Origin of the sequence: Pseudomonas mandelii, from assembly GCF_900106065.1 — a bacterium.
Taxonomy (GTDB): Bacteria; Pseudomonadota; Gammaproteobacteria; order Pseudomonadales; family Pseudomonadaceae; genus Aquipseudomonas; species Aquipseudomonas mandelii.
Genome location: NZ_LT629796.1, coordinates 3007501 through 3121223, shown reverse-complemented (window position 1 = coordinate 3121223; position 113723 = coordinate 3007501). Strand labels below are relative to the sequence as shown.

Below are 113723 nucleotides of genomic sequence, written 5' to 3'. Positions count from 1 at the left end.
GACACGTAGAGCACGTGGATCGGTTGCTTGTCGCGCAAAAAGGCAAAATATGTCATGTGGTCCACTACGACATTTTCTGCCGACTCCGCAGGAATACCACATGACACCCCCAGCTTACTGATTGAATCCAAGTGAAGCTGAGATCCCAGCACCGGAATCGAAAGCGGCTGCCCGGGCAAACTCGATTGCGCGAAGGAGGAGTTACGTGTGATGGCAGGGGTCACGAGGGTTAACAGTGTCACCATCGACGCCATGGAAAGCAGCAATAACAGTGAATAGGCTATTAGTGTGGGTGTGTTGCTCAGCTTCACTGCGCGCCGGGAGTGCATCAACAGGACTGCGATGATGATCGATACAGGCATGAATTGATTAGCTGCATAAAAATTCTGTATGTTGTAAAAAAACGCATTGATTAAATCTGCGCCGACCAATAACAGCGCCAGCACGACAGACGCAGACACTTGGCGGCGAACCAGTTGCAACAGAAATACCGCGATACTTACAACGTGGACTCCGATAATAAACGCGTACAGAGAGTAATAAATGGCAAGATTGAGGTACGGCAACGCTTCAAAGCTACCGACCATAGGAGGCAGCCAGCCCGATTGAAAAGTTTCATTAAAGGTCAGATGTATCAACAACCGGTCAGGGAAGCTCATTAAATTATTGAAAGCTGCGCTGACAAACTCAGCTGGTGCAGAGAACAGCATACCCGGTAACAATGTGTTGAACGCCAGCATTTTTTGAATGTTCGGCGCATCCTGGCAGCCCGCCAGAGCGCTGAAATAGTGAAAGTTCTGAATGCACAGAACCACGACGAACAGCCACAAGCCATAGCGAATCGCTTTGTGGTACGTTGCCGTCGCGAACCACACGGCCGCTAGCGCGAATGGCGCATAGAACATGCTCTTCGGGTGAGCATAGAAAAATAATGTCAGCAACAATGCAAGCCCAACAGTCATTGCCACCTGCGCGTGCGCAGACTTCTGCTCCTTGAAGAACAGTGCCAACAAGCAAAGCACAAGGATCGGCAGCATCAGAAGTTGTTCAGGACGCGACAAGGCCCACAGATAGGGTAGGATACCCAAAGAAGCCACCGCCACCAATCCAGCGAAGCGCTGAAGAGCCCCTCCAGTATCACGTGCCTGCGTCAAGCACCAATAAGCGAGTAAGGCAAACCAGATCAGCGATAAAGAAATCCCGCTCACTCTCAAGCCAAGAGGACCCAAGTGGGCATAGATCGCCGACAGTAATATGCCGGCCGGATAAAATACCCATGAAACTGTCCGCCCGGCAGTTGTTGTGCATTGTGGATAAAGGGTAACCGCATTTCCGTCCTCCAGAAATAGCCGCGCAACCCTGAATTTTGTCATGACTTCATCGGAGTAAACCGGAAGAAATACCCCGCTCAGTAATACAGCAAAAAACAATACCAGAACAATTATTGGAATTTTATTTGTTAAAACAGCTCTCATTCTTCAACACCCAGTCGATTTAAAAAACGATTATTCTATCTTCGTCAGTAAAGGCTTATTAATCGGCGCCAATGGTAGCCCAATCCCAGCATTGAACCTGCATTGTATCCATCGAACCTGAAAGCTCTCTGGAAACTCCGGGTAAGGCCTCAGATGTGCTGAAATGCGCTCTGACTACCTGAAGCGAGCCTATAAAATCACTTCGTTACGCCAGTTCGCCCGGTAAACCCCCATTTTTAGTACTCGCCAAAAGTAGAGGTCGGGCCACTAGTGTGCTGAGCGGTTAGTTCATTTATCTACTGGTCAGGATATACCGTGCGTCCAATGTCATGGGTGCAGCTACGCAGTGTGCAGATCAGCAATTGCACGCTGCGTGTCCTCTTCAGGATACGGCGCGCTGTAGCGAGTCGACGATACCTGCCTGTTGTTCCGTTGTCAGCCCCACCCACAGTGGCAAGCGAATCAAGCACTCCGACAGGGTGTCTGTATTTGTCATCGCGCCATGTTGTCGGCCATAGCGCAGTCCTGCCGGAGAGGAATGCAGCGGTACGTAATGGAACACAGGGTGGATATTGTCGTGTTTAAGTTTCTCTAGCGTGCGTTGGCGATCGATGCCGGGAGCAAGCAAGACATAGTACATGTGTGCATTGTGTGTGCAATCTGCCGGAATGATCGGGCGGCGTACTGCGCCTGTCGATTCAAGCCCTTCGAGCGCTTGGTGATAGTGGTTCCAGCTGTCCAGGCGATTTTGTGTAATCGACTGTGCCTCTTCCAGCTGGGCCCAAAGAAAAGCGGCGGTCAATTCACCTGGCAGGTAGGAAGAACCGACTTCCTGCCAAGTGTACTTGTCCACTTCACCTCTGAAGAAACGGCTGCGGTCCGTACCTTTCTCCCGAATAACCTCGGCGCGTAATGACAGTGTCGGGTCGTTAACCAATAGCGCACCCCCTTCGCCGGATATCACGTTCTTGGTTTCATGGAAGCTATATGCACCCAGATCACCAATACTGCCCAAGGCTCTTCCTTTATAGGAGGCCATGACCCCCTGCGCAGCATCCTCAACCACGCGGAGACCGTACCGGCGGGCGATCTCCATAATCGTGTCCATTTCGCATGCGACGCCAGCGTAGTGAACCGGAACGATTGCCTTGGTGCGAGGTGTAATCGCAGCCTCAATCAAGCGTTCGTCCAGGTTCAGTGTGTCGTAAGCGCTCCATGAACCCCGCATTCAAAGTTACCACCTGATCCCAGACGCGGTGCCCCGTATATTTCTCTACCTGTGGCACATAAATAGCTCACCTACCATTTTGCTGGCATAAGAATGCCAATGTTTGGCTATTTTAGTGGCACAAAAATGCCAAAGTTTGGTTATTTCAGTGGCATAAAAATGCCAAGGCCAGGTATTTCAGGTGGCACAAAAGATGGGCCCTATTTCTGTGGTATTTAAGTGCCATTCAAATGCCACATAAATGCCACGAAAATGGAGAAGTACGCCCCATCTGTGCTCATGTGAGCCATTTTTGACCTGTACCAGGGGTAGGACTATTTTTGTACCGGGGGTAGGATTTTCCGTTTTTACAGGGCTTTGGAGGCCCAAAAAACGTACCGAGTCTATTACGTGTTGAGTGGATTTGGCGGTACAGCAAAGGATATCGAAAGGTCTCGATAGCGTACGATCCACCCCCCCCCACGATAGGGTCAGGCTTAACGTCGTATCTCTGGCGAACAGTTCCACGGCAGCAGCGCTTCATAATCCGCGACCGACTGCGCATGTGGTAACTGCTCCAGTACGTGGCGTAGCCACGTATAAGGCTCTTGGCCGTTGACCTTGGCGGTCTCCACCAGGCTGTAGATCTGAGCACTGGCGGTAGCGCCTTTGGGCGTGTCGCTGAACAGCCACGCCTTACGACCGATAACGAACGGTTTTATCGCCCGTTCGGCCGCATTGTTGTCGATCGGTAAAAAGCCGGCTTCCACGTACCGCTCCAGCCGGTTCCAGTTGTTGGCAAGATAGTTAACAGCCTTGCCCAGCACACTTTGTGGCGTGACTTGGGGCTGCGTTTTCTCCAACCAGCTTTTCAACTGAGCCAGGATCGGTACGCTCTTTTGCTGACGGCCGATTAAACGCTGTTCATCATCGCTGTCCTTGAGCTCGCGCTCGATGCCATACAGCTTGTTGATCATTGTTAGGGCGATATCGGCACGTCCCGTCTTGCCCTTCGGCTGCACTTTCTGAGCCTCGACCAACTTGCGGCGCGCATGGGCCATGCAGGCCAGCCGTTCAACCCCCGGCTGCAACGCCAAGGCGTTATAGCCCGCGTAATCATCGGTCATCACATAGCCGCGATAACTTTCCAGCAGACGCAACGGAACCTCCTGCGCACGGCTGGACGTGTAGTCGAACAACACGACTTTACGATCTGGCGGACCGCTGGTTTGTACCCACATCCAGGATTGGCTGGTCGGGTCTCGACCTGGCTCTTTCAATACTTGAACACGGGTTTCATCGCAATGGATCACCGGGCTTTCCAGTAATCGGTCGCGCATTAGGTTCAGCAGTGGCTGAAAGTGTTCGCTGCACTGCATCACCCAGCGCGCCAGTGTTTGCCTTGGTATATCGATACCGTGTCGACTTAACACCGTCTCGAAACGATGCAGCGGCAAGCCGTCGACGTACTTGGTGGTCAGCAACATGGCCAGAACGCTCGGGCTGGCCATGCTCTTTTCGATCAGTTGAGCCGGTTTGTCGGCGGTGACCGGTGCCGTTTCGCAGCCACGGCAACCGTAAACCTTGCGGATATGTTTGATGACACGGATCTGCATCGGCACGATATCCAGCTGTTCGCTGACTTCTTCGCTGATCACATGCTTGCGGCAACCGCAGGCACAGGTCAGTTCGTGCTCGGGCAGTTCGTGGATGACTTCGATACGCGGCAGATCGGCCGACAGAGGCTTGCGCTTGCCGCGACGTGGCGCCGGAGCCACAACTTCTTCGTCAGCGTCGCCGACGGAAGGCATCGGCTCGCTTTCGGGCTCGTTGAACAGCGCCAATTGCGGGGTATTGGGTTCAACGGTCTGCTCAGATTTACGATTGAACAGGCGGTCGCGCAGCAGCTTGATCTGTTCTTTCAGATCGACGATATGAGTCTGGTATGCCTCAGCCGTAACCTGCTGACGGCTGAGCGCCTCAAGCAACATTTGCTTGAGCAGAACAGGGTCATCTGGGAGGTCTTCGGGCATTAAATTCATGCCCGGATTATACCGGTCAGGCGACGAATCTTGGAGTCAAAACTTGATGAGGGCGGTTGCGCCACAGGTCAAAACCGTCGAGCAGCCAGTTCAGCTCCTGAACCGTCAACACGATGGCCTCGTCGGCGGCATCGGGTGATGTTTTAAAACGCTCAGACTCCAAGCGCTTAAGCCAAAGGCAGAAGCCATTGCGCTCCCAGTAGAGGATTTTCACCCGGTTACGGTGGCGATTCAGGAATACAAAAAGCACGGGGTCGAACACCGCCACTTTTATGTCCAGCTCGACCAGCGCAGCGAGGCCATCAATGGACTTTCTGAAGTCCACGGGCTTGGGGTAGAGATAAACTTTTTGAACTTTGGCGTCGGGTCGCATCATGACGAGCTGGCCTCCTGAGAGAATCGGGAGCACAGCATCCGGCATCAGCTAAGCGCTTTGAATGTGGGGTTCATGGAGCGCTTACAGTGTGTCTTCTCTGATATCGACAAACACCGGTATTCCACCGCGCAATACAAAAGCGTTGGCAGTGGAAACGAAGGTGTAAGAGGGCATGATGATCTCATCCCCAGGTTCAATATTGAGCAATAGGGCTGACATTTCCAGGGCAGCAGTACAAGAGTGCGTCAACAGTGCCTTTTCGGTGGCGGTGTACTGTTCAAGCCACTGATGGCAACGTCGAGTGAAGGGGCCGTCACCAGCAAGCTTATTAAGGAACTTCGCTTCTGCAATATAGTAAAGTTCCTTTCCCGTCATGAAAGGGCGATTGAAGGGGATTTTAACGTCGCTCACTGTAGGTCTCCAGATTATTGTTTTTTGGCTAACAGCAAGAGTGAGCCGCCGAGAGGAAAGGTGATACCTACCTTCAAAAGGTCAAACTGTATCTTCATAACGAATTCAAGGAGCCGATTGGTCCGGTCAGAAATATCGAACTCGCTGTTTACTTCCGCATTTTTTTGACCGCTGTCGTGCCAGCCACATCAAGGAGACGAGCAGGGCGACAAAGGATGTGACGTATTGAACCTCAAGGCCGGCGCGGCCAGCCTTGTCGAAAAGCTCGCGTTGAGTGTAGCGGCGCACATGACAGGCACGTTCATCCGCAGCGGACCACCGCCAGCGGTGCTGGGGAGCGGTCAGCAATAGATGACCATCCTTATGCGGTGCGCGGGAAAGGTTCGCCAGTACCTGTTCATCTTCATTGATATGTTCGATGACATCAAAAGCGCCAATTACATCAAATCGCTCTGCATCGTTCATGGCGCGCGCGTCCAGCTTTTCAAAGCTTGCGCCGGGCACGCGTCGACGTGCATGTATTAGGCCTTCATCGAAAAACTCGGTGCCGGTGAGTGTCGTTTCGGAAAATTCCTGGTGAGTCCCTTCCAGCACAAGGCCGGTACCACAACCAATCTCCAGGAAATTCCGGATTTTGCCGATGCGAGATTTCAGCACCCAAATGATCACGCGGTTACGGGCGCGAAACCACCAGTGGCGTGCCTCTGCCAGGGCAAGCACCTCAAAGGCGGACTTGGGGAGCGGGGTGCGATCTGGGGGCATCAATCTGGCTCTCTGTTTTAGTCTCTGTCCTTCTGGCGATTTTCCCGAATAGTATCCCACATGTAAATAAAGCCACCGCAAGTGGCAGGGATCAGGGCCATTAGAGTGTAGTTTGCCAGGGAGGCGCCTACAGCTATATTGGCTGGTACGTCTAGTAGACCATAAAAATAAACAAAAAAACCTTCGCGCACCCCAAGCCCGCCCACTGTTATTGGAACCATGGTCAGGATGGCGATGACTGGATAGAGAGCAAAGTGCTGAATGAAGGGGATGTCATAACCATAGGCACGAAATACTAGATAAACTACCGATATCAGAGATATTTGATAACAGCAGATAAAAAGCAGGGATGACGTGAGCGCCTGCCGGTAGGGGAAGTTTATCGTGCTGGCATGAAGCTTTTGAATATACCCCAGCAATAGAGAAAGTAACGAATTTTTGACGGTGCGGCGGCTATAAAGTGCATAGGTTTTTTTGCTGGTCAATATAATTTGGGTCACTACTGCTATGCTGCTGACGGCACCGATGGTTATGATGAGCAGCGTGTAGTTGTCTGATGCAGGTAAGAAGGGCAGGGCAAAAAGCGTAAAGGTACATAACACCAATAGTCCAATCATGCGCTCAATAATTACCGTACTGCCTGCGGTACCCCGCTTTTTCGGGTGGCGTCGTTCGATGTGAAGCATACGAAAGGCATCCGCTCCCTGTGTTGAGGGTAAAATCAAACCTTGAAATTGAGAGATCAGATTTATTTTCCAGAGGTTTGTTAACGCTTCGTCAATCGAATTGAGCCGCAGGAACACTTGCCAGCGGTTGGCAGAAAAAAAAGAACTCAAAGTGATTGGGATAACAGCAGCCAGCGCAAGGTAGTGCCATGCTATAATGTCGCTGATTAATGCCGTTAGCTTAAGGTCAAATGTGTGTATGAGAAATGCACAGAAAAAAAACGCGATCAACAATTTCAAAAACGTCAAAGGCATGCAGGGTGCTCAACGTAGGAAGGTTAGGCTAACGCTATGTAGAAAACCCTGTCACGGTCAAGAACGGCATGAGGGAGAGTGTACATATTGTCTGCCTCCCCTACATGACAAGGGATGTCGGTTATTGCAGTTTTGATTTTATGTAATTGGCCAGATCATTGATGGTTTTAAGGCCTTCAATATCCTCGTCAGGTATCTCGATGACGTAGTGATCCTGGATAGACAGAATGATATTGAACATGCCGAGAGAGTCAACACCCTGGTCGCTGAGGCTAATATTGTCGCGTAGCGTTGAGGCATCTGCTACAACATCAGCCTGGGAAATAATGTTGATAAGTTGTTCTTTTGTCTGGGGCATGGTTAGTAATTCATCGTATAGGTGTTGTAGTTACCCCGACCGGTACGTTTGTACTGCGGGAGGGAAGCTTGGTGGCATTGCTGGCAGTTGACGAGGTTGTCTGCAGGCTACTGAGCTGAACGGTGGTCATGTTGCCACACTCCATGCAACAGAGGGGGGCTGCTCTGTTGCCAGCTTCAAAAAGATGTCGCACATTAGCAGTTGTCGAGAGAGGCGTGTAGTGTTGATCGTCGAGCCACAAGCCTCGCTGAACTGTCGCCTCGCCTTGCTGCAAGGTTCGTATGCCAGCGGTAGGCTACTCGACTTTGAGGGCACTGAAGTAAAGCATGCCGATATGTTCTGCACTGAGCTCAATGCGACTACGGGTCAATCGAGTGCCCAGCGTCTGCTCAAGTGTCAGCCCTACCCCGCTCAAGTCAGAACACGGCGGCCACTTCGGGCTTTCCCAGCGACAAAAAACCCACTGGCTGCCACTGGGTATGCTCAATTCCTTGAGATGCAGTGCCTTGTTCATGGATACCAGCACTTCGATCGGAGAGAAGTCATCTGGCATGGTGGTCAGGCTCACTGACCGATGGGCGGGTGTGAAAACACATTGTTTTTCAACCAGCGACTCGTCGTAAGCACATCGTGTATCGGCGCAACCTTCGGCTTGGATCAATTTGCCTTCATGATCAATACAATCGAGTTGAAAGGTGAACGTAGCGACAGCCTCACCCGGCAATGATCGAGGGGTTGATCTAGGCCACCAGTGACAGGTGAGTAGGTGGTTGGTCATTCTACTGATTCTGAAGTCCAGCTTTTCGATCCGTGCGTGCGGTGCGTGGCGAGTGATGGCCTGCATCGTGGCATTGAGCATGTCGGCCCCTTGTATGTAGGTTCGTTCGCCTTTGAATCCCAGTGATAGCTCGATGAAGTGCATCACTTTTGTTTCCTGAGGTGGGCTGTCATGTTAGCCCTGTGATTGATTGCGAAGTTTCCAGAAATGACGCTGTTTGGCGCGATGTCGCCGATGACAACCGAGCCCATTTTTATTTGTACCGCGTCGCCAATCTCAAGGCCCTGTGCGATGGAGCAAGAGGCGCCAACCCATGCGCCGGTCCCCAGGCGTGTGCGTCCTGCAATAACGGTATTGCCAGAAATCACAGAGTTCTTGCCAATCACGGCGCCATGACCAATGTTGGTCATGATGCCGATCTGGCAGTTTTCTCTGATGGTTGTCGGCTGCTGGAACAAGGACCTCGCGATTACTGCGCCAGCAAGTATCTGGCAACCCGATTCAATGCGTACACCGCCCTGATGTTTGACCACCATCAGCGTGCCGTTGTCGTTGCGTAGCGTGATCAAGCCCTCGGCGCCTACAACGGCATTTGAACCGATGTAGACATCGTCTCCGATCTCGACGAGACCTTCGATCACCACGTTTGCTGAAATTTCCACATTGTTACCCAGTGTGGCCAGTGGCGAGATAACGGCGCTGGGGTGCAGCGTGCAATTTTCGCCGATGCTCGGTGCTTGCGCAGTTGCGTACTCAGTATCTTCACTCAAACGGTTGTAGAGGCGGAAAAAAGAGGTGCGTGGGTCGGCGCAGAATACAATTGATTTTTCAGTCGCAAACTCTTCATTTTTTAAATTTTCGGGGCATAAGACACACGCGACATTGGGTGTAGCCAAAGCTTTTTGCAAATAGTGCAAGTTCTGACAGTACACCAGTGCGCCTGGCGTTTGCGCATCGATTTCGTCGAGGTGTGCAAATACCCCATTGTTTAAAATGTGTTCAGCAGGGAAATAATCCACGACGCGATAAGCGGATGCCATCATTACTCCACATGCTCTTCAATAATGGGGAATTGACTGAGGTGGGTTGCATTTTCGACCAGTCTTCCGAGGTACTCGCCTTGCACACCTAGAGCCAGAAGGATGTTGCCGGCGAGGAATGACAGCAAAATCGCCAGCGACGCCCAGCCGGGCACTATATGATCGGTCAGGAGGGTGCGCAGCAGAATATACATAGCGAAAAAAATGCTCGACGCGCTGACCAAAAAGCCCCAGATCGACACGTAGCGAAGTGGTAACAGGGAGTAATTGACGATAAGGAACGAAAGCGTTTTGAACATCTTGCCAAGAGAGTAAGTGCTCGGGCCGCCATCGGCGCGCGGCGCGTGGCGAATGCTCACGTTCGCCATCATGCTGACGGGCACCGAATTAAAAAGCATCGCGGCGATATGTGGGTGCGAACCCTGATACCTGACGAGCTGTCTTGCCACCTGTTGACTCATGGCCCTGTAGCTTGAGAGGCTGAAACCGGTCGGTTTGCCCATGATCTTGCTAACCAGTTTTTGGTTAATGCGCGAAGCCATGTTGCGCCAGGCGCTATGCTGTTTTTCAGCCATCGGGATCTTTCCGATGACGACATGCTTGCCGGCTTGAAGTTGATCAATAAACAGTGGGAGGTCTTCCGGGAAGCACTGCAGGTCATCGTCGATTGTCACGACAAATCGTTTGCAGGCATAGCCGATGCCGCACAGCGTAGCGTGTTGTTGTCCCTTGTTCTTCGCGAAGCGAACGACTTTGACTCTGTGGTCTTGTTCGTGAAGTGCCAGAGCGGCAAGCCACGTCTGGTCTGGGCTCGCGTCATCCACAAGAATAACCTCCCAGTCTTCGCAGATCTGATCAAGAGTCGCGCGTGCACGCTCGTAAAATTGCGGGAGCGTACTGGCGCTTTTATAAACGGGTACCACCAAGCTTACTGAGACGGTTTTACTAATCACCTTGAGCCTCATCCTGATCATTCGATTGTGCGATGACGCATCATGCTGCTAACGCGTCCTGCCTGGATTTACTGGCTTGTAGAGTTGCTGGTTGGCATCGCACGTAGAGGGGGGGGGATGCCATATGCCCATCGTTTGGTAATACTCAGGGAACCGAGCACATGAACTACATTACTCATGTAGGGTGGACCATCTGACTCTATCAGCAACCAAGCGTCGGACAACTGTGTATAAGGGCACCGAACGAAGCATGTTGATAGATCCATTAAAGGCACGGATTTTAAGCTATGCGAGGAAAGGTGTCACGGCGCGGGAAACTTGACCTCTCGCTTTCAATCTTTGAGGGGAGTGGCAGGCTTTGTCATGGTTGAAGCCTTGCAGGTCAAGCCAGTTCTTGACCTCAAGATCGAGGGCCTCTTTGGTGTCAATCAACAGGCTGGCTAGACGTTCACGGGATATGATCATTGGGGCGCATCCTGGGGAGGTCCAGAGAGGTTGGACGCAATAGGACCAGAGGCGTCTGTATGTGACCGCCTCCCTGCCGGTCACCTCTTCGGCGTGCAATGATCACCCCGCGTGTAAACAGTGGTCAGCACCAATCCAAATGTTTGGTACTAGCCCGCCCCCCCCAGCGGGCAATGCCTTAGACGGGCGGCCTTGTGATGATCCTCGCGCGTACGGTTTAAGAAACTATCAAATATCCTCGCCCTTTAGGGCTCCAGGAATCATCAATCATCAATCATCTTTGTGATGACTGCTGAAAACAGTTCACCGATTCTGAATTCGAACCGTCATGCTCCAGTTTCTCCGCAACTGGAGTTTCATCAATGTTCTTGCACGTGCCCAGTACGGCGGCGCTCAGGCACTCGCGAGTGGTGTTTCTCTCAGTTCAAGATCTCGCGACGAATCTTGTCCTGCTCTCGCAGCTCTTCGGCCAGGTCTCGCAGCAACGGCCTCATCCCGCCATCCCATGCATTGCGCGATGCAACAGCCTTACCCTCGGAGCTTCGCGGTCCGGTGCTTTGTTCCCAAGGTCGCCATTGCCGGATCAGCTTCGCCTGCCGTGCCCGTCGCTCGGGTGTCCAGCCGTTCGCCATGCTCAACCTTCCAATAGTTCGTTCTGCGCTTTTTTGGTTTTCCGCGTGCGCGCGGGCTCCTCTTGAATACCGTTGTTGACCTGAACCTGATTGCCGATGTTCGCCTGCTTCACGAAAGCGACCTGCTTGGGGGTTTTGAGTTCGCCCAAGGTCTGCAAGGTAGTAGCCCGGGCCTGGTTTTGGGCCTTGAGCGCCAGGCGCATGTAGGACTCCAGTCCATCTATATGTTTGGCCGATAGTGCCCAACTCGCGAGCTGCGTGAAAAGAGCATCCAAAGTGTGCGCCTGCGCCACCAGCAGGTCTTTTGCTCGGGTCATGTCGCCACAGTTGATTGCAGCCGTCTGCCGACTCAGTTCGAGGACAACCTCGATAAACGGCGTCTTGCCGATCAGGTTATTACTGACCAGCAATGCGGCGCTAAGGCATTCCGGTGTCAGGTAATTGCGGGCGTTGGCCTGGTCCTCATTTTCCTCAATGGCTAACTTCACTGTCGGGGCCGGAAAAGACGACACTTAAAACCGACGCTTACCGGAATCTAACTTATCAATCCGGCACGCCCGTGATTACCAATACGGTCAAGTCCTCGCCAACCCGCGAGTGGTGCGGTATCACGCTGTGGGCTGTGATAATTCCAGTGCCATTGAAACTGCCAGTTTGCGAGTCGTACTACGAACAATCATTCGGCAACGATGTATTTGGAAATACCGTAGTGTTGCTCAATTCCGAGCAAAAGGTACGCGAACCCTTTTATGCCTGTGGCCCGCTTATGATGCTTGGGCCAATCAGTCATGGCTATGAAGGTAACGCTCTGTGTGGGACGTTCCCCTAAATTCACGGATAACTAAACCCCTTAACCAACGTCAACTCCCCCACCGCCCGCATCGGCACCAAGAACGTCTCCATCTTCTCGTTCGGCGTCCCTTCCTCCGTAATCACCGTCACCTGCGCCGTCGTCAGCGCTTGAACCGCCTCTTCCTGCCCGTCCTCATCACTCCGATACCCACCCCCGAAGTAATTCACATAGACGAGGTATTGGCCTTTGATTGGCGCCGGCATGGCGAAGATTTCCGGGCCGTATCCCGTCGTCACGTCGACATCGAGCGCAGCGCCATTGGGAACAGCGCGGTCGCCGTACCAGATGTGGGCGCCATCAGGCGTGATGAGGTGCAGGTCCAGATCCGTCCCATCGCTGTCCCACGCCAGCAGCACGCGCAACTTGGCCGGCGTAGCCCCACCACTGACATTAAGAAACTGCGTCCGAGACCGTTGCTGCCCATCAGGGCTGCGAACTTCAACGCTGTTGCTGCCATTGGGAAACGAGAACGGTCGATCAAAACGCCCAGACGGATCAATCTTCAGCGGCATGCTGACGCCGTTGACGATCAACCGCCCAGGTTCACTGGACTTTGGCGTGGCGTTGATCTGCCCGGTGATACGGGCGGTATTGGCTTGGCCGACCGGCGTGTTCACCGAGGAGGCTGGATAGTTAACGGTTTGACGAAAGTTTTCACCTTCACCTTCGGACGCGCCAGTGCGCCAGCCACCAACGGGCGTATTGAGTTTCACGCCACTCTCAGCCGCAAAAACTGCGGGCAATACACAAAAAGAACAAAGGAACAGGAAGACCTGTGGATAACGGAGTTTCATGGCCTATTCCAGCAAGAGGTGGCGGGCGAGCCCTTCGATGTAGGTTTCATCCTGGCCGTTGGGGTGTGCTTCGAAGGCCAGGTGCAGGTATTCGTGGGTCAGGTCGAGACGGTCTTGCAGTGACAGCACGCCGCGCACGTAGATGCGCTGGCGTTCGCGGTCGACGTAGGGGCGCCCGAAGGCCAGGCGGCAGACGGCGAAAGTGCTGACGTCGTTGTAGCCGACCTCGCTTTCCAACTGCGCACGCCAGCCGCGGCGTTGCTTTAGTAGCCAGTCTTGCGCGGCGGGCAGAGCTTCGCAGGAGGCGACGGGGTTGTCCCAGCGGCTGAGGCTGGCGCGTGGGTAGGCGTGCAGCAGGATGGCGTCGTAGCGCTGGCCGGCGTTGGCTTGTTCGATGGCGTGCTGCCAAGAGAGTTTGTCCGGACCGGGTTGGTCGGAGTGGTAAGTGACGGTGCTGCCGGCGAGGACGAGGTCGCTGGTCCAGGCGGCGATGTGGCGTGACTCGGCGGTGGCCGGGCGTGGGGCGACGCGTTGGCGGTTGCTGCTGTCGTCGATGCTCAGGCAGTCGCCGTGGCGGGTGGCGTTTTGCAGCAGATAGGTTCTGATCGCGACAGCCAGGGCTTTGGCGGCTTCAATGGGTTCGGGTTTGGCTTCCCTTTGCAGGACGCGGGCGACGTATTCTTCACGGTCGAGTCGAGCGACGAGTTTGCCCTTCAGCAAAAACAGTTCGCCGTCGCTGTGGATATCGAGTTGATTGCCGTTGGCGAATTCGACGCGATAGTCGCCCAGCAGAGGCCCGGAAGAAACAACCCGATCCCCCGCAAGAACACGCTCGATCGGATAACGAGAAAACAGACCGACTTCGACGCAACGTCCCGCATCCAAAGGCCACTCAACCGGCAACACAGAAGCCAACACCCCACCGTAGTGACGCAAGACCATTTGACTGGTCCCCCGGCCGCCCGCCCAGATCGGCGTACCGTCCGCCGTCCATCCGGCAAACCCGCCCTGACGCGACGCAGGGTCCTGATCGCCCAACCAGCTCCAGGTTTTCACCCGCAACCGGCCACCGAGTTCGCCGACGACATTGCCGTCAGCGGCGCTTAGCACCACATCGAGCAACACCCGCCGCGCCTGGTCCTGCGCCGGCATCACGGCCAGCACTTTCAGCAATTCAGCCACGGAAACTCGCGTAGAAGGCTGCAACGAAGGCAGGTTCAGCAACCATTCCGGCGCCTGCCGTGCTTGCCAATAATCCCGCCAGCCAGCCTCAGAAATACCCAATCGCGCAGGCTCAAAGTACAAGCCACATGACTTCACTAACGCCTGATCGCGCTCGATCTTGCCGCCAGCAGCGCAGCAATACACTTCCTCTTTCGACTGCCCGCGACACTCGTAAGCGGGCTCACGAGCGCCGGTGTCCACCAGCCAGCCGTACACAAACAACTTCCACAAACTGCCGAGCGGTGCCTGCACATCAGCAGGCAATGGCTCACGTGAAATCACTTGAGTCTGGCTTAACGAAATCAACTCGCCCTTGAAGCCCAGACGCAGCGGCTCCTCCTGCGCTGTCGCCAGCGCAGGGATCAAACACAGCAGCCACCAGACCAGCGGTCGGGTCATGTCAGTTGACCGTGGCCTGGCCGAGGGCCGGTTTCTGTTCCTGGGCTTGATGCTGCGGCGCGTAGACCTGAGTGAAACGCACCGGCGGCAGGTTGAATTGGCCTTTCTGCGAGAAGCGCACCAGATGACGCAGGCGCAGTTCGCCGCTCAAGGCATCGACCGGAATCGCATAAGCCATCTGGCCCGGCTCGAAACGCGCTTTCTCCAACGCGGTAGCTTCCGTGCCGGCCTTGCCCATCAACTTGATGCCCCACGTCGTGCGTTCGACATCGGCGCCCGGTGGCAGCGGCACTTCGAGCATGCCGTAGCGCAGCGGTTTGGCGGCTTTGCTGGTGATGATCACTTCGTCCAGGTACAGGCTGTCGCTGGACAACGGCTGGGTGCCGACGGCTTCCAGTTTGAAGGTGAAGGCTTCGTCACCCGGCACCAGACGCGACAGGCGACGGGTGATGGTCACGGCCATCGGATCGACCGGTGGTTGCTTGGTCTGGAAGCTCAATGCCGCTCGCAACGGACGTTCTTGCGTCCCGGTCAGCGACAACACCGCCGGTACGGGTGAAGCGCCCTGCCACGTCCAGTACATTTCACCGGTAGCACCGTGTTGTTTTTTCCAGCCTTCACCCGGGGCCAGTGCGATGGTGGGCGATGCCTGCTCGATGCTGCGTTGCAACCAGGTCAGCGCCAAAGCGCGCTCCAGGGTCGATTGCTGCGGCAGCAAACGCTGCAACAACGCTTGCGCACGAGCCTGATCGAAGGGTTGTAGCGACAGGTTCAAGGCTTCGGCAAATGGCTGAGAACTGACCGCCAAACGCTGCTGGGCATCCGGCAGTTGACGATTGAATGCGTCCGGCAGAGTCACCTTCGATTGCTTCGCCAACGAGGCAGTCAGCGTACGAGCAGCCGCCAAGCCAAGCGCCGAATCAGGATCGCTCATGACAAGGCTGTCCTCGCCATCTTCCATCAGATTCGCCGCGCTGCCCTCGCCTGCTTTCGCCAGGTCATCCATCAACCCACTGAGCAAGGTGTTGACCGGCAATTGCATCTGCCTGGCGAACGAAAGAATCAGCGCCCGCTGCAGCAACGGCGTGTTTTTCGCCTGCTTGGAATACACCTCCAGCACCCGCTGCCAATGCTCCGGCGGCAGGCTCAGTTCCAGCGCTTTGCTGGCGTGCCAGTCGGCGTAATAGGCGTAGGCAGTGAGGAACGCATCCGGCTCGCCGTCCATGCCCCACCAAGTGAAACTCGCCGACGGCCCGGCCATTTGCACCAGGCGCAGACGGCTGTTTTGCATGATCAGGCGCAAGCGATCGCGGATCTGCGGGTTCGACGACAAGGTCGGGTACGCAATGCTCAATGGCAGCAAACGACTCGCGGTTTGTTCGACGCCACCGTACGGATAGCTCAGGAGATCATCGAGCGCCGAGCGGAACAGCGCTTGCGGACTGTCATCCAGACGCAGGCGAATATCCGTCGCGTCCGCCGGCAAGGTCAGCGGCGTATCACCGCTGGCCACGTCCAGGCTTTGGCTTTGCGTGACCTGCCAGCCTTCGCCGGTCGCGGTCAGGCGCACGGCGAGGGCGTCGGCGGTTTTGCCGTCCTGCACCAGTTCGGCGGTCCACTCGCCGGAGGTCAACGCGAACGCTGGCAGCGCGATGTAGTTGATGCCGTTGTTCAGGGTCACCGGCACGCGCTGTTCGGCGCCGCCGTAATGGATCACCAACTCGGCCTTGACCGGTTTTTCCGCCTGGCTGAAGGCGAACACACCGAGATCCGGTTTGTCACCATTGCGGAATTGGGTCGGGCCGCTCCATTTCAGGTACAGCGGTTTCTCCGAGCGCAGGAATTGCTTCTTCTGCCCGACCTGCCCGTCATCGGCGATGGCTCGGGCAGTGATGCGCCAGCGGGTCAGCGAGTCCGGCATTTTGAAGGTGAAGCGGGTTTTGCCGTTGGCGTCGGTGATCAACTCAGGTTCCCACGCGGCGGTGTCGACGTCTTCACGGCGCGGCCGCTCCAGCACTTTCACCCCGCGCTCGCTGCGGTTGGCTTTACCCGGTGCGCCAGGGCTGCCCGGCAACGCAACGTCGTAGCTGATGAACGACAGGCTGGCGCTGGTGCGCACGTTGTTGCGGCGTGGGTGGTAGAAGAATTGGTCGATGGTCGGCGCGACTTCCGGTTGCAGCGCATAGACCATTTCATCGACCACGCTGACCGTCAGGTGTGCCGGAATCGGCTTGCCGGCGAACTGGGTAGTCAGGTCCACCGACACGGTATCGCCCGGCTGATATGCCTCTTTATCAGTGGCAATGGCCACGTCGATCTGCGGCGCGATCACCTTGATGCCGGCGTTCTGGAAGCTGTACTGACCGCCCTTGGTGTACAGCACCGAGAAGGTCAGGTTCGGCGCGAAGGTGTCCTTCACCGGGATGCGCGCGCGGTATTGGGTGTCGCTGAGTTTTTCCATCTTCAGCCAGTCGCCGCCCTTGGACAGCAACGCCGTGGACTCGACCTTGTCACGCTCCAGCGACAGCAATGCATCGCTGACTGGCTCAGGGAAAGTGATCAGCGCCAAGGCTTCGTCGCCCGCCTTGTACTCGGGCTTGTCGAGGACGATTTCCACAGTGCCGGGCACGGCTTTGACGCCATCGCCGGTCACCGAATGGCCGGTGGCGCCGACGACTCGGCCATGGTCATCCTTCAACGTCAGGTTGTAGGTGCCTGGACGGTCGAAGGCCAAGGTGAAGCTTTTATCCGTCGCGGCGAGTTTGCCTTCGCCAGTGCTCTGGTCTTCAAGCCGCACCCAACTGTAGCTGCCCGGCATGACGGCTTTGGCCTGCTCGCTGCCCCCTTCATTCAAATAGCTGAACGCAACCTTGTCACCCACTGCGCTGAAGCGCTGCGGTGCACTCAAGCGGAAACTCGCGGCGCCACGGTCGATGAGGATTTCCTTGGTGGTCTTGACCCGATACGCCGCGCCATCGCTGGCAAACACGGTGAGCATGTAACGGCTCGGTTTCTCGGCGGCCGGCAGGTCGAGGGTCGCGTTGCCTTTGCTGTCGGTGGTCAGTTCGGTGCTGGTCAGCTCCACCGGGAATTGCCCGAGGTATTGCAGTTCGTTGTCGACCATCGACAGTTGCTGGGCGCGCAGGCTCAGGCTCAATTTTGCGTTCGCCACCGGCTTGCCGTCCGGGTACAGCAGCACCAGGCTGCCCTTGACCGGTTCGCCGGTTCGGTAATCCTGCTTGGCCAGGTTCAGCGAGATTTCGAAGTGCGGCTTGATGTATTCGGCTACGCGGAAAGCGCTGCTGTAGGCCTGGTCCTTGTAGCTGAAACGCAGTTCATAACCGCCGGCCACGGCGTTATCCGGCAACTGGAATCGGCCTTGGGTGCCAGCCTTGGAATCAAGCTTCAGCGCCAGCGATTGCAGCGCCGTGCCGGTGGCATCGAGTACCGTCACGTTGACGTCGGCAGCGGTCGGTGCCACGGAATCCCGGGCGTTCTTGAACTCGCGACCGACGATTTTCAGCGACACCCAATCCCCCGGCCGATACAGCGGCCGGTCGGTGAAGGCATAGAGTTTGGTGTCGTAGATTTCGCTGTCGTAATAGAAGTTCTCGGAGACAAACACCCCACCCTCTTCGTCCTCGCCAATCACGAACGAACGCTCGGGGCTGACGTGTTTCAGGCGCAGCAAACCATCGGCATCGGTGGCGCCGCTGCTCATCACGCCGAGACCATCGGTCCACAGCACATTGACCTTCGGCACCGAACTGCCTTCGTGCTTGCGCGCAGCCCAGACCACCAGTTCATCACCGGCAATCTTGCTCACGGCCACAGTGTTGGAAACGAACACCATGGTGGTCGCACGGTACTTGCCGATCAGCGCTTCCACCAGGTACAGACCGGGTTTCAAATTGCCCAGCGGAATGTACACGTTGCCCGGCGCGACGCTGACGAACTCACTGGAAGAACCGGCCAGATTCACACCGGTTGGCGGCTGGATCGGTTTGGCTTGCCACAGCGGATAACGGAACTGGCTGACCACCGGCAAACCCGGAATCAGCGCGAATTGCGGCTGAGCGTCGTAAGGCGTGGGTGCGGCAATCGCGCTGCCCATCTTCAGTTCCGGCACTTCCTCGGTGACTTGTTTGCGCGACTCGTAGGAAAACGCCCGCTGCATCACCCGACGGGATTTTCGATACCAGTTGTCCCACAGGTACGCGAGCGTATTCGACAGGCCTTCACCCTTGAACTGACCGTCGCTGACCACGCGGTGCAGGTTCTTCTGGCGCTTGAGGAAATCCAGCGGTTTGTCGATGCGGTACACGCGAATGTCGGCGCCGCCATAGGGCTCCATGCGGAAACGACGGTAATCGCGTCCCGGCGCTTCGAGACGCACCATCGCCTGTTCGTCACTGGCGAAACTGCTGTCCGCCAGCAGGAAAAAGCTTTCACCGGCCACCGGCGTGTAGCCGCTCGGCTCGACGGTGTCTTCGGCGTTGACCGCCGTAAACGGCAGCACCAAAACCAACAGCAGAGGCAGGAAACGCAACATGCGGGCACCGATCATTGGGAGAGAAAGTTCAGTCGATAGACGCCGATGAAGTTGGGGTTGGCTGCGTCGGGTATCCATCGGGTGTCCTTCCATGTCATGAGTTGCTGCAGGCTCGCGGAACGCATGCCGTTGTCAGTGGGGGTGGTGGTGCCGGTGTGATAGGCAATGAAGCGGCCCATCCAGATCATCAGGTGCTGGTCGTCGCCCTGATCGAAAAACATCAGGTCGCCGGGTCGGGCTTGCGCCAGATCGCGACCGACCAGATGGCTGTTGAACTGAATCAACTTGATCGCGTTGACGTAGGGCCCGACCTTGCCGCCGCCCTGCTGCCACTGCTGGGCGAGGCTGCGTTGGGCCTCGCTCAATTGCAGCTCCGGCGGCAGGTAGCGGTTGCTCAGGCCATTGCTGCGCAGCCATTTGTCGTCATGGACTTTCAGCGCTTCGTTGGCGGCGAAGCGCACCAGTCCGGCGCAGTCCTGCTGATACCAGCGCGGGCTGGGGCCTTGGGTCAGCTGCTCCTGGGCGATGCGCACGAACCAAGCGCGAAACACCTGGGACTGCTGCGGATCCAGCGCTGCGGCTTCTCCAGCAAACGCGCGACTGCCCAGCAACATCGCCAGCAGGCCGAGGCCTCGGATAAGTGCGGTCACAGCGCTTTCCACTCCAGCGGCAGCCACTGCCAATGGCCGTCAGGCTCGCTGCCTTCGGGCAAAGTCAGGGCGTACTTGCCATAGCCGCCAAGCTTGCGCAGTTTCGGGATCAGGTAGGTTTGCGCGGCGTTGTAGAACACCGGCTCCATGTCCTGCGGCAGGCTGTCGAGGGTTTCCTGCTGCATCAGTTGCGCCATGGATTCCGGGCCGAAGTAGACCGGCATCAGCAGGTCTTTCGGCACCACATCAGCCATCGGCGGGAAACGTTTGTCGAGGGTGCCGAGGGCCTTGTCCACGAGCTTGTCATCGAGGGAGAACAGCAACGTCGAACCGTGACGCGCCAGGCTGACTTTCATGAACGCCTTGCCGGTGATCGAGTCAGGGTTCTCGGCGTCCTTGGCTTTGTAGGGACCGAAGTTGGAGCTGACCTGACGCAGCCACTGATGGCTTTGGCCTTCCTGTTTCTCGACCACGGGGAACGCGTGTTCTTCGACGTTGCCTTCATAGGCGCCAACCATCGAGCCGAACAGGTTGCCCAAGTCACCGTCGAGTTTGGCGCTGTCGTCGTCATTCAGGCTGGCCACCAGCAACGGCGTGTACAACCGCGAATCGGCGTACCAGCACAGCCCGGCGGCCCCGGCCATGTGTTCGGTCAGCGCCTGGGCGACGGATTCTTCGGCGCCGAGTTTCACCAGCAGCGGTTTCTGCTGTTCGGCGGCGAGCGGCAGGGCCACGCAAGCGCTGGCGCCCATTGGCATGGCTTGCCAGACCGGTTTGAAATCGAAGTCCGGCTGGTTGTCCAGTTCGTCCATGGCGAGGAAGCTGTGCCAGCCCTTGTCGTCCATGTCGAAGCGCAGGCCGGCGAAATTCGGGATGAAACGCTGGTAACCCATGGCCAGGACGCTCGCGTTGACCGACAGGCGTTGTTTCACCTCGGGCGCACGCGGTGGCAGGCCGAAGGCTTCGGGGAACAGTTTGTCACCGTTGAGCAACGCGGCGATGGACTGGGTCGAGACGCTGCCCGGTTCTTCCGAAGCTCCGCCTTCTGAATCGTAGAGTTTGGTCGGGTTGGACAGCACCACCAGTTTGTCGCCATGGGAGGCGAACAGCAGCGCCTTGCTGGCGTTGTAAGTGAGTTGATAAAGCGTCACATCGTCGGTGCCGACTTTCACTGTGGCGACGGTGGTCAGCTGCGAATCATCCAGCGCCACTTTCGCCAGCGGCTCCAGCACCTTGGCCAGCCCACCGCGATCCATCACCAACAAAAAGTCTTTCAGCCGGCCGTCCGCCCCACGCCACAACGCCACATCCGCCGGTTGATCGAAGAGCTGCTCGATCAAACTGTCCTGCAACTTCAGGTCATGTTCGTAAATGATCCGCCGCAGACTGCCGATCAGGCCGAGGCGATCCGCATGCGCTTCGTAATAGAAGACGAAATCCTCGGTCAGGGTTTCCTTGAGGAACGGCACCGCCAGCAAGTCTTTGGGCAATTGGCTCAGGGAATGGGTTTCGAGCAGACCGTCCGGGCGGCTCATGCCCAGCTTGTCGCTGGCCAGTTCGGCCGGTGGCGCCTTGGGTTTGTGCATGAACCAGCCCAAGCCGGCCGCGACGCCGGCGACCAGACACAGCCCGATCACAACGGCCGTCCAGCGGCGAGGAGTTTTGGCTGCAGGCGTTTCGGCGGCCGGAGAAACAGTGTTATCGCTCATGTTCACAAAACCCGATGTCATCCGTGGAGCGGGATGCTTAATAGTTGAAAGTCTTGACCAGCAGCAGGTCACCGATGGCCCGCAGGGGCACGATGAAGGTCTCGCGTTTTTCGTCGACGGTATTTTCGTTGAGCACCAGGTTGATCTGCGAGGTGATCACCTCGTTCTGGTTGCTGGTCTCCTCGAAGTTATAGCCGCCGCTGCCGAAGTTGCCCCAATAGTTCACGTAAACCAGATAGGTGCCATGCATCGGCGCGGTCATGGTGAACATTTCCGGGCCGGGGCCATCGACGCCGTCCGGATCCAACCCGCCGCCATTGCTCATCGCCGGGCGAGCCCAGAACGCGTGTTGGCCGTCGGGGGTAATGATGTGCAGATCGAGTTCGGCTTTCGGGTCATCCCAACCCAGCACCACGCGAATCCGCGCCGGGGTGCGCAGGTTGTTGGCTTCATAGAATTGAACACGCTTGAGGGATTTGCCTTCAGAGCTGCGCACTTCAACGCTGTTGGAACCGGCGCCGAACGCATACGGCCGGGCGAATCGCCCCTGGTCGTCGGTGTACAGATTCAGGGGATTGCCGTTGACGGCCAGCGTATGAGGCCCGCGTTGCGTGCCGATGGCCTTGAGCTGGCCTTGGATCATCGTGCGATTGCGCTGCACGCCCCGGTCGATGGGCGGCGTCGGATAGGCGACTTGAGGATATTCGCTGCGGTCCAGCAGGCCGTTGAAGCGCCAGCCGCCGACCGGCTCCGACAACTCAGCCGTCGGCTCGGCCCAGGCAGCGGTCGCGCAGACCAACGCCATCAGCACCAGAAGAAATGAACGCATGTGACGCCTCCTGCCATGCATAACGAAACCTTGCACCCGATCCTCGGCGCGTTACAGATCCTGAAACTGCGTTTCGTCAGAAAGACCCGTGACTATTGGGTCGTAGAAGGCGCGAAGGTTAGCCATTTGGCGGTTTTTTAACAATCGGATACATCTATATTTGCGGTAGGAATCACGCTCATTTGAGTCCGTGAGCCGAATAGCGCGTTTATTCGGCTCACGAAATGAGCCGAATAATCCCCATCACTCACGGAAGCGACATTCCTTTGTGGCGAGGGAGCTTGCTCCCGCTCGGCTGCGCAGCAGTCGTAAATGGCTGAATGCGGTATTCCTGAAAACCCTGGGTAAATGGTTTTGGGGCTGCTGCGCGACCCAACGGGAGCAAGCTCCCTCGCCACAAGGGGTGTTTTCAACTTGCGATCAAGGCTCAAAAACCCGCCCTCATTTGCCCATACCCCCCATGTCTGCTAGTGTCGCGCCGGTTTAACGTCAACCGGAAATAGCCGCCATGGCCCGCAAAAAAGCTGCACTGGATTTCGAACAATCCCTCGCTGACCTGCAAACGCTGGTGGAGCGACTGGAGAACGGCGAATTGTCGCTGGAAGACTCGCTGACGGCTTTCGAGCAAGGCATCGGTCTGACCCGCGATTGCCAGGCGGCGCTGGCCCAGGCCGAGCAAAAGGTTCAAGTGCTGCTCGAGCGTGATGGCGAGCTGGCCGAGGAACCCTTCGACGCGGATCAGCCGGAATGATTGCTGCGTATTCGGCGACCAGCCAGGCCCGCGTCAACGCTGCACTGGAAACCCTGTTCAACGCGCCGAGCCCTGAGCTCGCGCGGTTGTACGAAGCCATGCGCTACAGCGTGATGAATGGTGGCAAACGGGTTCGCCCGCTCCTGGCCTACGCCGCGTGCGAAGCGCTCGGTGGCAAGGCTGAGCAAGCCAACGGCGCGGCCTGCGCGGTGGAGCTGATTCACGCGTATTCCCTGGTACACGACGACCTGCCAGCCATGGACGACGACGATCTGCGTCGCGGCCAGCCGACCACTCACAAAAAATTCGATGAAGCCTGCGCGATCCTTGCCGGTGACGGCCTTCAGAGCCTGGCGTTCAGCGCCCTGCTCGACCCGCGCCTGAGCACGTCGGACGCTGCTCTCACCTCCGACCACCTCCGCCTGCAGATGGTCAGCGCCCTGGCATTGGCGGCAGGCCCGGCCGGCATGGTCGGCGGTCAGGCCATCGACCTTGGTTCGGTCGGTCTGAAACTTGACCAAAAAGCCCTCGAAACCATGCACCGGCACAAGACCGGCGCGCTGATCGAGGTCAGCGTCAAACTCGGCGCCCTGGCCAGCGGCCGTGCCGAGAAGGACGAACTGAAGTCCTTGCAGACTTATGCACAGGCCATCGGCCTGGCGTTCCAGGTGCAGGACGACATTCTCGACGTCGAAAGCGATACCGAAACCCTCGGCAAACGCCAGGGTGCCGACATCGCGCGCGACAAACCGACCTACCCGGCCCTGCTCGGCCTCGACGCGGCCAAGGCCTACGCCCTGGAACTGCGCGATCAGGCCCTGCACGCACTGCGACCGTTTGACGCGGCAGCCGAGCCGTTGCGCGATCTGGCCCGCTACATCGTCGAGCGGCGCAGCTGACGGCGTATCCGCCAAGTTAAAAGCAACGCGTGGGCAGGGGGCGATGCATCAGGTAAACTGCCGCATCTTTTATACCTATAACGATTCGCCTGATGCCCACGACGTTTCATGAGATTCCCCGCAAGCGCCCGACCACGCCCCTGCTCGACCGTGCCAACACGCCGGACGGCCTGCGCCGGTTAGGCGAAGCCGAGCTGGAAACCCTGGCCGATGAGTTGCGCCTGGAATTGCTCTACACGGTCGGTCAGACCGGCGGGCATTTCGGTGCCGGCCTGGGCGTCATCGAGCTGACCATCGCGTTGCATTACGTCTTCGACACCCCGGACGACCGGCTGGTGTGGGACGTGGGTCATCAGGCCTATCCGCACAAAATCCTCACCGGCCGTCGCGAGCGCATGGGCACCCTGCGCCAAAAGGACGGCGTCGCCGCCTTCCCGCGTCGTTCCGAGAGCGAGTACGACACCTTTGGCGTCGGCCACTCCAGCACTTCGATCAGCGCAGCGCTGGGCATGGCCATTGCCGCCCGCCTGCAGAACAGTGATCGCAAGGCCATTGCCGTGATCGGCGACGGCGCACTGACCGCGGGCATGGCCTTCGAGGCGCTGAACCATGCGCCGGAAGTGAACGCCAACATGCTGGTGATCCTCAACGACAACGACATGTCGATCTCGCGCAACGTCGGCGGGCTGTCGAACTACCTGGCAAAGATCCTTTCCAGTCGCACTTACGCCAGCATGCGTGAAGGCAGCAAAAAGGTCCTGTCGCGCCTGCCCGGTGCCTGGGAAATCGCCCGTCGCACCGAAGAATATGCCAAAGGCATGCTGGTTCCCGGCACGCTGTTCGAAGAGCTGGGCTGGAACTACATCGGCCCGATCGATGGCCACGACCTGCCGACCCTGATCGCCACCCTGCGTAACATGCGCGATCTGAAAGGCCCGCAGTTTCTGCACGTCGTCACCAAGAAAGGCAAAGGCTTCGCCCCGGCGGAAATCGACCCGATCGGTTACCACGCCATCACCAAGCTTGAGCCCGTTGATGCGCCGGCCGCTGCACCGAAGAAATCCGGTGGGCCGAAGTATTCCGGTGTGTTCGGCGAATGGCTATGCGACATGGCCGCCTCTGATCCGCGCTTGGTGGGCATCACCCCGGCGATGAAAGAAGGCTCCGACCTGGTGGCGTTCAGCGAGCGTTTCCCGCTGCGTTACTTCGACGTGGCGATTGCCGAGCAACACGCCGTGACCCTCGCCGCCGGCATGGCCTGCGAAGGCGCGAAACCTGTTGTGGCGATTTATTCGACCTTCCTGCAACGCGGTTACGATCAACTGATCCATGACGTCGCGGTACAAAACCTCGACGTGCTGTTCGCCATCGACCGCGCAGGGCTGGTGGGTGAAGACGGCCCGACCCATGCGGGCAGCTTCGACCTGTCGTTCCTGCGTTGCATCCCCGGCATGCTGGTGATGACCCCGAGCGACGAAAACGAATTGCGCAAAATGCTCACCACAGGTCACCTGTTCAACGGCCCGGCGGCGGTGCGTTATCCGCGCGGCACCGGCCCGAATGCAACGATCGAGAAAGACTTGCAACCGATTGAAATCGGCAAAGGCGTGGTTCGTCGCCAGGGCAGCAAAGTCGCCCTGCTGGTGTTCGGTGTGCAACTGGCCGAGGCGCTGAAAGTCGCCGAGACGCTGGATGCAACCGTGGTCGACATGCGTTTCGTCAAACCGCTGGATGAAGACCTGGTTCGCGACATTGCCGGCAGCCATGAGTTACTGGTGACGATCGAAGAGAACGCGATCATGGGCGGCGCCGGTGGCGCGGTCAGCGAGTTCCTGGCGCGTGAAAACATCCTCAAGTCGATGCTGCATCTGGGCTTGCCGGACAGTTACGTCGAGCACGCGAAGCCTGCGCAGATGCTGGCCGAGTGCGGGCTGGATGAGGCCGGGATCGAGGCTTCGGTTCGCCAGCGCCTGCAACTACTCAACATCTGAACAAATGCAAAACCCCTTGTGGGAGCGAGCCTGCTCGCGATAGCGGTCTGCCAGTCACCTCTTCTTTGACTGACACACCCTCATCGCGAGCAGGCTCGCTCCCACATTGGTTTTCTGTGCCTTTCAAAATTGTGTTCGCTTTAAAGCGCCAACGGATTACCGATGAAACTCTCCCCCCTCGCCCTGACGCTGACCCTGCTGCCGGCCGGCCAACTCCTGGCCGACACCTTCGAACGCGATCAAGCCCTGAAACTCCCCGAAGTGCTGATCAGCGCCAACCGTCAGGTCGAAGCGCGTAACGACAGCAGCGCCGCCAACACCGTTTTCACCCGCGACGACATCGACCGCCTGCAACCGGGCAGCGTCACGGACTTGCTGAGTCGTGTACCCGGCGTGCAAGTCGTGCAAACCGGCGGGCGCGGCAGTCTGCCGGGGATCTACATTCGCGGCACCCAGTCAGCGCAGAGCCTGGTGCTGGTGGACGGCCAACGCATCGGCAACTCAACCTCCGGCGACAGCAACCTGCAACACATCAACATCGACCAGGTCGAGCGCGTGGAAGTGCTGCGCGGCTCCCGTTCGGTTATTTATGGCAGTGATGCGATTGGCGGCGTGATCCAGATTTTCACTCGCCGTGGTGGCGAACAAGGCCTGCAACCACGTATGCACATAGGGTTTGGCAGCCATCAGACCTGGGAGCGCAGCCTCGGATTATCCGGTGGCGATGAGAAAACCCGCTTCAACCTCGGCGCCAGCCTCGATGAAACCGCCGGGATCAACCGCACCCACGAGTCCTATCCCAGCGACAGCGATCATGACGAATACCGCAACAAATCGGTCAGTCTGAGCCTGAGCCATGCCCTCACCGACGACATCGAAATCGGCGCCAACCTGCTGGATAACCGCGGCAAAAGCGAGTTCGACAATCCATTCGGGCGCTTCGACACGACGACCTTCGAATCGCTCCAGCAGCAGCCTTACAGCGACTTTGCCGTGAGCAGCATCAGCAGTTATGTCGATGCCAGGATCAACGACATCTGGAAAACCCGCGTCGAATTCGGTCACAGCGAAAACCGCGAGAAGACCCTCGACAAACTCAGCGATGAACGCAGCGTGTTCAACACGTACCGTGATTCGGTGAACTGGCAGAACGACCTGACGCTCAATGAGCGCAACAGCCTGATTCTCGGCGGCGACTGGTACGAAGACCGGATCAACAGCAGCACCCCGTTCGACGAGGACAGCCGTTGGAACCGCGCAGCTTTTATCCAGCATCGCTACCAGGCGGACAGTTTCTCCACGGAACTGGGTCTGCGCCGGGACCAGAACCAGCAGTTTGGCGGCCAGAACAGCTGGAGCGGCACCTTCACCCTGCCGCTGAACCCGGACAACGACGTATTACTGACCTACAGCGAAGGTTTCCGCGCACCGACCTTCAATGACTTGTACTACCCGGACTTCAGCAACCCGGACCTCAAGCCTGAAACCTCGAAAAGCTACGAGCTGCAATGGCGCAGTCAGTTGACCGAGACCAGTCGTCTCGAAACTTCGCTTTATCGCACGGACCTTGAAGACGCGATTATTTTTGGCAGCAACTCACGGCCACAGAACGTGGCTTCGGCTCGGATCAACGGGTTCGAAGCGGCTCTGAAACAAGAACTGTTCGGCTGGCAGAGCAACCTCGGCGTGGCGATCATCGACCCAAGGGATCGCGACAGCGGCCATACCCTGGCCCGTCGTGCGCGGCGCACCTTGAGCCTGGACCTGGATCGTCAGTTCGACCGGTTCGGCCTCGGCGCCAGCTGGCAAGCGGTGAGCAGCAGCTATGACGACTTGAACAATCAACAGCCGTTGGGTGGCTATGCCCTGCTGGGGTTGCGCAGCAGCTGGGAATTGAATCGCGAGGTCAAGCTTGAGCTGAAAGTCGATAACCTGCTGGACAAGGGCTATAGCCGGGCGCTGTACACCCATGATGGCAGTCAGTATGGGTATCGCGAGGAAGGTCGGGCGTGGATGTTTGGGGTGACCTGGACGCCTGGACTCTGAATGTGCGGTGTTCGGGCGGGCCTCTTCGCGGGCAAGCCTCGCTCCTACAAGGATCACCCCGGACCTGTAGGAGCGAGGCTTGCCCGCGAAGGACGCACCTTGGTCTTAGCGGTCGGGCGCGATGACCTGGCAAAGTTTGGCCGTCGCCTCGATCATCTGCCCACTCGGCCGCTCCAGCCCCTTGTCCGTCACCAACAGCAACCGCCCCTGCGCCACCGCCGCCACCTGCGGCCAGGCTTTCCACGCCTCCAGCTGCGCCTGATCACTGGCCAGAATCACGTCGGGATTACGCTGCAACACCGCCTCGACGCTGACCTGCGGCGCCGGCAATGTCAGGTCGGCGAATACATTGCGCGCCCCGCACACCTCCAGCGCATCACTGATGATCTGCCCGCCGCCAACGGTGTACAGCGGCCGATCCCACACCTGATAAAACACCCGCAACGGTTGATCCCGGCGATATCGCTGGCGCAGCAGATCCAGGCGCTGGCGTAATTGCGCGGCCAATGAAACGCCACGCTCAGGCCGACCGAGTTGCGTGGCAATCGCTTCGATCTGCGCAGTCAGTTGTTCGAGGTTGTGGGGTTCGGCGACATACGTAGGGATGTTCAGGCGCTTGAGTTGTTCACGCTGGGCCGGGCCAACGCTGCCGGGCCAGAGCAGAAGTAAATCGGGTTTCAGGCTGAGCAACTGCTCCATTTCCAACTGGCCATAGCGGCCAACCGATGGAAGCCCGTTGAGTTCGGCAGGACGTTCACCGGCATCCAGCACGCCGACCAGAAGGTCCGCGGAGCCCAGTTCGACAACGATTTCAGACAGAGACGGCGCCAGGCTGACAACGCGCTCAACAGCGCAGGCCATGCCGCTGCCGGCCAGCAGCATCAGCGCCAGCCAGAAGCGATACATCAGCCGAGTTGACGCGGGATACGGTAGAGGTAGAACAGCACGGTGGTCGACAGCGCCAGCAGCACCAACGGCACCGCTTCAAGGCCGACGAACACCGCCAACGCGCCGATCCAGGCCGGCAGGCTCGCAACCAGCAACGCCGTGCGGCGCTTGGCGGCCAGGGTAATCCAGGCGGCGGGTTCTTCCGGGGTGTCGAGGGCTTTCTGGGTGGCGATCAATGCGTGCTTGTAGCCACCAAAAAACTTCAGGCTGACAAACATCGAGGCGACACCAGCGATGAAAAATGGCATCGCCAGCACCGGCAGGAGCGCCTCGCCCTGGCCGAACACGCCATTGATCACGAACAGCGGCAGCAGGGCCAGAGCCAGGTATTGCCACCAGTTCAAGGACAATCGCCGCCGTACTTGACCGCGCGTCACGCCCGGTCTGCCTCGCCCTGATGCTCGTTGCCCATCATGTGGTCGAGCTTGCTGGCCTTGGTGGCCAGGTAGAGTTTGTTGTGCGGATTGTGACCGGTGTGCAGCGGCACACGCTCGGCGACCACGATGCCCATGTCGGTCAAGGCTTTGACCTTGCGCGGATTGTTGGTCATCAGGCGCAGGGATTTCACGCCCAGGTGCTCCAGCATCGGCAGGCACATGGCGTAGTCACGCTGGTCGGCGGCGAAGCCCAGACGCTCGTTGGCTTCAACGGTGTCGGCACCGCCATCCTGCAACTCATAGGCGCGGATCTTGTTCAGCAAGCCGATGCCACGGCCTTCCTGGCGCAGGTAAAGCAACACGCCACGGCCTTCACGAGCGATGGCCTGCAAGGCGGCCTCAAGCTGCGAGCCGCAGTCGCAACGCTGGCTGAACAAGGCGTCGCCGGTCAGGCATTCGGAGTGCAACCGACCCAGTACCGGAGCACCGTCGGCGAACTCACCCAGGCTCAGCACCACGTGCTCGCGTCCGTTCTCTTCATCGAGAAAGCCGTGCATGGTGAATTGCGCAAAAGGCGTTGGCAGCTTGGAAGCGGCGACAAAAACGACAGGCACCGGTGTGCTCCTGATCAATGAGTACTGGAGTTTCGCAGAGGCGGCATTGTAACAGCAGGTTCCTACAGACGCTTAGGCTGAATTATGGGGCATAACGATCAAAAAGTTAGATCTCAGGTCCGTCCAAGCACCCTGTGGGAGTGAGCCTGCTCGCGATAGCAGTGTGTCGGAACACCGATCTTTAACAGATAGTCGCCATCGCGAGCAGGCTCACGCCCACAGGAAATCATCAGTGCCACAGGGACTTGTGTTCATTTCGAATCGAACGGATAGGGTTGTTTCCAGCGTTCGAAGATCGGTTTCAACCGGCCGCTTTTCACCAGCAACTCCATGCGCTCATCGAACAGCGCCATCAACGTCCGAGCCTTGGGCGTATCGGCGAAGCACAGGTACAGCGGCAATTCCGCGATGTGGGTGCGACGAAACTGCGAAGGATCCTTGGCCCACTTGAGGACATAGTCGACTTCGGTCAGCGCATCGATGTAGTAGTCGGCGCGGTTGTGGGTCAGCATCGACAGAATCCCGGTGCGCCGGATGACTTCGTTATAGCGCTGCACGTTGGGCAGGTAATCCTGGTAGTCGTAGCCGCGGACCCAGGCCAGTCGATAGTTGCCCAGCGTCTCCAGGGTCGGTGCCGGATTGCTTGCCAGGCCCAGGGCGTAGATGTGATCGGTATCGAAGTTCCAGCGCGGATAAAGCAGATCGCTGTTTTCATCGCGGTAGGAGCCGACACAGGCATCCACTTCGCGGAGTTGGGCCAGGCCTACGGAGCGGGTGTAAGGCTCGGTGCGGATGTCCAGTTTGACACCGGCCGGCTCGAACACTTCCCGCAGCACGTCCCAACCCAGGCCATGACCGTCAGCGGCGGTGTAGTCTTCCCAGTCTTCGCTGGCCAGATGAATCACGGACGGCGTCGTCGTGGCATCGCCCGCTCGGACGATCGAGCAAAACATGGCGAACACCATCACAACCCACCAGCGCCGAGCCATCCCTAGTCCCCTGTCTCGCCCGTCAGGCGAAAATCCACACCAGCCCTTGCATGGCCAACCACGCAAACACGCCTGCCAATACGTCATCGAGCATGATCCCGACGCCACCGTGCACATGCCGGTCGATCCAGTGAATCGGCCAGGGCTTGAGAATGTCGAAGAAGCGGAACACCAGGAACCCCGCCAGCAACCAGTACCAGCCTTCCGGCACCAGCCACAGGGTGATCCACATCCCGACCATTTCGTCCCAGACGATGCCTTCGTGATCGTGCACCCGCAAATCGTCGGCAACCTTGCCGCACAGCCAGAAGCCGAACAGCATGGTGATGCCGAGCATCAGCCAGTAACCCCAGTCGGGCAGCATCTGCCACAACGGGATAAAGGGTAGCGCAACTAACGAACCCCAGGTGCCCGGTGCCTTTGGCAAGGTGCCCGAGCCGAAGCCGAACGCCAGGAAATGCCAGGGATTGCGCCAGACCGAAGGCGGTACGAATTCCGCCGGGACCTGTTTGGGATGATCTGTCACGGTGTCTCCCGAAAATGTTGATAGCCCCGGGTTTGCGGGGTGATGTCCTGTCCATCGGCGTCCAGCAGTACCACGCCCTGCCCGGCCTCTACCCTGCCGATCACATGGATCGGCCAGCCGGCGGCCAGCAACGCGGGCAACTCGACGGACGGTAGGGTGAAGGCCAGCACGTAATCGTCCCCGCCGCTCAACGCTGCCGCTTCGGCGCCCGATTGGCCGAGGAAGGCCACTAAAGCGTTCGACAGCGGCAATCGGTCCCGTTCAACTTGAATGCCGACCTTCGACGCCAGGGCAATATGCCCGCAGTCAGCGAGCAGGCCGTCGGAGATATCCAGCGCCGACGTGGCCTTGCCGCGTAGCGCCTGGCCCAACGCCAGCTGCGGCCGCGGCGACCAGTAATGGGCCAGCAATGGATCAGCGATGGCGGCGTCAGCCGTCCGCTGCCCCAGCACCAGCGGCAAGGCACCCGCTGCATTGCCCAACTCACCGCCCACGCAGAGCAAATCGCCGGGCTGCGCACCGCTGCGGGTCAACGCCTTGCCGGCCGGCACACGACCAAACACGGTCATGGTCAGGCTCAGCGGCCCGCGCGTGGTATCACCGCCCACCAGCGCCACGCCACAGTGCTGCGCCATGACGTTCAAACCACGGGCGTAAGCGTCCAGCCAATCGACGGTCACCGTCGGCAAGGTCAGGGCAAGGGTAAAGGCAACGGGGGTGGCGCCCATGGCGGCCAGATCACTGACGGCCACAGCCAGCGAACGCTGACCGAGCAGAAAAGGGTCGCAAGGCTCTGCGAAATGCACGCCGGTAACCAGCGTGTCGGTGGAAATGGCCAACTGCTCCCCGGGGGGAACAGCGAGCAAGGCGCAGTCATCACCGATCCCGAGGGCAACGCCTTCGCCGCCTTGCGCACAAGGCGCGGCGGCGAAGAAATTGCGGATCAGCTCAAACTCGCCCATGTGGCAGCTATCAAGCGCCGATTAGCGCTTGAACGCCTTCACTTCAGCTTCACGCAGACGCGGGGCCAGCTTGTCGAGTACGCCGTTGACGAATTTGTGGCCATCGGTGGAACCGAAGACTTTCGCCAGCTCGATACCTTCGTTGATCACAACGCGGTACGGCACATCGACGCGCTTGAGCAGTTCCCAGGTCGACAGGCGCAGAACAGCCAGTTCAACCGGGTCCAGCTCTTCGATGGTGATGTCCAGGCACGGCGTCAGTGCAGCGTCGATTTCAGGCTTGTTGGCCGGAACGCCGTGCAGGATGTCGTGGAAGTACGCGGCATCGACATCGCTGAAATCGTTATCGACCCGAAACTGCGCTTCGATCTCGTTCAGCGACTGCTTGGCCATGTGCCACTGGTACAGCGCTTGGGTCGCGAGCTGACGGGCTTCGCGACGCTTGACGCTTTTCGATGGCTTGCCGGCATCCGCAGGCTTTGGATCGCGCGGGTTGAAACGATCACTTTCGTCGCTAATCACTTGGCCTCCAACTGCGCCAGCAGGCTGACCATTTCCAGAGCGGACAGGGCAGCTTCGGCGCCTTTGTTACCGGCCTTGGTGCCGGAACGTTCGATGGCTTGCTCGATGGAATCAACGGTCAGCACGCCAAATGCGACTGGAACGCCAAACTCCATGGACACCTGGGCCAGGCCCTTGGTGCATTCGCCAGCCACGTATTCGAAATGCGGAGTACCGCCACGAATGACCGCGCCCAGGGCGATGATTGCCGCGTACTCGCCCTTCTGAGCGACTTTCTGCGCAACCAGCGGGATTTCGAAGGCGCCAGGCGCGCGGATGATGGTGATGTCGCTTTCGCTCACGCCGTGGCGAACCAGGGCATCAACTGCACCGCTGACCAGGCTTTCAACGACGAAGCTGTTGAAGCGGCCCACTACCAGAGCGTAGCGGCCTTTAGGGGCGATGAAGGTACCTTCGATGGTCTTCAGGGTCATTCGTTAGATCTCTTAAAGAGCCGGGACGCGTTTTCTACGCATCCCTCGGTGATGTGTTAGCCGCGAATCAAGGACTGGAAACAACCGGTCATTATTCGGAGGGCACGTATTCTACAACTTCCAGATCGAAACCGGATATCGCATTAAATTTCATTGGCGCAGACATCAAGCGCATTTTGCGCACGCCCAGGTCCCGGAGGATCTGCGAACCGGCACCGACGATGCTGTAGGTGGTCGGTTTTTTCACGATGGCCTGATCCGCGGTTTCACGGATGTGCGCCAGCAATACGTCGCCATCGAGCGGGTGACCGAGCAACAGCACCACGCCGCTGCCGGCCTCGGCCACCGCAGCCATGGCGGCGCGCAGGCTCCAGCGGCCCGGTTGCTTGACCATCAACAGGTCGCGCAGCGGGTCCATGTTGTGTACGCGAACCAGGGTCGGTTCTTCGGCGCACACGGTGCCCAGGGTCAGGGCCATGTGCACGTCACCTTCCACGGAATCACGATAGGTCACCAGGTTGAACTGGCCCAGTTCGCTGTCCAAAGGCTGCTCGGCAATCCGCTGAACGGTACGTTCGTGGATCATCCGGTAGTGAATCAGGTCGGCAATGGTGCCGATCTTGATGTTGTGTTCGGCCGCGAAGGCTTCGAGCTCGGTGCGACGGGACATGGTGCCGTCGTCGTTCATCACTTCGCAGATCACGCCGCTTGGCTCGAAACCGGCCATGCGCGCCAGGTCGCACGCCGCTTCGGTGTGGCCAGCGCGGGCCAGGGTACCGCCGGCCTGGGCCATCAGCGGGAAAATGTGGCCGGGGCTGACGATGTCTTCAGCCTTGGCGTCTTTCGCCGCAGCCGCTTGCACGGTGCGTGCGCGGTCGGCAGCGGAAATACCGGTGGTCACGCCTTCGGCCGCTTCGATGGACACGGTGAACTTGGTGCCGAAGCCGGAACCGTTGCGCGGCGCCATCAAGGGCAGCTTGAGCAGCTCGCAACGCTCGCGGCTCATCGGCATGCAGATCAGGCCACGGGCGTGCTTGGCCATGAAGTTGATGTGTTCGGCCTTGCAGCACTCGGCGGCCATGATCAGGTCGCCTTCGTTCTCGCGGTCTTCGTCATCCATGAGGATGACCATCTTGCCTTGGCGGATGTCTTCAACCAGTTCTTCGATGCTATTGAGCGCCACAAGGCACCCCCTTGGGTCAGGATTTGAGGTAGCCGTTGGCGGCCAGAAAGCTTTCGGTGATGTTTCCGGAGGTTGGCTCTGCGGCCTTGTCGCCCAGCAACAGGCGCTCCAGATAACGTGCCAGCAAGTCAACTTCAAGGTTTACCCGGCGACCTGGCTGGTATGACGCCATGATGGTTTCGCTCAGGGTGTGCGGAATGATCGTCAGCATGAACTCGGCGCCATCGACCGCGTTCACGGTCAGGCTGGTGCCGTCGACGGTGATCGAACCTTTATGGGCAATGTACTTGGCCAGGTCTTTCGGCGCACGGATGCGGAATTCCACGGCGCGCGCATTCTCGGTACGGGAAACCACTTCACCCACGCCATCGACGTGACCGCTGACCAGGTGCCCGCCGAGGCGAGTGGTCGGGGTCAGGGCTTTTTCCAGGTTCACCGGGCTGCCGCTTTTCAGGTCGTTCATGGCGGTGCAGTCGAGGGTTTCGCGACTGACGTCCGCCGCAAAGCCGTTACCCGGCAGCTCAACCGCCGTCAGGCACACGCCGTTGACCGCGATGCTGTCGCCCAGTTTGACGTCGCTCAAATCGAGCTTGCCAGTTTCTACGTGGACCCGCACATCACCGCCTTTTGGGGTCAATGCACGAATACTGCCGATGGATTCGATGATGCCGGTAAACATGGAGTTCTCCTCGAGAACAGGGCCGTCGCGTGGCGCAGGCCGGGAATTATACGCTCGCCGCTGGCGCAGGAATGGCGATGACTCGCCAGTCATCGCCAACCGCGCGAATTTCGGTGATTTTGAGCTCAGGCGCATCCTTCATTTGCGCGATCGGCCAGTCCAGCAGCGGCCGAGCCGAGGAGCCGAGGAACTTGCCGGCGATGAAAATCTGGAACTCATCCACCAGACCTTGCTGGGCAAAAGCCCCGGCCAGACGCGGGCCTGCCTCAACCAACACTTCGTTGACCCCGCGTGCAGCGAGTTCGACCAGCAATTTTCGCAGGTCAACCAAACCATCGTCGCCCGCCACGATCAGGCATTCCGGGCCGTTCGCGTACTGCTCTTCAATCGCCATGCAGGTGGCGACCAATGCCGGCCCGGCCTTGAAAAACGGTGCATCCAGCGGCACTCGCAGACGGCCGTCGATCAGCACGCGCAGCGGCGGACGGCTCATGGCCTGGGCCGTTTGCTCGGCGTCCAGGCCCAGCTCATCGGCACGCACGGTCAAGCGGGCGTTGTCCGCCAGCACCGTGTCGGCGCCGGTCAGCACCACGCTGGCCTGCGCCCGCAGGCGTTGCACCGCCGAACGTGCGGCCGGGCCGGTGATCCATTGGCTCTCGCCGCTTTCCATCGCCGTGCGACCGTCCAGGCTCATGGCCAACTTGACCCGCACGAACGGCAAGCCGTGTTCCATGCGTTTGAGGAAGCCTTGATTAAGCTTGCGCGCCTCGCCTTCCAGCACGCCACTTTCGATGGCGATGCCGGCCTGGGCCAGGCGCTGCAGGCCGCGACCGGCCACCGACGGGTTCGGGTCTTGCATCGCTGCGACAACCCGGGCGAGGCCGGCATTCACCAGCGCATCGGCGCAAGGCGGCGTATGGCCGTGGTGGCTGCACGGTTCGAGGGTCACGTAAGCGGTGGCACCTCGGGCCTTGTCGCCTGCGGCATGCAGGGCGTGGACTTCAGCGTGGGGCTCACCGGTGCGCACATGCCAGCCTTCGCCGACAATCTGCCCGTCACGCACGATCACGCAGCCAACGCGAGGGTTGGGGTGTGTCGTGTAATGGCCTTTGCGCGCCAGTTCCAGGGCGCGAGCCATGTAATGGGCGTCGAGGATGGCTTGTTCGGGGGACGTGGTCATTCTTTCACCGGCTCACGGGCCAGGCGATCGATCTCTTCCCGGAACTCGTTGAGGTCCTGGAAGCGCCGATACACGGAGGCGAAACGAATGTAGGCGACTTCGTCGAGCTTTTGCAGCTCGGCCATCACCAGTTCACCGACCACGAGGGATTTGACCTCGCGCTCGCCGGTGGCGCGCAGTTTGTGTTTGATATGCACCAGCGACGATTCGAGGCGCTCGACACTCACCGGGCGCTTCTCCAGCGCACGCTGCATGCCCGCGCGAAGTTTTTCTTCATCGAAGGGCTGACGGCTACCGTCGGTTTTGATCAGGCGCGGCAACACCAGTTCGGCGGTCTCGAACGTCGTGAAACGCTCGCCGCAGGCCAGGCATTCACGCCGGCGGCGCACCTGTTCGCCCTCGGCGACCAGACGCGAGTCGATGACCTTGGTGTCGTTGGCACCGCAGAAGGGACAGTGCATGGTGGCAGGCAACAAAAAAAGGGAGGGCCATGGTAGCGCATCCCCGTGGCAAGACAAGACATAGGGTTTACGGTATACAGACTGGCTATAGAGCTTGATCCATGGATTTCACCTTGCTGGAGCCGCAAATGTCCCTAAGACCACTCGTATTGCTCAGTGTTTTCAGCCTGCTGGTGGCCTGCAGCAGCGATGCGCCCAAGCCCCAGCCGCCAACACCAGGGCCCGCCCCACAGGCCGCGCAGAAAAAAGCCAAGGAGTCCGCCAACCTCGGCCCGTTGCCCGCCTATCAGCGTGAATTGAGCGGCACCCTGCAAGGCATACCGGCCGGCGCCGAAGTTGAACTGGCGCTGCTGGTGATCGATGCCCAGGACCGCCCGCAACAATTGCTCGCCAGTTCGAGCCTGATCGGCACCAATCAGCTTCTGCCGTTTCACCTGCGCTTCAACCCGGAATCGTTCCCTGCCGGCGTTCGCGTTGAATTGCGCGGTCGCGCCAGCCAGTCCGGCCAGTTGATTTTGCACCTGCCTTCGCAGGTCATTACCCAGCCGACGACCCAGGCCTTGGGTCAGCTGCAATTCGTCAAAGCCCCATGATTGCACCGCTCGACCTGCAACGGGCGTTGGGTGAATTGCTCGGTGATGCGCAGCTTGTGCCTGTTGCGTTGCCCGATACCGAGCTGAAACTCTGGCTGATCGACGGCGATAACATGGACCGCGCGTTCAGCCCGGAAGAAACCCGGCGGATTCTGCATGAACCGCCCTACTGGAGTTTCTGCTGGGCCAGCGGCCTGGCGGTTGCCCGCTATCTCGCCGCATTCCCTCAATGGGTCGAAGGCAAGCGGGTGCTGGATTTCGGTGCTGGCTCCGGGGTGGCGGGGATTGCGGCAGTAAAGGCCGGCGCGCTGGAAGTGGTGGCCTGTGACCTCGACCCGCTGGCGATTGCCGCGTGTCAGGCGAATGCCGAACTCAATGGCGTACACCTCAACTACTCGACGGATTTTTTCGCCGAAGCGGATCGGTTTGATCTGATTCTGGTGGCCGACGTTTTGTATGACCGGGCGAACCTGCCGTTGCTTGATGAGTTTTTGAGCCGGGGCCAGGAAGCGTTGGTGGCGGATTCGCGGGTAAGGGATTTCAGGCATCCGCTCTATCAACGTATCGAAATGCTGGAAGCGATGACCCTGCCGGATCTGGCCGAGCCTGAAGAGTTTCGGCATGTGAGCCTGTACCACGCGCGGCGCGGCTAAAAGCTTCGCGAGCAAGCTTCGCTCCTACAGGTTCGGCGTCGTTCTTCAAATCGGCGTGGGCCTGTAGGAGCGAGCGGTGCGGCGATCCGACTTGCCCGCGAAAGCGCCCTGTCAGACCGCCCACACTTTCAGCGATACCCTGCCAAGCCTTATAGTTGCCCCATTCACGCTTTTACGAGATCCCCCATGAGTCAGGAAACGCCGTACATCTTCGACGCCACGACCGCCGATTTCGACCAGTCGGTGATCGAGAACTCTTTCCACAAACCGGTGCTGGTGGATTTCTGGGCCGAATGGTGTGCGCCGTGCAAATCGCTGATGCCGCTGCTGCAAACCATTGCCGAGAGCTACCAGGGCGAATTGCTGCTGGCCAAGGTCAACTGCGATCTCGAACAGGACATCGTCGCCCGCTTCGGCATTCGCAGCCTGCCGACCGTGGTGTTGTTCAAGGACGGTCAGCCAGTGGACGGTTTTGCCGGTGCGCAGCCCGAGTCCGCCGTGCGGGCGATGCTTGAGCCTCATGTGCAAATGCCGCCACCCGCAGCGGCCGATCCATTCGAACACGCCCAGGCCCTGTTCGACGACAGCCGTTTCGCCGATGCCGAAGCCGCGCTCAAAGTGCTGCTGGGCGAAGACAACACCAACGCTGCCGCCTTGATCCTCTACGCCCGTTGCCTGACGGAACGGGGCGAACTGGGCGAAGCGCAAACCGTGCTCGACGCAGTGAAAAGCGACGAGCACAAAGCAGCACTGGCCGGCGCCAAGGCGCAAATCCAGTTCCTTGGCCAGGCCAAGGATTTGCCGGATGCCGCAGACCTGAAAGCGCGCCTGGCGAAAAACCCGCAGGACGATGAAGCGGTGTATCAACTCGCGATCCAGCAACTGGCCCGCCAGCAGTACGACGCCGCGCTGGATGCGCTGCTGAAGCTGTTCGTCCGCAATCGCAGCTACAGCGAAGGCTTGCCGCACAAGACCTTGCTGCAGGTGTTCGAACTGCTGGGCAATGATCACCCGTTGGTGACCACCTACCGCCGCAAGTTGTTTGCTGCGCTTTATTAACCTGCGTTGATCCAGCTATAGAGCGGCGTATCCCCGCCGCTCGACACCTTCACATCCGCGCAATGACGCAAACGCACCAGCAAGCGCTTGCCCGACGCCGCGCTGCCGGTCAGTCCTTCCAACTGATCCAGCAGATCCGGCCCGCTCAATTGCCCGGCCTTGCGCAGCAAATCCTTGGCGATTTGCCACAGCGCATCATCCTGATTCACCGGCTTGGCCGGGGCGTCACTGGCCTCAGGCTTGACCACCTGCAACTGCGCACCAAGCCGCGCCCAATCGCCGTCGTCCATCTCCAGCGTCAAATCCACCGGCCAGTCGCCGATGCTTCCGCGTATACGCAACATAAGTCTGCTCCTGCACATTTCTGACGAGCATGCTCCCATGTGACTTGCGCAACGCCAAGCAGACGGTCAAACTCCCCGCACTTTCGTTATAAGATTACATAACAAACTCTTCATTTTACTTTCGGAGACCCGCCATGCGCCGTCTGCTGCTCGCTCTGCCGTTCGCCCTGTTGCCGCTGACCGTCGCCCACGCGGCTGAAGAACATGATCATGACCATGAACACGGCAGCCTCAGCGCCCACGAACATGGCGTCGCTCGCCTGAATGCAGCGCTGGACGGTCAGACCCTGGAGCTGGAGCTGGAAAGCCCGGCGATGAACCTGGTGGGCTTCGAACACGCTGCCACCACTGACGCCGACAAGGCCAAAGTGGCCGCCGCTCGTGCGCAGCTTGAGAAACCGTTGGCACTGTTCAACCTGCCGAAAGCCGCCGGTTGCGTAGTGGCGACCCAGGAACTGGAAAGCCCGTTGTTCGGTGACAAGCCGGATGCTGATGACGATCACGATGCCAAAGACGAACATCATCACGACCACAGCGAAATCCACGCCCATTACCAATTCACCTGCTCAGCCCCGGGCGCGCTGAAAACCCTGGACCTGGCCAATATCTTCAACACTTTCCCAGCCACTCAGAAGATTCAGGTACAGCTGATCAGCCCGAGCGGGCAGCAAGGGGTTGAAGTGACGGCCAAGGCTGCCGCTCTCAAGTTCTGAGTTCACCACCGCCCCTGTAGGAGCGAGGCTTGCCCGCGAGGGCATTCTAATAGTCAACATCTCTGTTGAATGAGATGGCCTCTTCGCGGGCAAGCCTCGCGCCTACAGGGATCGGTGTTGGATGTGACATTGAGACAAGTACCCAAAACCCATGAAATCGGCGCTATGACCCAAGCACTCATCGAACTGTCCGACCTGGGCTTCAGCTGGCCCGGTCACCCGCCGCTGCTGGACATCCCGGCGTTTCGCCTGGAGCCCGGCGAAACCCTGTTCCTCAAAGGCCCCAGCGGTAGTGGCAAGACCACCCTGCTTGGCCTGCTTGGGGGCGTTCAGAAACCCGATCGCGGCAGCATCCGCCTGCTGGGCCAGGAGCTGACCGAACTCGGCGCCGGCGCGCGTGACCGCTTTCGCGTCGATCACACCGGCTATATCTTCCAGCAGTTCAACCTGCTGCCGTTTCTCTCGGTGCGCGAGAACGTCGAGTTGCCCTGCCACTTTTCCAAACTGCGCGCCGAGCGGGCGAAACAGCGCCACGGCAGCGTCGACCAGGCCGCCGCCACTTTGCTGGCTCACTTGGGCCTGAAGGATGAAAGCCTCCTCAGCCGCCGCGCCGATTCGCTGTCCATCGGCCAGCAGCAACGGGTCGCCGCCGCGCGCGCGTTGATTGGTCAGCCGGAGCTGGTGATCGCCGACGAACCGACCTCGGCCCTGGACTACGACGCTCGCGAAAACTTCATTCGCCTGCTGTTCGCCGAATGCCGTGAAGCCGGCTCGAGCCTGTTGTTTGTCAGCCATGACCAGAGTCTCGCGCCGCTGTTCGATCGCCACCTGTCGCTGGCCGATCTCAATCGCGCCGCCACCCCGTCCGAGGTCTGAGATGTATTTGTTTCGTCTAGCCATGGCCAGTCTGGCTAACCGTCGCTTCACCGCGATCCTCACCGCGTTCGCCATCGCCCTGTCGGTCTGCCTGCTGTTGGCCGTGGAACGGGTGCGCACCGAAGCCAAGGCCAGTTTCGCCAGCACCATCAGCGGCACCGACCTGATCGTCGGCGCACGTTCCGGTTCGGTGAACCTGTTGCTGTACTCGGTGTTCCGCATCGGCAACGCCACCAACAACATTCGTTGGGACAGCTTCGAACACTTCGCCAACAACCCGAAAGTGAAGTGGGCGATCCCGATGTCCCTCGGCGATTCCCATCGCGGTTATCGCGTGATGGGCACCACCGAGGCGTACTTCGAGCACTACCAATACGGCCATCAACAGCACCTCGAAGTGGCCGATGGCCGCGCCTTCGCCAGCGACCCGTTCGAAGTGGTGCTCGGCGCCGAAGTGGCCGATGCGCTGCATTACAAACTCGGCGACAAACTGGTTCTGGCCCACGGCGTGGCAGTGATCAGCCTGGTCAAGCACGACGACAAACCGTTCACCGTAGTCGGCATTCTCAAACGCACCGGCACCCCGGTGGACCGCACGCTGCACATCAGCCTCGGCGGCATGGAAGCGATTCACGTCGACTGGCACAACGGCGTGCCGGCCCAGGGCAAAGGCCGGATCAGCGCCGATCAGGCACGCAACATGGACCTGACGCCACAAGCGATCACCGCCTTCATGCTCGGCCTCAACAGCAAGATTTCGACGTTCGCCGTGCAGCGCGAGATCAACGAATTCCGTGGCGAGCCGATGTTGGCGATCCTGCCCGGTGTGGCGCTGCAAGAGCTGTGGAGTTTGATGAGCACGGCGGAAAAAGCCTTGTTCGTGGTGTCGCTGTTTGTGGTGCTGACCGGTTTGATCGGCATGCTCACGGCGATTCTCACCAGCCTCAACGAACGACGGCGCGAGATGGCGATTCTGCGCTCGGTCGGCGCCCGGCCCTGGCACATTGCGACGTTGCTGGTGCTGGAGGCGTTTGCCTTGGCACTGGCCGGCGTAATGGCCGGGCTGGGGCTCTTGTATGTGGGCATCGCCCTCGCCCAAGGCTATGTGCAAGCCAATTACGGTTTGTACCTGCCACTTGCCTGGCCCAGCGAGTATGAATGGACGCTGCTCGGTGGCATCCTGATCGCCGCGTTGCTGATGGGCAGCGTGCCGGCGTGGCGCGCGTATCGCCAATCCCTGGCCGATGGCCTGTCGATCCGACTATGAGGACGTTAATGATGCCCCGCGCTCTGCTTGCGCTGTTGATGCTGGTCGCCCTGCCGCTGTGGGCGGCCGAGCCGAAAGAGCTGACCTGGTCGGAAATGATCCCGCCGGACGCCGCACCGGAAGTGCCGAACATGACACCGCTGCACGACCTGTCGCAGATGAGCAGCGCGCTGGAATCGGCGCCCGCCGCCAGACAAGACATGCCCAATGCACCTGTGGTGAAAAACCTCGACGGGCAGAACATTCGCTTGCCGGGTTACATCGTGCCGCTGGAAGTGAGCGAGGAAGGTCGCACCACGGAGTTTTTGCTGGTGCCGTATTTCGGCGCCTGCATCCATGTGCCGCCACCGCCGTCGAACCAGATCGTGCACGTGAAAAGCGAAGTGGGCGTGAAGCTGGATGAGCTGTATCAGCCGTACTGGATCGAGGGCGCGTTGCAGGTCAAAGCGTCGACCAGCGAGTTGGCGGACGCGGGGTATCAAATGGAGGCGGACAAGATTTACGTGTATGAATTGCCGGAGTGAATCCGGCGATTCTGTATTGCTTGATCGATAGCTATCGCGAGCAGGCTTGCTACCACAGGGGATCACCTAATCTCTGTGGGAGCGAGCCTGCTCGCGATGAGGCCATCTGCCGCACCACAAAAACAAGGCCATCACTGTTTCATTGAGCTGAGTCAAAAGACCGTATCAGACGCCTCCGTACCATTGGACATCGAATATTTTTAACGTCCTTTGGAGCTCCTATGCACAAGTCCTTGCTCAGCGCTTCGCTGTTTGCCGTCGCGCTCGCAGCCCCGCTCGCTTACGCCCACGAAGCCGGTGACATCCTGGTTCGTGCCGGTGCAATCACCGTCAACCCGAAAGCCGACAGCTCCAGCGTCAAGGTCGATCAAGGCCCTCTGGCCGGCGCCGACCTGGGTGGCAAGGCGACCATGAGCAGCGACACGCAACTGGGTCTGAACTTCGCTTACATGATCGACAGCCACTGGGGGATCGAACTGCTCGCCGCCTCGCCATTCGAGCATGACGTGAAGATCAAAGGCACCGCCCTGGGCGCAGCCAACGGCAAACTCGGCACCCTGAAACACCTGCCGCCAACCCTGAGCGTTGTGTACTACCCACTGGACGCGAAGTCTGTATTCCAGCCATATGTCGGCGCCGGCATCAACTACACCTGGATCTACGACGAGCACGTCGGCAGCGAAGCACAAGCCAACGGCTTCAGCAATTTCAAGGCGGATAACTCTTGGGGCATGGCGTTTCAGGTTGGTGCTGACTATATGATCACCGACAACATCATGCTCAACGCCCAGGTGCGCTACATCGACATCGACACCACGGCGACCGTGGAAAACAACGCCGTGGCGCCGGGTACTCGTGCCAAGGTCGATGTGGACGTCGACCCGTTCATCTACATGGTTGGCCTGGGTTACAAGTTCTAAACCCACGCACAAAAAAAAGGCGCCTCGAAAGGCGCCTTTTTCATGATCGTTCCCACGCTCCGTGGTGGGAACGATCTATCGTCCCAACAACCGCGCCAAGCCAACATTCATCGGCGTCTGCTCAGGGTAGGTAAACCGCTCCAGCAACCGCCGATTGTTCGCTCGCGAGTGGCGGATGTCACCGGAACGTGCCGGGCCGTAACTCACCGGGGGCAATTGACCGACCACCACCTCCAGCGCCTCAAGCATTTGCTTGAGAGAAGTTGCCTGGTTCCAGCCGACATTGACCGCACCGACTTCGACCTGCGGTTGCTCGATGGCTTGCACCAACAAATCCACCAAATCTTCAACGTAGACGAAATCGCGTGTCTGCTCGCCATCGCCAAACACGGTGATCGGCAGGCCTTTCTGCGCGCGCTCGCTGAAAATACTGATCACGCCGGAATACGGCGAGGATGGATCCTGACGCGGTCCGAAAATGTTGAAGAAGCGGAAAATCACCGGCTCCAGACCATGCTGGCGACGGTAGAAATCGAAGTAATACTCGCTGGCCAGTTTGTCCGACGCATACGGTGTCAATGGCGCCTTGGGCGTGTCTTCATCGATCGACTCGCCTTCGCCATTGTTGCCGTAGACCGCCGCGCTGGAGGCGTACAGCACTCGCTTGACACCAGCCTGACGCATGGCTTCGCAGACATTCAGCGAGCCGATGAAATTGCTGCGGTGAGTCTTCACCGGATCGTCCACCGAGGCCTGCACTGACGCCACCGCGGCCAGATGCGCCACGGCGCTGCAACCGAGCATGGCCTGGGCCACCAGCGCAGCATCGGCGACGTCACCCACAATGAGTTCGACCTTGGGATTGTCCAGCGGCAGGTTGCTGCGTTTGCCGGTGGACAAGTCATCAAGAATTCGCACCGAATGGCCTTTGGCAAGCAAGGCATCGGTCAGGTGCGAGCCGATGAAACCGGCGCCGCCGGTGATTAAAACAGGGCCGTCAGCCATGGCGATAGAACCTATCCAGTAAGCCCGGGAGTGCCGCGCGCCAGGCGCGGGGCTTGATTCCGAAGGTGTGCAGTATTTTCTTGCAGGCCAGCACCGCGTGTTGCGGCTCTTCGGCGGCGTCCGGGCGCGCGGCGTGAGCCTGGGCGGTCGGCGCTTCGATGGCCAGCGGATGCAGGCTGCGGGCTTCGGTCAGGATCGCCTGCCCCAGCGCCAGCGGCGTGGTCGCCTCATGCCCGGCGTAATGATAGGTACCCCACAGCGGCGCCGCACAATCGAGCTGCTTGAGTACCGAAATGATCACCCGCGCCGCGTCGTCGACCGGTGTCGGGTTGCCCCGGCGGTCGTCGGCCATCAGCAATTCTTCAGGCTGTTCGGCGCGACCGAGGAAGCGCCCGAGGGTGCCGTCGGGGCTGTCATCGAGCAGCCAGCCGAAACGCAACAGCACGTGTTGCGGGCAGGTAGCGCGCACGCTTTGTTCGATCCGCCACAAGGCCTGACCGCGCAAGCCCAATGGCACCGGTTCGTCTTTTTCGCTGTAGGCGGTCGCCCGGGAGCCGTCGAACACGCGATAGCTCGACGGTTGCAGCAGCACGATGTTGTGATGCTGGCACAGTTCGGCCAGACGCTCGATCGCCCGCTCCTGCCCGGCCAGACGCTGTTCGCTAACCGTCTCCGCCTGAAACCAGTCGAAGTAGTAGGCGAGATTGATCAACGCGTCCGGGCGGGTGTCGTCGAGCAGTTGCGTCAGGCTCGCGGCATCCCAGCCGTCTTGCGGTGGGCGGGGGGCGAGGAAACCGATGTCTTCCTCCGCACCGAGGCGAATCAGCGCCTGCCCAAGGGCATTTCCGCCGCCCAGTAACATAAGGCGCATTCGCATAGAGTCAGCAGGCCCAGTCTGATTGGAACGATGGCTTTATCGACAGCGCCCGTGGGCGATGTCGTTGATAGTTGCCGGAATCGTTGCATTTTGCGGGTTTAGTGCGCAACCGTCATCCGTAAAGTGTAGATCCCCGGGATTTGTGGTGCCTGTCCCGACCCAATCGCGAGCAGGCTCGCTCCCACAGGGGGCTGCGGCGCACACAAATCCAATGTGGGAGCGAACCTGCTCGCGATGAGGCCATTGGAAACAATGAAGGTCTTGAGCGGTACTTGCATCTTCAGTCCCCCACCCGCATAAATTACCCAATGAATCTGCCCATCCCCACGGACGCGGCCCTGGCAGGCTTCCACCCCGCCGTCAGCGCCTGGTTCAGCAATACCTTCCCGACGGTCACCGCCGCCCAGGCCCGGGCGTGGCCGTTGATCCGCCAGCACCGCTCGACCCTGATCGCCGCGCCCACCGGGTCCGGCAAAACCCTCACGGCCTTCCTCGCGGTCATCGACGACCTGGTCCATCGCGGCCTGGAAAATGAAGGCGGGTTGCCCGACGAAACCCTGGTGGTCTACGTCTCACCGCTCAAAGCCCTGTCCAACGACATCCAGATCAACCTGCAAAACCCGCTGGCCGGCATCACCGAGCAATTGCGCGTCATGGGTCTGCCCGAATTGCAGATCAACACCGCCGTGCGCACCGGCGATACGCCGCAAAAAGACCGCTCGGCCATGCGCCGAACAGCGCCGCATATTCTGGTGACCACCCCGGAATCCCTTTACGTGCTGCTCGGTTCCGACTCCGGCCGGCAGATGCTCGGCACCACGCGCACGGTAATCGTCGACGAAATCCACGCCATCGCCGCCAGCAAACGCGGCAGCCATCTGGCCTTGAGCCTCGAACGATTGCAGGCGCTGTGCGCGGTCCCGCTGATGCGGATAGGCCTGTCTGCCACGCAAAAACCCATCGAAGCGGTCTCGCGCTTCCTTGTGGGCCGTGACCGCGAGTGCGAAATCATCGACATCGGCCACGCCCGCCCACGGGATCTGGACATCGAAGTGCCGCCAGTGCCGCTCTCGGCAGTGATGGCCAACGATGTCTGGGAACGGGTCTACGACCGCCTCGCTGCCCTTGCCCGCGAACACCGCACCACGCTGATTTTCGTCAACACCCGACGCCTGGCCGAACGCTTGAGCCGGCACTTGAGCGAACGCCTCGGCAAGGAGGCCGTCGCCGCGCACCACGGCAGCCTGGCCAAGGAGTTTCGCCTCGACGCGGAACAGCGGCTCAAGCGCGGCGAGCTGCAAGTGCTGATCGCCACGGCCTCGCTGGAGCTGGGGATCGACATAGGCGACGTCGACCTGGTGTGCCAGATCGCCTCGCCGCGCTCGATTGCCAGTTTTCTGCAACGGGTCGGCCGCTCCGGGCACCAGGTCGGCGGCACGCCCAAGGGCCGTTTGTTCGCCACCACCCGCGATGACTTGATCGAATGCGCCGCCCTGCTCGACTGCGTGCGCCGTGGCGAACTCGACACCCTGCAGATTCCCAAGGCGCCGCTGGATGTCTTGGCGCAGCAGATCATCGCCGAAGTCAGCTGCCAGGAATGGCAGGAGCAGGCCTTACTGGAGATGTTCCGCAAAGCCTCGCCCTACGCCGACCTCGACGAAAAGCATTACCAGGCGCTGCTGAATATGCTCGCCGAGGGCTACAACGGTCGCCAGGGGATTCGCAGCGCCTACCTGCACCGCGACGCCGTGACCCGCACGTTGCGCGGTCGTCGGGGCAGCAAACTGACGGCGGTGACCAGCGGCGGAACGATTCCGGACAACGCCGATTACAGCGTGCTGCTGGAGCCTCAGGGGCTGAACATCGGCAGTGTCAACGAAGACTTTGCCGTGGAAAGCATCGCCGGGGATATCTTCCAGTTGGGCAATACGTCGTACCGGATCCTGCGCGTCGAAACCGGCAAGGTCCGGGTCGAAGATGCTCAGGGCCAGCCGCCGACCATTCCGTTCTGGCTTGGGGAAGCACCGGGACGCAGCGCTGAATTGTCATTCGCCGTCGCGCGCCTGCAAGCGCAGCTCGATGACCTGCTCGGCGCCACACCGGGTAACTTGCAACCGGCCATCGACTGGCTGACCGACACCCTCGGCCTGAACCTCGCCAGCGCCGAGCAACTGGTGGATTACCTGGCCCGCGCACGCCTGACATTGGGCGCCCTGCCCTCGCAAGACACGCTGCTGATGGAACGGTTTTTCGACGAATCCGGCGGCACACAACTGATCATCCACTCGCCGTTCGGCAGTCGCATCAACCGCGCCTGGGGACTGGCCTTGCGCAAGCGGTTCTGCCGCACCTTCAACTTCGAATTGCAGGCCGCCGCCAGCGAAGACGCAATCGTGCTGTCGCTGTCCACCAGCCACAGCTTCGAACTCGACGACGTCTGGCGCTATGTTCACAGCAACACCGCCGAGCACCTGCTGATCCAGGCGATACTCGATGCGCCGCTGTTCGGCGTGCGCTGGCGCTGGAACGCCGGGGTCGCACTGGCGCTGCCGCGTTACACCGGAGGGCGCAAAGTCGCGCCGCAGATCCAGCGCATGAAAAGCGAAGACCTGATCGCCAGCGTGTTTCCCGATCAGATTGCCTGCGTGGAAAACCTCGCCGGTGAACGCGAAGTGCCCGAGCATCCGCTGGTGGAGCAAACCCTCGACGATTGCCTGCACGAGGCCATGGACAGCGAAGGCTGGCTGGCGTTGTTGCGGCGTATGGAAAGCGGCGACGTCCGACTGATCAGCCGCGATTTGCCGGCGCCCTCGCCGCTGGCAGCAGAAATCCTCAGCGCCCGCCCCTATACCTTTCTCGACGATGCGCCGCTGGAAGAACGCCGCACCCAAGCGGTGCTCAACCGGCGCTGGACCGACCCGCAGTCCACCGACGACCTCGGTGCGCTGGATGCCGAAGCGATTCAAGCGGTGCGCGACGAAGCCTGGCCAGCCCCGACGGGCGTCGATGAAATGCACGAAGCCTTGATGAGCCTGGCGTGCATCACCGATGCCGAGGCACAGGCCAATGCGCATTGGCTCGACTGGCTCAACGTCCTCGCTGCAAGCGGTCGCACCAGCCGTTTGCAGCTCAATGCCGGGCAATCGCTGTGGTTGGCGTTGGAGCGTCTGACCTGCCTGCGGGCGATTTATCCACAGGCAGATTGGCTGCCTCCGCTGGAGGCGCTACCGGGATTCGATGAGGTCTGGGAAACGGACGAAGCCGTGCTGGAAGTGATTCGCGCGCGGCTCAGTGCGTTTGGCCCACTGCCGTTGCAAGCGATTGCCGAACCTTTGGGATTGCCGGCCATTGAAGTCACCCAAGCGCTGGCGCAACTGGAGCGCGAAGGTTATGTGCTGCGTGGTCAATTCACCCCTGGCGCCACTGAGGACGAATGGTGTGAGCGGCACCTGCTGGCGCGGATTCATCGCTACACGGTCAAGCGTCTGCGACGGGAAATCGAACCGGTGGCGTTGCAGGATTTCATGCGCTTTCTGTTCGACTGGCAGCACTTGTCCGCCGCGACGCAAGGCCAGGGCAACGCGGTGCTGCCGGCCATCGTCGCGCAGTTCGAAGGCTATCCCGCTGCCGCTTCAGCCTGGGACAGCGACATTCTGCCGATGCGGATCAAAGGCTATTCGGCAAGTTGGCTGGACGACCTGTGCCGCAGCGGCAAGCTGGTCTGGACCCGCCTGACCGCGCGCAACAAGACGGCCGGCACGGCGTTGCGCAGTACACCGATTCTGCTGCTACCGCGCAGCCAGGTCGGGTTGTGGAGCAGCCTGACCGAGCAGACCCCGGTCAGCGAACTGTCGCCCAAGACGCAAAAGGTCTACGAAGCACTCAGCCAACATGGCGCGCTGTTTTTCGATGAGCTGATTCACGAGGCGCACCTGCTGCGCACCGAGCTGGAAATCGCCTTGCAGGAACTGGTCGGCGCCGGACTGGTGAACGCCGACAGTTTCGCCGGCCTGCGAGCGCTGATCACCCCGGCCAGCAAGCGACAGAACCGCAGCAGCCGACGTGGGCGTGGGGCGTTTGTCGGCGGGATGGACGATGCCGGGCGCTGGGCCTTGCTGCGACGTGGTCCTGCCGCGCCGGTTGTGGATAACAAACGCCCGACGCCGACGCCGAGCGACACCCTGGAACACATCGCCATGACGTTGCTGAGACGCTACGGCGTGGTGTTCTGGCGCTTGCTGGAACGGGAAGCGGATTGGTTGCCGAGTTGGCGGGAATTGCTGCGCACGTTCCATAGGCTGGAGGCTAGGGGGGAGATTCGCGGTGGACGGTTTGTCAGCGGTTTGGCTGGCGAGCAATTTGCGTTGCCTGAGGCCATTCCATTGCTGCGCGAAGTCCGGCGCCGACCGCATGACGGGAGTTTGATCGCGGTATGCGGGGTTGATCCGCTGAACCTTGCCGGGACGCTACTGCCCGGAGCGAAGGTGCCGGCGTTGGCGAGTAATCGATTGGTGTATCGGGATGGTCTTCCGGCTGCCGCCGAAATCGCTGGGAAGCAGGTTTTCTGGGTGGAGCTGGATCAGCAATCAGCTGCTGAATTACACAACAAGCTTATCCGCCACAATCCCCTGTAGGAGCGAGGCTTGCCCGCGAAGAACGAAGACACGGTTCTACTGATACACCGCGGTGCGCCCTTCGCGGGCAAGCCTCGCGCCTACAAGGTTTGCGGTGTTATTGAGTACGCGGCTGATCCGGTAACAACACCGGCGAATTCTCCGGCGCCGGCCCGTCGTCTTCCTGCCCGGCCATCGCCTGCCTCGGCATCAAAACCTGCTGTGGATAAGTCTGCGCGAAATGCACGCACGGGCTGTTATCCACAAGCTTCTTCAACCGTTGGTTAAATGCCCGGCTCACCGCATATTGCCCACCCGACACCGTGCGGAACTGCGCCGTCAGCACCACGCCGTTGAGGTCCATTTTGTCGACGCCAAACACATCCAGCGGCCCTTGCAGGTTGTACTTGAGAAACGCGTCCTCGCGGATCGAATCCCCCGCCTCACGGATCAGTTCGATCGCTTTGTCGACATCGGTGTCGTAGGTGAACTGCACCGAGAAAAACGCATAGGCAAACTGCCGCGATTGGTTGGTCACGGCCTTGATCTGCCCGAACGGCACCGAGTGCACGAAACCCTTACCGTCCCGCAGGCGCAAGGTGCGGATGGTCAGGCCTTCGACCGTCCCGGCATGGCCGGAGTCGAGCACCACCCAGTCGCCGATCGACAGCGTGTCTTCGATGATGATGAACAACCCGGTGATCACGTCCTGCACCAATTGCTGCGAACCAAAACCGATGGCCAGGCCGACCACGCCGGCACCCGCCAGCAACGGCGCAACGTTGATCCCAAGGTTGGCCATGGTGGTAATTGCGCAGATCACCACCAGGATGATTTTGATCGCGTTGCGCAGCAGCGGCAGGATGGTTTTGACCCGCGTACTCGGCTGCGTCGTGCGTTTGTTGACCGGCGGTTTCAGCGCTTCCTGGATCGCCGTATCGAGCACCACCCACAGCAACCAGGTCACCAGAAAGATCAGCCCCATGCTGCTCAACGAATCACTGATCGCCCGCCCTACCTTGTTTTGCTCGGCGAATTCGAACAGCGACACGCCCCAGATCCGCCCAAGGATTTCGATGAAAGCCACGGCCATGATGATTCGTAGCAGCGCATGCAGCAGACTGAGAAAACGCTCCTTGTAAGCGCTGCTGCGCTGGATCGCTTCAACCTGGCGCGACTTGAACATGTGCTGGAAAATCGTGCTGAGAAACACCGTGGCGATCAGCAGGATAGTGGTGAACAACGCACAGCGCAGCGCCTTCTGATTGTCATCGCCGACGCCGAGCAGGTTGATCGCCGAAACCATCACCATCAGCAGGATCGGCCAGTACCAGAGCCCGGAAAAGATCCGCAGGGATTCCTGCAGCGACGGCTGTTTGAGGCGCTGGGCCAAGGGCCGGTTACGGATCAGATGCGCCACCGGGCGCCTCAATCGAATCACCAATAAGCCGAAGATGATCGAGACGAAAAAACCGGTGAGCACGGCAGCGCTGCTGGTGATGTTACCGCCCAGTTGCCGGGCGATCTGCGGGCTGGTCAGCGCATCGCTGAGCGCGGCAAGGAAACCGATCAGGAACAGCGGTCGTGGGCAGAAATCGCGGATGATCTGCACCGCCGTGCGCTTGTGGCCGGTGTTGAACATGACAATCACGCAGAGCAGCATCGAGGTCGAAAAAATGCCGCTGCTGGTGGCGTAGGCGAAACACAGCGCCAGCGCACGGCCCACCGAGGCAGGCAGGAAATGGCTGACGTAAAGGGTCAACGGCAAGCAGATCAGGGCCGGTAGCGTGTAAGGCAACACATAATTGAGCAGATCCTGACTGCGCTGGCGGGTTCGCAGAAAGCGGCCCTGGTTCAAGCGTTTGGCGAGTATCCCACCGAGCACGGTGAGCAAGGCAAAGCTGCCGAGCCAGACGCCGGACAACATCAGGAAGTCGCCAATCACGCTCCAGCCGGAACGGTTAGAAGGTCGATTGACCAGTTTGTCCACCTCATTCGCCGCCCGGTCCGCCCGCAGGCGCCAGGCATCGACCAGGTCTTCGTTGAGGTCGAGCTTGTCCTGAACGTCGTCGATGCTGGAGCTGATGGCCCCGAGCAGGCCGCCCTGGACCAACGGTTCAGGCGTAGCAGGCTCCTCGGCAGCGGCGGGAACACCCGGCAGCGTGACGGCTTCCAACTCGTTGCTGCCCAGAAACAGCAACGCCCCCAGCAGTATCGCGGTCTTGAACTTGAGCAAAACGGGAAGCTCCTTGGGAAGGGTCTGTAAGGAACTGATCGGGAAATGGCGGGCAAGTTCGGTTTTCACCCCGAGATAACGGCCAGCAAGTTCCCCTATGGCGAGGGAGCTTGTTCCCGCTGGGGTGCGAAGCGCCCCCCAAAAACCTGCAAACCTGGCTCCTCAGATACAGCATGCGATATGGCATTTGCGACTGCTGCGCAGCCGAGCGGGAGCAAGCTCCCTCGCCACAGGGTTTCATTTGCCCGCGAGATATTTGACCTGCACGCAAATATCAAATGCCCACCCCTCTATTTTTCCGCACAACCCAAACCCCGACACTGCGCTCCATCAATCAAACCCACCGGAGTTGCAGTCATGCCCATTGCCTTGCTCGCGCTGACCCTCAGCGCCTTCGCCATCGGGACGACCGAGTTCGTCATCGTTGGCCTGTTACCCACCATCGGCGCCGACCTCGGCGTCAGCCTGCCGTCCGCCGGCCTGCTGGTCAGTCTCTACGCCCTGGGCGTCGCCATTGGCGCCCCGGTGCTGACCGCCCTCACCGGCAAAGTCCCGCGCAAATTGCTGCTGTTGTCGCTGATGGTGCTGTTCACCCTTGGCAACCTGCTGGCCTGGAAAGCCCCCGGCTACGAATCACTGATCCTGGCGCGGATCGTCACCGGCCTCGCCCACGGGGTGTTTTTCTCGATTGGCTCGACCATCGCCACCAGCCTGGTGCCAAAGGAAAAAGCCGCCAGTGCGATCGCTATCATGTTCACCGGCCTGACCGTGGCGCTGGTCACCGGCGTACCGCTGGGAACCTTCATCGGTCAGCATTTCGGCTGGCGTGAAACCTTCCTCGCCGTGTCCGCCTTGGGCGTGATCGCCTTTATCGGCAGCCTGCTCTACGTGCCGAAAAACATCGCCCACAGCAAACCGGCTTCGCTGTTGCAGCAATTGCAGGTGCTCAAGCAGCCACGTCTGCTGCTGGTGTACGCCATGACCGCGGTCGGTTACGGCGGCTCGTTCATCGCTTTTACCTTCCTGGCGCCGATTCTCCAGGACATCTCCGGCTTCAGCGCCAGCACGGTCAGCCTGGTGTTGCTGGTCTACGGCATCTCGGTGGCGGTCGGCAACATCTGGGGCGGCAAACTGGCGGACAAGCGCGGCCCGATCAGCGCCCTGAAAATCATCTTCGCCTTGCTCGCGGCGGTGCTGTTCGTGTTGACCTTTACCGCTGGCAACCCATGGCTGGCGCTGGCTACCGTGCTGGTCTGGGGCGCAGTCGCGTTCGGTAACGTGCCGGGGCTGCAAGTCTATGTGGTGCGTCAAGCCGAACATCACACCCCGCATGCGGTGGACGTGGCGTCGGGGCTGAACATCGCGGCCTTCAACCTTGGCATTGCCGGTGGCGCGTGGGGTGGCGGCTTGATCGTGGCTCACATGGGCCTGATCCATACCGCCTGGATTGGCGGGCTGGTGGTGTTGGCGGCCTTGGCGCTGACAGCGTGGAGTGGACGTCTTGACCGACTCGGCCCGGTCTACGCCGAAAGCACGACCCGCATCGTCGCCGGACACTAACCCCACAGAAGGTCGGTATGGTTTTCCGGAACGCACACCGTCCGTAGCCCCGTCGAAACTTTCTCGGTTGCCCCACGGTCATCAAAAGACAGAGGCAACCGAGGACCATTAGACGGGAGGCGATATGGCGGCGATTCACATTGGTATTTCAGGCTGGCGCTACACACCCTGGCGGGGAGGTTTCTACCCGAAGGGGCTGACCCAGAAGCGCGAATTGCAATTTGCGTCCCGGGCGGTCAACAGCATCGAAATCAATGGATCGTTTTACGCCCTGCAACGGCCTGAGCGTTACGCCCAATGGTACGCCGAAACCCCGGCGGACTTCGTGTTCAGCGTCAAAGCCCCACGTTTCATCACCCACATCAAGCGTCTGCGGGACATTCATACACCGCTGGCGAATTTCTTTGCCTCCGGGATTCTGGAGCTGAAAGAGAAACTCGGCCCGATCCTCTGGCAGTTTCCGCCCAACTTCAAATTCGATGTCGAGTTGTTCGAAAGCTTCCTCAAGCAATTACCCCACGACACCCAGCAAGCAGCCGCCCTCGCCCGCCAGCACGATTCGCACCTGCACGGCCCCGCCAGCATGAAGGCGTACAAGAAAAAGCCCCTGCGCCACGCCGTTGAAATCAGAAACGAGAGCTTTATTGATCCAGCGTTCGTGCGCCTGCTCAAGCGCTACAACGTGGCCTTGGTTATCGCCGATACCGCCGGAAAATGGCCGTACCGCGAAGACGTCACCAGTGATTTCGTCTATCTGCGCCTGCACGGTGCCGAAGAACTCTATGCCAGCGGCTACACCCCTGAGGCGCTGGAACGCTGGGGCGAACGGATCGACGCCTGGAACCATGGCCAGCAACCGGCCGATCCGCAGCTGATTGCACCTGGGCAAAAGCCGAAAGCACGCAAGTCCCGGGAAGTGTTCTGCTATTTCGACAACGACATCAAAGTCCGCGCGCCTTTCGATGCGCGGCGTTTGCTTGAGCACTTCCACCTCGACAAAGACCTCGCCACCCGTCCCGGTGAACCGGTCGCCGAAGGAGTGCTGTCATGAGTATTTCCGAACCGGTCGGCAGTACCGACGAACAGCAACCCGTCATCACCGCCGTGCGCCGTTTCACCGTACTGACGGTCAACACCCACAAGGGGTTCACCGCGCTCAATCGGCGTTTCATCCTGCCGGAATTGCGCGAAGCGGTACGCAGTGTGTCTGCCGATGTGGTGTTTTTGCAGGAAGTCCACGGCACCCACGAAGACCATCCGCAGCGGTACGACAACTGGCCGACGATGCCGCAGTACGAATTCCTCGCCGACACCCTGTGGCCACAATTTGCCTACGGCCGTAACGCGGTGTACCCGGCGGGTGATCACGGTAATGCGCTGCTGTCGAAGTTCCAGATCATTCGCCATGACAACCTCGACGTATCGATCAGCGGCCATGAGAACCGCGGCATCCTGCATTGCGTGCTGCGCCTGCCGGGCGATGGCCTGGAAGTGCACGCCATTTGCGTGCATCTGGGGCTGCGTGAGAGCCACCGCACGGAACAACTGAAGTTGCTGGCGCGACGCCTCGAAGACCTTCCGGTCGACGCCCCGGTGATTGTCGCCGGCGACTTCAACGACTGGCGCCAGCGTGCCGATGCGTTGCTCAAGCCCTGTGGCCTGCGCGAGGTATTCGCCGAGCACCACGGCAAACCGGCGCGCAGTTTTCCAGCGCGACTCCCAGCGCTACGCCTGGACCGCATCTATGTGCGCAACCTCAAGGCCAGCCGTCCGCAAGTGCTGGCGGCACGTCCCTGGTCACACCTTTCCGACCACGCACCGCTGTCGGTGGAGATCGAGCTATGAGCAGCGCCCCGATGGAAAAAGCCACCGTTGAACACGTGCCGACTACCCCGCCGGTGCGTGAGCCCGGCGTGGTCGACGTCGAATACGGCTGGCAGGGCAACAACCTCGTGGAAATGCTGGAAAACGGCGAAGCCTATTTCCCGCGAGTGTTCGAAGCCATGCGCCAGGCCAAGACTGAAATACTCCTGGAAACCTTCATTGTGTTCGAGGACAAGGTCGGCAACGAGCTGCAGCAAGTGCTGGTCGAAGCCGCGCAACGCGGTGTACGGGTCACCGTCAGCCTCGACGGGTTTGGCTGTGGCGAGTTGAGCAACGGCTATCTCGCAACGTTGAGCGAGGCCGGCGTTCGCCTGCAAATATTCGATCCGGCGCCCAAGCTTCTGGGGATCCGCACCAACTGGTTCCGACGTCTGCACCGCAAGATCGTGGTGGTGGACGGCACGATCGCGTTCATCGGCGGGATCAACTTTTCCGCCGACCATCTGGCCGATTTCGGCCCCGAGGCCAAGCAGGATTACTCGGTTGAAGTGCAAGGCCCGGCGGTGGCCGATATCCATCACTTCGCGCTGCTGCAATGTGGCCGCCCGGCCCGCGCCAAATACTGGTGGCAACGCCGCCGGCAGCGACGCTCGGAACTGGCCTTCAGCGACCACGACGGCCAGGTTCGCCTGGTGTACCGCGACAACGGTGACCACCGGACGGATATCGAAGAGGTTTACCTTCAGGTGCTGCGAAGCGCCCAACGCCGGGTCGTGATCGCCAACGCCTATTTCTTTCCGGGTTACCGCTTGCTGCGCGAAATCCGCAACGCCGCTCGTCGTGGCGTCGACGTGCGCCTGATTCTGCAGGGGCAACCGGACATGATGGTGGCCAAACTGGCTGCGCGCATGACCTACGACTATTTGCTCAAGTCGGGCGTGCAGATCTTCGAATATTGCGAACGCCCGCTGCACGGCAAAGTCGCGCTGGTGGATGAGGACTGGAGCACCGTCGGCTCAAGCAATCTCGACCCGTTAAGCCTGTCGATGAACCTGGAAGCCAACGTGTTGATCCGCGACCGAGCCTTCAACCAAGATCTGTTCGAACGGCTTGAGGTGCTGAGCAATAACCACTGCAAAGCCATGTCAGCGGACACGTCGCCGCGCGGAAGGATCTGGCACATGACCGTCGGCTTTCTGGTGTTTCACTTCCTGCGTCACTTCCCGGCATGGGCCGGTTGGCTGCCTGCGCATAAACCACGCCTGAAACCCTTCACCCATCCGGCCGGGAGTGACCACCATGAACCGCGTTGAAGCGCACTCGGCACCTCAAGACGGCAGCACAACACCTGTCCCGGAAAAGAAGACACGCTGGAGCCGCTGGAAAAAACCGCTGACGATGCTGTTTTTCCTGGCGCTGATCGTGCTGCTGACGATGCTTGCCCAGCGCATCGAATGGGACGAAGTGTTCCACACCCTGGCCAATTTCAAGGTGCGCACGCTGATCATTGCGTCCGGCCTGACGCTGGTGAGTTTTCTGGTGTATGCCTGTTTTGATCTGATCGGCCGCACCTACATCCGCCAGGACCTGACCTGGAAACAGATCCTGCCGGTGGGGATCATCAGCTACGCCTTCAACCTGAACCTGAGCGCGTGGGTCGGCGGGATTGCCATGCGTTATCGCCTGTATTCGCGGCTAGGGGTGAGCAAAAGCAACATCGCGAAAATCCTCGGGCTGAGCCTGGCGACCAACTGGTTCGGCTACATGGTGATTGCGGGCGCCGTGTTCAGCAGCGGACTGGTCAGAATGCCGCCGGGCTGGAAGTTGAGCAGCGGTGCCTTGCAAGTTGTGGGCGTGTTGTTACTCCTGGTGAGCGCGGGATATCTGGCGGCGTGCCAGTTCTCCAAACGTCGGGAATGGGCGATACGCGGGGTGGAAATCAACCTGCCGTCCTTGCGCATGGCGATGCTGCAACTGGCCCTCGGAGCGCTGAACTGGTCGCTGATGGCGGCGGTGATCTTCACGTTGCTGCCTAACAAGCTGGATTACCCATTGGTGCTGGGCGTGTTGCTGATCAGTGCGATTGCCGGGGTGATTACCCATATTCCTGCCGGGCTTGGGGTCCTGGAGGCGGTGTTTGTGGCACTGCTGCAACATGAAGCGTCGCGGGGAAGCCTGGTGGCGGGATTGCTGGCTTATCGGGCGATCTATTTCATCTTGCCGTTGCTGATTACGTTGGTGATGTATCTGGTGGTGGAGGCCAAGGCGAAGTCGCTGCGGATTGCCAAGAAACCTTCCTGAGATTGTTGGGGAGGCGGATGACGCTTTCGCGGGCAAGCCTTCGAAAGCGTCCGCAAACCCACCACTCATTTCGACTGAATAATGCTCAACCGCTCACCCACGACCATCTCGGTAATCCAGTCCACCAGGATCGAGGTGTAGGCCTGTTGCGACACCGGCTCGCTCAACGCGTGGTCGGCGCCGTCAATGATCCGGTGCGTCAGCGAATGCGTCTGCTGGCACGCAGCGCGGTAGCTCATGATCGTCGCGTGAGGCACATAGTCGTCGGTCTCGGACTCCACGAGCAGCACATCCCCGGTGAATTGCGAGCACGCATGCAGCGCACGATTGCTGTCGGCGCGTACCAGCGTGTTGCGGTAATCGCGCAAATCAGCCTTGTCCAGTTCACGCTTGGGCGTATGCCATTGATCGTCGCGATACAGCGCCGGCACCCGCAGCGCCAGCCAGCGCACCGGGCGCAATGAAGTCAGTATCGAGGCCAGATAACCGCCATAACTGGTGCCGACCACCGCAATGGCGGAGGTGTCGAGCGCCGGGTGGGCGAGCAAGCGGTCGTATGCCGCCAGCAGGTCGCGCAGGTTGTCTTCGCGCGTTACGCGAGTAAGCGGGATGCCGGTGCCGCCGGTGTGCCCGCGCAAGTCGAACGTCAGGCACACGCATCCCAGACCGGCGATGCCTTTGGCCCGCTCCAGGTCCCGCTCCTGGCTGCCGCCCCAACCGTGCACAAACAACACGCCGGGGACTTTCGATTTGGGGCTCAGAAAGGTCCCGCTCATCTGTTCATCGTCGATGTCGATCTGAATGGTTTCGCTTCTAGCCGTCATAGGATTTGACCGTCACGTACTTGAGAAGAAAGTCACTGTTTTCCGCGGGCCCGCGATACACCTCAATGGCGTCCGGCGGCAGCGCTTGGTCGATGTAGGTTTCCACTGAAGACACGCGAATCGCGCGCATCCCCGGGTTGTTGACGAAGCTCTGCAACGCGGCCACTTCGGCGCTGCTGGCACCGCCCATGCGCCAGGACTGTTCGAGCACGCCGCTGCGCTGTTTGCCACTGCTGTCCAGGCCTTGGGCGATGTCATAGTTGCGGCGCGAGGCGTAAAAACCGGGATAGGCCTCGTCCGCGGCGCTGTCGAACACTTGCGCTTGCCGGATCGCCAGTTGCACATCGTCAGGCAGGTCCAGTTTCAGCAGGTCTTCGTAATACCCCTGCACCACCAGCAGATTGGAACCTCCATAAACCTGCTCGCCCTGACCGTCTTCGGTCAAGTATTGATCACCGCAATAACTCAGCACCTTATCGCCGATAAAACTCTGGCCAACACTGTGGGTGACGACGTTGTCGAGATCCTGTTCAAGCACCACGCCTTCGCTGAACAGTGCCCTGGCATCGGGGCGAGCCAGAACTTCGTCGAACTGGTCGAGGCTTTTGATCACTTCCTGCCCACGTCCGGCGCAGGCATGAATCGGCTTGATGCGGATCGGGCCGGTGTAAAGCAAATGCTCTGCGGCCGGCCGCGCATCGTCGAGCGAGAACACGCTGAGGCCATCGAGCACGACGTTGCGCACACGTTCGGAAAACAACGGAGACCAGCCTTGCGGGGCGTGCGCATGTTGATTGCGCAACCCGTGGCTGATGGCTTTGGTGCAGATGAAATCGTGGTCGACATAACCGCCCCACAGATCTTCCGGCCCGGTGACGCCCAATGCCCGGGCGGCAGCGACGCCGACCAGGGTCTGGGTCGGCAAGAGATAAAGATCTCGGGCCTTGTGAAGTCCGGGGTCGTAGCTCCCACCGAACTTGAGCCCCAGGATGTGCGCCAGCCAACGGGCCAGCGCGTGATTGGTGTCGACTTCGTGCTGGGGCGCCTCGGGGCGGACTGAGTGGGCGACTACCAGTTTCTTGCGGTTTGTTGGGGTCATGCGTCCCCCTTCAATCGGCTTTTGATGAATGTAGTTGAAGGGGTGCAGAGATCAAGCCATCGAGGGTTGGATAGAAAAGGGTTTCAAATCAGGCAGTTGCTACGAAAGTGATGGCACTGAGCCTGTTTTATTCTGCACGAAGGGTTTTTCTACCCCTGCATTTTGCACGACCCAGGCCTTGCACTGAGCCAATGCGGGAGAGAGCCTGCTCGCGAATTCGGCGTAGGTCAGCCTGCATCTAAGTCACTGGCATTGCGCCTTCGCGAGCAGGCTCGCTCCCACATTTGGCTTGGCGGTGATCTGGCTACCGCGCGACAGCTGCACCCGGCGTCACGCCAAACCGCGCCCGGTAATCACTTGGCGCCAGCCCGGTGATTTTCTTGAAGGTCGCGCGAAACGCACTGGGGTCTTGATAACCCACGGTCCACGCAATGTGATCGATGGTGCCGTTGGTGAATTCAAGCATTTCCCGAGCCTTGCCGACCCGCAGATGCTGGCAGTACTCGGTGGGTTTCAACCCGGTCGCTGCACGGAAACGGCGCAGGAACGTGCGCTCTTCCAGCCCCGCCCGCTCGGCCATCGCCGTCAGCGATACATCGGTGGCCCCGGTGCTTTGCAGCCAGTGCTGAACCTTAAGAATCGCCGCATCGCCGTGGCTGAGAATCGGTGAAAAATTGCTGCCGCACTCACTCGCGCTGTCGCTGTGTTCCACCACCAGAAAACGCGCGGTGCCGGTGGCAATGCTCGGGCCGAGCAGGCGGTCGACCAGCCGCAACCCCAACTCGGACCAGGCCATCAACCCGGCGGTGGTGATCAGGTCGCCGTCGTCGACGATAGGGGTATCCGCCTTGAGCTTGATGGCCGGGTAACGCTCGGCGAAGGTTTTGGCCGAGGTCCAGTGGGTGGTGGCGCTGCGGCCGTCAAGCAAGCCGCTTTCCGCCAGTAGAATCGAGCCCACGCAGACGCCGCCGAGGGTCGCGCCCCGGGCGTGTTGCTGACGCATCCAGTGGATCAACGCCTGCGGTGCCTGGCCTTCGGAAAATCCGGCAATCGATGGCGGAATCAACACCGCCACCAAGGCGCGGTCGGGCCCGGGATGACTGTCGTACACCCGCTCGGGCGCCTGCTCGCCATCAACTTGCCAATGGCTGACCCGCAGCAGCGGCAATTGCGCAGCCTGATGCTCGGCGGCAATCCGGTTCGCCACCCCGAACAGGTCCGTCAACCCGTGCACCGCCGCCATCTGCGCGCCGGGATAAATCAGCACGCCGAGTTCGACGATTGCCCTTTCTGCGTCCATTGTCAGTTTTCCCCCTTCTATTGTCGGTGCGGCCAATCCTCGGAAGGCCTGCCACAGACAATACTTCTTTCCACGCCCAACCCACACATTTCGAGGAATCAGGCATGGCCAAGCAAGCACTCATCGTAGTTGATATCCAAAACGACTACTTCCCTCAAGGCAAGTGGCCGCTGGTCGGCGCCGACGCTGCCGCCGACAACGCCGCCCGTCTGCTCAAAGCGTTTCGCGACGCGGGTGATTCGGTGGTGCACATCCGCCACGAATTCACCTCCGAAGAAGCCCCCTTCTTCACCCCGGGTTCCGAAGGCGCGAAGCTGCACCCCAAAGTTCTGAACCGTGCCGATGAGCCGGTGGTGCTCAAGCACTTCGTCAACTCGTTTCGTGAAACCGAACTGAAATCGATCCTCGACGAGCAAGGCATCAAGGAATTGGTGGTCGTTGGCAGCATGAGCCACATGTGTGTGGACGGCATCACCCGCGCCGCCGCGGACTTTGGCTACACCGTCACGGTGATCCACGACGCCTGCGCCTCACGCGATCTGGAATTCAACGGCGTTGCGGTGCCCGCCGCCCACGTTCACGCCGCCTTCATGTCGGCCCTGGGTTTCGCCTATGCGAGCGTGATTTCCACTGATGAATTCCTGGCGGCTAACCACTAACCACATAACGTATTGATCAAATTCCAAAAAGGGCCCGCCGCGTTTTAGCGCTGCGGGCCTTTTTCATGGAGCGGAAAATGTATGACAAAAAATCTCACGCGTGAGCTATTGAGCGTGGCAAAAATTGCCTGTAGTGTTTCTCACGCGTGAGTTTTTCACAACGAGGTCAGCCCCATGAAAAGCAGCTCTCCATCGAGTCCTCCCACAGGGCCCGATACCGATTCGGCAAGCCGCAAGGGAGAGCGCTCCAAACCGTCCGCGAAAAAACCATCGAGCTTTTACATGAAGCAGATGCGCGCGGGCCTGGGTGCCGCCGGTTATGTGAAACACGAGACTTGGGTGCTTCCCGAAAACCGAAGCCTGCTCAAGCAGATGGAGAAACAGCTTCGCCAACCGATTCTGGCTGGCTCATTCATGTCGGAGAATTACATGAGCGCAGGTACAAACTGGAACATCGACCGCCTCTTCAGCGCCCTTCAAGCCCTGGACGAAGCGGTTTCAAACGACATCACGCTTTCTCTCGTTCAAGGCTCCGAGTCCAGCATCAAGCTGGAAATGAACGACTTCGGTGGCTTGCCGATTTACATCGCGGTGGTGGGCGAACAGATCATCGTCGACACCGTTCTGGTCGACATCGAGTCCATCAATGACGTACCGGCCTTCAATGACGCCGTGCTGCGCAGCCGGGAGATGTTCCCGCTGTCCTCGATCGGTATCGAGTCCATGCCGAACGGGCAGATTGTCTACAACATGTTCGGCGCTCTGAGCTCCGACTCCAGCCTGACGAACATCGTGACCGAGGTCAAAACCCTGGTCGACAACGTCCAGCGCGCCAGCGAAGCCTTCGAACGTTTCTTCAATTAATTATTCGGGAACAGGAAATATCCAATGACTCAGTCCATCTGGAGCAAATTGTTCACCGCGCTGCGTGGCGGTGCCAACGAAGTCGGCGAATCGATCGTCGACCAACAGGCCCTGCGCATCCTCGATCAGGAAATTCGCGATGCGGACAGCGCCCTGGCCAACGCCAAGCGTGAGCTCGTCACCATCATGGCCAAGCACAAACTGTCGGCTGACCGCGTCAGCGAGTACAACGCCAAGATCAAGGACCTGGAATCCAAGGCTCTGGCCGCCATCCAGGCCAACCGTGAAGACCTGGCCCTGGAAGTGGCCGAAGCCATTTCGACCCTGACCAACGAGCTGGACGTCGAGCAAAAGCAGGCCACCGAGTTTGGTGGTTACGCTGAAAACATGCGCAAAGACATCACCAAGGCTGAAAGCCGCATCAAAAGCCTGCGCCAGCAAGTGGACATGGCCAAGGCGCGCGAAAGCGTACAGAAAGCCCAGGTCAGCGCTTCGATTGCCAGTGGCGGCGCCAACGGCAAGCTGGAAACCGCCGTCGGTACGCTGAACCGTTTGCAGGCCAAGCAGCAGCAACGCGCCGCTGAACTGGAAGCCCAGGACCAATTGGCCGATGCGTCGACGGGCACTGACCTGGAACGCAAACTGCGCGATGCCGGCATCACCCCGGACGCAGGCAGCGCCAATGCGATCCTGGAGCGCCTGAAGCAAAAATCGGCCGAATAACCGACTCTCGAGTAGAACGCATAACCTGTGGGAACTAGCCTGCTAGCGATTGCGGTTTGTCAGAAAACATTGATGTCGACTGACACTCCCCCTTCGCGAGCCGGCTCGCTCCCACATGGAATGCGCTGAACTGACAGACATTCAACTGTCGAGGTCAAGGATGGATGCCCTGAAGGGTTTCAAGACAATCGCAGGCCTGGCGCTCTTCATGGTCGCGTTGCAACTGTTCAACGTCGCGACCGGCTACAGCCTCATGGCCTTCGGTTTGATCCCGAGAACCGTGCACGGTCTGCTCGGCATCATCACCTCGCCTTTCCTGCACGCTTCCTTTGCGCACCTGAGCGCGAACCTGATTGCCTTTTTGATTCTGGGTACCTTGGTCATCATCGAAGGACTCAATCGGTTCATTGCGGTCAGCGCGATCATTATTCTGCTGGGCGGCGCGCTGGTCTGGCTGTTCGGCTTTGCCGGCGTACACATCGGCGCCAGCGGCTGGGTGTTCGGACTGTGGGCATACCTCTTGTCCCGCGCCTGGTTCCACAGGAGCTGGGGCAACCTGATAACAGCCGGCGTCGTGGCCCTGCTCTACGGCGGTCTGATTTTTGGCTTCCTGCCTCGCCAGGGTGTTTCCTTCGAAGGCCATCTGTTTGGTGCACTCGCCGGATTTATTGCAGCCAAGGTACTTTTCTCGGCGCCGCGCAACAGGTTTAATGCCGCCGGTTGAACGCACTTGCGCAGTCAGACGCCGAGGCGATGACGTCGCCAGGAACAAGTACCCACGGAGTCAGGGACGAAATGTCGATTTTCCTTTTATTGCGCATGTATGCCTCGTCCCTCTTCCACCGTTTCGGCTGGGCAGGCCTGGTCATTGCCTTGGGCGTACACCTGACCACGGCGTATCTGGGCCTGGTGTTACTGGGCGAACAACACCTCACCGCGCCCGCCACGTTTACTTACTTCTATCTGACCACCACACTCACCGTCGGTTATGGCGATCTCGCGCCGCAGACAGCGGCGGGACGGATATTCGTGGCCACCTGGGTCATGCTCGGGGGCATTGCGCTGCTGACGGCAGCCATCGGCAAAACCACCAGCAGCGTCATCGATGCATGGAGAAAAGGCATGAAGGGCAAAGGCGATTTCACCGGCAAGGTCGGCCATACGGTTCTCATCGGCTGGGAAGGCGCGTCCAGCGAACGGGTCATTGAGTTGTTGCTCCAGGACGAAACCTCGAACGACAACCTGATCGTCATTTGCGATTGCACCCTTGAAGAAAACCCGATGCCGGGCAAAGCGAGCTTCATCAAAGGTGAAAGCCTGTCCTCCGTGGCCTTGTTGCTGCGCGCGGGCGTTCCCGGTGCCGAGCGCGTTCTGGTGCGAACCCATTCAGACGACCTGACCCTGGCCACCGTGCTGGCGGTCAATCAACTGCAGCCTGTCGGGCATGTGGTCGCCCACTTCAATGACAGTGAAATCGCTGCGCTCGCCAGCGCCTACGCGCCCAGCCTGGAATGCACTTCCAGCATGGCCATCGAGATGTTGGTGCGCGCCTCGCAGGATCCGGGCTCGTCAGTGGTCATCAATGAACTGCTGTGCGTGGGCCAGGGCGCCACTCAATACCTGATGAAACTGCCCGAGGCCTTTGAAGCGACGTTTGGCGATCTGTACACACGGATGAAAGAACATCACAACGCCACGCTCATCGGCTATCGCGCCAAAGGCGCCCGACAACCGTCGATCAACCCGCCCGGCGCCACACGCGTTGAGGGCGGCGAGCTCTTCTACATCGCCTCCACTCGCCTCAAGGAAATCTCCAATGGGATGGTTTAAACAGTTGATGGGGCTTGAGGCCCCGAACGCGACGACAGAGTCGAAATGGACCGCCAGCGAATCCCCGCCCGTCACCGGTCCGCTGGGCCTGGCATTGGGCAAGGGCGTGATGTTCGACACCACCCTGAAATTGTTGCTCGACGGCAACACCACGGTGACCATCCCGGGTTCGCAGCAGATCTGGAGCAACGGCACCGTCGATCTCGGGCAGTCGACCTGGCTGTCACGCTACTACATGAACGACGAAGACTACTGGCTGCAGGTGCATACCACCGGCGAAATCGCCGGGCAGGTTGAGTCGGTGATCCTGTTCAATTACCTCAGTTACATCACCATCAGCAGTGAAGCGGAGTTGCGCCGATTGGCCGGTCCGCAAAGTCTGATCGGGCTGCCGACCTACACCCACAACGGCGTCGAATACACCCGCGAATGGGGCACCGAGAATGGCCAGACAGAATTGGTAGGGCTGAGCGAACAGCTGAAAAACCCGGAGGAGTCCTACGGCATCGAGCACCGTTCGATGCTGTACGCCCGCGAAACCGGCCTGACCGACCGCCGGGAATTCCTGCTGTTTTCCGTCGAGGAAGACGCCGAAGGCACCATCAGCTTGAGCACGTCGCAGGGCATTTCGCTGTACACAACCGACCTGAATACGTTCTAAAAAAGGAAGCAGTCCATGCTAGAAGCACTCTCTATCTCCTTGAACAAAGCCGCCGTGTTCGGGTTTGTTTCGTACATCCTCGGCGCCGCGGTATTGTTCGCACTGTTCCAGTTCATCTACACCCGCATCACCCCGCACAAGGAATTCGAACTGATCCGTTCCGGCAACGTAGCCGCTGCGATCGCCCTCGGCGGGGCCATCATCGGTTTCGCCATTCCGGCGAGCAACGTGATTGCGTACTCGATCAGCATCCTCGACTTCGTGGTCTGGGCGGTCATTGCAGCCCTCGTTCAATTGCTGGCATTTCTGGTGACCAGCCTGGTGCTCAAAGGCACCTCGGAGCGCATCAAGAAAGGTGAAATCGCGGCGGGCATCTACGTGGCAGCCGTGGCCATCAGCGTCGGCATGTTGAACGCCGCGTGCATGACTCCTTCCCAGAACTGATTGCGCCCGGAGATCCCGATGAAACGAAGCAAGTACGTTCAGCTTTCGCTGGCAGCGTCGGTCGCCATGGCGATATCAGGCTGCGGACCGACGGAAAAAACCTACGCGGTGCAGAAGAAGTACAACTTCCAGTCCGTTCAGCAGTGTGCCGATGAAAAGCTCCCGGTGGACGTGTGCTCGGACGCCTACATGACGGCCATGGCCGAGCATCGCCGCATTGCGCCGGTGTACGACAGCCAGGCCGATTGCGATGCCGACTTCGTCGCCGACTGGTGCCAACAGGATTCCGCCGGCAAGTTCATCCCCAAGCTCGGCGGCTTCGAACTGACCGCTGATGGCCAGGTGACGCAATCCCAGGTGGACGCGGCCAAGGCTCAATTACCCGCCTCGGAAGCGGCGAACACGGGTGGGTCGGGTTTCTCCACCAGCAGCCTGCTGACCGGCCTGCTGATCGGCAACATGCTGAGCAGCAACCGCAACAGTTACTACTCCGAGCCGGTGTACCGCTATCGCGATGACCGCGGCAGCTACTCGAACTCGACGCTCAGCCAGCGGATTGCCAAGGGCTCGACGTTCACCAAGTCCAATCAGGCAAGGTACGGCAGCAGCAACTACGCCGACTCGGTTCGCTCTTCTACCAGCAAGCCGGTCTCCGTTGCCTCGTCCACCTCCCGTGGCGGCTTCGGCAGCAAGGCCAGCGCACGCAGCGGCTGGGGCGGCGGCGGATCGAGCAGTTAAGGAAACCGGGCCATGAAGAAGATCCATTGCGCAGAGCGTCCTGACTGGAAACAGACCGCCGAGAATCTCGGCTTTCTGTTCCACACCATCGACAACGAACCCTACTGGGATGAGAGCGCGTATTACCAGTTCTCGCTCAAGCAGATCGAGAACGATCTCGAAGACCCGACCACCGAGATCCATGGGATGTGCATGGACCTGGTGGCCCGCGTGGTTCAGAGCGAGGAGTTGCTGGAGCGCCTGAGCATTCCCGCGCCATTCTTCGACATGGTGCGCACCTCATGGCTCGAAGGTCACCCGCACCTGTACGGGCGCATGGATTTCTCCTACAACGGCACCGGGCCCGCCAAGTTGCTGGAACTCAATTACGACACGCCGACCAGCCTGTATGAGGCGGCGGCGTTTCAGTGGGGCTGGCTGGAGCAATGCATCGAACGCGGCTTGCTGCCCAAGCATGCCGACCAGTTCAACAGCATCGACACCAAACTGCATCAGGCCTTCGCTCAATTGCAGCTCAAGCAACCCTTCTATTTTGCCTCGATGAAAGACTCGGTCGAAGACAAGGGCACTACCGACTACCTGCGGCTGGTGGCGGAAAAGGTCGGCATCGAATCACGCCACATCGATATCGAAGACATCGGCCTGACCAGTGACGGACGTTTCGTCGACCTCGAAGATCGCTGGATCCCTCACCTGTTCAAGCTGCACGCCTGGGAGTTCATCTTCCACGAGCCCTTCGGTGCAGCGATTGCCCAGAGTGATACGCAATTTTTCGAACCGGCCTGGAAATCCATCATCTCCAACAAAGGCATCCTGCCGCTGTTGTGGGAATTCAACAAAGGTCACCCGAACCTGCTCGCGGCGTACCTGGATACCGAGCCGGGCAAAGCCGTACCAAAAGGCTGGGTGCGCAAGCCGTTCTTCTCCCGGGAAGGTGCCAATATCGAGCTGCAAACTGCTGACGGCCTGATCGTGAAAGAGGACGGCCCCTACACCGATGCGCCGTTTATCCTTCAGGAGTTCGCGCCGCTTCCGCAGTTCGGCGACAGCTTTACGTTGATTGGCTCCTGGGTAATCGGCGATCAGGCGGCGGGGATCGGTGTACGTGAGGACAACAGCTTGATCACCAAGGATTCGAGCCGGTTCTTGCCGCATCTGATACTCGACTGACCGCTCCATCGCCCACTAAAAAGGCCCGGTGAGGACATATCGACAGACGCCCGCAAGACTTATGGCTGAAATGCCGGATAATGGCGGCCATTCGTTTAGCCGTTATTCTGGTAATCCCCCATGGAAATCAAGGTCAACTTTCTCGACAACCTTCGACTTGAAGCCAAGTTCGACGACTTCACGGTGGTGGCCGATCAACCTATCCGCTACAAGGGCGATGGCTCGGCGCCGGGTCCGTTCGACTATTTCCTGGCGTCATCGGCGTTATGTGCGGCGTATTTCGTGAAGTTGTACTGCGACACTCGCAGTATTCCGACCGAAAACATCCGCCTGTCGCAGAACAACATTGTTGACCCGGAAAACCGCTACAACCAGATTTTCAAGATCCAGGTCGAGTTGCCCGCGGACATCTCCGACAAGGACCGCCAAGGCATCCTGCGTTCCATCGACCGTTGCACCGTGAAAAAAGTGGTGCAAGCCGGGCCTGAGTTTGTGATCGAAGAGGTGGAAAACCTCGACGCCGATGCCCAGGCGTTGCTGATGCCTGCTTCTACCTCAGAGGCGAGCACCTATATCGCGGGCAAGGATCTGCCGCTGGAGCAGACCATCGCCAATATGTCGGCCATTCTGGCGGACCTGGGCATGAAGATTGAAATCGCCTCGTGGCGCAATATCGTGCCCAACGTGTGGTCGCTGCATATCCGCGATGCACACTCGCCGATGTGTTTTACCAACGGCAAGGGCGCAACCAAGGAAGGCGCGCTGGCGTCGGCGTTGGGCGAGTTTATCGAGCGACTCAACTGCAACTTCTTCTACAACGACCAGTTCTGGGGCGAAGAGATCGCCAACGCGCCGTTTGTGCATTACCCGGACGAACGCTGGTTCAAGCCTGGCCGTAAAGATGAACTGCCGAGCGAAATACTCGACGCGCACTGCCTGAAGATTTACAACCGCGACGGCGAGTTGCGTGGTTCCCACCTGATCGACACCAACTCGGGCAATGAAGAACGCGGCATCTGCGCGCTGCCCTACGTGCGCCAGTCGGACGGCGAAGTGGTGTATTTCCCGTCCAACCTGATTGAAAACCTGTTCCTGAGCAACGGCATGAGTGCCGGTAACACGCTGGCCGAAGCCCAGGTGCAGTGCCTGTCGGAGATCTTCGAGCGCGCGGTAAAACGCGAAATCATCGAAGGTGAATTTGCCCTGCCGGATGTGCCCGCCGATGTGCTGGCGAAGTACCCGGGAATACAGGCCGGTATACAGGCGCTGGAAGAGCAAGGGTTCCCCGTATTGGTGAAGGATGCGTCCCTGGGGGGGGAATTCCCGGTGATGTGCGTCACGTTGATGAACCCGCGTACCGGCGGCGTGTTCGCCTCGTTCGGCGCGCACCCGAGCCTGGAAGTGGCGCTGGAACGCAGCCTGACCGAATTGCTCCAGGGCCGAAGCTTCGAAGGCCTCAACGACTTGCCCCAGCCGACGTTTGAAGGTCATGCGGTGACCGAGCCGAATAACTTCGTCGAGCACTTCATCGATTCCAGCGGCGTGGTGTCGTGGCGCTTCTTCAGTTCCAAGTCGGACTACGAATTCGTAGAGTGGGACTTCTCCGGCCAGGGTGAAAACTCGAATGCCGAGGAAGCCGCGACCTTGTTCGGTATTCTCGAAGGCATGGGCAAGGAAGTGTACATGGCGGTCTACGAGCATATCGGCGCGACGGCATGCCGCATCCTGGTCCCGGACTATTCGGAAATCTATCCCGTGGACGACCTGATTTGGGATAACACCAACAAAGCGCTGTTCTTCCGCGCCGATATCCTGAACCTGCATCGCCTGGACGACGAAGAACTGCAAGCGCTGGCTGAGCGCCTGGTGGAAAGTGAGCTGGACGACTACACCGACATCACCTCCCTGATCGGCATCGAGTTTGACGACAATACCGTTTGGGGTCAGCTGACAATCCTGGAGTTGAAACTGCTGATTTATCTCGCCTTGCAGCAATTTGAAGAGGCCAAAGAGGCGGTGGAGATGTTTCTGCAGTACAACGACAACACGGTCGAGCGCGGCTTGTTCTACCAAGCTGTCAACGCGGTGCTGGAGATGAAGCTGGACGAAGACCTGGAGTTGGAAGACTACGAGGCCAATTTCCGTCGGATGTTTGGTAACGAACGGATGGATGCAGTGATCGGCTCGGTGGACGGCAGTGTACGCTTCCATGGTTTGACGCCGACCAGCACCAAACTGGAGGGGCTCGACAGACACCTGCGGTTGATCGAAAGCTACAAGAAGCTGCACTCGGCACGGGCCAATGTGACCACGTTGGCCGGTTAACAGCGGCAACAAAAAAGCGAAGCCATATGGCTTCGCTTTTTTTGTCTACGGTTCTGAAAAACTGCGGATCAGAACGGGATATCGTCATCAAAGCTGTCGAAATCCGGAGCCGGTTGTGGCGCTGCCTGCTGTGGAGGCGGAGCCTGACGCGACTGCTGCGGTGCTGACTGCTGCGGGCGCGGAGCCTGCTGGCGTGGAGCCGGGGCGGACTGCTGGTAGTTATTGCCCCCGCCTTGTTGGTCGCCCTGCTGTGGACGGCCGCCGAGCAGTTGCATGGTGCCTTGCATGTCGACCACGATTTCGGTGGTGTAACGCTTGATACCGTCTTTTTCCCACTCGCGGGTCTGCAGCTTGCCTTCGATGTAGACCTGCGAACCTTTACGCAGGTATTCACCGGCGATCTCGGCCACCTTGCCGAACATCGAAACACGGTGCCATTCAGTCTTCTCGACCTTCTGACCGGTTTGCTTGTCGGTCCACTGTTCGCTGGTCGCCAGACTCAGGTTGGTCACGGCGTTACCGTTAGGCAAGTAGCGAACTTCGGGATCCTGGCCGCAAGTGCCGACCAATATGACTTTGTTAACCCCACGGGCCATAACGTTCTCCTAGGCTACGCACGCTGCCCCGGCCGGGTTGTTCACCAGGCGCTCAAGGGTGGTGCGATCCAATAGTTCTGTGTCCAATTTGATGTAAATCGCCGCTTCATCAGCAACGATTACCGCATCTGTTACCCCTACGACGGCCTTCAGGCGGTCAACCAACCCCGCTTCGCGGATCGCCTCGGGCGACAGCGGCAAGCGCAGACTCGTCACGTAGGGAGGTTCACGCATGGTAACAGCAAAGGCCAGCCAAAGTGCAGCCAGGCCGGCGCATCCGAGGAATACGACCGACAAACCGCCGTGCTGGAACATCCAGCCGCCGAGGATACCCCCCAGCGCCGAACCGAGGAACTGGCTGGTGGAATAAACCCCCATCGCCGTACCTTTGCCGCCCGCCGGTGAAACCTTGCTGATCAGCGATGGCAACGAAGCTTCCAGCAAATTGAAAGCGGTAAAGAACACCACCGTCCCGATCACCAGAGCCCGCAGGCTGTCGCCGAACTGCCAGAAGAATAGCTCAGTGAGCATCAGCGTCAGCACTGCGCCCAATAAAACTCGTTTCATTTTGCGTTTCTTCTCGCCGTAGATAATGAACGGGATCATGGCGAAGAAGGAGATCAGCAGCGCGGTGAGGTAGACCCACCAGTGCTGCTCTTTGGGCAGCCCGGCTTTTTCCACCAGGGCCAGGGGCAATGCAACGAAGCTCGACATCAACATCGCGTGCAACACAAAAATGCCAAGGTCCAGGCGCAGCAGGTCCGGGTGCTTTAGCGTCGGCATCAGCGCCGAACGGGCGACGCCGGACTCACGGTGCTGCAACGGTCCGGTGGAACGCGGCACCATGAACATGACGATCACGATGCCGAACAGCGCCATGCCGCCCGTGGCGAGGAACAACCCCGACAGGCCGAAGGCGCGGGTCAACAGCGGCCCGACAACCATGGCCACTGCGAAGGACAGACCAATCGTCATGCCGATCATGGCCATGGCTTTGGTCCGGTGCTGCTCGCGGGTCAGGTCTGAAAGCAACGCCATCACTGCGGCGGAAATAGCCCCGGCGCCTTGCAGGATGCGTCCGGCGATGACGCCCCAGATCGAATCGGCATTGGCTGCCAGCACGCTACCGAGGGCGAAGATGATCAGCCCGAGGTAAATCACCGGACGACGGCCGATGCGGTCGGAAATGAAGCCGAAAGGAATCTGAAAGATTGCCTGGGTCAGGCCGTAAGCGCCAATCGCCAGTCCGATGAGGGCCGGGGTCGCTCCTGCCAGATCCATCCCATAGGTCGCCAGTACCGGCAACACCATGAACATGCCAAGCATACGGAAGGCGAACACCAGGGCCAGCCCGCTTGCTGCGCGGGTCTCACTGCCACTCATGCGTTCGCTGTGGGGATCGTGCATGGAAAAACCTCATGTGAACCGGCGGCGATTCTACCAGTCCCATCGATTGACGGGGTATATCGCGACGCTTTGACGCGCTCCGCTGACAGACTCTTCATGTAAGACACAACTCCGCTCGTTTGATAGTGTGCATCCATCCAGTATTTGGCCGTATACTCCTACGTTTTCGACGCCCGCCAAGCGAGGCCACTTTGGACAAGATCCTGATTCGTGGGGCCCGAACCCACAACCTGAAGAACATCGACCTGACCCTGCCACGGGACAAACTGATCGTCATCACCGGCCTGTCCGGATCCGGCAAATCGTCCCTGGCGTTTGACACGCTGTATGCCGAAGGCCAACGCCGCTATGTCGAATCACTGTCGGCCTATGCCCGGCAGTTTTTGTCGATGATGGAAAAGCCTGACGTCGACACCATCGAAGGTTTGTCGCCAGCCATTTCCATCGAACAGAAATCGACCTCGCATAACCCGCGCTCGACGGTCGGCACCATCACCGAAATCTACGACTACCTGCGCCTGCTGTACGCACGCGTGGGTATTCCACGTTGCCCGGATCACGACATTCCGCTGGAAGCGCAAACCGTCAGCCAGATGGTCGACCTGGTCCTCGCGCAACCGGAGGGCAGCAAGCTGATGCTGCTGGCCCCGGTGATTCGCGAGCGCAAAGGCGAACACCTTTCGGTCTTCGAAGAACTGCGCGCCCAGGGCTTTGTCCGGGCCCGGGTCAACGGCAGGATCTGCGAACTGGATGAGCTGCCGAAGCTGGATAAGCAAAAGAAGCACTCGATTGATGTAATAGTCGACCGCTTCAAGGTCCGCGCCGATCTGCAGCAGCGCCTGGCCGAGTCGTTCGAAACCGCGCTGAAACTGGCGGACGGGATCGCACTGGTCGCGCCGATGGACGACGAGCCCGGCGAAGAGATCATCTTCTCCGCGCGCTTCGCCTGCCCGATTTGCGGCCATGCGATCAGCGAGCTGGAACCCAAGCTGTTCTCCTTCAACAACCCCGCCGGCGCTTGCCCGACCTGCGATGGTCTGGGGGTCAAGCAGTTCTTCGACATCAAGCGTCTGGTGAACGGCGAGTTGACGCTGGCCGAGGGCGCTATTCGCGGCTGGGACAGGCGCAACGTCTATTACTTCCAGATGCTCGGGTCGCTGGCTTCGCACTACAAGTTCAGCCTGGAAGTGCCCTTCAACGACCTTTCGGCGGATCAGCAGAAATTCATTCTGCATGGCAGCGGTTCGCAAAACGTCGACTTCAAGTACCTGAACGACCGCGGCGATATCGTCAAACGCTCGCACCCGTTCGAAGGCATCGTGCCGAACCTGGAACGCCGCTATCGCGAAACCGAGTCGGCTTCAGTGCGTGAAGAGCTGGCCAAGTTCCTCAGCACCCAGCCCTGCCCGGATTGCCGTGGCACGCGCTTGCGTCGTGAGGCGCGGCACGTCTGGGTGGGCGAGAAGACGCTGCCGGCGGTGACCAATCTGCCGATTGGCGATGCTTGCGAGTATTTCGGCATACTGAAGCTCACGGGCCGTCGCGGTGAAATTGCCGACAAGATTCTCAAGGAGATCCGCGAGCGCCTGCAGTTCCTGGTCAACGTAGGCCTCGACTATCTTTCGCTGGATCGCAGTGCCGACACGTTGTCCGGCGGTGAAGCTCAGCGGATTCGCCTGGCCAGCCAGATTGGCGCCGGCCTGGTGGGGGTTCTGTACATCCTCGATGAGCCGTCGATCGGTCTGCATCAACGTGATAACGATCGGTTGCTCGGCACACTCAAGCACCTGCGCGACATCGGCAACACGGTGATCGTGGTCGAGCATGACGAAGACGCTATTCGCCTGGCCGACTACGTGGTGGACATCGGGCCGGGCGCGGGGGTCCACGGTGGGCATATTGTTGCCGAAGGGACGCCGGCCGAAGTGATGGCGCATCCTGATTCGTTGACCGGCAAGTACCTGTCGGGCCGAGTAAAGATTGCCGTTCCAGCCAAACGCACACCGCGCAACAAGAAGTTGTCACTGTCGCTCAAGGGCGCTCGCGGTAACAACTTGCGCAATGTCGACCTGGACATTCCGATAGGTCTGTTGACGTGCGTGACCGGTGTGTCCGGCTCGGGCAAATCGACGCTGATCAACAATACGCTGTTTCCCTTGAGCGCTACGGCACTCAACGGTGCAACGACGCTTGAGGCGGCCGCCCACGACAGCATCAAGGGACTGGAGCATCTGGATAAGGTCGTCGATATCGACCAGAGCCCTATCGGCCGAACGCCGCGCTCCAATCCGGCGACCTACACCGGGCTGTTCACGCCGATTCGCGAACTGTTCGCCGGCGTACCGGAATCACGCTCACGCGGTTATGGTCCGGGACGCTTCTCCTTCAACGTGAAGGGCGGACGCTGCGAAGCGTGTCAGGGCGATGGCCTGATCAAGGTGGAAATGCACTTCCTGCCGGACATCTATGTCCCGTGCGACGTCTGCAAGAGCAAGCGTTACAACCGCGAGACTCTGGAAATCAAGTACAAGGGCAAGAGCATCCACGAAACTCTCGAGATGACCATCGAGGAAGCGCGGGTGTTCTTTGACGCGGTTCCTGCGCTAGCGCGCAAGCTTCAGACATTGATGGACGTAGGTCTGTCCTACATCAAGCTGGGGCAATCGGCGACGACGTTGTCGGGCGGTGAAGCCCAAAGGGTGAAGCTCTCCCGTGAACTGTCCAAGCGCGATACCGGCAAGACGCTGTACATCCTCGACGAACCAACCACTGGCTTGCACTTCGCGGATATTCAGCAATTGCTCGACGTACTGCATAGACTGCGCGACCACGGCAACACTGTGGTGGTGATCGAGCACAACCTGGACGTGATCAAGACCGCCGACTGGTTGGTGGACCTGGGGCCGGAAGGCGGCTCCAAGGGCGGCCAGATCATTGCGGTTGGTACCCCGGAGGAAGTGTCCGAGATGAAGCAATCTCACACCGGCTTCTACCTCAAGCCACTGCTGGCTCGCGACAAGGCCTGAATCGGGCCCACGAAAAAGCCCCTGTCACTTCATCGGTGTCAGGGGCTTTTTTGTATAGGGAGCAATCAGGCGTGAGATTGCAGGTAGTTCTCAAGACCGATCAACTTGATCAGACCCATCTGCTTTTCAAGCCAGTAGGTGTGGTCTTCTTCAGTGTCATGCAATTGAACCCGCAGCATCTCGCGGCTGACATAGTCCTGGTGTTGCTCGCAGAGTTTGATGCCCTTGCAGAGCGCGGCGCGGACTTTATATTCAAGTCGCAGGTCAGCGGCGAGCATGTCCGGCACAGTGGTGCCAACATCAAGATCGTCCGGACGCATGCGCGGCGTGCCTTCGAGCATCAGAATCCGACGCATCAGGGCATCAGCGTGCCCGGCCTCTTCTTCCATCTCGTGGTTGATGCGTTCGTAGAGCTTGGTGAAACCCCAGTCCTCATACATCCGCGAATGGACGAAATACTGATCACGCGCCGCCAGTTCGCCGGTCAGCAACGTGTTGAGGTAATCGATTACGTCTGGGTGCCCTTGCATCGCCCTACATCTCCCTGCATGAAAGTCTGTAGTTTGAACCAAGGCGACTGTTTGGTCACTCCGTTTACGCGATAAAAGCGAAGATATTCTGAGAAAAGTGGTTCAAATAACGCAAAAACCGCCCAAATGAGGGCGGTTCTGCTTCTCGTTTAGACTTCGTTAAGCTGTACACCCAACGCCCTTGCAATTGCTTCTCCATACGCCGGATCGGCCTTGAAGAAGTGCTGCAATTGACGATCAATCACATCACCGGAAACGCCGGCCATGGCTCCGGCAATGTTGTTGGTCAGCAGCGCTTTCTGCTCGTCACTCATGAGTCGGAACAGAGCACCGGCATGGCTGTAGTAGTCGGAGTCTTCACGATGATCGTAACGATCAGCGGCACCGCTCAATGCCAACGGTGGCTCAGCGTAGCGAGGCGCTTGTTTCGGCGAATCGACGTAGCTGTTCGGCTCATAGTTAGGTGCTGCACCGCCATTGCTGCCGAATGCCATCGAACCATCACGCTGATAGCTATTCACCGGGCTGCGGGGCGCATTCACCGGTAGTTGCTGATGATTGGTGCCAATGCGGTAGCGGTGCGCGTCGGCATAAGCGAACACGCGGCCCTGGAGCATGCGGTCCGGAGAAAGACCAACGCCCGGGACCATGTTGCTCGGGCCGAATGCCGCTTGCTCGACTTCGGCAAAGTAGTTTTGCGGATTGCGATTGAGCTCCAGCTCGCCGACTTCGATCAGCGGAAACTCTTTCTGCGACCAGGTTTTGGTCACATCGAACGGGTTCTCATAGTGCGCCGCGGCCTGAGCCTCGGTCATGATCTGAATGCACACACGCCATTTCGGGAAGTCACCGCGCTCAATCGCCCCGAACAGGTCACGCTGCGCGTAATCCGGATCGGTACCGGCCAAACGTGCCGCTTCTGCAGGCGCCAGGTTTTTGATGCCTTGCTGAGTCTTGTAGTGCCACTTCACCCAGTGCCGCTCGCCATTGGCGTTGATCAAGCTGTAGGTGTGGCTACCAAAGCCGTGCATGTGACGATAGCCGTCAGGAATGCCACGGTCGGAGAACAGAATAGTGACCTGGTGCAGCGCCTCAGGCGAGTGCGACCAGAAGTCCCACATCATCTGCGCACTTTTCAGATTGCTCTGCGGCAGACGCTTTTGGGTGTGGATAAAGTCCGGAAATTTCAACGGATCACGGATGAAGAACACGGGCGTGTTGTTGCCGACGATATCCCAGTTACCTTCCTCGGTGTAGAACTTCAGGGCAAAGCCACGCGGATCGCGCTCGGTATCGGCCGAACCCCGTTCGCCGCCAACCGTAGAAAAGCGCAGGAACGTCGGAGTTTGTTTGCCGACCGATTCAAACAGTTTGGCGCTGGTGTACGGGGTGATGTCGCGAGTGACAGTAAACGTGCCGTAAGCACCCGAGCCCTTGGCGTGTACACGGCGCTCAGGGATGTTCTCGCGATTGAAGTGGGCAAGCTTTTCGATCAGGTGAAAGTCGTCGAGCAGCAGCGGGCCACGAGGGCCGGCGGAACGGGAATTCTGGTTGTCGGCGACAGGAGCGCCACTGGCGGTGGTCAGCGTTTTATTTTGACTCATGCGATCTCTTCCTCTGTCAGTCTTTAACTGCCGGCTATCGGCTGAGGGGGAGTATTGATCAGGAACGTTACAGCTACAAATTCATTGCGTTGCGACTATCGATAGAAAATTACTAATTACCTTTCTATTCATGCATTGATGGCAATGCTTTTCGAGCGCGCACAAAAAACCGGGCACTAGGCCCGGTTCTTCGTTTCAGACTGACGTCTTACTCAGCGGATACAGCTTCACCACCGGCAGGACGATCAACCAACTCGACATACGCCATAGGCGCGTTGTCGCCAGTGCGGAAACCGCACTTGAGGATGCGCAGGTAGCCACCCTCACGGGTAGCGTAACGCTTGCCCAGGTCGTTGAAGAGCTTACCAACGATAGCTTTCGAACGAGTACGGTCGAAAGCCAGACGGCGGTTAGCCAGGCTGTCTGTCTTGGCCAAAGTGATCAGCGGCTCAGCAACGCGACGCAGTTCTTTAGCTTTTGGCAGTGTAGTTTTGATCAGCTCGTGCTCGAACAGCGACACCGCCATGTTTTGAAACATGGCCTTGCGGTGCGAGCTGGTGCGGCTCAGGTGACGACCACTTTTACGATGACGCATGGTTCATTCCTTACCAAACACAACGTTCGGTGATTACGACGATCAGGCAGTCGCCTTGTCGTCCTTCTTAAGACTTGCAGGCGGCCAGTTGTCGAGGCGCATGCCGAGGGACAGACCGCGGGAGGCCAGAACGTCCTTGATTTCAGTCAAGGATTTCTTGCCAAGGTTCGGAGTCTTCAACAGCTCTACTTCGGTACGCTGAATCAGGTCACCGATGTAGTAGATGTTTTCCGCCTTAAGGCAGTTAGCCGAACGTACAGTCAGTTCCAGATCGTCAACCGGGCGAAGCAGGATCGGATCGATCTCGTCTTCCTGCTCGATAACCACTGGCTCACTGTCACCTTTGAGGTCGACGAACGCAGCCAGCTGCTGTTGCAGAATGGTTGCAGCGCGGCGGATAGCCTCTTCAGGATCCAGGGTACCGTTGGTTTCCAGATCAATAACCAGCTTGTCCAGGTTAGTACGCTGCTCGACACGGGCGTTTTCCACCACGTATGCGATACGGCGAACCGGGCTGAACGAAGAGTCAAGCTGCAAGCGACCGATGCTGCGGCTTTCGTCTTCATCGCTCTGACGCGAGTCTGCCGGTTCATAACCACGACCACGAGCTACGGTGAGCTTCATGTTCAGGGCGCCGTTAGACGCCAGGTTAGCGATTACGTGATCGGGGTTAACGATCTCGACATCATGATCCAGCTGAATATCGGCAGCGGTAACCACCCCCGAACCCTTCTTCGACAAGGTCAGCGTAACTTCGTCACGACCGTGCAGCTTGATAGCCAGACCTTTAAGGTTCAACAGGATTTCAATTACGTCTTCCTGTACGCCTTCGATGGCGCTGTACTCATGGAGCACACCGTCAATCTCGGCCTCGACTACTGCACAGCCGGGCATTGAGGACAACAGGATGCGTCGCAGCGCGTTGCCCAGGGTGTGGCCGAAACCACGCTCGAGAGGCTCGAGAGTGATCTTGGCGCGGGTTGGACTGACAACCTGCACATCAATATGGCGGGGTGTCAGGAACTCATTTACCGAAATCTGCATGGATGCACCTATTTTCTAGCCCTTACTTGGAGTAGAGCTCGACAATCAGGCTTTCGTTGATGTCGGCGGACAGATCACTGCGAGCAGGAACGTTCTTGAAAACGCCCGACTTCTTCTCAGTGTCTACTTCTACCCATTCTACGCGGCCACGTTGGGCACACAGATCGAGAGCTTGGACAATGCGAAGTTGGTTCTTTGCTTTCTCGCGAATCGCGACCACGTCACCAGCACGAACCTGGTAGGACGGTACGTTTACGGTCTGACCGTTAACGCTGACGGATTTGTGCGATACCAGCTGACGGGATTCGGCACGAGTAGAGCCAAAACCCATACGGTATACAACGTTGTCCAGACGGCATTCGAGCAGTTGCAGCAGGTTTTCACCGGTTGCACCTTTCTTGCCAGCAGCTTCTTTGTAGTAGCCGCTGAATTGACGCTCGAGAACGCCGTAGATACGACGGACCTTCTGCTTTTCACGCAGTTGGGTGCCGTAATCGGACTGGCGGCCGCGGCGTTGGCCGTGGATACCAGGTGCTGCTTCGATGTTGCACTTCGATTCGATCGCGCGCACGCCGCTCTTCAGAAAGAGATCGGTGCCTTCGCGACGAGCGAGTTTGCATTTTGGACCAATGTAACGAGCCATTCTTTACAATCTCCTGGATTACACGCGGCGCTTCTTCGGCGGACGGCACCCGTTGTGCGGGATTGGCGTCACGTCGGTGATGCTGGCGATCTTGTAGCCACAGCCGTTCAAAGCGCGGACTGCAGATTCACGACCTGGGCCTGGACCTTTGACGTTAACGTCGAGGTTTTTCAGACCGTATTCCAGCGCAGCTTGACCAGCACGTTCAGCAGCTACTTGAGCAGCAAACGGGGTGGACTTGCGGGAACCGCGGAAACCCGAACCACCGGAGGTAGCCCAGGAAAGAGCGTTGCCTTGACGGTCGGTGATGGTCACGATTGTGTTGTTAAAAGATGCATGGATGTGGGCGATGCCATCAACCACTGTCTTTTTAACTTTTTTACGAGGACGAGCAGCAGGTTTAGCCATGATTAATTTCCTGTCGATTCGCTGGGGCGATTACTTGCGGATCGGCTTACGCGGACCTTTACGGGTACGCGCGTTAGTCTTGGTACGCTGACCGCGCACTGGAAGACCACGACGATGACGCAGACCGCGATAGCAACCGAGGTCCATCAAACGCTTGATTTTCATGTTGATTTCGCGACGCAGGTCACCTTCAGTGGTGAACTTCGCCACTTCGCCACGCAACTGTTCAATCTGCTCGTCGCTCAGATCCTTGATCTTTGCGGCTGGGTTTACCCCAGTCACTGCACAGATCTTCTGCGCAGTAGTGCGACCAACACCATAGATGTAGGTCAGCGAGATAACAGTATGCTTGTTATCTGGAATGTTAACGCCTGCAATACGGGCCATTCAGTGGGACTCCAATTGACAGCTACCTACGCCCCGGAAGCCAAGAAATAGGGCGCGAGATAATATCGCTGTAATAACAAATAATCAACCCGGTAGCGCACTAGCTACCGGGCTTGAAGCACAATCACACTCAGCCTTGGCGCTGTTTGTGACGCGGTTCCGCGCTGCAAATTACTCGAACAACACCTTCGCGGCGAATAATCTTGCAGTTGCGGCACAGCTTTTTCACCGATGCACGAACTTTCATCACCAACTCCTCGAACCTTATGGGTACTCAGCGCAACATGCCGCTGCCGTAACCCTTCAGGTTGGCTTTCTTCATCAGGGATTCGTACTGGTGCGAAACGAGGTGCGATTGTACTTGGGACATGAAGTCCATCACAACCACGACGACGATCAGCAACGAGGTCCCGCCAAGGTAGAACGGAACGTTTGCTGCAACCACCAGGAACTGGGGCAACAGGCATACGGCCGTCATATATAGAGCACCGAACAGGGTCAAACGAGTCAGAACGCCATCAATGTAGCGCGCAGACTGCTCACCTGGACGGATGCCCGGAATAAAGGCACCGGACTTCTTCAGGTTTTCCGCTACGTCTTTCGGATTGAACATCAACGCCGTATAGAAGAAGCAGAAGAAAATAATCCCTGCACTAAACAGCAGAATATTCAACGGCTGACCAGGAGCGATCGACTGCGAGATGTCCTGCAGCCAGCCCATACCTTCAGACTGACCGAACCAGGTACCCAACGAAGCCGGGAACAGCAAAATGCTGCTCGCGAAAATGGCCGGAATAACACCGGCCATGTTCACCTTCAACGGCAAGTGGCTAGTCTGCGCAGCAAAGACCTTACGACCCTGCTGACGCTTGGCGTAATGAACAGCAATACGACGCTGACCACGCTCAATGAACACCACAAAACCGATAATCGCTACTGCCAGCAAACCGATGGCAACCAAGGCAAAAATGTTGATATCACCCTGACGCGCAGACTCGAAAGACTGCCCGATCGCTCTCGGAAGACCGGCGACGATACCTGCGAAAATCAACATCGAGATACCGTTGCCAACACCACGCTCAGTAATCTGCTCACCCAGCCACATCATGAACATCGCACCAGCCACAAACGTGGATACCGCGACGAAATGGAAGCCAAAGTCACCAGTGAACGCAACGCCCTGCCCCGCCAGACCAATGGACATGCCAATTGCCTGAACGAGAGCGAGGACGACAGTGCCGTAGCGGGTGTACTGGGCAATCTTGCGACGCCCAGCTTCACCTTCCTTCTTCAACTGCTCCAGCTGCGGGCTGACGGCTGTCATCAGTTGCATGATGATCGATGCCGAAATGTACGGCATGATCCCCAGTGCAAAGATACTCATCCGCTCCAGCGCGCCGCCGGAAAACATGTTGAACAAGCTAAGAATGGTCCCCTCATTCTGTCGAAACAGGTCCGCGAGTCGGTCCGGGTTGATACCTGGAACCGGGATGTGTGCGCCTATTCGGTAGACGATAATCGCCAGGAACAGAAAACGCAGACGAGCCCAGAGTTCAGACATACCGCCTTTGCCGAGCGCAGAGAGAGCACCTTGCTTAGCCATTTATTCCTCGAACTTGCCGCCAGCTGCTTCGATAGCCGAACGCGCACCTTTGGTGGCGCCGATTCCCTTTCCGATGGTAACAGCGCGAGTAACTTCGCCGGACAGCATGATTTTCACACGCTGTACGTTGACGTTGATCACGTTGGCATCTTTCAGGGACTGCACAGTGACGATGTCGCCTTCCACTTTAGCCAGCTCGGACAGACGCACTTCTGCGCGGTCCATGGCCTTCAGGGAAACGAAACCGAACTTAGGCAGGCGACGATGCAGCGGCTGTTGACCGCCTTCAAAGCCTGGAGCAATGGTGCCACCGGAGCGGGAGGACTGACCTTTGTGGCCACGGCCACCGGTCTTGCCCAAACCACTACCGATACCACGGCCCGGACGATGCTTTTCGCGACGGGAACCCGGCGCTGGACTCAGATCATTGAGTTTCATCGATTAACCCTCGACACGCAGCATGTAGTAAGCCTTGTTGATCATCCCGCGATTCTCGGGAGTATCAAGTACTTCTACAGTGTGACCGATGCGACGCAGACCCAGACCCTTAACGCACAGTTTGTGGTTAGGGATGCGGCCGGTCATGCTTTTGATCAGCGTAACTTTAACGGTAGCCATGATCAGAAGATCTCCTTGACGCTTTTGCCACGCTTGGCGGCAATGGATTCAGGAGACTGCATAGCTTTCAAACCTTTGAAAGTGGCGTGAACCACGTTTACCGGGTTAGTCGAGCCGTAGCACTTGGCCAGAACGTTCTGAACGCCAGCAACTTCGAGGACAGCACGCATAGCGCCGCCAGCGATGATACCGGTACCTTCAGAAGCAGGCTGCATGTACACCTTCGAAGCGCCGTGACCGGACTTCATTGCGTACTGCAGAGTGGTGCCGTTCAGATCAACTTGGATCATGTTGCGACGAGCAGCTTCCATTGCCTTCTGGATCGCAGCAGGCACTTCACGTGACTTGCCACGGCCGAAGCCAACACGCCCTTTACCATCACCTACCACGGTCAACGCGGTGAAAGTGAAGATACGGCCGCCTTTAACGGTTTTGGCTACGCGGTTAACTTGAACCAGCTTCTCAATGTAGCCTTCGTCGCGCTTTTGGTCGTTATTTGACATAACTTAGAACTCCAGCCCAGCTTCACGAGCAGCATCAGCCAGCGCCTTGACGCGGCCGTGGTACTTGAAGCCAGAGCGGTCGAAAGCCACCTGCGAGACGCCAGCGGCTTTTGCACGCGTAGCGACCAGCTGGCCAACCTTAGTGGCCGCGTCGATGTTGCCAGTGGCGCCATCACGCAGTTCTTTATCCAAAGTCGAGGCAGATGCCAGGACTTTGTTGCCGTCGGCCGAAATGACCTGGGCGTAGATGTGCTGCGACGAGCGGAACACGCAGAGACGCACGACTTCGAGTTCGTGCATTTTCAGGCGTGCTTTGCGAGCGCGACGCAGTCGAGTAACTTTTTTGTCGGTCATTTGCTATGCCCTACTTCTTCTTGGCTTCTTTACGACGGACGACTTCGTCCGCGTAGCGCACACCTTTGCCTTTGTACGGCTCTGGTGGACGGAAGTCGCGGATCTCGGCGGCCACTTGACCTACCAGCTGCTTATCGATGCCCTTGATCAGGATATCGGTCTGGCTAGGAGTCTCAGCGGTGATGCCTTCCGGCAGTTCATAATCCACTGGATGCGAGAAGCCAAGAGCCAGGTTCAGCACTGTGCCTTTTGCTTGCGCTTTGTAACCAACACCGACCAGCTGGAGCTTACGCTCGAAGCCTTGGCTTACGCCTTGGACCATGTTGTTTACCAACGCACGAGTGGTACCAGCCATTGCGCGAGTTTGTTGATCGCCATTGCGAGCAGCGAAACGCAGCTCACCAGCTTCTTCAACGATCTCAACGGACGAATGGATGTTCAGTTCGAGAGTGCCCTTGGCACCCTTCACCGAAAGCTGTTGGCCTGCGAATTTTACTTCGACACCGGCTGGCAGCTTAACGGGGTTCTTAGCGACGCGTGACATGCTTATCCCCCCTTAGAACACAGTGCAAAGAACTTCGCCGCCGACACCGGCAGCGCGCGCAGCACGATCCGTCATCACACCTTTGTTGGTGGAGACGATAGACACACCGAGACCGCCACGAACTTTTGGCAGATCATCGACGGACTTGTACTGACGCAGGCCTGGACGGCTAACGCGCTTCACTTCCTCGATGACCGGACGGCCTTCGAAGTACTTCAGCTCGATGGACAGCAGTGGCTTGATTTCGCTGCTGATCTGATAACCCGCAATGTAACCTTCGTCCTTCAGGACTTTGGCAACAGCTACCTTCAAAGTAGAAGATGGCATGCTTACGACGGACTTTTCAGCCATCTGGGCATTACGGATTCGAGTTAGCATGTCCGCTAACGGGTCCTGCATACTCATGGGCTAGACGCTCCTAATACAAAAAAATTAGCCTTGCGGCTACTACTTGTCGCCGAGCTCATCCATGCGGAAAAAGCACGGGCTCAGGCGAGCCGGGTATTCTAGACACACCCCACAAATGAATCAAGCCCCAAAAGGGGCTTGATTCAAGTTCAAGGTCACCGGTGGTCAGGATCTTGCGATCCCGAACACCGAGACTTTGATAGTGCTTACCAGCTGGCTTTAACCAGACCAGGTACGTCACCACGCATTGCAGCTTCACGCAGTTTGTTACGGCCGAGGCCGAACTTGCGGTAAACGCCGTGTGGACGACCGGTCAGGCGGCAGCGGTTACGCATGCGCGAGGCGCTTGCGTCACGTGGCTGCTTCTGCAGAGCTACTGTAGCTTCCCAACGTGCTTCTGGACTTGCGTTCAGATCAACGATGATAGCTTTCAGTGCTGCACGCTTTTTGGCGTACTTGGCAACCGTGAGCTGACGCTTCAGCTCGCGGTTTTTCATGCTCATCTTGGCCATTTTCCTACTCCAATCAGTTGCGGAACGGGAATTTGAAAGCACGCAACAGGGCGCGACCTTCATCATCGTTCTTGGCAGTGGTGGTCAGGGTAATGTCCAGACCGCGGAGAGCATCGATCTTGTCGTAGTCGATTTCCGGGAAGATGATCTGCTCTTTAACGCCCATGCTGTAGTTACCACGACCATCGAAGGACTTGGCATTCAGGCCGCGGAAGTCGCGAACCCGAGGCAGGGAGATCGACAGCAGACGATCCAGAAACTCGTACATACGCTCACGGCGCAGAGTCACTTTGACGCCGATCGGCCAACCTTCACGGACTTTAAAGCCAGCGATGGATTTCCGAGCGTAAGTCACAACGACTTTCTGACCGGTGATCTTTTCCAGGTCGGCAACAGCGTGCTCGATGACTTTTTTGTCACCGACAGCTTCGCCCAGACCCATGTTCAGGGTGATTTTGGTAACGCGTGGAACTTCCATCACGTTCGAAAGCTTAAGTTCTTCCTTAAGCTTCGGTGCGATTTCCTTCCAGTAAATCTCTTTTAGTCGTGCCATGGTCTTCTACCTAGCAGTGTTCAAGCATCAACCGCTTTTTGGGTCGACTTGAAGACACGAATTTTCTTGCCATCTTCTACTTTGAAACCAACGCGGTCAGCCTTGTTGGTTTCGCCGTTGAAAATGGCGACGTTAGAAGCGTCCAGTGGAGCTTCTTTTTCGACGATACCGCCTTGTACGCCCGACATCGGGTTAGGCTTGGTATGACGCTTAACCAGGTTCAGACCACCAATAACCAGACGGTTATTAGCGAGAACCTTAAGCACCTTACCGCGCTTACCTTTGTCTTTGCCGGCGATCACGATGATCTCGTCGTCACGACGAATCTTTTGCATGTCGGATCTCCTTACAGCACTTCTGGGGCGAGCGAGACGATCTTCATGAACTTCTCAGTACGAAGTTCACGGGTCACTGGCCCAAAGATACGGGTGCCGATCGGCTCTTGCTTGTTGTTCAGAAGAACAGCAGCGTTGCCATCAAAGCGGATAATGGAGCCATCAGCACGGCGTACACCGTGACGAGTGCGGACTACAACAGCAGTCATCACTTGGCCTTTTTTCACTTTACCGCGAGGAATTGCTTCCTTGACGGTAACTTTGATGATGTCACCGATACCAGCGTAACGACGATGGGAGCCACCCAGCACCTTGATGCACATAACACGGCGAGCGCCGCTGTTATCGGCCACATCGAGCATGGATTGAGTCTGAATCATATAATTTCTCCGACCCCTAGTCCTTAGACTTCCACAGCGCGTTCGAGAACATCAACCAGCGCCCAAGACTTGGTCTTGGCCAAAGGACGAGTTTCACGAATAGTGACTTTGTCGCCGATGTGGCACTGATTGGTTTCGTCGTGCGCGTGCAGCTTAGTCGAACGCTTAACGTATTTACCGTAGATCGGGTGCTTAACGCGACGCTCGATCAGAACGGTGATGGTTTTGTCCATCTTGTCGCTGACAACACGGCCAGTCAGCGTACGGACAGTTTTTTCGGCTTCAGCCATGATTACTTACCTGCCTGCTGGTTGAGCACAGTCTTCACGCGAGCGATGTCACGCTTAACTTGCGAGAGCAGATGAGACTGCCCCAACTGGCCAGTTGCTTTCTGCATACGCAGATTGAACTGGTCGCGCAGCAAGCCGAGCAGTTGCTCGTTCAGCTGCTGTGCGGATTTTTCACGAAGTTCATTCGCTTTCATCACATCACCGTCCGTTTAACAAAGGCGGTGGCGAGCGGCAGCTTTGCAGCAGCCAGGGCAAAAGCCTCACGCGCCAGCTCTTCAGAAACACCCTCGATTTCATACAGGACTTTGCCTGGCTGAATCTGGGCAACCCAGTACTCCACACTACCCTTACCTTTACCCATCCGAACTTCGAGTGGCTTTTTGGAAATAGGCTTGTCCGGGAATACACGGATCCAGATCTTGCCGCCACGTTTAACGTGACGGGTCAGAGCACGACGCGCTGACTCGATCTGACGAGCGGTGAGACGACCACGAGCTACAGACTTCAGCGCGAACTCGCCGAAGCTGACTTTGCTACCGCGCTGAGCCAGACCACGGTTGTGGCCTGTCATCTGCTTGCGGAACTTCGTACGCTTTGGTTGCAACATTTGGCGTACCCCTTACTTAGCAGCTTTTTTACGAGGCGCTGGTGCTTGTGGTTTCAGTTCTTCTTGGCGACCACCAATTACTTCGCCTTTGAAGATCCAAACCTTTACACCGATCACACCGTAAGTGGTGTGAGCTTCGTAGTTGGCATAGTCGATGTCGGCACGCAGGGTGTGCAGTGGCACACGACCTTCGCGATACCATTCAGTACGTGCGATTTCAGCACCGCCGAGACGACCGCTCACTTGGATTTTGATGCCTTTGGCACCAATGCGCATGGCGTTTTGTACAGCGCGCTTCATAGCGCGACGGAACATTACGCGACGCTCCAGCTGCTGAGCTACGCTCTGCGCAACCAACATACCGTCGAGTTCCGGCTTGCGGATTTCTTCGATATTGATGTGCACAGGCACACCCATTTGTTTGGTCAGGTCCTGACGCAGTTTCTCAACATCTTCACCTTTCTTCCCGATAACGATACCTGGACGAGCGGTGTGGATGGTGATACGTGCAGTTTGAGCCGGACGATGGATATCGATACGGCTTACGGACGCGCTTTTTAGTTTGTCTTGGAGATACTCACGCACCTTCAGATCAGCGAACAAATAGTCCGCATAAGTCCGACCGTCTGCGTACCAGACGGAGGTGTGTTCCTTGACGATTCCCAGGCGAATGCCAATGGGATGTACTTTCTGACCCATCTCTTCGACTCCGTTACTTGTCAGCAACCTTGACAGTGATATGGCAAGACCGCTTGACGATGCGATCAGCACGGCCTTTGGCACGTGGCATGATTCGCTTCAGCGAACGCCCTTCGTTGACGAAAACGGTGCTGACCTTGAGGTCATCAACGTCTGCGCCTTCGTTATGCTCGGCGTTGGCTACGGCCGACTCCAGCACTTTCTTCATGATCTCGGCGGCTTTCTTACTGCTGAAAGCCAACAGGTTGAGCGCTTCGCCCACCTTCTTCCCGCGGATCTGGTCGGCGACCAAGCGGGCTTTCTGGGCGGAGATTCGAGCGCCCGACAACTTAGCGGCTACTTCCATCGTTCCTTACCCCTTAACGCTTGGCTTTCTTGTCTGCCACGTGCCCACGATATGTGCGGGTACCGGCAAACTCGCCTAGTTTGTGGCCGACCATGTCTTCGTTCACGAGAACTGGAACATGTTGACGACCGTTATGAACTGCAATGGTCAGACCGACCATTTGTGGCAGGATCATCGAACGACGCGACCAGGTTTTAACTGGTTTGCGATCGTTCTTTTCCGCCGCCACTTCGATCTTCTTCAGTAGGTGAAGATCAATAAAAGGACCTTTTTTCAGAGAACGTGGCACTGTCGTATCCCTCTATTTACTTGCGACGACGGACGATCATTTTGTCGGTACGCTTATTACCACGAGTCTTCGCGCCCTTAGTCGGGAAGCCCCATGGCGATACCGGATGACGACCACCAGAGGTACGACCTTCACCACCACCATGTGGGTGGTCAACCGGGTTCATGGCAACACCACGAACGGTTGGGCGAACGCCACGCCAGCGTTTGGCACCAGCTTTACCCAGCGAACGCAGGCTGTGCTCGGAGTTCGAGACTTCACCCAGGGTCGCGCGGCATTCAGCCAGCACTTTACGCATCTCACCAGAACGCAGACGCAGGGTCACGTAGACACCTTCACGAGCGATCAGCTGAGCCGAAGCACCAGCGGAACGAGCGATTTGCGCGCCTTTACCTGGCTTCAATTCGATGCCGTGTACGGTGCTACCAACTGGAATGTTACGCAGTTGCAGAGCGTTGCCCGGCTTGATCGGCGCCAAAGCACCTGCGATCAGCTGGTCGCCAGCACTCACGCCTTTAGGGGCGATGATGTAGCGACGCTCGCCATCTGCGTACAGCAGCAGAGCGATGTGAGCAGTACGGTTTGGATCGTATTCGATACGCTCGACAGTGGCAGAGATGCCATCTTTGTCGTTGCGACGGAAATCGACCAGACGATAATGCTGCTTATGGCCACCACCGATGTGACGAGTGGTAATGCGACCATTGTTGTTACGACCACCAGTCTTCGATTTTTTCTCGAGCAGCGGTGCGTGAGGAGCGCCTTTATGCAGCTCCTGGTTGACCACCTTGACCACAAAACGGCGGCCAGGGGAAGTCGGTTTGCATTTAACGATTGCCATGATGCACCCCTTCCTTACTCAGCACTGCTGCTGAAATCGAGATCTTGGCCTGGCTGAAGGGAGATAACTGCCTTCTTCCAGTCATTACGCTTGCCCAGACCGCGAGCAGTGCGCTTGCTCTTACCCAGAACATTCAGGGTAGTAACACGCTCTACTTTCACGCTGAACAGGCTTTCGACGGCCTTCTTGATTTCCAGCTTGGTTGCGTCAGTTGCAACCTTGAAAACGAACTGGCCTTTCTTGTCAGCCAGAACCGTAGCCTTCTCGGAAACGTGCGGGCCAAGCAGAACTTTAAATACGCGTTCCTGGTTCATCCCAGCAGCTCCTCGAATTTCTTCACGGCCGACACGGTGATCAACACCTTGTCGTATGCGATCAGACTAACTGGATCGGAACCTTGCACGTCACGTACATCAACGTGTGGCAGGTTACGAGCAGCCAGGTACAGGTTCTGATCAACTACTTCAGACACGATCAAGACGTCAGTCAGGCCCATGCCGGTCAGTTTGTTCAGCAGATCTTTGGTCTTCGGTGCATCAACAGCGAAGTCCTGAACCACAACCAGACGATCAGTACGCACCAGCTCAGCAAGGATGGAACGCATTGCTGCGCGATACATCTTCTTGTTCAGCTTCTGGGTGTGATCCTGAGGACGTGCTGCGAAAGTGGTACCGCCGCCACGCCAGATTGGGCTACGGATAGTACCGGCACGAGCACGGCCAGTACCTTTCTGACGCCATGGGCGCTTACCGCCACCACGAACGTCGGAACGGGTCTTTTGCTGCTTGCTACCTTGACGGCCGCCGGCCATGTAGGCCACGACTGCTTGGTGAACCAGCGTCTCGTTGAATTCGCCGCCAAATGTCAGTTCGGAAACTTCGATCGCTTGAGCGTCATTTACATTTAATTGCATGTCAGCTTCCCCTTAACCGCGAGCCTTGGCTGCTGGACGTACAACCAAGTTGCCGCCAGTAGCGCCAGGAACAGCGCCCTTGACCAACAACAGATTGCGTTCAGCGTCCACGCGCACTACTTCGAGGGACTGCACGGTCACGCGCTCAGCGCCCATATGACCGGACATTTTTTTGCCCTTGAATACACGACCAGGAGTCTGGCACTGGCCGATAGAGCCTGGAACGCGGTGGGACACGGAGTTACCGTGGGTATTATCTTGCCCGCGGAAGTTCCAACGCTTGATCGTACCCTGGAAGCCTTTACCCTTGGACTGACCGGTTACATCAACCAGTTGACCAGCGGCGAAGATTTCAGCGTTGATCAGATCGCCGGCCTGGTACTCGCCTTCTTCAAGGCGGAATTCCATTACGGTACGACCAGCGGCAACGTTCGCTTTAGCGAAGTGGCCAGCTTGAGCGGCTGTAACACGCGAAGCACGACGCTCGCCTACAGTGACTTGCACTGCACGATAGCCATCGGTCTCTTCAGTTTTGAACTGGGTGACGCGATTCGGCTCGATCTCAATGACCGTGACCGGAATGGAGACACCTTCTTCGGTGAAAATACGGGTCATACCGCATTTACGACCGACTACACCAATAGTCATGTTGTAAACCTCATGAGTGTACGGGGCTTTCACCCGCTATGGCCGCCCATTTCAGAGCGTTACACGACTAAGACCGAGTCTTAGCCGAGGCTGATCTGTACTTCCACACCGGCCGCCAGATCAAGCTTCATAAGAGCATCAACGGTTTTATCCGTTGGCTGGACGATGTCCAGTACGCGCTTATGAGTACGGATCTCGTACTGGTCACGCGCGTCTTTGTTGACGTGCGGGGAGACCAGAACGGTGAACCGCTCTTTACGGGTAGGCAGTGGAATTGGACCACGCACTTGAGCACCAGTACGTTTCGCGGTTTCCACGATTTCCTGGGTGGATTGGTCGATCAGGCGATGGTCAAAAGCCTTCAACCTGATACGGATTTGCTGATTTTGCATTGGATTTCAGACTCCGGCTGCTATTCCCACCGAGCGCAATACGCCCGTTAAAAGGAGGCGCAATTCTATAGACGCCCCATATAGGTGTCAACCCAATAAAAAAGCCCCCGCTAAGCGGGGGCTTTTTCAATTCATCAAAGCCAACTCGAAAAGAGCTTACTCGATGATTTTGGCTACGACGCCAGCGCCGACGGTACGACCGCCTTCACGGATAGCGAAACGCAGACCGTCTTCCATTGCGATGGTCTTGATCAGGGTGACAACCATTTTGATGTTGTCGCCTGGCATTACCATTTCAACGCCTTCCGGCAGTTCGCAGTTACCAGTCACGTCAGTAGTACGGAAGTAGAACTGTGGACGGTAGCCTTTGAAGAACGGAGTGTGACGACCGCCTTCTTCTTTGCTCAGAACGTAGACTTCAGCTTCGAACTTGGTGTGCGGCTTGACCGAACCTGGCTTAACCAGAACCTGGCCACGCTCAACGTCGTCACGCTTGGTACCACGCAGCAGAACGCCGCAGTTCTCGCCAGCACGACCTTCGTCGAGCAGCTTACGGAACATTTCAACACCGGTGCAGGTGGTGACGGTAGTGTCACGCAGACCAACGATTTCCAGTGGATCCTGAACCTTGACGATACCGCGCTCGATACGGCCAGTTACAACAGTACCGCGACCGGAGATCGAGAATACGTCTTCGATTGGCATCAGGAACGGCTTGTCGATAACGCGAACTGGATCTGGAATGTAGCTGTCCAGAGTCTCAACCAGCTTACGAACGGCAGTGGTGCCCATTTCGTTGTCGTCTTGGCCGTTCAGAGCCATCAGAGCCGAACCGATGATGATCGGAGTGTCGTCACCTGGGAAGTCGTAAGTGCTCAGCAGGTCGCGCACTTCCATCTCAACCAGTTCCAGCAGCTCAGCGTCGTCAACCATGTCAGCCTTGTTCAGGAAGACAACGATGTACGGAACGCCAACCTGACGGGACAGCAGGATGTGCTCACGGGTTTGTGGCATCGGACCATCAGCGGCCGAGCAAACCAGGATAGCGCCGTCCATCTGAGCAGCACCGGTGATCATGTTCTTCACGTAGTCAGCGTGACCTGGGCAGTCAACGTGAGCGTAGTGACGGATCAGCGAGTTGTATTCAACGTGCGCGGTGTTGATGGTGATACCACGAGCCTTTTCTTCCGGAGCGCTGTCGATTTTGTCGAAAGCAACAACGGCCGAACCGAAAACTTCGGAGCAGACGCGAGTCAGAGCAGCGGTCAGCGTGGTTTTACCGTGGTCGACGTGACCGATGGTGCCAACGTTGACGTGCGGGAGGGTACGGTCAAATTTTTCTTTAGCCACGACAATTAACTCCTAGCCTAAAGGGGCTGAATCAGCCTTGTTTTTTGGTAACGGTTTCGACGATGTGCGACGGAGCCGTATTGTATTTTTTGAATTCCATAGAGTAGCTTGCGCGACCTTGGGACATGGAACGGACGTCAGTTGCATAACCGAACATCTCGCCCAGCGGAACCTCAGCACGAATTACTTTGCCGGAGACCGTGTCTTCCATACCCAGGATCATGCCGCGACGACGGTTAAGGTCGCCCATCACGTCACCCATATAGTCTTCAGGTGTAACAACCTCTACCGCCATGATCGGCTCAAGCAACTCACCACCGCCCTTCTGGGCCAGTTGCTTGGTTGCCATGGAAGCAGCCACCTTAAACGCCATCTCGTTGGAGTCGACGTCGTGGTAAGAACCATCAAACACGGTAGCCTTCAGGCCGATCAGCGGATAGCCGGCCACAACGCCGTTCTTCATCTGCTCTTCGATACCCTTCTGGATAGCCGGGATGTATTCCTTAGGAACCACACCACCCACTACTTCGTTCAGGAATTGCAGACCTTCCTGACCTTCGTCAGCAGGAGCAAAACGAATCCAGCAGTGACCGAACTGGCCACGACCGCCGGACTGACGAACGAACTTGCCTTCAATTTCGCAGCTCTTCGTGATGCGCTCACGGTACGAAACTTGTGGCTTACCGATGTTGGCTTCGACGTTGAACTCACGGCGCATCCGGTCAACCAGGATGTCCAGGTGCAACTCGCCCATGCCGGAGATGATCGTTTGACCAGTCTCTTCATCAGTCTTGACGCGGAAAGATGGATCTTCCTGAGCGAGCTTGCCCAGAGCGATACCCATTTTTTCCTGGTCATCCTTGGTCTTAGGCTCTACGGCAACCGAAATAACCGGCTCCGGGAAGTCCATGCGAACCAGGATGATTGGCTTGTCAGCGTTGCACAAAGTCTCACCAGTGGTGACGTCCTTCATGCCGATCAAGGCCGCGATGTCACCAGCGCGTACTTCCTTGATTTCTTCACGGGCGTTTGCGTGCATTTGCACCATACGACCCACACGCTCTTTCTTGCCTTTAACCGAGTTGATCACGCCGTCGCCGGAGGCCAACACGCCCGAGTAAACTCGAACGAAAGTCAAGGTACCCACGAATGGGTCGGTAGCGATCTTGAACGCCAGAGCCGAGAACGGCTCGCTGTCGTCTGCGTGACGCTCCATTTCCTTGGTCTCGTCATCCGGGTCTGTACCCTTGATGGCAGGAATGTCGGTAGGAGCAGGCAGGTAGTCGATCACGGCGTCGAGAACCAGGGGAACACCCTTGTTCTTGAAGGAAGAACCGCAAACAGCCAGAACAATCTCACCAGCGATAGTACGCTGACGCAGAGCGGCCTTGATTTCCGCGTTGGTGAGTTCTTCACCTTCGAGGTACTTGTTCATCAGCTCTTCGCTGGCTTCAGCCGCAGCTTCAACCATATTGCCGCGCCATTCGTCAGCCAGTTCCTGCAGTTCTGCAGGGATAGGCTTGCGAACTGGAACCATGCCTTTGTCAGAATCATTCCAGTAAACAGCTTCCATAGCCATCAGGTCGATCTGACCCTGGAAGTTGTCTTCGGAACCGATAGCCAACTGGATTGGAACCGGGGTGTGACCCAGACGCTGTTTGATCTGACCGATCACGCGCAGGAAGTTCGCACCAGCACGGTCCATCTTGTTTACATAAACAAGACGTGGAACGCCGTACTTGTTGGCCTGACGCCATACGGTTTCCGACTGAGGCTCAACACCCGAGGTGCCGCAGAACACAACGACCGCGCCGTCGAGAACACGCAAGGAACGCTCAACTTCAATAGTGAAGTCAACGTGGCCCGGGGTGTCGATGACGTTGAAGCGATACTGGTCTTTGTGCTGCTTCTCGGAACCCTGCCAGAAGGCGGTAATAGCAGCAGAAGTAATGGTAATACCACGCTCCTGCTCCTGCACCATCCAGTCTGTGGTCGCGGCGCCGTCATGCACCTCGCCCATTTTGTGACTTTTGCCAGTGTAAAAAAGGACGCGCTCGGTGGTGGTGGTTTTACCAGCATCCACGTGAGCAACGATACCAATGTTACGGTAGCGATTAATCGGTGTAGTACGAGCCATAAAGCCCTCGCAAAATTAGTGACGCTAAAATTAGAAGCGGTAGTGCGAGAAAGCCTTGTTGGCTTCAGCCATACGGTGCACGTCTTCACGCTTCTTAACTGCAGCACCTTTGCCTTCAGCAGCGTCCAACAGTTCGCCAGCCAAACGCAGAGCCATAGACTTCTCGCCGCGCTTACGGGCGAAGTCTACCAACCAGCGCATTGCCAGAGCGTTACGACGGGACGGACGAACTTCGACCGGAACCTGGTAAGTAGCACCGCCTACACGGCGCGACTTTACTTCGACCAGCGGAGCGATGGCGTCGAGAGCTTTCTCGAAGATTTCCAGGGGATCGCTGTTCTTGCGTTCTTTAACCTTTTCCAGCGCGCCATAAACGATACGCTCGGCAACGGCTTTCTTGCCGCTTTCCATTACGTGGTTCATGAACTTGGCCAGGATCTGGCTGCCGTATTTTGGATCGTCAAGCACTTCGCGCTTGGCTGCTACGCGTCTTCTTGGCATGGATAAGCCCTCAAACGGTCTTCAGGTTCGCTCGGAATCGGTGCCCTTTCGGGACGCCTCCGACCTTACTCTTATCGACTCAGAAAAATAGAAAATCAGTTCTTACAAAAAGCCGCTACTACTTAGGCTTCTTGGTACCGTACTTCGAACGACCCTGGTTACGACCTTTAACGCCGGAAGTATCCAAAGAACCGCGTACGGTGTGGTAACGAACACCTGGCAAGTCTTTTACACGACCGCCGCGGATCAGTACCACGCTGTGCTCTTGCAGGTTGTGGCCTTCACCGCCGATGTACGAGGAAACCTCGAAACCGTTGGTCAGACGCACACGGCATACTTTACGCAGTGCCGAGTTAGGTTTTTTCGGCGTGGTGGTATACACACGGGTGCATACGCCACGACGTTGCGGGCAGTTCTGCAGCGCAGGCACGTCGGATTTCTCGACGATACGCTTACGCGGCTGACGTACCAGCTGGTTGATAGTTGCCATCTACTAGCTCCACTGTTGTCTTGCGACGCTATTGTCTTGCAAGAAAAGCAAAATGGCAGGAACGAATTCCCGCCAAATTTAGGGGTACAAGAGTCTAAAGAGGATCTTGTCCCCAGTCAAGGCAAGGCCCCGACCTCCCCGCTCATCCAACCTCGACAAATTGTCTCGATTCGATGAACGGAACGACCGGGGCCCCACACTCATTTACCGCAGAACTCAGTTACCGCTCGAGTTCAGTGCTTCGGTCAGTGCAGCTTCCACTTCACTGGCGCTAACGCGCAACGGTTTGTCAGCATCACGGCGGCGCTTGCGCTCGCTGTGATAAGCCAGACCGGTACCGGCCGGGATCAGACGACCCACGACTACGTTTTCTTTCAGGCCGCGCAGGTAATCGCGCTTGCCGGTTACCGCCGCTTCGGTCAGTACGCGAGTGGTTTCCTGGAAGGAAGCCGCCGAGATGAACGATTCGGTGGACAACGACGCCTTGGTGATACCCAGCAGCACGCGAGTGAACTTGGAAACGAATTTCTCGTCGCCAGCCAGACGCTCGTTCTCTACCAGAACGTGAGTCAATTCCATCTGGTCGCCCTTGATGAAACTGGAATCGCCGGATTCAGCGATTTCAACTTTACGCAGCATCTGACGCAGGATGGTCTCGATGTGCTTATCGTTGATCTTCACGCCTTGCAGACGATAAACGTCCTGGATCTCGTTCACGATGTACTTGGCCAGCGCACTCACACCCAGCAGACGCAGGATGTCGTGTGGATCGCTTGGGCCGTCGGAGATAACTTCGCCGCGGTTTACCTGTTCGCCTTCGAAGACGTTCAGGTGACGCCACTTCGGAATCAGCTCTTCATACGGATCGCTACCGTCGTTCGGGGTAATGACCAGACGGCGCTTGCCTTTGGTCTCTTTACCGAACGCGATGGTGCCGCTGACTTCAGCCAGAATCGAGGCTTCTTTCGGACGACGGGCTTCGAACAAGTCGGCAACACGCGGCAGACCACCGGTGATGTCACGGGTTTTCGAAGTCTCTTGCGGAATACGAGCGATAACATCACCGATCGCGATTTTCGCGCCGTCCGCTACACCGACCAGGGCGTTAGCAGGCAGGAAGTACTGAGCAATTACGTCGGTACCCGGCAGCAAGAGATCCTTGCCATTGTCATCAACCATCTTCACAGCAGGACGGATATCTTTACCGGCAGCTGGACGGTCTTTGGCGTCGAGTACTTCAATGTTGGTCATACCGGTCAATTCGTCAGTCTGACGCTTGATCGTGATGCCTTCTTCCATGCCCACGTAGGTCACGGTACCTTTCATTTCGGTAACGATTGGGTGAGTGTGCGGATCCCACTTGGCCACGATTGCGCCAGCGTCGACCTTGTCACCTTCTTTAACCGAAATCACAGCACCGTACGGCAGCTTGTAACGCTCGCGCTCACGACCGAAGTCATCAGCGATCGCCAGCTCACCGGAACGGGACACAGCAACCAGGCAACCATCCACTCGCTCAACGTGTTTCAGGTTATGCAGACGGACGGTACCGCCATTCTTCACCTGAACGCTATCAGCTGCGGAGGTCCGGCTTGCCGCACCACCGATGTGGAACGTACGCATGGTCAGCTGGGTACCCGGCTCACCGATGGACTGGGCAGCGATAACGCCGACCGCTTCACCGATGTTCACCTGGTGACCACGAGCCAAGTCACGGCCGTAGCACTTGGCGCAAATGCCATAGCGGGTTTCGCAGCTGATCGGCGAACGCACGATCACTTCGTCGATGCTGTTCAGCTCGATGAACTCGACCCACTTCTCGTCTACCAGCGTGCCGGCAGGAACGATGATTTCTTCGGTACCTGGCTTGAACACGTCACGAGCAATGACACGACCCAATACGCGCTCACCCAACGGCTCGACAACGTCACCGCCTTCAATGTGCGGAGTCATTACCAGGCCATGTTCGGTGCCGCAATCGATCTCGGTCACAACCAGATCCTGCGCCACGTCTACCAGACGACGAGTCAGGTAACCGGAGTTCGCAGTTTTCAACGCGGTATCCGCCAAACCTTTACGAGCACCGTGAGTGGAGATGAAGTACTGAAGTACGCTCAAACCTTCACGGAAGTTCGCAGTAATCGGCGTTTCGATGATGGAACCGTCCGGCTTGGCCATCAGGCCACGCATACCGGCGAGCTGACGGATCTGCGCAGCAGAACCCCGTGCGCCCGAGTCGGCCATCATGTACATCGAGTTGAAGGACTCTTGGTCGACTTCGACGCCATGACGGTCGATGACTTTCTCTTTCGAGAGGTTGGCCATCATCGCCTTGGAAACTTCGTCGTTCGCCTTGGACCAAAGGTCGATCACTTTGTTGTACTTCTCGCCCTGGGTTACCAGGCCGGAGGCGTACTGACTTTCGATCTCTTTCACTTCGTCGGTAGCAGCACCGATGATGCGGGCTTTTTCATCCGGGATAACGAAGTCGTTAACACCGATGGAAACGCCGGAGATGGTCGAATAAGCAAAACCGGTGTACATCAACTGGTCAGCGAAGATCACGGTCTCTTTCAAACCAACCACGCGGTAGCACTGGTTGATCAGCTTGGAGATCGCCTTTTTCTTCATCGGCTGGTTGACGACGTCGTATGACAGGCCAGGTGGAACAACCTGGAACAACAGCGCACGGCCGACAGTGGTGTCGACGATACGGGTGTTCTTGACGCTGCCACCATCACGATCGTTGACGGTTTCGTTGATCCGCACTTTGACCTTGGCGTGCAGTGCGGCTTCGCCGGCACGGAACACACGGTCAACTTCTTGCAGATCCGCGAACACACGACCTTCGCCTTTGGCGTTGATCGCTTCACGAGTCATGTAGTACAGACCCAATACAACGTCCTGCGACGGAACGATGATTGGCTCACCGTTGGCTGGCGACAGAATGTTGTTGGTCGACATCATCAACGCACGCGCTTCCAGCTGGGCTTCCAGTGTCAGCGGTACGTGCACGGCCATTTGGTCGCCGTCGAAGTCGGCGTTGTACGCAGCACAGACCAGAGGGTGCAGCTGGATAGCCTTACCTTCGATCAGTACCGGTTCAAACGCCTGGATACCCAGACGGTGAAGGGTCGGTGCACGGTTGAGGAGAACCGGGTGTTCACGGATCACTTCAGCGAGAACGTCCCAAACCTCTGGCAGCTCGCGCTCGACCATCTTCTTGGCAGCTTTGATGGTGGTAGCGAGACCACGCATTTCCAGCTTGCCGAAGATGAACGGCTTGAACAGCTCGAGGGCCATTTTCTTCGGCAGACCGCACTGGTGCAGACGCAGGGTCGGACCTACGGTAATTACCGAACGACCGGAGTAGTCAACACGCTTACCGAGCAAGTTCTGACGGAAACGACCTTGCTTACCCTTGATCATGTCAGCCAGGGATTTCAGAGGACGCTTGTTCGAACCGGTGATAGCGCGGCCACGACGACCGTTGTCGAGCAGTGCATCGACAGCTTCCTGCAACATACGCTTTTCGTTGCGCACGATGATGTCCGGAGCGGACAGATCGAGCAGACGCTTCAAGCGGTTGTTACGGTTGATCACTCGACGATACAGATCGTTGAGGTCGGAAGTCGCGAAGCGACCGCCATCCAGCGGGACCAGTGGACGCAGATCTGGCGGCAGAACCGGCAGAACGGTCAGCACCATCCATTCTGGAAGGTTGCCGGAACCCTGGAAGGCTTCCATCAACTTCAGACGCTTGGACAGCTTTTTGATTTTGGTTTCGGAGTTGGTTTGCGGAATTTCTTCGCGCAGACGGCCAATCTCGTGTTCCAGGTCGATAGCGTGCAGCAGTTCACGGACAGCTTCGGCACCCATACGGGCATCGAAATCGTCGCCGAACTCTTCCAGCGCTTCGAAGTACTGCTCGTCGTTGAGCAGCTGACCTTTTTCAAGGGTGGTCATGCCTGGATCGATAACGACATAGCTCTCGAAATAGAGAACGCGTTCGATATCACGCAGGGTCATGTCCATCAGCAAGCCGATACGCGACGGCAGCGATTTCAAGAACCAGATGTGGGCAACTGGCGAGGCCAGTTCGATGTGCGCCATGCGCTCACGACGAACTTTAGCCAGCGCGACTTCAACGCCGCACTTCTCGCAGATCACGCCACGGTGCTTCAAGCGCTTGTACTTACCGCACAGGCACTCGTAATCCTTTACCGGGCCAAAGATCTTGGCGCAGAACAGGCCGTCACGTTCAGGTTTGAACGTACGGTAGTTGATGGTTTCCGGCTTTTTAACTTCACCGAACGACCACGAACGGATCATCTCAGGCGATGCCAATCCAATACGGATGGCGTCGAACTCTTCGACTTGACCCTGGTTTTTCAGCAAATTCAGTAGGTCTTTCAAGGCCTTTCCTCCTGGCGGAGCAGAGAGCGGGCAATCCTGCCCCGCTCTCGATTCGCGTCACGTGTTATTCGGTTTCCAGATCGATATCGATGCCGAGGGAACGAATTTCCTTGATCAACACGTTGAAAGACTCGGGCATGCCCGGCTCCATACGGTGATCGCCATCCACGATGTTTTTGTACATCTTGGTACGGCCGTTCACATCGTCCGACTTCACTGTGAGCATTTCTTGCAGAGTGTAAGCAGCACCGTATGCTTCAAGTGCCCAGACCTCCATCTCCCCGAAACGCTGACCACCGAACTGTGCCTTACCACCCAGCGGCTGCTGGGTAACCAGGCTGTACGAACCGGTAGAACGAGCGTGCATCTTGTCGTCTACCAAGTGGTTCAGCTTCAGCATGTACATGTAGCCAACAGTAACCGGGCGCTCGAACTTGTTGCCGGTACGGCCGTCGGTCAGCTGCATCTGGCCGCTTTCTGGCAGGTCTGCCAGTTTCAACATGGCCTTGATTTCGCTTTCCTTGGCGCCGTCGAACACTGGAGTGGCCATTGGAACGCCACCACGCAGGTTCTTCGCCAGATCCAGGATTTCCTGGTCGGAGAAGCTATCCAGATCTTCGTTACGACCGCCGATCTGGTTGTAGATCTCGTCGAGGAATTTACGAAGCTCAGCGACTTTGCGCTGCTCTTCGATCATCCGGTTGATCTTCTCGCCCAGACCTTTGGCCGCGAGGCCCAGGTGGGTTTCAAGGATCTGACCAACGTTCATACGCGAAGGTACGCCCAACGGGTTGAGGACGACGTCGACCGGAGTGCCATTGGCATCGTGCGGCATGTCTTCAACCGGCATGATCACGGAGACCACACCCTTGTTACCGTGACGACCGGCCATCTTGTCGCCCGGCTGGATGCGGCGACGGATTGCCAGGTAAACCTTGACGATTTTCAGCACGCCTGGAGCCAGGTCATCGCCCTGCTGCAGTTTGCGCTTCTTGTCTTCGAACTTGTCGTCCAGCAGACGGCGGCGATCAACGATGTAGGCCTGAGCCTTCTCAAGCTGCTCGTTCAGAGCATCTTCAGCCATGCGCAGTTTGAACCACTGACCATGCTCAAGACCGTCGAGAACTTCGTCGGTGATGTCCTGACCTTTCTTCAGGCCGGCGCCGCCTTCGGCTTTGTGGCCGACCAGAGCGGAACGCAGACGTTCGAAAGTGGCGCCTTCAACGATACGGAACTCTTCGTTCAGGTCCTTGCGGATCTCGTCGAGTTGAGTCTTCTCGATCGACAGTGCACGAGCATCACGCTCAACGCCGTCGCGGGTGAAGACCTGTACGTCGATGACGGTACCCTTGGTGCCGGTAGGCACGCGCAGGGAGGTGTCTTTAACGTCGCTGGCTTTTTCACCGAAGATGGCACGCAGCAGCTTTTCTTCCGGAGTCAGCTGGGTCTCGCCTTTCGGAGTGACCTTACCAACCAGGATGTCGCCTGCGCCTACTTCAGCACCTACGTAAACGATACCGGCTTCGTCCAGCTTGTTCAGTGCAGCTTCACCCACGTTCGGGATGTCTGCAGTGATTTCCTCTGGCCCAAGCTTGGTGTCACGTGCCACACAGGTCAGTTCCTGAATGTGGATCGTGGTGAAGCGATCTTCCTGAACCACACGCTCGGACAGGCAGATGGAGTCTTCGAAGTTGAAGCCGTTCCATGCCATGAACGCGATGCGCATGTTCTGACCCAGAGCCAGCTCACCCATATCGGTGGACGGACCGTCGGCCATGATGTCGCTACGCTGAACCCGATCACCTTTACGCACCAGCGGACGCTGGTTGATGCAGGTGTTCTGGTTGGAGCGGGTGTACTTGGTCAGGTTGTAGATGTCGACACCAGCTTCGCCGGTTTCAACTTCGTCATCAGCAACTCGAACCACGATACGGCTGGCGTCGACGGAATCGATAACGCCACCACGACGAGCCACGACGCAAACGCCGGAGTCACGGGCTACGTTACGCTCCATGCCGGTACCGACCAGCGGCTTGTCAGCGCGCAGAGTTGGTACAGCTTGACGCTGCATGTTCGAACCCATCAACGCACGGTTGGCGTCGTCGTGCTCGAGGAACGGGATCAGCGACGCAGCAACCGAAACTACCTGCTTCGGCGATACGTCCATCAAGGTGACGTCTTCCGGCGCCTTGACGGTGAATTCGTTCAAGTGACGAACAGCTACCAGCTCGTCGATCAGGACTTTCTTGTCGTTCATCGTGGCCGAAGCCTGAGCGATCACGTGATCAGCTTCTTCGATGGCGGACAGGAACACGATCTCGTCGGTGACCAGAGCGTCTTTCACCACACGGTACGGGCTCTCGAGGAAGCCGTACTGGTTGGTGCGCGCATAGGCAGCCAGGGAGTTGATCAGACCGATGTTCGGACCTTCCGGCGTTTCAATCGGGCATACACGACCATAGTGAGTCGGGTGTACGTCACGAACTTCAAAGCCAGCACGCTCACGAGTCAAACCGCCAGGGCCGAGTGCAGACACACGACGCTTGTGGGTGATCTCGGACAGCGGGTTGTTCTGGTCCATGAACTGGGAAAGCTGGCTGGAACCGAAGAACTCTTTCACCGCCGCAGCCACTGGCTTGGCGTTGATCAGGTCTTGCGGCATCAGGCCTTCGCTTTCAGCCATCGACAGACGCTCTTTGACCGCACGCTCAACACGTACCAAGCCAACGCGGAACTGGTTCTCGGCCATTTCGCCTACGCAGCGAACACGACGGTTACCCAGGTGGTCGATGTCATCGACGATGCCTTTACCGTTACGGATGTCGACCAGAGTCTTCAGTACCGCGACGATGTCTTCTTTGCACAACACGCCCGAACCTTCGATCTCGGTACGACCGATACGACGGTTGAACTTCATCCGGCCGACCGCAGACAGGTCATAGCGCTCAGGGCTGAAGAACAGGTTGTTGAACAGAGTCTCGGCAGCGTCTTTGGTTGGCGGCTCGCCTGGACGCATCATGCGATAGATCTCGACCAGCGCTTCCAATTGGTTGCTGGTGGAGTCGATCTTCAGAGTGTCGGAGACAAACGGACCGCAGTCGATATCGTTGGTGTACAGAGTTTCGATGCGAACAACCTGGGCCTTGGCAATTTTTGCCAGGATCTCGGTGTTCAACTCGGTATTACACTCTGCCAGGATTTCGCCGGTTGCCGGATGCACGATGGCCTTGGCGGTAGTGCGGCCCAGGACGTAGTCCAGAGGCACTTCCAGGGTCTTGAGACCGGCTTTTTCGATCTGGTTGATGTGGCGCGCAGTAATACGGCGACCAGCCTCAACGATGACCTTGCCCTTCTCATCCTGAATATCAAGAACAGCGATTTCACCACGCAGACGCGAAGCAATCAGTTCCAGACTGAGGGTTTCGCCGCTCAGGTGGAAAACGTTGGTGGTGTAAAACGCGTCGAGCACTTCTTCAGTGGTATAGCCGAGCGCGCGCAGCAGTACCGATGCAGGCAGCTTGCGACGACGGTCGATACGCACGAACACGCAGTCTTTCGGGTCGAACTCGAAGTCCAGCCACGAACCGCGGTAAGGAATGATGCGCGCGGAGTACAGCAGTTTGCCGGAGCTGTGCGTCTTGCCACGGTCGTGGTCGAAGAACACGCCCGGGGAACGGTGCAGCTGGGAAACGATTACACGCTCGGTACCGTTGATTACGAAGGTACCGTTCTCAGTCATCAGGGGGATTTCACCCATGTAGACTTCTTGCTCTTTAATGTCCTTGATCGCTTTGTTCGACGATTCTTTGTCGAAAATGATCAGGCGCACTTTTACCCGCAAAGGTACGGCGTAAGTCACACCGCGCAATACGCATTCTTTGACATCAAATGCCGGTTCGCCCAGGCGATAACCGACGTACTCCAGCGCAGCATTGCCGGAGTAGCTGATGATCGGGAAAACGGATTTGAAGGCCGCATGCAGGCCCACGTCGCGGAACTGATCTTTAGTCGCTCCCGCTTGCAAGAATTCACGATACGAATCCAGCTGGATGGCCAGGAGGTACGGCACATCCATGACGTCCGGCAACTTGCTAAAGTCCTTGCGGATACGTTTTTTCTCAGTATATGAGTAAGCCATCAGCGTTCCCCAGCTTGGTCACCTGCTTGTTTGGCCCCTCCCGACGGGAGCAGCCAGAAAATCGTGCAAACCCCATGGTTTGCGCCACCGCATCGGGTGGTTACAGCTCGTTACCAGCACCGACCCAGTCGGCTGCCAATAACGGAAAAAGGCCGGTGGCAAGAGCCACCAGCCATCAGCCTTTCGCTTAACGCTCGGGCTGGAGGAGCAAAGTCGATGCTTACTTCAGCTCGACTTTAGCGCCTGCTTCTTCCAGAGTGGCTTTGGCTTTGTCAGCTGCGTCTTTCGAAACAGCTTCCAGAACGATGCCAGGAGCGCCGTCAACTACAGCCTTGGCTTCTTTCAGGCCCAGACCGGTCAGTTCACGTACTGCCTTGATCACGTTAACTTTCTTCTCGCCAGCTTCCAGCAGCATGACGTTGAATTCAGTTTGTTCTTCAACAACAGCAGCGACAGCAGCTGGACCAGCGGAAGCAGCGGCAGCAGAAACGCCGAACTTCTCTTCCATGGCCTTGATCAGCTCAACGATTTCCAGAACGGATTTTTCGCCGATTGCTTCGATGATTTGGTCGTTAGTCAGAGACATGACTATAAATTCCTGTATTGGGGTGACAGCCTACGCGGCCGTCGAAATAAACAATAAACGCTGAAAGGTGTCGCTCAGCCTTAGGCTGCAGCGGCTTCTTTCTGGTCGCGAAGAGCCGCCAGAGTACGAGCCAATTTGCTGGTTGCGCCTTGAATCACGCTCATCAGCTGAGAAATTGCTTCGTCACGGGTCGGCAGGCTTGCCAGTACGTCGATCTGATTAGCCGCGAGGAACTTGCCCTCGAACGCAGCTGCCTTGATCTCGAACTTATCCTGACCTTTTGCGAACTCTTTGAAGATACGAGCAGCAGCGCCCGGATGTTCTTTGGAGAATGCAATCAAGGTCGGGCCAGTGAACACGTCGTTGAGCACGTCATATTGAGTGCCAGCAACGGCGCGCTTGAGCAGGGTGTTACGTACAACACGTACGTAAACGCCAGCTTCACGAGCCTCTTTACGGAGTCCGGTCATAGCGCCTACTGTTACGCCACGGGCATCAGCCACGACAGCGGACAGAGCAACTTGGGCAGCCTTGTTGACTTCAGCGACGATGGCCTTCTTGTCTTCAAGTTTAATTGCCACGGGAAAAACTCCTGCTTGTTACCGTTTCATCCAACCGAGGCCAGATGTCGTTTTGGTGTCTGATTCGGTAAGGAACCGGGAGCACCATCTGCGTAGGCTTGAGGTTTAAGACTTGCGTCGCCTACGGTCTTGGATAGCCCCCGCCAGGCAGGGACCCCAATCTTTCAATTGGCGCAATCGCTTGCGCCAACCTGTGTCTTACGCGTCGAGCGAGCCTTGGTCGATGACCAGACCTGGACCCATGGTGGTGCTCAGGGTAACGCGCTTGACGTAAATACCTTTCGAGGAAGCTGGCTTGATACGCTTCAGATCAGCGATCAGGGCTTCAACGTTTTCCTTCAGCTTGACGGCATCAAAGCCGACTTTGCCAACGGAGGTGTGAATGATGCCGTTTTTGTCGGTGCGATAACGAACCTGACCAGCCTTGGCGTTTTTAACCGCGGTAGCTACGTCTGGCGTTACGGTGCCGACTTTAGGGTTAGGCATCAGGCCGCGCGGGCCCAGGATCTGACCCAACTGACCAACAACGCGCATGGCATCCGGGGATGCGATAACTACGTCATAGTTCAGGTCGCCGCCTTTCATTTCGGCAGCCAGGTCGTCCATACCTACACGGTCAGCGCCGGCAGCCAGAGCGGCCTCAGCAGCTGGACCCTGGGTGAACACAGCTACGCGAACGGTCTTGCCAGTGCCGTGTGGCAGCACAGTAGCGCTACGAACAACCTGGTCAGATTTACGCGGGTCAACACCCAGGTTTACAGCAACGTCGAACGACTCGCTGAACTTCACAGTCGACAGCTCAGCCAGCAGGGCGGCAGCATCTACAAAGTTGTAGGACTTGCCCGCTTCGATTTTGCCGGCGATAGCCTTTTGACGCTTGGTCAACTTAGCCATTACACACCCTCCACGTTAAGGCCCATGCTACGAGCAGAACCGGCGATAGTACGCACGGCTGCGTCCATATCAGCTGCAGTCAGATCCGCGTTTTTGGTTTTCGCGATTTCTTCCAGCTGAGCACGGGTCACGGTGCCAACCTTAACGGTGTTCGGACGAGCGGAACCGCTAGTCAGACCAGCAGCCTTCTTCAGCAGAACCGAAGCAGGGGTGGACTTGGTTTCGAAAGTGAAGCTACGGTCGCTGTAGACAGTGATGATCACTGGAGTCGGCAGACCTGGTTCAATACCCTGAGTACGGGCGTTGAAAGCCTTGCAGAATTCCATGATGTTCACGCCGTGCTGACCCAAAGCAGGACCAACAGGTGGGCTTGGGTTAGCCTGAGCGGCCTTCACTTGCAGCTTGATGTAAGCGGTAATCTTCTTGGCCATGAGGCACTCCAATTACGGGTTCGAACGCCTCGAAAGGCTCCCCGGTTACTTGCGCGTTTATCCCAGTGACGACAAAACCCCACAGCCTAGGGCTGCGGGGTTGGGATGCTTGCTCAGCTAGACCTTTTCGACCTGACTGAACTCTAACTCTACCGGAGTAGAGCGACCGAAAATGAGCACTGCCACTTGGATCCGGCTCTTTTCGTAGTTAACTTCTTCGACCGTACCAGTGAAATCAGCAAACGGCCCGTCATTGACACGTACCGACTCACCCGGCTCGAACAACGTCTTCGGCTTCGGCTTGTCGCTACCATCAGCAACACGACGCAAAATCGCTTCTGCCTCTTTATCAGTGATCGGCGCAGGTTTATCAGCTGTACCACCGATGAAACCCATCACCCGAGGAGTATCCTTGACCAAGTGCCAAGTACCCTCATTCATGTCCATCTGAACCAGCACATAACCTGGGAAGAATTTGCGCTCGCTTTTGCGTTTCTGGCCATTACGCATTTCAACCACTTCTTCAGTGGGAACCAGAATCTCGCCAAAGCCATCTTCCATGCCAGCCAGCTTTACGCGCTCTACCAACGAGCGCATGACATGCTTCTCGTAACCGGAGTAAGCATGCACAACGTACCAACGCTTAGCCACGGGACACCCTTAGCCGACAATCAAGGAAACAAGCCAGCCGAGCAGGGAATCAAGCCCCCACAACAGCAACGCCATAACCAGAACAACAGCCACAACAATCAGCGTGGTCTGCGTGGTTTCTTGGCGAGTTGGCCACACGACTTTACGAATTTCGGTGCGAGCTTCCTTAACCAGTACAAAGAAAGACTTGCCCTTGACTGTCTGCAGGCCTACAAAGGCAGCTACGGCAGCAATGGCGAGCAATGCAAGTACGCGGTACAGGATCGGCGAAGCAGAGTAATACTGATTGCCAACAACGCCAACAACCACCAAGGCGACTACTACAAGCCACTTGAGCAGATCGAAGCGAGAGCCTTGAGCTTCAGCTTTAGGAGTCATCTATGAAGATCCTGTGAAAAGAAAGCCAGACACACCAAGTGAATCTGGCAGGTCAGGAGGGAATCGAACCCCCAACCTACGGTTTTGGAGACCGTCGCTCTGCCAATTGAGCTACTGACCTAAAACAAAATCAGGCCGACCATTATGCCGGCCCGAAAAAGACATTACAACAATTTACTCGATAACTTTGGCTACGACACCAGCGCCGACGGTACGACCGCCTTCACGGATAGCGAAACGCAAGCCATCTTCCATCGCGATGGTTTTGATCAGAGTGACAGTCATTTGAATGTTGTCACCTGGCATCACCATTTCAACGCCTTCTGGCAATTCGCAGTTACCAGTCACATCAGTTGTACGGAAGTAGAACTGCGGACGATAACCCTTGAAGAACGGAGTATGACGCCCTCCTTCTTCCTTGCTCAGAACGTAAACCTCAGCAGTGAACTTGGTATGCGGCTTGACTGTGCCCGGCTTGACCAGAACCTGGCCACGCTCGACATCATCACGCTTGGTACCGCGCAGCAGAACGCCGCAGTTCTCGCCAGCACGACCTTCGTCGAGCAGCTTGCGGAACATCTCAACACCAGTACAAGTAGTTTTGACAGTGTCACGAAGACCAACAATCTCAACTTCTTCCTGAATGCGGACAATGCCACGCTCAACACGACCAGTCACAACAGTGCCGCGACCGGAGATCGAGAACACATCCTCGATCGGCATCAGGAACGGCTTATCAATAGCACGCTCAGGCTGCGGAATATATGTATCCAGCGTCTCGACCAACTTCTTGACGGCAGTGGTACCCATCTCGTTGTCGTCTTGACCGTTCAACGCCATCAGCGCCGAACCAATGATGATAGGAGTGTCGTCGCCTGGGAAATCGTAAGTGCTCAACAGATCGCGCACTTCCATCTCAACCAACTCCAACAGCTCAGCATCGTCAACCATGTCAGCCTTGTTCAGGAAGACAACGATGTACGGAACGCCAACCTGACGGGACAACAGGATGTGCTCACGGGTTTGCGGCATCGGACCATCAGCGGCCGAGCAAACCAGAATAGCGCCATCCATCTGAGCAGCACCGGTAATCATGTTCTTTACGTAGTCGGCATGACCTGGACAGTCAACGTGTGCGTAGTGACGCACAGCCGAATCGTACTCAACGTGAGCTGTGTTAATGGTGATACCACGTGCTTTTTCTTCTGGGGCGCTATCGATCTTGTCGAAGTCAACCTTTGCCGAACCGAAAACCTCGGAGCAGACACGGGTCAGCGCAGCGGTCAGGGTAGTTTTGCCGTGATCTACGTGACCAATGGTGCCTACGTTGACGTGCGGCTTATTACGTTCGAACTTTTCCTTAGCCATCGAAGCAACCCCCAGCAGAAGATTTAAACAGTAATACCAGCCATTAAAACAAAGGCAGATATTTTCATATCTGCCTTGTTATATGGAGCTCTTGAGCGGATTTGAACCGCTGACCTCACCCTTACCAAGGGTGTGCTCTACCAACTGAGCTACAAGAGCGTAACACCTTTGCAGGACCTGCAAACTTGGAGCGGGTAGCGGGAATCGAACCCGCATCATCAGCTTGGAAGGCTGAGGTTCTACCACTAAACTATACCCGCGGAGCTTGCAGCTCTCGCTAAAAATGGTGGAGGGGGAAGGATTCGAACCTTCGAAGTCGTAGACGTCAGATTTACAGTCTGATCCCTTTGGCCGCTCGGGAACCCCTCCTAAGCGAGCCGGCATTCTATATCATGCCGACCTTCTGTCAAGCATTTTCTCATTAAAAACCTGAGGTTAGCTGCGTTGACACCGCTTCGTACCGCTGACCGTTAAAGGTCTTCACTGCGAAGCGGGCGCCATTCTATGCAAACTATTCCGAAGGCGCAACCCCCTCGCACGGCATTATTTTATGTTTTAACTCATTGAATTCTTTGGAAAGGTTTAGCAGCTGAAGATCATCCACTAAACGCCGGCTTTCAGGTGCTACACGGAGCCAGTAGCCAGACGGATCAGAGGAGTCTTTTGGCAAGGCTTGAACTTTGATATCCATCCTACCCAGTCGGCGCTCAGCTGCCAGGGCGACCTCCTGACGGGTGAAACCACCCAAATAAAGGCAGCCACTATCGGTCGACGCCAACTTTACCTTCTCACGCCCCGCATCAGCTGCCTCGCTTAGCAAACGGATATCCTGGTGCGATCCTCGATACAAACTCAAAGGCGTTACATCTTTCGCACGCAGCGGGGCTTCTTGTTGATGCCAGATGTAATAGAAGACATTGAGAACCAGCAACAGCAGGAACAACCAACGCATAAGAACCTCAAGACAAAGGGCATGCCATCGCCAGACCTACAAACACCAGGTCTGGAACCAGCCTGGCATCCGGTACGATTTCAGAGACGAGCGTCGCATCGCCTCCCGTGAGGAATACCGCAAAATCCTCCCCCCAATAACTACGCGCCATTTCCAGCTGAGTCAGGACAAACCCCCTCAACATCAGCGAACATCCACGCTCAACCGCCTCAACAGTTGTGCGACCAGGCACGAGGCTTTCGAGCGCACGCTCGGCCGCGATATCGCCATAGCGAATCTTACGGGTATGAGTTCGCAACTGGTTGCGCATCAGAGGCATTCCAGGGCAAATAAACCCGCCAAGATGCTCTCCGTCCCCCGCAATAAAATCAGCAGTCACTGCCGTACCGAAATCGAGCACCAGACAGGCTCCTGGGGAAAGATGAAATCCACCAAGCATCGCAAGCCATCGATCAAGTCCCAACCGCTCGAACTCTTCGTATCCATTTCGAACGCCAGCCATCTCGCGCGCCGGCGCGGCACATATCGCGGACACTGAGAACGTTTGTGCCAGTAGAGAAGTCAATGCAGCAGTCTCTTCGGTCGTTCTCACGCTGACCAACCGACAATGTTTGAGGGACAGCCCCTCAAGTCGATTCAGGCTTTCCAGCAACGCGAGATCCGAATCCACCACCCCCTCTCCAAACACCTGCTTGGCATCCGCATAGAGAACGCGCCACTTTATAAAACTGTTTCCGCAGTCGAGCTCAAGAATCATCACGCAACCTCAGGCTGAGCTCACCACCACTAAAGACTTTTTCCACACCATTTACCTTCAAGCGTAAGGCACCCTGGCTGTCGATACCCAACACCTCACCATCAATCTGGTTGACACCAGCAATCAACGAGACTGCCCGCCCTTGCCAAAGATGGTTCTGCTCCCATTCCCGCTGAATGGCGGAAAACCCATCAATCTGATGACGGGTCAGATATTTCTGAAGCATCAACCCTAATTGCGCGACAAGGTGATTGCGATCAAGCACCCCGCCCGACTCCAGCCGCACGGATGTCCATTGCTGATCAATCTCATCGGTTGCCTGCATGTTCACATTAATTCCAACACCCAGCACCACGTGACACACATCAGCAGGATCACCCACCAACTCGAGCAATATCCCGGCGATCTTTTTCTGACCAACCAGAACATCGTTGGGCCACTTCAAGCCCGCGCCCGGGATACCGAGATCTCTCAACGTTTGCATGACAGCAAGCCCGACCACAAGACTCAACCCTTCGAGCTGACGCATTCCACCTTCGATGCGCAATACGAGGCTGTAATAGATGTTTTCTGCGAAAGGACTGGCCCAATTTCGCCCACGTCGGCCGCGACCCGCAGTCTGCCGTTCGGAGAGCACCAAAAATGGTGCAGCCTGGCCTCGGTGTATTGCGCGCAACGCTTCAGCATTAGTGGAGTCAATTGAGTCGAAGAGCAGAATAGGCCAGTCGCACGAGGGCGCCTGTTCTTTTATGCGGGCAGGATCAAGCAGCGTCAGTGGCGTAGCCAATTGATAGCCACGCCCGCGCACCTTGTGGATAGACAAGCCAAGCTCAGCTTCTAAATGCTGTAGCTGCTTCCATACCGCACTACGACTGATGCCCAAGGCGACGCCCAGGGCCTGACCCGAATGGAACTTGCCATCCTTAAGAAGCTTTAACAACGTCAGCATGCAAGTCTCGCCTCACAATGAGGCCCGCATGATAGCCATGCCCCGGGCCGTTGCATAGAAACCCGGAGAGCCAGATTTTCCTGCGGACAAAACAAAACCCCTACCTGCATACGCAGATAGGGGTTTCGGAATTTAATCTTGACGATGACCTACTCTCACATGGGGAAACCCCACACTACCATCGGCGATGCATCGTTTCACTGCTGAGTTCGGGATGGGATCAGGTGGTTCCAATGCTCTATGGTCGTCAAGAAATTCGGTAGCCAGGTCGTTTGCCTTACGGCGCACGCTCCAGCGAATGGGTATGTGATAGATCTCGGTGTTTGTGAACAATCGAACTTTCGGTTCGTTTCGTCTTCACACACCGCAATCTGGTGCCCTTTCAGGTCAGCAAATTGCTTGGGTGTTATATGGTCAAGCCTCACGGGCAATTAGTATTGGTTAGCTCAACGCCTCACAGCGCTTACACACCCAACCTATCAACGTCGTAGTCTTCGACGGCCCTTCAGGGGACTCAAGGTCCCAGTGAGATCTCATCTTGAGGCTAGTTTCCCGCTTAGATGCTTTCAGCGGTTATCTATTCCGAACATAGCTACCCGGCAATGCCACTGGCGTGACAACCGGAACACCAGAGGTTCGTCCACTCCGGTCCTCTCGTACTAGGAGCAGCCCCTCTCAAATCTCAAACGTCCACGGCAGATAGGGACCGAACTGTCTCACGACGTTCTAAACCCAGCTCGCGTACCACTTTAAATGGCGAACAGCCATACCCTTGGGACCGGCTTCAGCCCCAGGATGTGATGAGCCGACATCGAGGTGCCAAACACCGCCGTCGATATGAACTCTTGGGCGGTATCAGCCTGTTATCCCCGGAGTACCTTTTATCCGTTGAGCGATGGCCCTTCCATACAGAACCACCGGATCACTAAGACCTACTTTCGTACCTGCTCGACGTGTCTGTCTCGCAGTCAAGCGCG

At 58.0% G+C, this 113723-nt stretch carries 113 protein-coding genes, 4 tRNA genes, 2 rRNA genes and 2 pseudogenes (2 of these 121 only partly in view); 29 read left to right on the top strand and 92 right to left on the bottom strand.

The features are described from left to right. The 19 genes and pseudogenes from BLU63_RS14285 to BLU63_RS14190 form a co-directional block, all read right to left on the bottom strand. On the bottom strand, nucleotides 1–1475 hold the 5' portion of the coding sequence (locus BLU63_RS14285; RefSeq protein ID WP_231990961.1) for a hypothetical protein. The gene continues 169 nt to the left of window position 1, outside the view; 1475 of the gene's 1644 nt are visible here — the first part of the coding sequence; the start codon lies at nucleotides 1473–1475; its stop codon lies off the left edge, out of view. A gap of 382 nt (nucleotides 1476–1857) precedes the next feature. Then, nucleotides 1858–2679, bottom strand: a pseudogene (rffA, locus tag BLU63_RS14280) (dTDP-4-amino-4,6-dideoxygalactose transaminase); the annotation flags it as partial. Between the two features lie 500 nt (nucleotides 2680–3179). Next, the gene (tnpC, locus tag BLU63_RS14275; RefSeq protein ID WP_077750535.1) at nucleotides 3180–4724 is read right to left on the bottom strand and encodes an IS66 family transposase; all 1545 of its coding nucleotides are present in this window, start codon (nucleotides 4722–4724) and stop codon (nucleotides 3180–3182) included. Nucleotides 4725–4740: 16 nt separating this feature from the next. Then, nucleotides 4741–5100 carry an IS66 family insertion sequence element accessory protein TnpB gene (gene tnpB, locus BLU63_RS14270; protein WP_231990920.1) on the bottom strand — a complete coding sequence of 120 codons (360 nt, stop codon included), beginning with the start codon at nucleotides 5098–5100 and terminating at the stop codon, nucleotides 4741–4743. 84 nt (nucleotides 5101–5184) lie between these two features. Further along, a pseudogene (locus BLU63_RS14265) lies at nucleotides 5185–5511 on the bottom strand (aminotransferase class I/II-fold pyridoxal phosphate-dependent enzyme); the annotation flags it as partial. A gap of 126 nt (nucleotides 5512–5637) precedes the next feature. Continuing rightward, complete coding sequence (locus BLU63_RS14260; RefSeq protein WP_231990960.1) at nucleotides 5638–6273, bottom strand: class I SAM-dependent methyltransferase; 636 nt, start codon at nucleotides 6271–6273, stop codon at nucleotides 5638–5640. A gap of 17 nt (nucleotides 6274–6290) precedes the next feature. Further along, nucleotides 6291–7253 carry a lysylphosphatidylglycerol synthase transmembrane domain-containing protein gene (locus BLU63_RS14255; RefSeq protein ID WP_083375674.1) on the bottom strand — a complete coding sequence of 321 codons (963 nt, stop codon included), beginning with the start codon at nucleotides 7251–7253 and terminating at the stop codon, nucleotides 6291–6293. Nucleotides 7254–7374: 121 nt separating this feature from the next. Beyond that, nucleotides 7375–7611, bottom strand: coding sequence for an acyl carrier protein (locus BLU63_RS14250; RefSeq protein ID WP_083375673.1), 237 nt, complete (start codon nucleotides 7609–7611; stop codon nucleotides 7375–7377). A 295-nt stretch (nucleotides 7612–7906) separates the two neighbouring features. Further along, nucleotides 7907–8536, bottom strand: coding sequence for a hypothetical protein (locus BLU63_RS14245; protein WP_144443450.1), 630 nt, complete (start codon nucleotides 8534–8536; stop codon nucleotides 7907–7909). After that, nucleotides 8533–9429: a DapH/DapD/GlmU-related protein gene (locus BLU63_RS14240; RefSeq protein ID WP_159454570.1), complete on the bottom strand. Its 897-nt coding sequence runs from the start codon at nucleotides 9427–9429 to the stop codon at nucleotides 8533–8535. Before BLU63_RS14240 ends, BLU63_RS14245 begins: the two co-directional genes overlap by 4 nt. 2 nt (nucleotides 9430–9431) lie before the next feature. Further along, the gene (locus BLU63_RS14235) at nucleotides 9432–10382 is read right to left on the bottom strand and encodes a glycosyltransferase family 2 protein (protein ID WP_159454569.1); all 951 of its coding nucleotides are present in this window, start codon (nucleotides 10380–10382) and stop codon (nucleotides 9432–9434) included. Nucleotides 10383–10667: 285 nt separating this feature from the next. Next, the gene (locus tag BLU63_RS14230; RefSeq protein ID WP_083375669.1) at nucleotides 10668–10847 is read right to left on the bottom strand and encodes a hypothetical protein; all 180 of its coding nucleotides are present in this window, start codon (nucleotides 10845–10847) and stop codon (nucleotides 10668–10670) included. Between the two features lie 634 nt (nucleotides 10848–11481). After that, complete coding sequence (locus BLU63_RS32760) at nucleotides 11482–11967, bottom strand: hypothetical protein (RefSeq protein ID WP_231990959.1); 486 nt, start codon at nucleotides 11965–11967, stop codon at nucleotides 11482–11484. Nucleotides 11968–12310: 343 nt separating this feature from the next. Then, the gene (locus tag BLU63_RS14215; protein WP_083375667.1) at nucleotides 12311–13126 is read right to left on the bottom strand and encodes a YfaP family protein; all 816 of its coding nucleotides are present in this window, start codon (nucleotides 13124–13126) and stop codon (nucleotides 12311–12313) included. Nucleotides 13127–13129: 3 nt separating this feature from the next. Then, entirely contained in the window at nucleotides 13130–14749 is a 1620-nt protein-coding gene (locus BLU63_RS14210; protein WP_083375666.1) for a DUF2300 domain-containing protein, read from the bottom strand. 1 nt (nucleotide 14750) lies between these two features. Next, nucleotides 14751–19316, bottom strand: coding sequence for an alpha-2-macroglobulin family protein (locus BLU63_RS14205; RefSeq protein WP_083375665.1), 4566 nt, complete (start codon nucleotides 19314–19316; stop codon nucleotides 14751–14753). After that, on the bottom strand, nucleotides 19313–19915 hold the full coding sequence (locus BLU63_RS14200; RefSeq protein WP_186353740.1) for a DUF1175 domain-containing protein: 603 nt from the start codon (nucleotides 19913–19915) through the stop codon (nucleotides 19313–19315). The genes BLU63_RS14205 and BLU63_RS14200 overlap by 4 nt, the downstream gene beginning before the upstream one ends. A gap of 32 nt (nucleotides 19916–19947) precedes the next feature. Then, a complete protein-coding gene (locus tag BLU63_RS14195) occupies nucleotides 19948–21660 on the bottom strand; it encodes a DUF2138 domain-containing protein (protein WP_083375664.1) in 1713 nt (570 codons plus the stop codon). A gap of 37 nt (nucleotides 21661–21697) precedes the next feature. Then, entirely contained in the window at nucleotides 21698–22489 is a 792-nt protein-coding gene (locus tag BLU63_RS14190; RefSeq protein ID WP_077749229.1) for a YfaP family protein, read from the bottom strand. A 508-nt stretch (nucleotides 22490–22997) separates the two neighbouring features. Between BLU63_RS14190 and BLU63_RS14185 the strand changes: the two genes are divergently transcribed. The 4 genes from BLU63_RS14185 (at nucleotide 22998) to BLU63_RS14170 (ending at nucleotide 28176) form a co-directional block, all read left to right on the top strand. After that, nucleotides 22998–23240, top strand: coding sequence for an exodeoxyribonuclease VII small subunit (locus BLU63_RS14185; RefSeq protein WP_007894317.1), 243 nt, complete (start codon nucleotides 22998–23000; stop codon nucleotides 23238–23240). Then, nucleotides 23237–24139 (top strand): polyprenyl synthetase family protein, encoded by a 903-nt coding sequence (locus tag BLU63_RS14180; RefSeq protein WP_010467332.1) that lies wholly within the window; start codon nucleotides 23237–23239, stop codon nucleotides 24137–24139. The genes BLU63_RS14185 and BLU63_RS14180 overlap by 4 nt, the downstream gene beginning before the upstream one ends. Nucleotides 24140–24231: 92 nt before the next feature. Continuing rightward, nucleotides 24232–26130 carry a 1-deoxy-D-xylulose-5-phosphate synthase gene (gene dxs, locus BLU63_RS14175; protein WP_010467331.1) on the top strand — a complete coding sequence of 633 codons (1899 nt, stop codon included), beginning with the start codon at nucleotides 24232–24234 and terminating at the stop codon, nucleotides 26128–26130. Between the two features lie 162 nt (nucleotides 26131–26292). Next, a complete protein-coding gene (locus BLU63_RS14170) occupies nucleotides 26293–28176 on the top strand; it encodes a TonB-dependent receptor domain-containing protein (RefSeq protein ID WP_083375663.1) in 1884 nt (627 codons plus the stop codon). A gap of 105 nt (nucleotides 28177–28281) precedes the next feature. On the opposite strand, the gene BLU63_RS14165 is transcribed toward BLU63_RS14170, so the two are convergent. The 12 genes from BLU63_RS14165 to nrdR form a co-directional block, all read right to left on the bottom strand. Next, nucleotides 28282–29082, bottom strand: a complete 801-nt coding sequence (locus BLU63_RS14165) for a cobalamin-binding protein (RefSeq protein WP_083375662.1) — start codon at nucleotides 29080–29082, stop codon at nucleotides 28282–28284. Next, on the bottom strand, nucleotides 29082–29501 hold the full coding sequence (locus BLU63_RS14160) for a hypothetical protein (RefSeq protein ID WP_010467328.1): 420 nt from the start codon (nucleotides 29499–29501) through the stop codon (nucleotides 29082–29084). Before BLU63_RS14160 ends, BLU63_RS14165 begins: the two co-directional genes overlap by 1 nt. Continuing rightward, a complete protein-coding gene (gene ribA, locus BLU63_RS14155; protein WP_027924335.1) occupies nucleotides 29498–30115 on the bottom strand; it encodes a GTP cyclohydrolase II in 618 nt (205 codons plus the stop codon). The genes BLU63_RS14160 and ribA overlap by 4 nt, the downstream gene beginning before the upstream one ends. 251 nt (nucleotides 30116–30366) lie before the next feature. After that, nucleotides 30367–31104, bottom strand: coding sequence for a substrate-binding periplasmic protein (locus tag BLU63_RS14150; protein WP_010467326.1), 738 nt, complete (start codon nucleotides 31102–31104; stop codon nucleotides 30367–30369). Between the two features lie 22 nt (nucleotides 31105–31126). Beyond that, nucleotides 31127–31630, bottom strand: a complete 504-nt coding sequence (locus tag BLU63_RS14145) for a phosphatidylglycerophosphatase A family protein (protein WP_008033735.1) — start codon at nucleotides 31628–31630, stop codon at nucleotides 31127–31129. Next, on the bottom strand, nucleotides 31627–32592 hold the full coding sequence (thiL, locus tag BLU63_RS14140) for a thiamine-phosphate kinase (protein ID WP_077749234.1): 966 nt from the start codon (nucleotides 32590–32592) through the stop codon (nucleotides 31627–31629). The genes BLU63_RS14145 and thiL overlap by 4 nt, the downstream gene beginning before the upstream one ends. 21 nt (nucleotides 32593–32613) lie before the next feature. After that, nucleotides 32614–33114 carry a transcription antitermination factor NusB gene (gene nusB, locus BLU63_RS14135; protein ID WP_077749235.1) on the bottom strand — a complete coding sequence of 167 codons (501 nt, stop codon included), beginning with the start codon at nucleotides 33112–33114 and terminating at the stop codon, nucleotides 32614–32616. Further along, nucleotides 33111–33587: a 6,7-dimethyl-8-ribityllumazine synthase gene (gene ribH / locus BLU63_RS14130; RefSeq protein WP_003185938.1), complete on the bottom strand. Its 477-nt coding sequence runs from the start codon at nucleotides 33585–33587 to the stop codon at nucleotides 33111–33113. Before ribH ends, nusB begins: the two co-directional genes overlap by 4 nt. 91 nt (nucleotides 33588–33678) lie before the next feature. Next, nucleotides 33679–34770, bottom strand: coding sequence for a bifunctional 3,4-dihydroxy-2-butanone-4-phosphate synthase/GTP cyclohydrolase II (gene ribBA, locus BLU63_RS14125; RefSeq protein WP_010467323.1), 1092 nt, complete (start codon nucleotides 34768–34770; stop codon nucleotides 33679–33681). A 16-nt stretch (nucleotides 34771–34786) separates the two neighbouring features. Continuing rightward, complete coding sequence (locus BLU63_RS14120) at nucleotides 34787–35449, bottom strand: riboflavin synthase (protein ID WP_010467322.1); 663 nt, start codon at nucleotides 35447–35449, stop codon at nucleotides 34787–34789. Nucleotides 35450–35495: 46 nt separating this feature from the next. Continuing rightward, nucleotides 35496–36629: a bifunctional diaminohydroxyphosphoribosylaminopyrimidine deaminase/5-amino-6-(5-phosphoribosylamino)uracil reductase RibD gene (ribD, locus tag BLU63_RS14115; RefSeq protein WP_083375661.1), complete on the bottom strand. Its 1134-nt coding sequence runs from the start codon at nucleotides 36627–36629 to the stop codon at nucleotides 35496–35498. After that, nucleotides 36626–37090, bottom strand: coding sequence for a transcriptional regulator NrdR (nrdR, locus tag BLU63_RS14110; RefSeq protein WP_003228656.1), 465 nt, complete (start codon nucleotides 37088–37090; stop codon nucleotides 36626–36628). The genes ribD and nrdR overlap by 4 nt, the downstream gene beginning before the upstream one ends. 128 nt (nucleotides 37091–37218) lie before the next feature. On the opposite strand from nrdR, the gene BLU63_RS14105 reads away from it, so the two are divergent. The 3 genes from BLU63_RS14105 (at nucleotide 37219) to trxA (ending at nucleotide 39395) form a co-directional block, all read left to right on the top strand. After that, entirely contained in the window at nucleotides 37219–37683 is a 465-nt protein-coding gene (locus tag BLU63_RS14105; protein WP_042932997.1) for a YbaY family lipoprotein, read from the top strand. Continuing rightward, a complete protein-coding gene (locus BLU63_RS14100) occupies nucleotides 37680–38336 on the top strand; it encodes a class I SAM-dependent methyltransferase (RefSeq protein WP_083375660.1) in 657 nt (218 codons plus the stop codon). The genes BLU63_RS14105 and BLU63_RS14100 overlap by 4 nt, the downstream gene beginning before the upstream one ends. A gap of 186 nt (nucleotides 38337–38522) precedes the next feature. Continuing rightward, nucleotides 38523–39395, top strand: coding sequence for a thioredoxin (trxA, locus tag BLU63_RS14095; RefSeq protein ID WP_077749238.1), 873 nt, complete (start codon nucleotides 38523–38525; stop codon nucleotides 39393–39395). Here the strand turns inward: trxA and BLU63_RS14090 are convergent. Next, complete coding sequence (locus BLU63_RS14090) at nucleotides 39392–39739, bottom strand: hypothetical protein (protein ID WP_010467317.1); 348 nt, start codon at nucleotides 39737–39739, stop codon at nucleotides 39392–39394. The genes trxA and BLU63_RS14090 overlap by 4 nt on opposite strands. A gap of 134 nt (nucleotides 39740–39873) precedes the next feature. On the opposite strand from BLU63_RS14090, the gene BLU63_RS14085 reads away from it, so the two are divergent. From BLU63_RS14085 to BLU63_RS14065, 5 genes are all read left to right on the top strand, one after another. Further along, nucleotides 39874–40452, top strand: coding sequence for a DUF2796 domain-containing protein (locus tag BLU63_RS14085; RefSeq protein WP_077749239.1), 579 nt, complete (start codon nucleotides 39874–39876; stop codon nucleotides 40450–40452). 165 nt (nucleotides 40453–40617) lie between these two features. Beyond that, nucleotides 40618–41328 (top strand): ABC transporter ATP-binding protein, encoded by a 711-nt coding sequence (locus BLU63_RS14080; protein ID WP_077749240.1) that lies wholly within the window; start codon nucleotides 40618–40620, stop codon nucleotides 41326–41328. Nucleotide 41329: 1 nt separating this feature from the next. After that, nucleotides 41330–42595: an ABC transporter permease gene (locus BLU63_RS14075; protein WP_077749241.1), complete on the top strand. Its 1266-nt coding sequence runs from the start codon at nucleotides 41330–41332 to the stop codon at nucleotides 42593–42595. Nucleotides 42596–42606: 11 nt separating this feature from the next. Continuing rightward, nucleotides 42607–43119 carry a DUF3299 domain-containing protein gene (locus BLU63_RS14070; RefSeq protein WP_042932995.1) on the top strand — a complete coding sequence of 171 codons (513 nt, stop codon included), beginning with the start codon at nucleotides 42607–42609 and terminating at the stop codon, nucleotides 43117–43119. Between the two features lie 221 nt (nucleotides 43120–43340). After that, entirely contained in the window at nucleotides 43341–44039 is a 699-nt protein-coding gene (locus BLU63_RS14065; protein WP_010467312.1) for an OmpW/AlkL family protein, read from the top strand. Nucleotides 44040–44114: 75 nt separating this feature from the next. On the opposite strand, the gene BLU63_RS14060 is transcribed toward BLU63_RS14065, so the two are convergent. Continuing rightward, complete coding sequence (locus tag BLU63_RS14060; protein ID WP_083375659.1) at nucleotides 44115–45044, bottom strand: NAD-dependent epimerase/dehydratase family protein; 930 nt, start codon at nucleotides 45042–45044, stop codon at nucleotides 44115–44117. Continuing rightward, the gene (locus tag BLU63_RS14055; RefSeq protein ID WP_010467310.1) at nucleotides 45037–45921 is read right to left on the bottom strand and encodes a sugar nucleotide-binding protein; all 885 of its coding nucleotides are present in this window, start codon (nucleotides 45919–45921) and stop codon (nucleotides 45037–45039) included. The genes BLU63_RS14060 and BLU63_RS14055 overlap by 8 nt, the downstream gene beginning before the upstream one ends. Before the next feature lie 308 nt (nucleotides 45922–46229). Here BLU63_RS14055 and BLU63_RS14050 point away from each other — a divergent pair, with 308 nt between their 5' ends. Further along, nucleotides 46230–50555 (top strand): DEAD/DEAH box helicase, encoded by a 4326-nt coding sequence (locus BLU63_RS14050; RefSeq protein ID WP_083375658.1) that lies wholly within the window; start codon nucleotides 46230–46232, stop codon nucleotides 50553–50555. A gap of 97 nt (nucleotides 50556–50652) precedes the next feature. Here the strand turns inward: BLU63_RS14050 and BLU63_RS14045 are convergent, their stop codons facing one another. Continuing rightward, nucleotides 50653–52770, bottom strand: a complete 2118-nt coding sequence (locus BLU63_RS14045) for a mechanosensitive ion channel domain-containing protein (protein WP_010467308.1) — start codon at nucleotides 52768–52770, stop codon at nucleotides 50653–50655. Between the two features lie 357 nt (nucleotides 52771–53127). Here BLU63_RS14045 and BLU63_RS14040 point away from each other — a divergent pair, with 357 nt between their 5' ends. From BLU63_RS14040 to BLU63_RS14020, 5 genes are all read left to right on the top strand, one after another. Next, entirely contained in the window at nucleotides 53128–54330 is a 1203-nt protein-coding gene (locus BLU63_RS14040; RefSeq protein WP_077749244.1) for an MFS transporter, read from the top strand. A gap of 124 nt (nucleotides 54331–54454) precedes the next feature. Beyond that, the gene (locus BLU63_RS14035) at nucleotides 54455–55381 is read left to right on the top strand and encodes a DUF72 domain-containing protein (RefSeq protein ID WP_010467306.1); all 927 of its coding nucleotides are present in this window, start codon (nucleotides 54455–54457) and stop codon (nucleotides 55379–55381) included. After that, nucleotides 55378–56175 (top strand): endonuclease/exonuclease/phosphatase family protein, encoded by a 798-nt coding sequence (locus BLU63_RS14030; protein ID WP_083375657.1) that lies wholly within the window; start codon nucleotides 55378–55380, stop codon nucleotides 56173–56175. Before BLU63_RS14035 ends, BLU63_RS14030 begins: the two co-directional genes overlap by 4 nt. Next, nucleotides 56172–57467, top strand: coding sequence for a cardiolipin synthase ClsB (gene clsB, locus BLU63_RS14025; RefSeq protein ID WP_083375656.1), 1296 nt, complete (start codon nucleotides 56172–56174; stop codon nucleotides 57465–57467). The genes BLU63_RS14030 and clsB overlap by 4 nt, the downstream gene beginning before the upstream one ends. Then, a complete protein-coding gene (locus tag BLU63_RS14020; protein ID WP_083375655.1) occupies nucleotides 57454–58455 on the top strand; it encodes a lysylphosphatidylglycerol synthase domain-containing protein in 1002 nt (333 codons plus the stop codon). The genes clsB and BLU63_RS14020 overlap by 14 nt, the downstream gene beginning before the upstream one ends. A 65-nt stretch (nucleotides 58456–58520) precedes the next feature. Here the strand turns inward: BLU63_RS14020 and BLU63_RS14015 are convergent, their stop codons facing one another. From BLU63_RS14015 to BLU63_RS14005, 3 genes are all read right to left on the bottom strand, one after another. Next, a complete protein-coding gene (locus tag BLU63_RS14015) occupies nucleotides 58521–59279 on the bottom strand; it encodes an alpha/beta hydrolase family protein (RefSeq protein WP_010467301.1) in 759 nt (252 codons plus the stop codon). Beyond that, on the bottom strand, nucleotides 59269–60378 hold the full coding sequence (locus BLU63_RS14010; protein ID WP_083375654.1) for a DUF3182 family protein: 1110 nt from the start codon (nucleotides 60376–60378) through the stop codon (nucleotides 59269–59271). The genes BLU63_RS14015 and BLU63_RS14010 overlap by 11 nt, the downstream gene beginning before the upstream one ends. A 304-nt stretch (nucleotides 60379–60682) precedes the next feature. Further along, entirely contained in the window at nucleotides 60683–61678 is a 996-nt protein-coding gene (locus BLU63_RS14005) for a GlxA family transcriptional regulator (RefSeq protein ID WP_083375653.1), read from the bottom strand. 104 nt (nucleotides 61679–61782) lie between these two features. Between BLU63_RS14005 and BLU63_RS14000 the strand changes: the two genes are divergently transcribed. The 10 genes from BLU63_RS14000 to BLU63_RS13955 all read left to right on the top strand — a co-directional run bounded on the left by BLU63_RS14000 (nucleotide 61783) and on the right by BLU63_RS13955 (nucleotide 71092). After that, entirely contained in the window at nucleotides 61783–62337 is a 555-nt protein-coding gene (locus tag BLU63_RS14000; RefSeq protein WP_083375652.1) for a cysteine hydrolase family protein, read from the top strand. Nucleotides 62338–62619: 282 nt separating this feature from the next. Further along, nucleotides 62620–63201 carry a YjfI family protein gene (locus tag BLU63_RS13995; protein WP_144443449.1) on the top strand — a complete coding sequence of 194 codons (582 nt, stop codon included), beginning with the start codon at nucleotides 62620–62622 and terminating at the stop codon, nucleotides 63199–63201. 24 nt (nucleotides 63202–63225) lie between these two features. Continuing rightward, a complete protein-coding gene (locus BLU63_RS13990; protein ID WP_010467296.1) occupies nucleotides 63226–63924 on the top strand; it encodes a PspA/IM30 family protein in 699 nt (232 codons plus the stop codon). 160 nt (nucleotides 63925–64084) lie between these two features. Further along, a complete protein-coding gene (locus tag BLU63_RS13985; protein WP_077749252.1) occupies nucleotides 64085–64648 on the top strand; it encodes a rhomboid family intramembrane serine protease in 564 nt (187 codons plus the stop codon). Between the two features lie 71 nt (nucleotides 64649–64719). Next, complete coding sequence (locus tag BLU63_RS13980) at nucleotides 64720–65754, top strand: ion channel (protein WP_077749253.1); 1035 nt, start codon at nucleotides 64720–64722, stop codon at nucleotides 65752–65754. Beyond that, complete coding sequence (locus BLU63_RS13975) at nucleotides 65741–66415, top strand: DUF2491 family protein (RefSeq protein WP_083375650.1); 675 nt, start codon at nucleotides 65741–65743, stop codon at nucleotides 66413–66415. The genes BLU63_RS13980 and BLU63_RS13975 overlap by 14 nt, the downstream gene beginning before the upstream one ends. Before the next feature lie 15 nt (nucleotides 66416–66430). Continuing rightward, nucleotides 66431–66859 carry a DUF350 domain-containing protein gene (locus tag BLU63_RS13970; protein ID WP_010467290.1) on the top strand — a complete coding sequence of 143 codons (429 nt, stop codon included), beginning with the start codon at nucleotides 66431–66433 and terminating at the stop codon, nucleotides 66857–66859. Between the two features lie 18 nt (nucleotides 66860–66877). Continuing rightward, on the top strand, nucleotides 66878–67597 hold the full coding sequence (locus BLU63_RS13965; RefSeq protein WP_010467288.1) for a DUF1190 domain-containing protein: 720 nt from the start codon (nucleotides 66878–66880) through the stop codon (nucleotides 67595–67597). Between the two features lie 12 nt (nucleotides 67598–67609). Continuing rightward, the gene (locus tag BLU63_RS13960) at nucleotides 67610–68767 is read left to right on the top strand and encodes a glutathionylspermidine synthase family protein (protein ID WP_083375649.1); all 1158 of its coding nucleotides are present in this window, start codon (nucleotides 67610–67612) and stop codon (nucleotides 68765–68767) included. A 120-nt stretch (nucleotides 68768–68887) separates the two neighbouring features. Next, a complete protein-coding gene (locus BLU63_RS13955) occupies nucleotides 68888–71092 on the top strand; it encodes an OsmC domain/YcaO domain-containing protein (protein ID WP_077749255.1) in 2205 nt (734 codons plus the stop codon). A 68-nt stretch (nucleotides 71093–71160) separates the two neighbouring features. On the opposite strand, the gene BLU63_RS13950 is transcribed toward BLU63_RS13955, so the two are convergent. Further along, nucleotides 71161–71688: a single-stranded DNA-binding protein gene (locus BLU63_RS13950; RefSeq protein ID WP_010467282.1), complete on the bottom strand. Its 528-nt coding sequence runs from the start codon at nucleotides 71686–71688 to the stop codon at nucleotides 71161–71163. 9 nt (nucleotides 71689–71697) lie between these two features. Next, nucleotides 71698–73095 carry an MFS transporter gene (locus BLU63_RS13945; protein WP_083375648.1) on the bottom strand — a complete coding sequence of 466 codons (1398 nt, stop codon included), beginning with the start codon at nucleotides 73093–73095 and terminating at the stop codon, nucleotides 71698–71700. A 191-nt stretch (nucleotides 73096–73286) separates the two neighbouring features. Between BLU63_RS13945 and uvrA the strand changes: the two genes are divergently transcribed. Next, the gene (gene uvrA, locus BLU63_RS13940) at nucleotides 73287–76121 is read left to right on the top strand and encodes an excinuclease ABC subunit UvrA (RefSeq protein ID WP_010467278.1); all 2835 of its coding nucleotides are present in this window, start codon (nucleotides 73287–73289) and stop codon (nucleotides 76119–76121) included. A gap of 65 nt (nucleotides 76122–76186) precedes the next feature. On the opposite strand, the gene bfr is transcribed toward uvrA, so the two are convergent. The 52 genes from bfr to BLU63_RS13680 all read right to left on the bottom strand — a co-directional run. Continuing rightward, complete coding sequence (gene bfr, locus BLU63_RS13935) at nucleotides 76187–76651, bottom strand: bacterioferritin (RefSeq protein ID WP_010467276.1); 465 nt, start codon at nucleotides 76649–76651, stop codon at nucleotides 76187–76189. A 149-nt stretch (nucleotides 76652–76800) separates the two neighbouring features. Further along, nucleotides 76801–78255, bottom strand: a complete 1455-nt coding sequence (locus tag BLU63_RS13930; protein WP_010467275.1) for a catalase — start codon at nucleotides 78253–78255, stop codon at nucleotides 76801–76803. 208 nt (nucleotides 78256–78463) lie between these two features. Continuing rightward, a complete protein-coding gene (gene rplQ / locus BLU63_RS13925; protein WP_008145500.1) occupies nucleotides 78464–78850 on the bottom strand; it encodes a 50S ribosomal protein L17 in 387 nt (128 codons plus the stop codon). A gap of 42 nt (nucleotides 78851–78892) precedes the next feature. Further along, nucleotides 78893–79894, bottom strand: coding sequence for a DNA-directed RNA polymerase subunit alpha (locus BLU63_RS13920; protein ID WP_003176403.1), 1002 nt, complete (start codon nucleotides 79892–79894; stop codon nucleotides 78893–78895). A 22-nt stretch (nucleotides 79895–79916) separates the two neighbouring features. After that, nucleotides 79917–80537 carry a 30S ribosomal protein S4 gene (rpsD, locus tag BLU63_RS13915; RefSeq protein WP_003210056.1) on the bottom strand — a complete coding sequence of 207 codons (621 nt, stop codon included), beginning with the start codon at nucleotides 80535–80537 and terminating at the stop codon, nucleotides 79917–79919. A gap of 18 nt (nucleotides 80538–80555) precedes the next feature. After that, a complete protein-coding gene (rpsK, locus tag BLU63_RS13910; protein ID WP_002555466.1) occupies nucleotides 80556–80945 on the bottom strand; it encodes a 30S ribosomal protein S11 in 390 nt (129 codons plus the stop codon). Nucleotides 80946–80975: 30 nt separating this feature from the next. Next, entirely contained in the window at nucleotides 80976–81332 is a 357-nt protein-coding gene (gene rpsM, locus BLU63_RS13905) for a 30S ribosomal protein S13 (protein WP_003186020.1), read from the bottom strand. A gap of 130 nt (nucleotides 81333–81462) precedes the next feature. Beyond that, on the bottom strand, nucleotides 81463–81579 hold the full coding sequence (gene rpmJ / locus BLU63_RS13900; RefSeq protein ID WP_002555468.1) for a 50S ribosomal protein L36: 117 nt from the start codon (nucleotides 81577–81579) through the stop codon (nucleotides 81463–81465). Nucleotides 81580–81606: 27 nt separating this feature from the next. After that, a complete protein-coding gene (gene secY / locus BLU63_RS13895) occupies nucleotides 81607–82935 on the bottom strand; it encodes a preprotein translocase subunit SecY (RefSeq protein ID WP_007896784.1) in 1329 nt (442 codons plus the stop codon). Beyond that, nucleotides 82936–83373, bottom strand: coding sequence for a 50S ribosomal protein L15 (rplO, locus tag BLU63_RS13890; RefSeq protein WP_010467269.1), 438 nt, complete (start codon nucleotides 83371–83373; stop codon nucleotides 82936–82938). It abuts the gene before it with no gap. A 3-nt stretch (nucleotides 83374–83376) separates the two neighbouring features. Continuing rightward, nucleotides 83377–83553, bottom strand: coding sequence for a 50S ribosomal protein L30 (rpmD, locus tag BLU63_RS13885; protein ID WP_003186033.1), 177 nt, complete (start codon nucleotides 83551–83553; stop codon nucleotides 83377–83379). Between the two features lie 2 nt (nucleotides 83554–83555). Then, nucleotides 83556–84056, bottom strand: coding sequence for a 30S ribosomal protein S5 (gene rpsE, locus BLU63_RS13880; RefSeq protein ID WP_007943782.1), 501 nt, complete (start codon nucleotides 84054–84056; stop codon nucleotides 83556–83558). 3 nt (nucleotides 84057–84059) lie between these two features. After that, nucleotides 84060–84410: a 50S ribosomal protein L18 gene (rplR, locus tag BLU63_RS13875; RefSeq protein ID WP_003186037.1), complete on the bottom strand. Its 351-nt coding sequence runs from the start codon at nucleotides 84408–84410 to the stop codon at nucleotides 84060–84062. Nucleotides 84411–84420: 10 nt separating this feature from the next. Then, on the bottom strand, nucleotides 84421–84954 hold the full coding sequence (rplF, locus tag BLU63_RS13870; RefSeq protein WP_003176412.1) for a 50S ribosomal protein L6: 534 nt from the start codon (nucleotides 84952–84954) through the stop codon (nucleotides 84421–84423). A 12-nt stretch (nucleotides 84955–84966) separates the two neighbouring features. After that, nucleotides 84967–85359, bottom strand: coding sequence for a 30S ribosomal protein S8 (gene rpsH, locus BLU63_RS13865; protein ID WP_003186040.1), 393 nt, complete (start codon nucleotides 85357–85359; stop codon nucleotides 84967–84969). A gap of 209 nt (nucleotides 85360–85568) precedes the next feature. Then, nucleotides 85569–85874, bottom strand: a complete 306-nt coding sequence (rpsN, locus tag BLU63_RS13860; protein WP_003176414.1) for a 30S ribosomal protein S14 — start codon at nucleotides 85872–85874, stop codon at nucleotides 85569–85571. Between the two features lie 13 nt (nucleotides 85875–85887). Continuing rightward, nucleotides 85888–86427 carry a 50S ribosomal protein L5 gene (gene rplE, locus BLU63_RS13855; RefSeq protein WP_003176415.1) on the bottom strand — a complete coding sequence of 180 codons (540 nt, stop codon included), beginning with the start codon at nucleotides 86425–86427 and terminating at the stop codon, nucleotides 85888–85890. Between the two features lie 20 nt (nucleotides 86428–86447). Then, on the bottom strand, nucleotides 86448–86762 hold the full coding sequence (gene rplX / locus BLU63_RS13850; protein ID WP_003176416.1) for a 50S ribosomal protein L24: 315 nt from the start codon (nucleotides 86760–86762) through the stop codon (nucleotides 86448–86450). Between the two features lie 11 nt (nucleotides 86763–86773). Continuing rightward, the gene (rplN, locus tag BLU63_RS13845; protein WP_002555479.1) at nucleotides 86774–87142 is read right to left on the bottom strand and encodes a 50S ribosomal protein L14; all 369 of its coding nucleotides are present in this window, start codon (nucleotides 87140–87142) and stop codon (nucleotides 86774–86776) included. 23 nt (nucleotides 87143–87165) lie between these two features. Beyond that, a complete protein-coding gene (rpsQ, locus tag BLU63_RS13840; RefSeq protein ID WP_003176419.1) occupies nucleotides 87166–87432 on the bottom strand; it encodes a 30S ribosomal protein S17 in 267 nt (88 codons plus the stop codon). A 2-nt stretch (nucleotides 87433–87434) separates the two neighbouring features. After that, the gene (gene rpmC / locus BLU63_RS13835) at nucleotides 87435–87626 is read right to left on the bottom strand and encodes a 50S ribosomal protein L29 (RefSeq protein WP_002555481.1); all 192 of its coding nucleotides are present in this window, start codon (nucleotides 87624–87626) and stop codon (nucleotides 87435–87437) included. Next, a complete protein-coding gene (gene rplP, locus BLU63_RS13830; protein WP_007896757.1) occupies nucleotides 87626–88039 on the bottom strand; it encodes a 50S ribosomal protein L16 in 414 nt (137 codons plus the stop codon). The genes rpmC and rplP overlap by 1 nt, the downstream gene beginning before the upstream one ends. Before the next feature lie 12 nt (nucleotides 88040–88051). Beyond that, on the bottom strand, nucleotides 88052–88738 hold the full coding sequence (gene rpsC / locus BLU63_RS13825) for a 30S ribosomal protein S3 (RefSeq protein WP_003176422.1): 687 nt from the start codon (nucleotides 88736–88738) through the stop codon (nucleotides 88052–88054). A 13-nt stretch (nucleotides 88739–88751) separates the two neighbouring features. Beyond that, nucleotides 88752–89084, bottom strand: a complete 333-nt coding sequence (rplV, locus tag BLU63_RS13820; RefSeq protein WP_003103908.1) for a 50S ribosomal protein L22 — start codon at nucleotides 89082–89084, stop codon at nucleotides 88752–88754. Nucleotides 89085–89097: 13 nt separating this feature from the next. Next, on the bottom strand, nucleotides 89098–89373 hold the full coding sequence (rpsS, locus tag BLU63_RS13815) for a 30S ribosomal protein S19 (protein WP_002555486.1): 276 nt from the start codon (nucleotides 89371–89373) through the stop codon (nucleotides 89098–89100). 16 nt (nucleotides 89374–89389) lie between these two features. Next, complete coding sequence (gene rplB, locus BLU63_RS13810; RefSeq protein ID WP_003176423.1) at nucleotides 89390–90214, bottom strand: 50S ribosomal protein L2; 825 nt, start codon at nucleotides 90212–90214, stop codon at nucleotides 89390–89392. Between the two features lie 14 nt (nucleotides 90215–90228). Further along, on the bottom strand, nucleotides 90229–90528 hold the full coding sequence (gene rplW / locus BLU63_RS13805; RefSeq protein WP_002555488.1) for a 50S ribosomal protein L23: 300 nt from the start codon (nucleotides 90526–90528) through the stop codon (nucleotides 90229–90231). After that, nucleotides 90525–91127, bottom strand: a complete 603-nt coding sequence (rplD, locus tag BLU63_RS13800; RefSeq protein WP_007896707.1) for a 50S ribosomal protein L4 — start codon at nucleotides 91125–91127, stop codon at nucleotides 90525–90527. Before rplD ends, rplW begins: the two co-directional genes overlap by 4 nt. Nucleotides 91128–91139: 12 nt before the next feature. Beyond that, on the bottom strand, nucleotides 91140–91775 hold the full coding sequence (rplC, locus tag BLU63_RS13795) for a 50S ribosomal protein L3 (RefSeq protein ID WP_003186059.1): 636 nt from the start codon (nucleotides 91773–91775) through the stop codon (nucleotides 91140–91142). Nucleotides 91776–91855: 80 nt separating this feature from the next. Further along, nucleotides 91856–92167 carry a 30S ribosomal protein S10 gene (gene rpsJ / locus BLU63_RS13790; RefSeq protein ID WP_003186070.1) on the bottom strand — a complete coding sequence of 104 codons (312 nt, stop codon included), beginning with the start codon at nucleotides 92165–92167 and terminating at the stop codon, nucleotides 91856–91858. 156 nt (nucleotides 92168–92323) lie between these two features. After that, the gene (gene tuf, locus BLU63_RS13785) at nucleotides 92324–93517 is read right to left on the bottom strand and encodes an elongation factor Tu (RefSeq protein WP_007896660.1); all 1194 of its coding nucleotides are present in this window, start codon (nucleotides 93515–93517) and stop codon (nucleotides 92324–92326) included. Nucleotides 93518–93548: 31 nt separating this feature from the next. Next, nucleotides 93549–95654 (bottom strand): elongation factor G, encoded by a 2106-nt coding sequence (fusA, locus tag BLU63_RS13780; protein WP_083375647.1) that lies wholly within the window; start codon nucleotides 95652–95654, stop codon nucleotides 93549–93551. Between the two features lie 30 nt (nucleotides 95655–95684). Next, a complete protein-coding gene (rpsG, locus tag BLU63_RS13775; RefSeq protein ID WP_002555493.1) occupies nucleotides 95685–96155 on the bottom strand; it encodes a 30S ribosomal protein S7 in 471 nt (156 codons plus the stop codon). 118 nt (nucleotides 96156–96273) lie between these two features. Next, on the bottom strand, nucleotides 96274–96645 hold the full coding sequence (gene rpsL, locus BLU63_RS13770) for a 30S ribosomal protein S12 (RefSeq protein WP_002555494.1): 372 nt from the start codon (nucleotides 96643–96645) through the stop codon (nucleotides 96274–96276). Between the two features lie 216 nt (nucleotides 96646–96861). Continuing rightward, complete coding sequence (gene rpoC, locus BLU63_RS13765) at nucleotides 96862–101061, bottom strand: DNA-directed RNA polymerase subunit beta' (protein WP_007896632.1); 4200 nt, start codon at nucleotides 101059–101061, stop codon at nucleotides 96862–96864. Nucleotides 101062–101125: 64 nt separating this feature from the next. Continuing rightward, nucleotides 101126–105199 carry a DNA-directed RNA polymerase subunit beta gene (gene rpoB, locus BLU63_RS13760; RefSeq protein WP_010467260.1) on the bottom strand — a complete coding sequence of 1358 codons (4074 nt, stop codon included), beginning with the start codon at nucleotides 105197–105199 and terminating at the stop codon, nucleotides 101126–101128. Nucleotides 105200–105419: 220 nt separating this feature from the next. Beyond that, a complete protein-coding gene (gene rplL / locus BLU63_RS13755) occupies nucleotides 105420–105785 on the bottom strand; it encodes a 50S ribosomal protein L7/L12 (RefSeq protein ID WP_077749256.1) in 366 nt (121 codons plus the stop codon). An 80-nt stretch (nucleotides 105786–105865) separates the two neighbouring features. Further along, on the bottom strand, nucleotides 105866–106366 hold the full coding sequence (gene rplJ / locus BLU63_RS13750) for a 50S ribosomal protein L10 (RefSeq protein ID WP_010467255.1): 501 nt from the start codon (nucleotides 106364–106366) through the stop codon (nucleotides 105866–105868). A gap of 198 nt (nucleotides 106367–106564) precedes the next feature. Beyond that, nucleotides 106565–107260, bottom strand: a complete 696-nt coding sequence (gene rplA, locus BLU63_RS13745; protein WP_007896626.1) for a 50S ribosomal protein L1 — start codon at nucleotides 107258–107260, stop codon at nucleotides 106565–106567. Then, nucleotides 107260–107691 carry a 50S ribosomal protein L11 gene (gene rplK, locus BLU63_RS13740; protein WP_003210097.1) on the bottom strand — a complete coding sequence of 144 codons (432 nt, stop codon included), beginning with the start codon at nucleotides 107689–107691 and terminating at the stop codon, nucleotides 107260–107262. Before rplK ends, rplA begins: the two co-directional genes overlap by 1 nt. 117 nt (nucleotides 107692–107808) lie before the next feature. Next, nucleotides 107809–108342 carry a transcription termination/antitermination protein NusG gene (gene nusG, locus BLU63_RS13735; RefSeq protein ID WP_007896622.1) on the bottom strand — a complete coding sequence of 178 codons (534 nt, stop codon included), beginning with the start codon at nucleotides 108340–108342 and terminating at the stop codon, nucleotides 107809–107811. Nucleotides 108343–108351: 9 nt separating this feature from the next. Beyond that, a complete protein-coding gene (gene secE, locus BLU63_RS13730) occupies nucleotides 108352–108720 on the bottom strand; it encodes a preprotein translocase subunit SecE (protein WP_008145488.1) in 369 nt (122 codons plus the stop codon). Between the two features lie 45 nt (nucleotides 108721–108765). Then, nucleotides 108766–108841: transfer RNA gene (locus tag BLU63_RS13725), tRNA-Trp, on the bottom strand. Nucleotides 108842–108894: 53 nt separating this feature from the next. Continuing rightward, on the bottom strand, nucleotides 108895–110088 hold the full coding sequence (tuf, locus tag BLU63_RS13720) for an elongation factor Tu (RefSeq protein ID WP_010467251.1): 1194 nt from the start codon (nucleotides 110086–110088) through the stop codon (nucleotides 108895–108897). A gap of 83 nt (nucleotides 110089–110171) precedes the next feature. After that, nucleotides 110172–110247, bottom strand: a tRNA-Thr gene (locus tag BLU63_RS13715). A gap of 27 nt (nucleotides 110248–110274) precedes the next feature. After that, nucleotides 110275–110348: transfer RNA gene (locus BLU63_RS13710), tRNA-Gly, on the bottom strand. Between the two features lie 24 nt (nucleotides 110349–110372). Further along, nucleotides 110373–110457 (bottom strand) — tRNA-Tyr (locus BLU63_RS13705). A 142-nt stretch (nucleotides 110458–110599) separates the two neighbouring features. After that, complete coding sequence (locus BLU63_RS13700) at nucleotides 110600–111040, bottom strand: hypothetical protein (protein WP_010467249.1); 441 nt, start codon at nucleotides 111038–111040, stop codon at nucleotides 110600–110602. 7 nt (nucleotides 111041–111047) lie between these two features. Then, on the bottom strand, nucleotides 111048–111797 hold the full coding sequence (locus BLU63_RS13695; RefSeq protein WP_010467247.1) for a pantothenate kinase: 750 nt from the start codon (nucleotides 111795–111797) through the stop codon (nucleotides 111048–111050). Next, on the bottom strand, nucleotides 111787–112746 hold the full coding sequence (birA, locus tag BLU63_RS13690) for a bifunctional biotin--[acetyl-CoA-carboxylase] ligase/biotin operon repressor BirA (protein WP_077749258.1): 960 nt from the start codon (nucleotides 112744–112746) through the stop codon (nucleotides 111787–111789). The genes BLU63_RS13695 and birA overlap by 11 nt, the downstream gene beginning before the upstream one ends. A 136-nt stretch (nucleotides 112747–112882) precedes the next feature. Further along, nucleotides 112883–112998 (bottom strand): 5S ribosomal RNA (gene rrf, locus BLU63_RS13685). 158 nt (nucleotides 112999–113156) lie between these two features. Then, nucleotides 113157–113723: ribosomal RNA gene (locus tag BLU63_RS13680) — 23S ribosomal RNA — on the bottom strand; it runs 2325 nt beyond the window's last position.

Excerpts from the sequence above, each read along its gene's own strand:
- tnpC (WP_077750535.1), bottom strand. The coding sequence starts at position 4,724 with ATGAATTTAATGCCCGAAGACCTCCCAGATGACCCTGTTCTGCTCAAG.
- tnpB (WP_231990920.1), bottom strand. The coding sequence starts at position 5,100 with ATGATGCGACCCGACGCCAAAGTTCAAAAAGTTTATCTCTACCCCAAG.
- BLU63_RS14260 (WP_231990960.1), bottom strand. The coding sequence starts at position 6,273 with ATGCCCCCAGATCGCACCCCGCTCCCCAAGTCCGCCTTTGAGGTGCTT.
- BLU63_RS14255 (WP_083375674.1), bottom strand. The coding sequence starts at position 7,253 with ATGCCTTTGACGTTTTTGAAATTGTTGATCGCGTTTTTTTTCTGTGCA.
- BLU63_RS14250 (WP_083375673.1), bottom strand. The coding sequence starts at position 7,611 with ATGCCCCAGACAAAAGAACAACTTATCAACATTATTTCCCAGGCTGAT.
- BLU63_RS14240 (WP_159454570.1), bottom strand. The coding sequence starts at position 9,429 with ATGGCATCCGCTTATCGCGTCGTGGATTATTTCCCTGCTGAACACATT.
- BLU63_RS14230 (WP_083375669.1), bottom strand. The coding sequence starts at position 10,847 with ATGATCATATCCCGTGAACGTCTAGCCAGCCTGTTGATTGACACCAAA.
- BLU63_RS14215 (WP_083375667.1), bottom strand. The coding sequence starts at position 13,126 with ATGAAACTCCGTTATCCACAGGTCTTCCTGTTCCTTTGTTCTTTTTGT.
- BLU63_RS14210 (WP_083375666.1), bottom strand. The coding sequence starts at position 14,749 with ATGACCCGACCGCTGGTCTGGTGGCTGCTGTGTTTGATCCCTGCGCTG.
- BLU63_RS14205 (WP_083375665.1), bottom strand. The coding sequence starts at position 19,316 with ATGATCGGTGCCCGCATGTTGCGTTTCCTGCCTCTGCTGTTGGTTTTG.
- BLU63_RS14200 (WP_186353740.1), bottom strand. The coding sequence starts at position 19,915 with ATGTTGCTGGGCAGTCGCGCGTTTGCTGGAGAAGCCGCAGCGCTGGAT.
- BLU63_RS14195 (WP_083375664.1), bottom strand. The coding sequence starts at position 21,660 with ATGAGCGATAACACTGTTTCTCCGGCCGCCGAAACGCCTGCAGCCAAA.
- BLU63_RS14190 (WP_077749229.1), bottom strand. The coding sequence starts at position 22,489 with ATGCGTTCATTTCTTCTGGTGCTGATGGCGTTGGTCTGCGCGACCGCT.
- BLU63_RS14185 (WP_007894317.1), top strand. The coding sequence starts at position 22,998 with ATGGCCCGCAAAAAAGCTGCACTGGATTTCGAACAATCCCTCGCTGAC.
- BLU63_RS14180 (WP_010467332.1), top strand. The coding sequence starts at position 23,237 with ATGATTGCTGCGTATTCGGCGACCAGCCAGGCCCGCGTCAACGCTGCA.
- dxs (WP_010467331.1), top strand. The coding sequence starts at position 24,232 with ATGCCCACGACGTTTCATGAGATTCCCCGCAAGCGCCCGACCACGCCC.
- BLU63_RS14170 (WP_083375663.1), top strand. The coding sequence starts at position 26,293 with ATGAAACTCTCCCCCCTCGCCCTGACGCTGACCCTGCTGCCGGCCGGC.
- BLU63_RS14165 (WP_083375662.1), bottom strand. The coding sequence starts at position 29,082 with ATGTATCGCTTCTGGCTGGCGCTGATGCTGCTGGCCGGCAGCGGCATG.
- BLU63_RS14150 (WP_010467326.1), bottom strand. The coding sequence starts at position 31,104 with ATGGCTCGGCGCTGGTGGGTTGTGATGGTGTTCGCCATGTTTTGCTCG.
- thiL (WP_077749234.1), bottom strand. The coding sequence starts at position 32,592 with ATGGGCGAGTTTGAGCTGATCCGCAATTTCTTCGCCGCCGCGCCTTGT.
- ribH (WP_003185938.1), bottom strand. The coding sequence starts at position 33,587 with ATGACCCTGAAGACCATCGAAGGTACCTTCATCGCCCCTAAAGGCCGC.
- BLU63_RS14120 (WP_010467322.1), bottom strand. The coding sequence starts at position 35,449 with ATGTTTACCGGCATCATCGAATCCATCGGCAGTATTCGTGCATTGACC.
- ribD (WP_083375661.1), bottom strand. The coding sequence starts at position 36,629 with ATGACCACGTCCCCCGAACAAGCCATCCTCGACGCCCATTACATGGCT.
- nrdR (WP_003228656.1), bottom strand. The coding sequence starts at position 37,090 with ATGCACTGTCCCTTCTGCGGTGCCAACGACACCAAGGTCATCGACTCG.
- BLU63_RS14105 (WP_042932997.1), top strand. The coding sequence starts at position 37,219 with ATGTCCCTAAGACCACTCGTATTGCTCAGTGTTTTCAGCCTGCTGGTG.
- BLU63_RS14100 (WP_083375660.1), top strand. The coding sequence starts at position 37,680 with ATGATTGCACCGCTCGACCTGCAACGGGCGTTGGGTGAATTGCTCGGT.
- trxA (WP_077749238.1), top strand. The coding sequence starts at position 38,523 with ATGAGTCAGGAAACGCCGTACATCTTCGACGCCACGACCGCCGATTTC.
- BLU63_RS14090 (WP_010467317.1), bottom strand. The coding sequence starts at position 39,739 with ATGTTGCGTATACGCGGAAGCATCGGCGACTGGCCGGTGGATTTGACG.
- BLU63_RS14085 (WP_077749239.1), top strand. The coding sequence starts at position 39,874 with ATGCGCCGTCTGCTGCTCGCTCTGCCGTTCGCCCTGTTGCCGCTGACC.
- BLU63_RS14080 (WP_077749240.1), top strand. The coding sequence starts at position 40,618 with ATGACCCAAGCACTCATCGAACTGTCCGACCTGGGCTTCAGCTGGCCC.
- BLU63_RS14075 (WP_077749241.1), top strand. The coding sequence starts at position 41,330 with ATGTATTTGTTTCGTCTAGCCATGGCCAGTCTGGCTAACCGTCGCTTC.
- BLU63_RS14070 (WP_042932995.1), top strand. The coding sequence starts at position 42,607 with ATGCCCCGCGCTCTGCTTGCGCTGTTGATGCTGGTCGCCCTGCCGCTG.
- BLU63_RS14065 (WP_010467312.1), top strand. The coding sequence starts at position 43,341 with ATGCACAAGTCCTTGCTCAGCGCTTCGCTGTTTGCCGTCGCGCTCGCA.
- BLU63_RS14060 (WP_083375659.1), bottom strand. The coding sequence starts at position 45,044 with ATGGCTGACGGCCCTGTTTTAATCACCGGCGGCGCCGGTTTCATCGGC.
- BLU63_RS14055 (WP_010467310.1), bottom strand. The coding sequence starts at position 45,921 with ATGCGAATGCGCCTTATGTTACTGGGCGGCGGAAATGCCCTTGGGCAG.
- BLU63_RS14050 (WP_083375658.1), top strand. The coding sequence starts at position 46,230 with ATGAATCTGCCCATCCCCACGGACGCGGCCCTGGCAGGCTTCCACCCC.
- BLU63_RS14040 (WP_077749244.1), top strand. The coding sequence starts at position 53,128 with ATGCCCATTGCCTTGCTCGCGCTGACCCTCAGCGCCTTCGCCATCGGG.
- BLU63_RS14035 (WP_010467306.1), top strand. The coding sequence starts at position 54,455 with ATGGCGGCGATTCACATTGGTATTTCAGGCTGGCGCTACACACCCTGG.
- BLU63_RS14030 (WP_083375657.1), top strand. The coding sequence starts at position 55,378 with ATGAGTATTTCCGAACCGGTCGGCAGTACCGACGAACAGCAACCCGTC.
- clsB (WP_083375656.1), top strand. The coding sequence starts at position 56,172 with ATGAGCAGCGCCCCGATGGAAAAAGCCACCGTTGAACACGTGCCGACT.
- BLU63_RS14020 (WP_083375655.1), top strand. The coding sequence starts at position 57,454 with ATGAACCGCGTTGAAGCGCACTCGGCACCTCAAGACGGCAGCACAACA.
- BLU63_RS14015 (WP_010467301.1), bottom strand. The coding sequence starts at position 59,279 with ATGACGGCTAGAAGCGAAACCATTCAGATCGACATCGACGATGAACAG.
- BLU63_RS14010 (WP_083375654.1), bottom strand. The coding sequence starts at position 60,378 with ATGACCCCAACAAACCGCAAGAAACTGGTAGTCGCCCACTCAGTCCGC.
- BLU63_RS14005 (WP_083375653.1), bottom strand. The coding sequence starts at position 61,678 with ATGGACGCAGAAAGGGCAATCGTCGAACTCGGCGTGCTGATTTATCCC.
- BLU63_RS14000 (WP_083375652.1), top strand. The coding sequence starts at position 61,783 with ATGGCCAAGCAAGCACTCATCGTAGTTGATATCCAAAACGACTACTTC.
- BLU63_RS13995 (WP_144443449.1), top strand. The coding sequence starts at position 62,620 with ATGAAGCAGATGCGCGCGGGCCTGGGTGCCGCCGGTTATGTGAAACAC.
- BLU63_RS13990 (WP_010467296.1), top strand. The coding sequence starts at position 63,226 with ATGACTCAGTCCATCTGGAGCAAATTGTTCACCGCGCTGCGTGGCGGT.
- BLU63_RS13985 (WP_077749252.1), top strand. The coding sequence starts at position 64,085 with ATGGATGCCCTGAAGGGTTTCAAGACAATCGCAGGCCTGGCGCTCTTC.
- BLU63_RS13980 (WP_077749253.1), top strand. The coding sequence starts at position 64,720 with ATGTCGATTTTCCTTTTATTGCGCATGTATGCCTCGTCCCTCTTCCAC.
- BLU63_RS13975 (WP_083375650.1), top strand. The coding sequence starts at position 65,741 with ATGGGATGGTTTAAACAGTTGATGGGGCTTGAGGCCCCGAACGCGACG.
- BLU63_RS13970 (WP_010467290.1), top strand. The coding sequence starts at position 66,431 with ATGCTAGAAGCACTCTCTATCTCCTTGAACAAAGCCGCCGTGTTCGGG.
- BLU63_RS13965 (WP_010467288.1), top strand. The coding sequence starts at position 66,878 with ATGAAACGAAGCAAGTACGTTCAGCTTTCGCTGGCAGCGTCGGTCGCC.
- BLU63_RS13960 (WP_083375649.1), top strand. The coding sequence starts at position 67,610 with ATGAAGAAGATCCATTGCGCAGAGCGTCCTGACTGGAAACAGACCGCC.
- BLU63_RS13955 (WP_077749255.1), top strand. The coding sequence starts at position 68,888 with ATGGAAATCAAGGTCAACTTTCTCGACAACCTTCGACTTGAAGCCAAG.
- BLU63_RS13950 (WP_010467282.1), bottom strand. The coding sequence starts at position 71,688 with ATGGCCCGTGGGGTTAACAAAGTCATATTGGTCGGCACTTGCGGCCAG.
- BLU63_RS13945 (WP_083375648.1), bottom strand. The coding sequence starts at position 73,095 with ATGCACGATCCCCACAGCGAACGCATGAGTGGCAGTGAGACCCGCGCA.
- bfr (WP_010467276.1), bottom strand. The coding sequence starts at position 76,651 with ATGCAAGGGCACCCAGACGTAATCGATTACCTCAACACGTTGCTGACC.
- BLU63_RS13930 (WP_010467275.1), bottom strand. The coding sequence starts at position 78,255 with ATGAGTCAAAATAAAACGCTGACCACCGCCAGTGGCGCTCCTGTCGCC.
- rplQ (WP_008145500.1), bottom strand. The coding sequence starts at position 78,850 with ATGCGTCATCGTAAAAGTGGTCGTCACCTGAGCCGCACCAGCTCGCAC.
- BLU63_RS13920 (WP_003176403.1), bottom strand. The coding sequence starts at position 79,894 with ATGCAGATTTCGGTAAATGAGTTCCTGACACCCCGCCATATTGATGTG.
- rpsD (WP_003210056.1), bottom strand. The coding sequence starts at position 80,537 with ATGGCTCGTTACATTGGTCCAAAATGCAAACTCGCTCGTCGCGAAGGC.
- rpsK (WP_002555466.1), bottom strand. The coding sequence starts at position 80,945 with ATGGCTAAACCTGCTGCTCGTCCTCGTAAAAAAGTTAAAAAGACAGTG.
- rpsM (WP_003186020.1), bottom strand. The coding sequence starts at position 81,332 with ATGGCCCGTATTGCAGGCGTTAACATTCCAGATAACAAGCATACTGTT.
- rpmJ (WP_002555468.1), bottom strand. The coding sequence starts at position 81,579 with ATGAAAGTTCGTGCATCGGTGAAAAAGCTGTGCCGCAACTGCAAGATT.
- secY (WP_007896784.1), bottom strand. The coding sequence starts at position 82,935 with ATGGCTAAGCAAGGTGCTCTCTCTGCGCTCGGCAAAGGCGGTATGTCT.
- rplO (WP_010467269.1), bottom strand. The coding sequence starts at position 83,373 with ATGAAACTCAATGATCTGAGTCCAGCGCCGGGTTCCCGTCGCGAAAAG.
- rpmD (WP_003186033.1), bottom strand. The coding sequence starts at position 83,553 with ATGGCTACCGTTAAAGTTACGCTGATCAAAAGCATGACCGGCCGCATC.
- rpsE (WP_007943782.1), bottom strand. The coding sequence starts at position 84,056 with ATGTCAAATAACGACCAAAAGCGCGACGAAGGCTACATTGAGAAGCTG.
- rplR (WP_003186037.1), bottom strand. The coding sequence starts at position 84,410 with ATGACCGACAAAAAAGTTACTCGACTGCGTCGCGCTCGCAAAGCACGC.
- rplF (WP_003176412.1), bottom strand. The coding sequence starts at position 84,954 with ATGTCACGCGTCGCTAAGAACCCCGTTAAGCTGCCAGCCGGTGTCGAA.
- rpsH (WP_003186040.1), bottom strand. The coding sequence starts at position 85,359 with ATGAGTATGCAGGACCCGTTAGCGGACATGCTAACTCGAATCCGTAAT.
- rpsN (WP_003176414.1), bottom strand. The coding sequence starts at position 85,874 with ATGGCCAAGATGAGCATGAAAAACCGCGAGCTGAAGCGTCAGCTCACG.
- rplE (WP_003176415.1), bottom strand. The coding sequence starts at position 86,427 with ATGGCACGACTAAAAGAGATTTACTGGAAGGAAATCGCACCGAAGCTT.
- rplX (WP_003176416.1), bottom strand. The coding sequence starts at position 86,762 with ATGCAAAAGATTCGTCGTGACGACGAGATCATCGTGATCGCCGGCAAA.
- rplN (WP_002555479.1), bottom strand. The coding sequence starts at position 87,142 with ATGATTCAGACTCAATCCATGCTCGATGTGGCCGATAACAGCGGCGCT.
- rpsQ (WP_003176419.1), bottom strand. The coding sequence starts at position 87,432 with ATGGCTGAAGCCGAAAAAACTGTCCGTACGCTGACTGGCCGTGTTGTC.
- rpmC (WP_002555481.1), bottom strand. The coding sequence starts at position 87,626 with ATGAAAGCGAATGAACTTCGTGAAAAATCCGCACAGCAGCTGAACGAG.
- rplP (WP_007896757.1), bottom strand. The coding sequence starts at position 88,039 with ATGTTGCAACCAAAGCGTACGAAGTTCCGCAAGCAGATGACAGGCCAC.
- rpsC (WP_003176422.1), bottom strand. The coding sequence starts at position 88,738 with ATGGGTCAGAAAGTACATCCCATTGGCATTCGCCTGGGAATCGTCAAG.
- rplV (WP_003103908.1), bottom strand. The coding sequence starts at position 89,084 with ATGGAAGTAGCCGCTAAGTTGTCGGGCGCTCGAATCTCCGCCCAGAAA.
- rplB (WP_003176423.1), bottom strand. The coding sequence starts at position 90,214 with ATGGCAATCGTTAAATGCAAACCGACTTCCCCTGGCCGCCGTTTTGTG.
- rplW (WP_002555488.1), bottom strand. The coding sequence starts at position 90,528 with ATGAACCAGGAACGCGTATTTAAAGTTCTGCTTGGCCCGCACGTTTCC.
- rplD (WP_007896707.1), bottom strand. The coding sequence starts at position 91,127 with ATGCAATTAAATGTAAATGACGCTCAAGCGATCGAAGTTTCCGAACTG.
- rplC (WP_003186059.1), bottom strand. The coding sequence starts at position 91,775 with ATGACTATTGGTGTAGTCGGTCGTAAATGCGGTATGACCCGTATTTTC.
- rpsJ (WP_003186070.1), bottom strand. The coding sequence starts at position 92,167 with ATGCAAAATCAGCAAATCCGTATCAGGTTGAAGGCTTTTGACCATCGC.
- fusA (WP_083375647.1), bottom strand. The coding sequence starts at position 95,654 with ATGGCTCGTACTACACCGATTAATCGCTACCGTAACATTGGTATCGTT.
- rpsG (WP_002555493.1), bottom strand. The coding sequence starts at position 96,155 with ATGCCAAGAAGACGCGTAGCAGCCAAGCGCGAAGTGCTTGACGATCCA.
- rpsL (WP_002555494.1), bottom strand. The coding sequence starts at position 96,645 with ATGGCAACTATCAACCAGCTGGTACGTCAGCCGCGTAAGCGTATCGTC.
- rpoB (WP_010467260.1), bottom strand. The coding sequence starts at position 105,199 with ATGGCTTACTCATATACTGAGAAAAAACGTATCCGCAAGGACTTTAGC.
- rplL (WP_077749256.1), bottom strand. The coding sequence starts at position 105,785 with ATGTCTCTGACTAACGACCAAATCATCGAAGCAATCGGCGAAAAATCC.
- rplA (WP_007896626.1), bottom strand. The coding sequence starts at position 107,260 with ATGGCTAAGTTGACCAAGCGTCAAAAGGCTATCGCCGGCAAAATCGAA.
- rplK (WP_003210097.1), bottom strand. The coding sequence starts at position 107,691 with ATGGCCAAGAAGATTACCGCTTACATCAAGCTGCAAGTGAAGGCCGCT.
- secE (WP_008145488.1), bottom strand. The coding sequence starts at position 108,720 with ATGACTCCTAAAGCTGAAGCTCAAGGCTCTCGCTTCGATCTGCTCAAG.
- tuf (WP_010467251.1), bottom strand. The coding sequence starts at position 110,088 with ATGGCTAAGGAAAAGTTCGAACGTAATAAGCCGCACGTCAACGTAGGC.
- BLU63_RS13700 (WP_010467249.1), bottom strand. The coding sequence starts at position 111,040 with ATGCGTTGGTTGTTCCTGCTGTTGCTGGTTCTCAATGTCTTCTATTAC.
- BLU63_RS13695 (WP_010467247.1), bottom strand. The coding sequence starts at position 111,797 with ATGATTCTTGAGCTCGACTGCGGAAACAGTTTTATAAAGTGGCGCGTT.
- birA (WP_077749258.1), bottom strand. The coding sequence starts at position 112,746 with ATGCTGACGTTGTTAAAGCTTCTTAAGGATGGCAAGTTCCATTCGGGT.